General features: G+C 58.5%; 107 protein-coding genes, 1 tRNA gene and 1 riboswitch (1 of these 109 only partly in view). Of the genes, 49 read left to right on the forward strand and 59 right to left on the reverse strand.

All coding sequences use genetic code 11. The features are described from left to right. The first annotated feature begins 742 nt into the window (after window positions 1–742). On the forward strand, window positions 743–2,356 hold the full coding sequence (locus AC2FLO_RS01280) for a GMC family oxidoreductase (protein ID WP_496753382.1): 1,614 nt from the start codon (window positions 743–745) through the stop codon (window positions 2,354–2,356). After that, on the forward strand, window positions 2,353–3,543 hold the full coding sequence (locus tag AC2FLO_RS01285; protein ID WP_496753383.1) for a mandelate racemase/muconate lactonizing enzyme family protein: 1,191 nt from the start codon (window positions 2,353–2,355) through the stop codon (window positions 3,541–3,543). The genes AC2FLO_RS01280 and AC2FLO_RS01285 overlap by 4 nt, the downstream gene beginning before the upstream one ends. Window positions 3,544–4,013: 470 nt before the next feature. Here AC2FLO_RS01285 and AC2FLO_RS01290 read toward each other — a convergent pair whose 3' ends face one another. Next, a complete protein-coding gene (locus tag AC2FLO_RS01290) occupies window positions 4,014–4,259 on the reverse strand; it encodes a hypothetical protein (protein ID WP_496753384.1) in 246 nt (81 codons plus the stop codon). A 175-nt stretch (window positions 4,260–4,434) separates the two neighbouring features. Between AC2FLO_RS01290 and AC2FLO_RS01295 the strand changes: the two genes are divergently transcribed. Further along, window positions 4,435–6,414, forward strand: coding sequence for a BTAD domain-containing putative transcriptional regulator (locus AC2FLO_RS01295; protein WP_496811611.1), 1,980 nt, complete (start codon window positions 4,435–4,437; stop codon window positions 6,412–6,414). A 268-nt stretch (window positions 6,415–6,682) separates the two neighbouring features. Here the strand turns inward: AC2FLO_RS01295 and AC2FLO_RS01300 are convergent, their stop codons facing one another. The 3 genes from AC2FLO_RS01300 to AC2FLO_RS01310 all read right to left on the reverse strand — a co-directional run bounded on the left by AC2FLO_RS01300 (window position 6,683) and on the right by AC2FLO_RS01310 (window position 9,792). Continuing rightward, window positions 6,683–8,110 (reverse strand): DUF1214 domain-containing protein, encoded by a 1,428-nt coding sequence (locus AC2FLO_RS01300; RefSeq protein WP_496753386.1) that lies wholly within the window; start codon window positions 8,108–8,110, stop codon window positions 6,683–6,685. A 165-nt stretch (window positions 8,111–8,275) separates the two neighbouring features. Then, window positions 8,276–8,764: a phosphoglycerate mutase family protein gene (locus AC2FLO_RS01305; protein WP_480588790.1), complete on the reverse strand. Its 489-nt coding sequence runs from the start codon at window positions 8,762–8,764 to the stop codon at window positions 8,276–8,278. 158 nt (window positions 8,765–8,922) lie between these two features. Then, the gene (locus AC2FLO_RS01310; protein ID WP_496753387.1) at window positions 8,923–9,792 is read right to left on the reverse strand and encodes an NAD(P)-dependent oxidoreductase; all 870 of its coding nucleotides are present in this window, start codon (window positions 9,790–9,792) and stop codon (window positions 8,923–8,925) included. 505 nt (window positions 9,793–10,297) lie between these two features. Between AC2FLO_RS01310 and AC2FLO_RS01315 the strand changes: the two genes are divergently transcribed. Genes AC2FLO_RS01315 through AC2FLO_RS01325 form a run of 3 tightly spaced genes read left to right on the forward strand, consistent with a single transcriptional unit; the run spans window position 10,298 to window position 12,046 of the window. After that, window positions 10,298–10,501 (forward strand): helix-turn-helix domain-containing protein, encoded by a 204-nt coding sequence (locus tag AC2FLO_RS01315; RefSeq protein WP_496753388.1) that lies wholly within the window; start codon window positions 10,298–10,300, stop codon window positions 10,499–10,501. After that, window positions 10,501–11,004, forward strand: coding sequence for a helix-turn-helix domain-containing protein (locus tag AC2FLO_RS01320; RefSeq protein WP_257599598.1), 504 nt, complete (start codon window positions 10,501–10,503; stop codon window positions 11,002–11,004). The genes AC2FLO_RS01315 and AC2FLO_RS01320 overlap by 1 nt, the downstream gene beginning before the upstream one ends. Continuing rightward, window positions 10,985–12,046 (forward strand): tyrosine-type recombinase/integrase, encoded by a 1,062-nt coding sequence (locus AC2FLO_RS01325; RefSeq protein WP_257599599.1) that lies wholly within the window; start codon window positions 10,985–10,987, stop codon window positions 12,044–12,046. The genes AC2FLO_RS01320 and AC2FLO_RS01325 overlap by 20 nt, the downstream gene beginning before the upstream one ends. Here AC2FLO_RS01325 and AC2FLO_RS01330 read toward each other — a convergent pair. The 3 genes from AC2FLO_RS01330 to AC2FLO_RS01340 form a co-directional block, all read right to left on the reverse strand. Further along, window positions 12,036–13,892 (reverse strand): 7-cyano-7-deazaguanine synthase, encoded by a 1,857-nt coding sequence (locus tag AC2FLO_RS01330; RefSeq protein ID WP_496753389.1) that lies wholly within the window; start codon window positions 13,890–13,892, stop codon window positions 12,036–12,038. The two genes, AC2FLO_RS01325 and AC2FLO_RS01330, sit on opposite strands and share 11 nt — an antisense overlap. Then, window positions 13,870–14,646, reverse strand: coding sequence for a hypothetical protein (locus tag AC2FLO_RS01335; RefSeq protein WP_496753390.1), 777 nt, complete (start codon window positions 14,644–14,646; stop codon window positions 13,870–13,872). Before AC2FLO_RS01335 ends, AC2FLO_RS01330 begins: the two co-directional genes overlap by 23 nt. A gap of 145 nt (window positions 14,647–14,791) precedes the next feature. After that, window positions 14,792–14,867: transfer RNA gene (locus tag AC2FLO_RS01340), tRNA-Lys, on the reverse strand. A gap of 220 nt (window positions 14,868–15,087) precedes the next feature. On the opposite strand from AC2FLO_RS01340, the gene dapF reads away from it, so the two are divergent. Continuing rightward, window positions 15,088–15,921 (forward strand): diaminopimelate epimerase, encoded by an 834-nt coding sequence (gene dapF / locus AC2FLO_RS01345; protein ID WP_496753401.1) that lies wholly within the window; start codon window positions 15,088–15,090, stop codon window positions 15,919–15,921. Next, window positions 15,918–17,174: a tRNA (N(6)-L-threonylcarbamoyladenosine(37)-C(2))-methylthiotransferase MtaB gene (mtaB, locus tag AC2FLO_RS01350; RefSeq protein WP_496753402.1), complete on the forward strand. Its 1,257-nt coding sequence runs from the start codon at window positions 15,918–15,920 to the stop codon at window positions 17,172–17,174. Before dapF ends, mtaB begins: the two co-directional genes overlap by 4 nt. Here mtaB and AC2FLO_RS01355 read toward each other — a convergent pair. From AC2FLO_RS01355 to petA, 6 genes are all read right to left on the reverse strand, one after another. Further along, window positions 17,156–17,701, reverse strand: coding sequence for a helix-turn-helix transcriptional regulator (locus tag AC2FLO_RS01355; protein ID WP_496753403.1), 546 nt, complete (start codon window positions 17,699–17,701; stop codon window positions 17,156–17,158). The genes mtaB and AC2FLO_RS01355 overlap by 19 nt on opposite strands. Further along, on the reverse strand, window positions 17,698–18,273 hold the full coding sequence (locus AC2FLO_RS01360) for a cytochrome b/b6 domain-containing protein (protein ID WP_496753404.1): 576 nt from the start codon (window positions 18,271–18,273) through the stop codon (window positions 17,698–17,700). Before AC2FLO_RS01360 ends, AC2FLO_RS01355 begins: the two co-directional genes overlap by 4 nt. 5 nt (window positions 18,274–18,278) lie before the next feature. Next, window positions 18,279–18,530 carry a PepSY domain-containing protein gene (locus AC2FLO_RS01365; protein WP_480506915.1) on the reverse strand — a complete coding sequence of 84 codons (252 nt, stop codon included), beginning with the start codon at window positions 18,528–18,530 and terminating at the stop codon, window positions 18,279–18,281. Between the two features lie 199 nt (window positions 18,531–18,729). Next, window positions 18,730–19,521, reverse strand: coding sequence for a cytochrome c1 (locus tag AC2FLO_RS01370; protein WP_480898853.1), 792 nt, complete (start codon window positions 19,519–19,521; stop codon window positions 18,730–18,732). Window positions 19,522–19,538: 17 nt separating this feature from the next. Further along, window positions 19,539–20,870, reverse strand: coding sequence for a cytochrome b (petB, locus tag AC2FLO_RS01375; RefSeq protein WP_209506969.1), 1,332 nt, complete (start codon window positions 20,868–20,870; stop codon window positions 19,539–19,541). Between the two features lie 15 nt (window positions 20,871–20,885). Beyond that, window positions 20,886–21,470 (reverse strand): ubiquinol-cytochrome c reductase iron-sulfur subunit, encoded by a 585-nt coding sequence (petA, locus tag AC2FLO_RS01380; protein WP_267363183.1) that lies wholly within the window; start codon window positions 21,468–21,470, stop codon window positions 20,886–20,888. A 461-nt stretch (window positions 21,471–21,931) separates the two neighbouring features. Here petA and AC2FLO_RS01385 point away from each other — a divergent pair, with 461 nt between their 5' ends. Beyond that, entirely contained in the window at window positions 21,932–22,378 is a 447-nt protein-coding gene (locus AC2FLO_RS01385) for a c-type cytochrome (RefSeq protein WP_480482769.1), read from the forward strand. Between the two features lie 19 nt (window positions 22,379–22,397). Here the strand turns inward: AC2FLO_RS01385 and AC2FLO_RS01390 are convergent, their stop codons facing one another. Next, window positions 22,398–23,009: an FMN-binding negative transcriptional regulator gene (locus tag AC2FLO_RS01390; protein WP_496753405.1), complete on the reverse strand. Its 612-nt coding sequence runs from the start codon at window positions 23,007–23,009 to the stop codon at window positions 22,398–22,400. Window positions 23,010–23,063: 54 nt separating this feature from the next. Then, window positions 23,064–23,211, forward strand: a riboswitch (FMN riboswitch). A gap of 130 nt (window positions 23,212–23,341) precedes the next feature. On the opposite strand from AC2FLO_RS01390, the gene AC2FLO_RS01395 reads away from it, so the two are divergent. The 5 genes from AC2FLO_RS01395 to cobO all read left to right on the forward strand — a co-directional run bounded on the left by AC2FLO_RS01395 (window position 23,342) and on the right by cobO (window position 27,293). Then, window positions 23,342–23,782: a 6,7-dimethyl-8-ribityllumazine synthase gene (locus tag AC2FLO_RS01395; protein WP_496753406.1), complete on the forward strand. Its 441-nt coding sequence runs from the start codon at window positions 23,342–23,344 to the stop codon at window positions 23,780–23,782. Between the two features lie 127 nt (window positions 23,783–23,909). Further along, the gene (gene aroC / locus AC2FLO_RS01400; protein WP_496753407.1) at window positions 23,910–25,010 is read left to right on the forward strand and encodes a chorismate synthase; all 1,101 of its coding nucleotides are present in this window, start codon (window positions 23,910–23,912) and stop codon (window positions 25,008–25,010) included. Next, complete coding sequence (locus AC2FLO_RS01405; protein ID WP_496753408.1) at window positions 24,994–25,656, forward strand: HD domain-containing protein; 663 nt, start codon at window positions 24,994–24,996, stop codon at window positions 25,654–25,656. The genes aroC and AC2FLO_RS01405 overlap by 17 nt, the downstream gene beginning before the upstream one ends. A gap of 45 nt (window positions 25,657–25,701) precedes the next feature. After that, complete coding sequence (locus tag AC2FLO_RS01410) at window positions 25,702–26,637, forward strand: DMT family transporter (protein ID WP_480482758.1); 936 nt, start codon at window positions 25,702–25,704, stop codon at window positions 26,635–26,637. A gap of 56 nt (window positions 26,638–26,693) precedes the next feature. Beyond that, window positions 26,694–27,293 carry a cob(I)yrinic acid a,c-diamide adenosyltransferase gene (cobO, locus tag AC2FLO_RS01415; RefSeq protein ID WP_496753409.1) on the forward strand — a complete coding sequence of 200 codons (600 nt, stop codon included), beginning with the start codon at window positions 26,694–26,696 and terminating at the stop codon, window positions 27,291–27,293. Between the two features lie 34 nt (window positions 27,294–27,327). On the opposite strand, the gene AC2FLO_RS01420 is transcribed toward cobO, so the two are convergent. The 4 genes from AC2FLO_RS01420 to AC2FLO_RS01435 form a co-directional block, all read right to left on the reverse strand. Next, window positions 27,328–27,534: a hypothetical protein gene (locus tag AC2FLO_RS01420; protein ID WP_496753410.1), complete on the reverse strand. Its 207-nt coding sequence runs from the start codon at window positions 27,532–27,534 to the stop codon at window positions 27,328–27,330. A gap of 172 nt (window positions 27,535–27,706) precedes the next feature. Next, window positions 27,707–28,072, reverse strand: coding sequence for an SPW repeat domain-containing protein (locus AC2FLO_RS01425; RefSeq protein WP_050604526.1), 366 nt, complete (start codon window positions 28,070–28,072; stop codon window positions 27,707–27,709). A gap of 111 nt (window positions 28,073–28,183) precedes the next feature. Further along, the gene (locus AC2FLO_RS01430) at window positions 28,184–29,134 is read right to left on the reverse strand and encodes an AraC family transcriptional regulator (RefSeq protein ID WP_496811609.1); all 951 of its coding nucleotides are present in this window, start codon (window positions 29,132–29,134) and stop codon (window positions 28,184–28,186) included. Window positions 29,135–29,243: 109 nt separating this feature from the next. Further along, the gene (locus AC2FLO_RS01435) at window positions 29,244–30,110 is read right to left on the reverse strand and encodes a branched-chain amino acid aminotransferase (RefSeq protein WP_496811610.1); all 867 of its coding nucleotides are present in this window, start codon (window positions 30,108–30,110) and stop codon (window positions 29,244–29,246) included. A gap of 159 nt (window positions 30,111–30,269) precedes the next feature. On the opposite strand from AC2FLO_RS01435, the gene AC2FLO_RS01440 reads away from it, so the two are divergent. The 6 genes from AC2FLO_RS01440 (at window position 30,270) to dxs (ending at window position 35,526) form a co-directional block, all read left to right on the forward strand. Beyond that, window positions 30,270–30,782: a MarR family winged helix-turn-helix transcriptional regulator gene (locus tag AC2FLO_RS01440; protein ID WP_496753413.1), complete on the forward strand. Its 513-nt coding sequence runs from the start codon at window positions 30,270–30,272 to the stop codon at window positions 30,780–30,782. After that, window positions 30,779–31,480, forward strand: a complete 702-nt coding sequence (locus AC2FLO_RS01445) for a response regulator (protein WP_209506983.1) — start codon at window positions 30,779–30,781, stop codon at window positions 31,478–31,480. Before AC2FLO_RS01440 ends, AC2FLO_RS01445 begins: the two co-directional genes overlap by 4 nt. Before the next feature lie 68 nt (window positions 31,481–31,548). Then, window positions 31,549–32,475, forward strand: coding sequence for a histone deacetylase family protein (locus AC2FLO_RS01450; protein WP_480487836.1), 927 nt, complete (start codon window positions 31,549–31,551; stop codon window positions 32,473–32,475). After that, window positions 32,472–32,714 carry an exodeoxyribonuclease VII small subunit gene (locus tag AC2FLO_RS01455; protein ID WP_267363166.1) on the forward strand — a complete coding sequence of 81 codons (243 nt, stop codon included), beginning with the start codon at window positions 32,472–32,474 and terminating at the stop codon, window positions 32,712–32,714. Before AC2FLO_RS01450 ends, AC2FLO_RS01455 begins: the two co-directional genes overlap by 4 nt. Beyond that, entirely contained in the window at window positions 32,715–33,581 is an 867-nt protein-coding gene (locus AC2FLO_RS01460; protein WP_480587583.1) for a polyprenyl synthetase family protein, read from the forward strand. It abuts the gene before it with no gap. A 16-nt stretch (window positions 33,582–33,597) separates the two neighbouring features. Then, entirely contained in the window at window positions 33,598–35,526 is a 1,929-nt protein-coding gene (dxs, locus tag AC2FLO_RS01465) for a 1-deoxy-D-xylulose-5-phosphate synthase (RefSeq protein ID WP_496753414.1), read from the forward strand. Window positions 35,527–35,807: 281 nt separating this feature from the next. Here dxs and AC2FLO_RS01470 read toward each other — a convergent pair whose 3' ends face one another. From AC2FLO_RS01470 to AC2FLO_RS01485, 4 genes are read right to left on the reverse strand one after another with little or no spacing between them, the layout of a single operon-like run. Continuing rightward, window positions 35,808–37,259 (reverse strand): aldehyde dehydrogenase family protein, encoded by a 1,452-nt coding sequence (locus AC2FLO_RS01470; RefSeq protein ID WP_496753415.1) that lies wholly within the window; start codon window positions 37,257–37,259, stop codon window positions 35,808–35,810. Next, the gene (locus AC2FLO_RS01475; RefSeq protein ID WP_496753416.1) at window positions 37,256–38,890 is read right to left on the reverse strand and encodes an ABC transporter ATP-binding protein; all 1,635 of its coding nucleotides are present in this window, start codon (window positions 38,888–38,890) and stop codon (window positions 37,256–37,258) included. The genes AC2FLO_RS01470 and AC2FLO_RS01475 overlap by 4 nt, the downstream gene beginning before the upstream one ends. Next, window positions 38,887–39,702: an ABC transporter permease gene (locus tag AC2FLO_RS01480; protein WP_496753417.1), complete on the reverse strand. Its 816-nt coding sequence runs from the start codon at window positions 39,700–39,702 to the stop codon at window positions 38,887–38,889. The genes AC2FLO_RS01475 and AC2FLO_RS01480 overlap by 4 nt, the downstream gene beginning before the upstream one ends. Beyond that, window positions 39,699–40,646: an ABC transporter permease gene (locus tag AC2FLO_RS01485; protein ID WP_480487848.1), complete on the reverse strand. Its 948-nt coding sequence runs from the start codon at window positions 40,644–40,646 to the stop codon at window positions 39,699–39,701. The genes AC2FLO_RS01480 and AC2FLO_RS01485 overlap by 4 nt, the downstream gene beginning before the upstream one ends. A 262-nt stretch (window positions 40,647–40,908) precedes the next feature. On the opposite strand from AC2FLO_RS01485, the gene AC2FLO_RS01490 reads away from it, so the two are divergent. Then, on the forward strand, window positions 40,909–41,913 hold the full coding sequence (locus tag AC2FLO_RS01490; protein ID WP_496753418.1) for a GlxA family transcriptional regulator: 1,005 nt from the start codon (window positions 40,909–40,911) through the stop codon (window positions 41,911–41,913). 8 nt (window positions 41,914–41,921) lie between these two features. Here AC2FLO_RS01490 and AC2FLO_RS01495 read toward each other — a convergent pair whose 3' ends face one another. The 6 genes from AC2FLO_RS01495 to AC2FLO_RS01520 all read right to left on the reverse strand — a co-directional run bounded on the left by AC2FLO_RS01495 (window position 41,922) and on the right by AC2FLO_RS01520 (window position 49,831). After that, window positions 41,922–42,482, reverse strand: coding sequence for a sarcosine oxidase subunit gamma (locus AC2FLO_RS01495; protein ID WP_480772973.1), 561 nt, complete (start codon window positions 42,480–42,482; stop codon window positions 41,922–41,924). Continuing rightward, window positions 42,475–45,420, reverse strand: a complete 2,946-nt coding sequence (locus tag AC2FLO_RS01500) for a sarcosine oxidase subunit alpha family protein (protein WP_496753419.1) — start codon at window positions 45,418–45,420, stop codon at window positions 42,475–42,477. Before AC2FLO_RS01500 ends, AC2FLO_RS01495 begins: the two co-directional genes overlap by 8 nt. Continuing rightward, window positions 45,417–45,704, reverse strand: a complete 288-nt coding sequence (locus tag AC2FLO_RS01505; protein ID WP_496753420.1) for a sarcosine oxidase subunit delta — start codon at window positions 45,702–45,704, stop codon at window positions 45,417–45,419. The genes AC2FLO_RS01500 and AC2FLO_RS01505 overlap by 4 nt, the downstream gene beginning before the upstream one ends. Before the next feature lie 13 nt (window positions 45,705–45,717). Continuing rightward, a complete protein-coding gene (locus tag AC2FLO_RS01510) occupies window positions 45,718–46,968 on the reverse strand; it encodes a sarcosine oxidase subunit beta family protein (RefSeq protein ID WP_480546915.1) in 1,251 nt (416 codons plus the stop codon). 248 nt (window positions 46,969–47,216) lie between these two features. Then, window positions 47,217–48,176: a ligand-gated ion channel gene (locus AC2FLO_RS01515; protein ID WP_480587567.1), complete on the reverse strand. Its 960-nt coding sequence runs from the start codon at window positions 48,174–48,176 to the stop codon at window positions 47,217–47,219. A 167-nt stretch (window positions 48,177–48,343) separates the two neighbouring features. After that, complete coding sequence (locus AC2FLO_RS01520; RefSeq protein ID WP_496753421.1) at window positions 48,344–49,831, reverse strand: ABC transporter substrate-binding protein; 1,488 nt, start codon at window positions 49,829–49,831, stop codon at window positions 48,344–48,346. Between the two features lie 168 nt (window positions 49,832–49,999). Here AC2FLO_RS01520 and panB point away from each other — a divergent pair, with 168 nt between their 5' ends. From panB to glpK, 3 genes are all read left to right on the forward strand, one after another. Continuing rightward, complete coding sequence (panB, locus tag AC2FLO_RS01525) at window positions 50,000–50,839, forward strand: 3-methyl-2-oxobutanoate hydroxymethyltransferase (protein WP_496753422.1); 840 nt, start codon at window positions 50,000–50,002, stop codon at window positions 50,837–50,839. Next, window positions 50,836–51,687, forward strand: coding sequence for a pantoate--beta-alanine ligase (gene panC, locus AC2FLO_RS01530; protein ID WP_496753423.1), 852 nt, complete (start codon window positions 50,836–50,838; stop codon window positions 51,685–51,687). Before panB ends, panC begins: the two co-directional genes overlap by 4 nt. 68 nt (window positions 51,688–51,755) lie before the next feature. Beyond that, window positions 51,756–53,234 carry a glycerol kinase GlpK gene (gene glpK, locus AC2FLO_RS01535; protein WP_496753424.1) on the forward strand — a complete coding sequence of 493 codons (1,479 nt, stop codon included), beginning with the start codon at window positions 51,756–51,758 and terminating at the stop codon, window positions 53,232–53,234. On the opposite strand, the gene smpB is transcribed toward glpK, so the two are convergent. From smpB to arfB, 6 genes are all read right to left on the reverse strand, one after another. After that, complete coding sequence (gene smpB, locus AC2FLO_RS01540; RefSeq protein WP_209505165.1) at window positions 53,231–53,707, reverse strand: SsrA-binding protein SmpB; 477 nt, start codon at window positions 53,705–53,707, stop codon at window positions 53,231–53,233. The genes glpK and smpB overlap by 4 nt on opposite strands. Window positions 53,708–53,765: 58 nt before the next feature. Next, window positions 53,766–54,308: an isopentenyl-diphosphate Delta-isomerase gene (gene idi / locus AC2FLO_RS01545; RefSeq protein WP_496753425.1), complete on the reverse strand. Its 543-nt coding sequence runs from the start codon at window positions 54,306–54,308 to the stop codon at window positions 53,766–53,768. Between the two features lie 200 nt (window positions 54,309–54,508). Further along, window positions 54,509–54,922: a c-type cytochrome gene (locus AC2FLO_RS01550; RefSeq protein ID WP_496753426.1), complete on the reverse strand. Its 414-nt coding sequence runs from the start codon at window positions 54,920–54,922 to the stop codon at window positions 54,509–54,511. Window positions 54,923–55,035: 113 nt separating this feature from the next. Next, window positions 55,036–56,052 carry a P1 family peptidase gene (locus tag AC2FLO_RS01555; protein WP_496753427.1) on the reverse strand — a complete coding sequence of 339 codons (1,017 nt, stop codon included), beginning with the start codon at window positions 56,050–56,052 and terminating at the stop codon, window positions 55,036–55,038. An 82-nt stretch (window positions 56,053–56,134) separates the two neighbouring features. After that, window positions 56,135–56,881, reverse strand: a complete 747-nt coding sequence (locus tag AC2FLO_RS01560) for an SDR family oxidoreductase (protein ID WP_496753428.1) — start codon at window positions 56,879–56,881, stop codon at window positions 56,135–56,137. 60 nt (window positions 56,882–56,941) lie between these two features. Further along, on the reverse strand, window positions 56,942–57,361 hold the full coding sequence (arfB, locus tag AC2FLO_RS01565; RefSeq protein ID WP_209505170.1) for an alternative ribosome rescue aminoacyl-tRNA hydrolase ArfB: 420 nt from the start codon (window positions 57,359–57,361) through the stop codon (window positions 56,942–56,944). Window positions 57,362–57,564: 203 nt separating this feature from the next. Here arfB and AC2FLO_RS01570 point away from each other — a divergent pair, with 203 nt between their 5' ends. After that, window positions 57,565–57,882, forward strand: coding sequence for a YybH family protein (locus AC2FLO_RS01570; protein ID WP_496803950.1), 318 nt, complete (start codon window positions 57,565–57,567; stop codon window positions 57,880–57,882). A gap of 40 nt (window positions 57,883–57,922) precedes the next feature. Here the strand turns inward: AC2FLO_RS01570 and AC2FLO_RS01575 are convergent, their stop codons facing one another. Together AC2FLO_RS01575 and mgtE are read right to left on the reverse strand one after the other, a co-directional pair. After that, the gene (locus AC2FLO_RS01575) at window positions 57,923–58,375 is read right to left on the reverse strand and encodes a CBS domain-containing protein (RefSeq protein WP_496753430.1); all 453 of its coding nucleotides are present in this window, start codon (window positions 58,373–58,375) and stop codon (window positions 57,923–57,925) included. 55 nt (window positions 58,376–58,430) lie between these two features. Beyond that, window positions 58,431–59,795, reverse strand: a complete 1,365-nt coding sequence (gene mgtE, locus AC2FLO_RS01580) for a magnesium transporter (protein WP_480587541.1) — start codon at window positions 59,793–59,795, stop codon at window positions 58,431–58,433. A 96-nt stretch (window positions 59,796–59,891) separates the two neighbouring features. Between mgtE and AC2FLO_RS01585 the strand changes: the two genes are divergently transcribed. From AC2FLO_RS01585 to AC2FLO_RS01600, 4 genes are read left to right on the forward strand one after another with little or no spacing between them, the layout of a single operon-like run. Then, on the forward strand, window positions 59,892–60,170 hold the full coding sequence (locus AC2FLO_RS01585; RefSeq protein WP_480482704.1) for a hypothetical protein: 279 nt from the start codon (window positions 59,892–59,894) through the stop codon (window positions 60,168–60,170). Between the two features lie 5 nt (window positions 60,171–60,175). Continuing rightward, the gene (locus AC2FLO_RS01590) at window positions 60,176–60,676 is read left to right on the forward strand and encodes an ATP-dependent zinc protease family protein (protein ID WP_480587538.1); all 501 of its coding nucleotides are present in this window, start codon (window positions 60,176–60,178) and stop codon (window positions 60,674–60,676) included. Continuing rightward, window positions 60,673–61,578: a 30S ribosomal protein S6--L-glutamate ligase gene (gene rimK / locus AC2FLO_RS01595; RefSeq protein ID WP_480487873.1), complete on the forward strand. Its 906-nt coding sequence runs from the start codon at window positions 60,673–60,675 to the stop codon at window positions 61,576–61,578. The genes AC2FLO_RS01590 and rimK overlap by 4 nt, the downstream gene beginning before the upstream one ends. Before the next feature lie 5 nt (window positions 61,579–61,583). Beyond that, a complete protein-coding gene (locus AC2FLO_RS01600) occupies window positions 61,584–62,618 on the forward strand; it encodes a succinylglutamate desuccinylase/aspartoacylase family protein (RefSeq protein ID WP_496753431.1) in 1,035 nt (344 codons plus the stop codon). Window positions 62,619–62,666: 48 nt separating this feature from the next. On the opposite strand, the gene AC2FLO_RS01605 is transcribed toward AC2FLO_RS01600, so the two are convergent. Together AC2FLO_RS01605 and AC2FLO_RS01610 are read right to left on the reverse strand one after the other, a co-directional pair. Then, window positions 62,667–63,032 (reverse strand): SPW repeat protein, encoded by a 366-nt coding sequence (locus AC2FLO_RS01605; RefSeq protein WP_496753432.1) that lies wholly within the window; start codon window positions 63,030–63,032, stop codon window positions 62,667–62,669. Between the two features lie 18 nt (window positions 63,033–63,050). Next, window positions 63,051–63,299: an EF-hand domain-containing protein gene (locus tag AC2FLO_RS01610; RefSeq protein ID WP_496753433.1), complete on the reverse strand. Its 249-nt coding sequence runs from the start codon at window positions 63,297–63,299 to the stop codon at window positions 63,051–63,053. Between the two features lie 256 nt (window positions 63,300–63,555). On the opposite strand from AC2FLO_RS01610, the gene AC2FLO_RS01615 reads away from it, so the two are divergent. Further along, window positions 63,556–64,422: a LysR family transcriptional regulator gene (locus AC2FLO_RS01615; protein ID WP_496753434.1), complete on the forward strand. Its 867-nt coding sequence runs from the start codon at window positions 63,556–63,558 to the stop codon at window positions 64,420–64,422. A 338-nt stretch (window positions 64,423–64,760) separates the two neighbouring features. Here the strand turns inward: AC2FLO_RS01615 and AC2FLO_RS01620 are convergent, their stop codons facing one another. The 4 genes from AC2FLO_RS01620 to AC2FLO_RS01635 form a co-directional block, all read right to left on the reverse strand. Then, entirely contained in the window at window positions 64,761–65,405 is a 645-nt protein-coding gene (locus tag AC2FLO_RS01620; protein ID WP_480772988.1) for a queuosine precursor transporter, read from the reverse strand. 91 nt (window positions 65,406–65,496) lie between these two features. Then, window positions 65,497–66,381 (reverse strand): esterase-like activity of phytase family protein, encoded by an 885-nt coding sequence (locus AC2FLO_RS01625; protein WP_496753435.1) that lies wholly within the window; start codon window positions 66,379–66,381, stop codon window positions 65,497–65,499. Continuing rightward, window positions 66,354–67,217, reverse strand: a complete 864-nt coding sequence (mepA, locus tag AC2FLO_RS01630) for a penicillin-insensitive murein endopeptidase (protein ID WP_496753436.1) — start codon at window positions 67,215–67,217, stop codon at window positions 66,354–66,356. The genes AC2FLO_RS01625 and mepA overlap by 28 nt, the downstream gene beginning before the upstream one ends. After that, on the reverse strand, window positions 67,214–68,635 hold the full coding sequence (locus AC2FLO_RS01635; RefSeq protein WP_496753437.1) for an MFS transporter: 1,422 nt from the start codon (window positions 68,633–68,635) through the stop codon (window positions 67,214–67,216). Before AC2FLO_RS01635 ends, mepA begins: the two co-directional genes overlap by 4 nt. A 75-nt stretch (window positions 68,636–68,710) precedes the next feature. Here AC2FLO_RS01635 and AC2FLO_RS01640 point away from each other — a divergent pair, with 75 nt between their 5' ends. The 3 genes from AC2FLO_RS01640 (at window position 68,711) to yaaA (ending at window position 71,930) form a co-directional block, all read left to right on the forward strand. Beyond that, the gene (locus AC2FLO_RS01640; RefSeq protein WP_496670392.1) at window positions 68,711–69,001 is read left to right on the forward strand and encodes a YggT family protein; all 291 of its coding nucleotides are present in this window, start codon (window positions 68,711–68,713) and stop codon (window positions 68,999–69,001) included. An 86-nt stretch (window positions 69,002–69,087) separates the two neighbouring features. Beyond that, window positions 69,088–71,127, forward strand: a complete 2,040-nt coding sequence (gene recQ, locus AC2FLO_RS01645; protein ID WP_496753438.1) for a DNA helicase RecQ — start codon at window positions 69,088–69,090, stop codon at window positions 71,125–71,127. 32 nt (window positions 71,128–71,159) lie between these two features. Continuing rightward, window positions 71,160–71,930 carry a peroxide stress protein YaaA gene (gene yaaA, locus AC2FLO_RS01650; protein WP_496753439.1) on the forward strand — a complete coding sequence of 257 codons (771 nt, stop codon included), beginning with the start codon at window positions 71,160–71,162 and terminating at the stop codon, window positions 71,928–71,930. A gap of 47 nt (window positions 71,931–71,977) precedes the next feature. Here the strand turns inward: yaaA and AC2FLO_RS01655 are convergent, their stop codons facing one another. After that, window positions 71,978–74,236 (reverse strand): response regulator, encoded by a 2,259-nt coding sequence (locus AC2FLO_RS01655; protein ID WP_496753440.1) that lies wholly within the window; start codon window positions 74,234–74,236, stop codon window positions 71,978–71,980. Window positions 74,237–74,351: 115 nt separating this feature from the next. Here AC2FLO_RS01655 and AC2FLO_RS01660 point away from each other — a divergent pair, with 115 nt between their 5' ends. Next, window positions 74,352–79,778: an alpha-2-macroglobulin family protein gene (locus AC2FLO_RS01660; protein ID WP_496753441.1), complete on the forward strand. Its 5,427-nt coding sequence runs from the start codon at window positions 74,352–74,354 to the stop codon at window positions 79,776–79,778. A 36-nt stretch (window positions 79,779–79,814) separates the two neighbouring features. Beyond that, window positions 79,815–81,872, forward strand: coding sequence for a penicillin-binding protein 1C (pbpC, locus tag AC2FLO_RS01665; protein ID WP_496753442.1), 2,058 nt, complete (start codon window positions 79,815–79,817; stop codon window positions 81,870–81,872). Window positions 81,873–81,892: 20 nt separating this feature from the next. Here the strand turns inward: pbpC and AC2FLO_RS01670 are convergent, their stop codons facing one another. The 4 genes from AC2FLO_RS01670 to AC2FLO_RS01685 are packed head-to-tail and all read right to left on the reverse strand — an operon-like array spanning window position 81,893 to window position 88,570. Continuing rightward, the gene (locus tag AC2FLO_RS01670) at window positions 81,893–83,935 is read right to left on the reverse strand and encodes a hypothetical protein (protein WP_496753443.1); all 2,043 of its coding nucleotides are present in this window, start codon (window positions 83,933–83,935) and stop codon (window positions 81,893–81,895) included. After that, window positions 83,932–86,694, reverse strand: coding sequence for a DUF4159 domain-containing protein (locus tag AC2FLO_RS01675; RefSeq protein ID WP_496753444.1), 2,763 nt, complete (start codon window positions 86,692–86,694; stop codon window positions 83,932–83,934). Before AC2FLO_RS01675 ends, AC2FLO_RS01670 begins: the two co-directional genes overlap by 4 nt. Then, window positions 86,691–87,566 carry a DUF58 domain-containing protein gene (locus AC2FLO_RS01680; protein WP_267365920.1) on the reverse strand — a complete coding sequence of 292 codons (876 nt, stop codon included), beginning with the start codon at window positions 87,564–87,566 and terminating at the stop codon, window positions 86,691–86,693. Before AC2FLO_RS01680 ends, AC2FLO_RS01675 begins: the two co-directional genes overlap by 4 nt. After that, complete coding sequence (locus AC2FLO_RS01685) at window positions 87,563–88,570, reverse strand: AAA family ATPase (protein WP_496753445.1); 1,008 nt, start codon at window positions 88,568–88,570, stop codon at window positions 87,563–87,565. Before AC2FLO_RS01685 ends, AC2FLO_RS01680 begins: the two co-directional genes overlap by 4 nt. A gap of 64 nt (window positions 88,571–88,634) precedes the next feature. On the opposite strand from AC2FLO_RS01685, the gene AC2FLO_RS01690 reads away from it, so the two are divergent. Then, entirely contained in the window at window positions 88,635–89,210 is a 576-nt protein-coding gene (locus AC2FLO_RS01690; RefSeq protein WP_496753446.1) for a DUF1285 domain-containing protein, read from the forward strand. Here the strand turns inward: AC2FLO_RS01690 and AC2FLO_RS01695 are convergent. Further along, a complete protein-coding gene (locus AC2FLO_RS01695; RefSeq protein ID WP_496753447.1) occupies window positions 89,193–90,047 on the reverse strand; it encodes a DMT family transporter in 855 nt (284 codons plus the stop codon). The two genes, AC2FLO_RS01690 and AC2FLO_RS01695, sit on opposite strands and share 18 nt — an antisense overlap. A 268-nt stretch (window positions 90,048–90,315) precedes the next feature. Here AC2FLO_RS01695 and AC2FLO_RS01700 point away from each other — a divergent pair, with 268 nt between their 5' ends. Both AC2FLO_RS01700 and AC2FLO_RS01705 read left to right on the forward strand, forming a co-directional pair. Then, window positions 90,316–91,080, forward strand: coding sequence for a hydroxypyruvate isomerase family protein (locus AC2FLO_RS01700; RefSeq protein ID WP_496753448.1), 765 nt, complete (start codon window positions 90,316–90,318; stop codon window positions 91,078–91,080). 53 nt (window positions 91,081–91,133) lie between these two features. Continuing rightward, window positions 91,134–91,364: a DUF2798 domain-containing protein gene (locus AC2FLO_RS01705; protein WP_480772997.1), complete on the forward strand. Its 231-nt coding sequence runs from the start codon at window positions 91,134–91,136 to the stop codon at window positions 91,362–91,364. A gap of 43 nt (window positions 91,365–91,407) precedes the next feature. Here AC2FLO_RS01705 and polA read toward each other — a convergent pair whose 3' ends face one another. Together polA and AC2FLO_RS01715 are read right to left on the reverse strand one after the other, a co-directional pair. Then, window positions 91,408–94,209: a DNA polymerase I gene (polA, locus tag AC2FLO_RS01710; protein WP_496753449.1), complete on the reverse strand. Its 2,802-nt coding sequence runs from the start codon at window positions 94,207–94,209 to the stop codon at window positions 91,408–91,410. Between the two features lie 126 nt (window positions 94,210–94,335). Continuing rightward, the gene (locus AC2FLO_RS01715) at window positions 94,336–94,515 is read right to left on the reverse strand and encodes a zinc-finger domain-containing protein (RefSeq protein ID WP_267364399.1); all 180 of its coding nucleotides are present in this window, start codon (window positions 94,513–94,515) and stop codon (window positions 94,336–94,338) included. Window positions 94,516–94,602: 87 nt separating this feature from the next. Here AC2FLO_RS01715 and AC2FLO_RS01720 point away from each other — a divergent pair, with 87 nt between their 5' ends. After that, complete coding sequence (locus tag AC2FLO_RS01720; RefSeq protein WP_496753468.1) at window positions 94,603–95,595, forward strand: ABC transporter ATP-binding protein; 993 nt, start codon at window positions 94,603–94,605, stop codon at window positions 95,593–95,595. Here the strand turns inward: AC2FLO_RS01720 and AC2FLO_RS01725 are convergent. Next, on the reverse strand, window positions 95,592–96,056 hold the full coding sequence (locus tag AC2FLO_RS01725; RefSeq protein WP_480587485.1) for a DUF1203 domain-containing protein: 465 nt from the start codon (window positions 96,054–96,056) through the stop codon (window positions 95,592–95,594). The two genes, AC2FLO_RS01720 and AC2FLO_RS01725, sit on opposite strands and share 4 nt — an antisense overlap. Window positions 96,057–96,166: 110 nt before the next feature. Here AC2FLO_RS01725 and AC2FLO_RS01730 point away from each other — a divergent pair, with 110 nt between their 5' ends. The 3 genes from AC2FLO_RS01730 to AC2FLO_RS01740 all read left to right on the forward strand — a co-directional run bounded on the left by AC2FLO_RS01730 (window position 96,167) and on the right by AC2FLO_RS01740 (window position 100,639). Continuing rightward, the gene (locus AC2FLO_RS01730) at window positions 96,167–99,085 is read left to right on the forward strand and encodes an error-prone DNA polymerase (protein ID WP_496753450.1); all 2,919 of its coding nucleotides are present in this window, start codon (window positions 96,167–96,169) and stop codon (window positions 99,083–99,085) included. 48 nt (window positions 99,086–99,133) lie between these two features. Beyond that, on the forward strand, window positions 99,134–99,547 hold the full coding sequence (locus AC2FLO_RS01735) for a group III truncated hemoglobin (protein ID WP_480587480.1): 414 nt from the start codon (window positions 99,134–99,136) through the stop codon (window positions 99,545–99,547). A 153-nt stretch (window positions 99,548–99,700) separates the two neighbouring features. Continuing rightward, a complete protein-coding gene (locus AC2FLO_RS01740; RefSeq protein WP_480506582.1) occupies window positions 99,701–100,639 on the forward strand; it encodes a DMT family transporter in 939 nt (312 codons plus the stop codon). Between the two features lie 59 nt (window positions 100,640–100,698). Here the strand turns inward: AC2FLO_RS01740 and AC2FLO_RS01745 are convergent, their stop codons facing one another. Continuing rightward, window positions 100,699–101,811, reverse strand: coding sequence for an S-(hydroxymethyl)glutathione dehydrogenase/class III alcohol dehydrogenase (locus AC2FLO_RS01745; protein WP_267364409.1), 1,113 nt, complete (start codon window positions 101,809–101,811; stop codon window positions 100,699–100,701). A 130-nt stretch (window positions 101,812–101,941) separates the two neighbouring features. Between AC2FLO_RS01745 and AC2FLO_RS01750 the strand changes: the two genes are divergently transcribed. Together AC2FLO_RS01750 and AC2FLO_RS01755 are read left to right on the forward strand one after the other, a co-directional pair. After that, the gene (locus tag AC2FLO_RS01750) at window positions 101,942–102,232 is read left to right on the forward strand and encodes an I78 family peptidase inhibitor (RefSeq protein ID WP_496753451.1); all 291 of its coding nucleotides are present in this window, start codon (window positions 101,942–101,944) and stop codon (window positions 102,230–102,232) included. Window positions 102,233–102,298: 66 nt separating this feature from the next. Then, window positions 102,299–103,951, forward strand: coding sequence for a DUF6504 family protein (locus AC2FLO_RS01755; RefSeq protein WP_496753452.1), 1,653 nt, complete (start codon window positions 102,299–102,301; stop codon window positions 103,949–103,951). A 3-nt stretch (window positions 103,952–103,954) separates the two neighbouring features. Here the strand turns inward: AC2FLO_RS01755 and AC2FLO_RS01760 are convergent, their stop codons facing one another. Beyond that, complete coding sequence (locus AC2FLO_RS01760; protein ID WP_496753453.1) at window positions 103,955–104,680, reverse strand: SDR family NAD(P)-dependent oxidoreductase; 726 nt, start codon at window positions 104,678–104,680, stop codon at window positions 103,955–103,957. A gap of 152 nt (window positions 104,681–104,832) precedes the next feature. On the opposite strand from AC2FLO_RS01760, the gene AC2FLO_RS01765 reads away from it, so the two are divergent. From AC2FLO_RS01765 to AC2FLO_RS01785, 5 genes are read left to right on the forward strand one after another with little or no spacing between them, the layout of a single operon-like run. Continuing rightward, a complete protein-coding gene (locus tag AC2FLO_RS01765) occupies window positions 104,833–106,164 on the forward strand; it encodes an NAD(P)/FAD-dependent oxidoreductase (protein ID WP_496753454.1) in 1,332 nt (443 codons plus the stop codon). Continuing rightward, window positions 106,118–106,663, forward strand: a complete 546-nt coding sequence (locus AC2FLO_RS01770) for a hypothetical protein (RefSeq protein ID WP_496753455.1) — start codon at window positions 106,118–106,120, stop codon at window positions 106,661–106,663. The genes AC2FLO_RS01765 and AC2FLO_RS01770 overlap by 47 nt, the downstream gene beginning before the upstream one ends. Further along, window positions 106,663–107,886, forward strand: a complete 1,224-nt coding sequence (locus AC2FLO_RS01775; protein WP_496753456.1) for an MFS transporter — start codon at window positions 106,663–106,665, stop codon at window positions 107,884–107,886. Before AC2FLO_RS01770 ends, AC2FLO_RS01775 begins: the two co-directional genes overlap by 1 nt. Beyond that, window positions 107,883–108,500, forward strand: a complete 618-nt coding sequence (locus AC2FLO_RS01780) for a DUF3833 domain-containing protein (RefSeq protein ID WP_496753457.1) — start codon at window positions 107,883–107,885, stop codon at window positions 108,498–108,500. The genes AC2FLO_RS01775 and AC2FLO_RS01780 overlap by 4 nt, the downstream gene beginning before the upstream one ends. Further along, window positions 108,497–109,039, forward strand: coding sequence for a DUF3833 domain-containing protein (locus AC2FLO_RS01785; protein ID WP_496753458.1), 543 nt, complete (start codon window positions 108,497–108,499; stop codon window positions 109,037–109,039). The genes AC2FLO_RS01780 and AC2FLO_RS01785 overlap by 4 nt, the downstream gene beginning before the upstream one ends. A gap of 30 nt (window positions 109,040–109,069) precedes the next feature. On the opposite strand, the gene AC2FLO_RS01790 is transcribed toward AC2FLO_RS01785, so the two are convergent. The 6 genes from AC2FLO_RS01790 to AC2FLO_RS01815 form a co-directional block, all read right to left on the reverse strand. Further along, window positions 109,070–109,294 carry a hypothetical protein gene (locus tag AC2FLO_RS01790; RefSeq protein ID WP_496753459.1) on the reverse strand — a complete coding sequence of 75 codons (225 nt, stop codon included), beginning with the start codon at window positions 109,292–109,294 and terminating at the stop codon, window positions 109,070–109,072. Window positions 109,295–109,545: 251 nt separating this feature from the next. Further along, on the reverse strand, window positions 109,546–109,998 hold the full coding sequence (locus AC2FLO_RS01795) for an SRPBCC family protein (RefSeq protein ID WP_496753460.1): 453 nt from the start codon (window positions 109,996–109,998) through the stop codon (window positions 109,546–109,548). 99 nt (window positions 109,999–110,097) lie between these two features. Then, window positions 110,098–110,910 (reverse strand): XdhC family protein, encoded by an 813-nt coding sequence (locus AC2FLO_RS01800; protein WP_496753461.1) that lies wholly within the window; start codon window positions 110,908–110,910, stop codon window positions 110,098–110,100. Between the two features lie 13 nt (window positions 110,911–110,923). Then, window positions 110,924–112,114: a vWA domain-containing protein gene (locus tag AC2FLO_RS01805; RefSeq protein WP_496753462.1), complete on the reverse strand. Its 1,191-nt coding sequence runs from the start codon at window positions 112,112–112,114 to the stop codon at window positions 110,924–110,926. Beyond that, window positions 112,114–112,980, reverse strand: a complete 867-nt coding sequence (locus AC2FLO_RS01810; protein ID WP_496753463.1) for an AAA family ATPase — start codon at window positions 112,978–112,980, stop codon at window positions 112,114–112,116. Before AC2FLO_RS01810 ends, AC2FLO_RS01805 begins: the two co-directional genes overlap by 1 nt. Before the next feature lie 105 nt (window positions 112,981–113,085). Beyond that, window positions 113,086–113,706: the final stretch of an aerobic carbon-monoxide dehydrogenase large subunit gene (locus AC2FLO_RS01815; protein WP_496753464.1), read on the reverse strand. It continues 1,797 nt past the right edge of the window; the window shows 621 of its 2,418 coding nt (coding positions 1,798–2,418); its start codon lies beyond the right edge, outside the window; its stop codon occupies window positions 113,086–113,088.

Consider the following 113,706-nt stretch of genomic DNA (forward strand, 5'->3'; position numbering starts at 1 on the left):
CTTCGGTCGCTTGTTTGCCATTCTTAGTCCTCCGTTTCCTAAACATAGCGTCGGACCAGTTCAGTGGGGGAGGCTCAATCTGTCTGAACAGAGATTATTGCTCCCAACCGCTTTGCAGGCTCTCTCCCCGCTGCTGGGTGGGAGAGGGTGGGTCAATCTCTGTGGCCTTGAGGCAGGAACCGGCGGGGACAGGCAATTTCTTCTGCGGGCAAAATGAAAGAAAAAACTGGCGGCCTTGGGGCGAGGCACTAGTCAGGAACAACGGTCCACGGCAACTTCCACCAACACCGGACAATGTCTGAAACCAGGTAAGCAGCCAAACCTGCGGACTTTGTGCCCGGTGCTGATGCCGCCCAATTCACTGACGCGCGACGGCCAAGTTGCAGAGCCAGTCGCGGCAACGCAGCGCAGTTTCCCCAAGGCGGTCATTGAACCCGGCCAGATTGCCCCGAATCTGAACCGGACGTTCGCCGCACAGGTACCAAGTGTCTCACATGCGGACTAAGCAGCCGTTTGCTGCAGAGCAGAACTGCAAGAGCGGGTGAGCGCGACCGCTTTGCGCACAAAGTCGCGGGATATGGTTGACGCGAAACTCAATTGTTCTGCGCCAAAAGTTCGTCAGGGTATTCTCAGCGTTGCAGTGTAACTCAGGAAGCGAAAGAACAGCTCTGGTCTTTTCGACAGTACTAAGCTTCATGTTAATCAGCCAATATTTGGATTGTCCGGCAGGTTGAGGCATCAAGTGCAGCGCTATGACTTCGTGATAATCGGTGCCGGCTCGGCGGGCTGTGTTCTGGCCGACCTGCTTAGCGCCTCAGGCCGTTTTGAGGTGCTTGTTATCGAAGCGGGTGGGCGTGGCTGGTCGCCGTGGATTTCGCTGCCGCTGGGGTATGGCAAGACATTCTTCGACCCTAGGGTGAACTGGAAATACGAGACTGAACCCGAAGAGGCACTTGCCGGGCGAAAAGGTTACTGGCCGCGCGGAAAGGTCTTAGGCGGATCCGGGGCGATCAACGCGCTGGTCTATGCCCGCGGATTGCCACGCGATTTCGACGACTGGGCCAATGCCGGAGCGACCGGCTGGGGTTGGCAGGCGGTCAGCGAAGCATACGATGCGATGGAAACGCGGGTCAGTGCGAATGGGACCCGCGACGGCAACGGCCCGATGCATGTGCAGGACGTGTCAGATCAGGTGCACCCCGTGACACGCAACTTCTTTTCAGCCGCACGACAGCTTGGCCTGCCCGAGACGACCGACATCAACGGCGTGAACAATGAAGGCGCTGCAGTTTATCGGATAAACACCAGCGGCGGGCGGCGCATGCATTCGGCCCGCGCGTTCCTGGCGCCTGCCTTGAAACGGCCTAACGTGACCTTGCTGACAGGAGCCTTTGTCGAACGCATCCAATTCGACGGCCGCCGCGCCATATCGGTACAAGTCAATCATCGCGGCACCGTCAAAACCCTGCATGCCCGGCGCGAGATCGTCCTGTCGGCAGGTGCCGTCACATCACCGCGCATCCTGCAACTGTCGGGTATAGGCCCGGCTGCGTTACTGAAATCACATGGTATTACGCCGCTGATGGATGCAGCACACGTGGGCGGCAACCTACAGGACCATTTGGGCATCAACTATTACTTCCGTGCAACCGAACCGACACTGAACAACCAGCTTCGCCCCTGGCACGGCAAGCTTCGCGCCGCGCTGCACTATGCGGCAAACCGCCGAGGGCCGCTGTCGCTTTCTGTCAACCAGTGCGGGGGGTATTTCCGGTCATCAGACGGCATGCAACATCCCGACCAGCAGCTATATTTCAATCCGGTCACCTACACGACGACGCCAAACGGCAAGCGCACGGTCGTGCATCCCGATCCTTTTGCAGGGTTTATCATAGGGTTCCAGCCGACACGCCCCACCAGCCGTGGCCGTATCGACATAAGCTCAAGCGATCCGGCTGCACCGCCTTTGATACGGCCCAATTCGCTGGGTACTGAGGAAGACCGCGAGCAGGTCAAGGCTGGTGGCCTACTTTGCCAGCGATTTATGCGAACAGACGCGCTGAACCGGTTGGTCAAAGACCCCATGCCGCCTGACCTGCGCGAGATGATGCCTGACGACATCCTTGCCGATTTCCGCGAGCGTTGCGGCACCGTGTTCCATCCGGTCGGTACCTGCCGCATGGGAGAGGATGCCTCCGCTTCGGTCGTTTCTCCGCAATTGAAGGTGCATGGACTGGACGGGCTGAGGGTTGTCGATGCCTCGGTGTTTCCCAATATTACATCGGGCAACACCAATGCACCGACAATGATGCTTGCTTACCGGGCCGCCCGCATGATCCTGGAAGACGCACTATGACAACACCCTACTCAAGCTCGGGCGCCGTGCCTGTTAACTATGATCGCGGAAAGGACGATACCGGCCCGAGGATCGATCGGATCGAAACTTTCAGCACCCCGCTTGTCGGATTTGTCCGCGTAACCGCCGAAGACGGAACACAGGGTTGGGGTCAGGTTTCGACCTACAACAGCGACCTGAGCTGCGAGATCCTTCATCGCCAAGTCGCACCCTGGGCGCTGGGGCGCGGAATGGATGCGCTTGAGGCGGTGATTGCGGAGATCCCCCTGCGCGAACACAAGTACCCGGGCACCTATCTGCACCGCGCCATGGCGGGGCTCGATACCGCCGTGTGGGACTGGCGCGGGAAAGCCGCGGGAAAGCCGGTGGCTGCCTTGTTAGGTGGGTCTGCAGGCCCGATCAGGGCTTATGCGTCCTCAATGCGGCGGGACATCAGGCCAGAGGAAGAAGCCAGTCGTCTGCTTGAGCTGCGCGACAGACATGGCTTTGACGCGTTCAAGGTAAGGGTCGGGGCCGAATGTGGCCAGGACAGAGACGAATGGCCGGGCAGAACCGAAGCGATCATTCCTGCCATCCCAAAGGCGCTGGGACAGGACGTGGCATTGTTGGTCGATGGAAACTCCGGTTTCAGCGTGACCCGCGCAATCGAAGTTGGGCGAATGCTTGAAGACAATGGCTATGAGCATTTCGAGGAGCCCTGCCCCTATTGGGAACTTGAACAAACGGCCGAGGTGACCCGCGCCCTTTCGATCAATGTCGCAGGTGGCGAACAGGATTGGGACCTGCAGCAATGGAAGCGTATCATTGCGATGCGCGCTGTGGACATCATCCAGCCGGACATTCTTTACCTAGGAGGCATCACCCGCAGCATGGACGTGGCACGTATGGGTCATGCGGCAGGCCTGCCATGCACACCTCATTGCGCGAACCTGTCGCTTGTGACGCTCTTCACGATGCACATGCTACGCGCGGTTCCCAACCCCGGCCGCTACCTCGAGTTTTCGATCGAGGGGGACGACTACTACCCATGGCAACAAGGCTTGTATTGCAACGATCCGTACAAGATCACCGACGGCAAGGCCGTGGTGACCGATACACCGGGTTGGGGAGTCGAGATTTGCCCTGAATGGCTGGCGCGATCGGCTTATAAGTGCAGCGAAAACGCGTCTGACATGCATTTAAGTTGATATGGACTGGGTGTCATCAACGGCGCAAGATCGTACCAACGCCTGAATATGCCAGCTTCGAACGTTTGCTAAGGGCTCGAGGCGGTCATCTGAGCGTTTTACTCAGATGACTGCATTGCCTCGATTAGCCGACGTTCCGTGCAGAGAAAGCGAACCTTCAGCCTCGAACGACTGTTTTGCGCGAGAGCAGACGCAGGTCCATAATTCGGCTATGACCGCCATGCGGAGAGGGTGTGTGAAAACTCTGCACACAGTTCAAAAATGGTCGATATCGCCGAAATTTCGTGCTCTCTGATTGAGCTGAGACAAGATTTTCGAGGCGCGGTACAATCAGCGCAACCAAAATTGCAGTATTTCCGACTTTTCACACAGCCTCCGGACGAAGCAGACGGACAGGTATTCCTGATAGATGTCCGCTTAGGTCGCCCTTTTCTGGAACCTTCGAATGGCATCAAAAAGCATTCGAAATTTCATACTTGAGAAGAGATTTCTTGCTCTTCTGGTACCCGACCGCGACCTGTTACGCGAGAGCCGATGCCGCGGACCAGCCTTTTGATCGACGCAGGGATGGAAAGGGCGCATGTCGCCTCCGCTGCAACTCGGGCCTTGCGGCGTTCGATGTAGTTGTGCAGGGCTATGTCGTGCCGCGACTTGGCGAAGCCAACCGGCTGATGGTTTTGGAGGGGTTGGCGAAGTTTGAACTCAGAAATTTGCATCGGGTGTGCTCCACTTGGTGTTTGGTTTGGTCTGTCAGTGAAGGCAGTGTGCGCTCGAGGTGTCAGATTGCTGTCTGTAGCGGCGTCAAATAATCGTAAAATCTAAAAAACACGCCGGGTATCAACAAACTCCCCATTGCCCAGTCGTCAAAACTACGCGACGATCGTGCTCGATATGAAGCAAGCTTCTATAGGTGTACTCGGTGGCCTCGAAATAGAGGCGCCGGGCGAAACCCGCCTCCACAGAAAAGCCGAGGCCGTGGTCGCTTTTCTGGCAATGCGTCTCGGGCAACCACAGACGCGGGAAAAGATTGCCGGACTTTTTTGGGAGGCGAGTTCAGAAGAGCAAGCGCGTGCCAATCTCCGTCAATGTCTTTCAACGTTGCGCAAGCGATTTGGTGATGCACTGGTTGCAGACGCTGAAGCAGTGAAACTGGACCCGTCGGTAGTGGATGTAGATCTGGAAAGATTTAACGAACTCATTCGTCGGGAAGACAGAGAAGCACTTGAACAAGCGTTGGATCTCTACACTGGGGACCTGCTCGATGGCTTCGCAATTAAGGAGGATGCATTCGAAAACCTTCTTTGGCCTGAGCGTGAGAAGTATCGAGATTTGTTCACAGCAGGAGCGCTGAAACTAATCAAGCTCTGCGAAAATGTTGGCGATGTAAGCAATTTGATCCAGCATGCCGGCCGACTTGTCGCGCATGATCCGTTGAACGAACGCACACACCGCGCACTTATGCGAGCCTATGCCGCGCAAGGCAGGTACGACGCTGCGCTTCGCCAGTTTGAGATTTGCCGGAAAACGCTTGAGCGTGAACTTGCGGTGCAGCCACAACGCGAAACCATCGACGTTCGTACCGAAATTCTCACAAACCGGCGCACTCCACGGGCGGGCACTACTGCGTCTGAGGCAATTGAAGTTGCCAGCGGTTTCGCGGAACTCGGGGTTGATTTCTCGCTCCCCAGCAAACCTTCGATCATACTGCTGCCTTTCAGGGATCTGAGCGCAAACGGTGACCTTTCCCACATGGCCGAGGGCATTAGGATCGATGTTCAGTCGAACCTTGTGAAAATATCAGGCCTGTTCGTAATTGCCGCTGGCAATGCTTCTATCTATGCGGATCGGGACGCTCCAGTGGAACAAGTTTCGAAAGAAATGGGGGTTCGATATGTGCTTGAGGGCTCCGTGCAGGGAAACGCCAAGCAGCTGAGAGTTTCCGTCCAGCTCAGTGATATAGAGACAGGCAGCATCATATGGAGCGAACGCTACGACCGTCCGCTAGACGATCAGTTCCTTGTCCAAGACGAAATAATGGACCGTATTGTATCTGCTCTCGACGTCGAACTCGTCGGTGGTGAACAAACGAAGGTGTGGCGCAAGACACTTCGAAACCCGAAGGCCCTCGAAATCTATTACCGGGCTCTGGATCTGCTGTCAGACTTTGACGAAAGCAGTGTGGCGGCTGCACGGCAAATGGCTGAAAAAGTTTCCTCGATCTCCCCGGATGTAACACTTGGTCCTACGCTCGTTGCTTTTTGCCACTACTGGGACGTGACGATGGGCTGGAGCGAAAACACGGATGAATCTCTGGACGCCGCGGAAAAATGGGCGGAGCAAGCAGCGGCAATGGAGGACGCAAGCGGTGAAGCTCACGCCATACTCGCGCATATTTACCTGCTACGGGGGCGATTTGGAGAAGCGCTAAAGATTGCCGAAGAAGCAGTGAAAATCAGACCGCTGTGCGCTATGACAAACGCACTGGCCGGAAACGTCCTACTGCATTGCGGTCAGCCATTAGACGCCATTGCAAAAGTAAAAACCGCGATCCGGGCGGCACCAGTTTACGCGAGCTGGTGGGTGGAAATACTTGCGGCTGCTTATCGCGATGCAGGTGACTTCGAAAGAGCGATAGCTGCAGGTGAAGAAGCCGTGCGGACAAACCCTACAGGGATGAATGGTCACCTCATCCTAATAAGCGCACTCGTTGCCAGCAAGAATTTGCCGCGAGCACGTGAGAACGCCGAGCGGCTACTCTCGCAAACACCCGATGTATCAGTCGACAGGTTTATTGAAGGCGCGCCATACAAAGATACAGACCATCGGGACCAGATAAAACAAGCGCTGCTTGCCGCCGGAGTTCCAAAATAGCTTGTTTGGTCCAATGCGAGGGCAACTATCGAATGTGACACGACAAGCGGACAACGCTGACTTTTAGTGTGTTGTCGCCTTCGGGCTCTGAGCCGTCGGTCAGCCCGGTTTGTGCGATGGGCGGCTTGTGTAAGACGAATGTCAGCGCGACTGGCCAAGCCGGTGAAATCGGCGGGTTATCTCAATTTTTTCCAAAGTCTGCTTTAAGGAGAGTGTTCAACCTTCGACCGCAGCACCGCCGCATGTCTGCTCAGAGCCCAAGGCGGACCTAGTCCATCCGCTCCATGTCGTTCAATTCAAAGCTGCTATCGAGGAGGCTTGGCTCGGGACCGTAAAAGCGCGCAAGTAAGAAAAACCTGCGTTCGGGATCGGTTGGAAGCCAATTGCTTTCCTTTCCTTCCGGAGCAGTTGGACCGAAGTAAATATCGACGGAGCCATCTTCGTTTTTCACGACACCGGGCATTGTTGAATCGATGGTGCTCGGGTTGATGTCTCGGAGGTAGGAGGCGGTCACCAGATCATAAGTTGTGATCGACCAGAAGTCCCGAACCGGAACATTGGCTGGTACATTCAATTTGTAGTTTCTGCCGCCATCCAGCCATTCTCCATCAGGGGTTTCTGCCAGATCGAGATAGTAGGTTGCGGTTCCATAGTTCTTCACGCTGGTGATGATCGCGTAATACAAAGCACCGCGGGCAACGTAGTCGTAGTAGGACGGGTACTCATAACTCCATTCTGTCTCACGCGATCCGTTAGGGACCAGAGCCGACCAGCGTTTGCCTTCAAAAACGAAGGGGTTCAGCACCCGATGATACTGGTCGATCATATATTCCAGCGCCTCTGGGCCGGCAGCGTCGTAGATAGCTTGCATCTTGGCGTCCGGCTCAAACGGTTCATTGCGTTTAACCCCAATCCGCGCGAGCGCACCCATCATAGCAAGGTCACGGTCGAGCACGACCTCTTCGCCTATCATTTCATGGATGTGGCCGTAAATTCCGCCATCCATGACGGGCGTCATTTCTAAAGGCACCCCATAAACGTCCACATACTGTGTCGAGACCTCGCCATCCGCTTCAGACAGCGGGTAAACCTTTATCTGTTTTGTCAGCGCAGTCGCCTTGGCGAGGTTCTCTTCTGTTGCGCCACCAGCAAGGATCGGACGCAACACGGCAAAGCCAAAATTTGTATCCTGTTCATAGACCAGAGCATTTGGAAGCAGTGGTCCATCATACCCGGGCGGAACCATCATATATCTCGCTCCGAGACCGCGATCCCGACCATTGGAGCCCACGTCATCCAGAGGTCGCTGCCATGCGTCCATGATCGTGCCAAAAATACCGATGCCTTCCTCAGACGCAGGCATTTCAAAAACAATCGGGCCGTCTTCGATAGTCCAGTAGGCATGGATGTATGGCGTCGTGTTGTTCGGCGTCGCGGTCTGGAAGCGCCAGTCTTGAACTTTGGAATTGTAACCGACGTCATTCGGCCCAACCCCAGCTTTGGCGAGCGCGTCACGGTAGAACTTGAAATTCATCAGTGGCATTGCCCATACGGCCGCATCGACCGCCCGATGATAGGTCATCCGTTCGGCCGTATCGGCGTTAGCTAAGTCAAACTCTGCTGATGTGGCAGTTGTGGAGCTTACAGCGCCAAGCGCAAATGCCGTTACAAGAGCAATACCTCTGAAACCTGTCATAGCCAAAACCTGTCCTTTTTGTCTGTAGCCGAAGCTGTTTTGCAGCCACTGTAAACAATCGCTTGGTGACTACAAACAGAGAGTCTGCTTAGTCCGCAGAGCAGCCTTTAGCGCCTGAGGCGGCGAATGACTGCAACGAGCCCGAAGCGGGCCTGTCAGAATGCGTCAAGGCATCAACAAATGAATGTAGGTTGGACTATCCGAAGAGGATCTAAGAACAACATAAAGATTGCCGAATTCGCTTTGGTCGATCGTGACGTCTTCAAGCACGCCCATGTATTCCAGAATTTGTGGAATGGTTTCAGCATGGGTGACAATTAGAACTGTCTCTTTTTCATGGTCGAATTCCAATGAATCGACCAACCCTGCGACATCGCCTTTTGGCAAGGCATTGATTTCAAGGCCAAGGGCGTTGGCAATTATGCCGCCGGTTTCTTGAGTTCGCAGCGCATCCGACGTGATGATGGCATCAAGGCCAACATTCCTAAGCATCTCAGCCCAATCTGCTGCGCGCTGTCTGCCCTCCGGGGTGAGGACAGGGTCAGTTCCAGACAGCTCTTTTTCACCATGTCGGATCAGATAAACTGCTTCCTGAGCTGCGGCAGAAAAACCAGTCGCCAAATTCAGAATCAGAACGGCACAAAGAAAACGCACAAAATTGCACTCCCGACTTGTGAACAGGGTGCCATCTTTTCAGGAAGAAACTGGCAAATCAAGTTGGCGGCAGCTCTATCCCAACCTGCGGATGTTGATCCACCTTAGCAGCCACAAAACATGGCGGTACATTCAGCTGACCTTTGTGAGCCAAGTTTTCAATCGGCAGCCCGCCCATCGTCTCTCAGAACTTTGAACAAGGCCATAACATGTTCATCGCCGTAGCCGGCTTTGACTGCTTTCTCAAAAAGACCTCCAACGTGGCTTGGAAACCCAGCATCCATGCCAGCGTCAATGGCTTGCTGCTTCAACAGTTCCAAAGATGCCTGCCAAACGGACAACGTGGCCGTTCTTTGATCGTAAGTTCCATCTCGGATTGTTCCGACATGATGCTGAATGCGTGCACTATCAGGAAACATCGAAATGAACTTTTGCAGTTCAACCCCCTCTGCCTCGCAAATGTTGGAAGCGTGCAGCATTCCCATGAATTCACCGAAACGGGTCGACAACCACGCCAAGTCAAGCACGGATACCGCTGCGATGTCGTCGCCGAGATACTCTATCTTCCCGCCTTGATGGCCTAGGAGGCCTTCAACCGGGTTGTAGATAGAAGAGGGGCCCGAGATCAGGATATTACCGTCCTTCGTTCCCAAATCCTGGGGGCCACAGTGAATGGCTCCGTACAGAAAGTCAGCGTTTCTTTCAGCCAACCATTCTTGGTCTTCTCTTACCTGCTTTGGCAGGCTGGTGCTGAGTTGAATTATTGTTCGACCATCGAGTATCGGCTCGACCTGACTGTGCCCCAAAAGTGTAAGAACCGAATTGGGATCCTCTACACAGATTATTGAAACCGGACTCGCAGCAATTGCCTCTGAAATCGTTTGAGCGATGACGACATTCTTCGGTTCCAACGCCTCTGCCTTTTTGATTGTGCGGTTCCAAACCGTTATAGGAACGCCTCCTTTTTGGTAGGCTTTGGCGATAGCCATTCCCATCAGCCCAAGTCCAAGGATAGAAACTTCACTCATTGCTTGTACTCCAGGTAAGGGCGTGCCGAATGCATTGACCCTATGCACAAACCGCAAGTCTGCCAATGGCGGCAGTGTCCCGCAACTCGGTCATAGGCCCGTCCAACATTGCTGCGCCTCAAACGAAGGGCAGCTTTTCTTTCTGCAGCGCGACTAATGGTTGGTCGGGCAATTCTGCTGCTGGCCCATGCGATCCTTTCCCGGGACGAATTCTCCCGCGGTCCCTGAGACCGGCAACAATGAACAAGTCCCTGTATTCGGACATAATGATAGAGCTGGCGTCCAGACAACGGCCCACAAGGGTCAATGTCCGAGCGCCTTGTCACGCGATCTCGCCGATCTGTCACAAGTTTCGATCCGACGCTCATAAATATCAGCATGTTACCGGCCGCGGGTGTCACGACTTTCTCCTGCCTGACCACATACTTCCGGACCTTTGAGCCACACATTGATGCCATGAAGCCGGGCGTAACAACGCGCCCTGCAACGAAGCCGCGAGGCACTCATGGCGAAGATTACACAAGAGCAGTTGGCGCAGCGGTGGCACCTGTCGCCGCGAACGCTGGAACAATGGCGCTGGCTCGGGAAGGGACCGCGCTTTCTCAAGATCGGTTCGCGCGTCCTCTATGACGAGACCGAGATCGAGGCCTACGAGAACGCGCAAGTCTGCAAGAACACCAACGGCCCCCTGTCGCAGGAGGGCCGGTAATGGCACGCCGGCCATCACCTGCGCGCATCAAAACCCACCGCGTGTACGAGGTCTGGGAAGCGGCGGGCGCCCTGGGCGTTCACCGCCAGACCGTCATCAGGTGGATCCGGCAGCATGGGTTGCTGGCGGACATCAGCCGCAAGCCCTGGTTGATACAGGGTCGCGATCTCAAGGCCTTCCTGGGTCAGCGACGGAACCGCGGCAAATGCAAACTGGAACTGCACCATTGCTACTGCGTCGGGTGCAAGGGTCCCCGCGCACCGGACGGCAAAATCGCGGATTACACGCAGCAGACAGCCACGAGCGGCCTGCTGTCCGCCCTGTGCCCTACATGCGGCAACATCATGAACAGGGCTGTTCGCCGTGCCGATCTCGACGCAATCCGGGCCAAAATCCAGGTCACAATCCAGAAGGCAAACACAAGATTAGTGTCCCCGGCAGAGCCCCCCTTGAATGTCACCTTGGAAGAGGACCGGAAGACCCATGTCAAAAAGCACTCGTGAGAACCTGCGCATCAAGCACAAGTACCTGGTCTGGCTCCAGGTTGCGAAAGGCCATTCGGAGGCAACGATCGACAAGACCGCAGCCGCGATCTCGGTTTACGAAGCCTTCCTCGGTGGCAGAGATTTTCGCGCCTTTCACTCCGAACGGGCCCGCGCCTTCAAACGGTACCTGGCGGCACAAAAGAACGCGCGGAGCGGAGCACCGCTGTCGCCGTCGACGATCAACAGTACCCTGCGGGAGGTGAAAGCCTTCTTCTTCTGGCTTGCTGATCAGCCCGGCTACAAGTCGAAGATTTCCCACTCCGACACCGACTACCTGACACCGGACCGAAAGTCCGAGGCAGCCCGGCGGTCGACCCTGTGGAAACCGCACCCTTCGCTGGCACAGGTGCAGCACCTGCTTGAACGGATGCCCACGAGCAGCGTGCTTCAGCGTCGAGACCGGGCCCTCGTGGCCTTTCTGTTTCTCACCGGCTCCCGGATCGGCGCAGGCATCGGTCTCCGCCTCGGTCATGTCGATCTGCAGAACGCCTGCGTTCAGTTCGACGGGCGCAGCGTCAAGACCAAGTTCGGCAAGTCCTTCACCACTGCCTTCTTCCCGATCGGTGGCCCGGCCGATCAGATCCTTCGCGACTGGATCGGGGAATTGCGCACCACCCATCTGTTCTCGGATGCGGACCCGCTGTTTCCCAAGACACGGGTCGGTGTTGACGGGTCCCGCAAGTTCGCCGCCCTTGGTATCGCACGCGAGCCATGGTCGAACCCGTCCAGCGCGGCGCGCATCTTCAAGCAGGCCTTCACCGATGCCGGGCTGTCGCCGTTCTCTCCGCACCGGGTGCGCGATACGCTGGCGGAACTGACCCGCGAGTATTGCCGCACTCCGGAGGACTACAAGGCCTGGTCGCAAAACCTTGGGCATGACAATGCCCTCACGACCTTCACCTCCTACGGGGCTGTCGGTCCCGGTCGCCAGATCGAGCTGATGGCCCGGTTCCGCAAGCGTGGGCCGCTCGGCGATGTTGACGTGGAGATCATCGAGTAGGTTTGGCTTTGGTGGCCACCCGAACCTCAACCAGGTCCGGGGCCAGCCGGTACCCGTGCCCGGGAACGCTTTCGATGATGGCCGTCCCACGGTCCTTGTCCAGGCCCGCCGATGCGAACTTCTTGCCCAGTTCGGTGCGCGACCGGTTCACCCTCTGCCGGACGCCTTCGTCGGAGGACAGGTTCAACATTTTGGCCAGCCGCCTTGCCGGGATCGCGGGGAGGTCGAACGGATCCAGCCCCTGCCCCGCGGCTTCAAGAAACGCATTGGACAGCACCAGAATCAGCCCCGCCGTTGCCCCCTTGGCGAGAACAACCACGCTGTCGACCGTGGCCGTTTCGCGGTTCCGGTCAATCACGATGGTCAGTTTCCGGGCCGGAGCCTGACCGCTCACGGCCCCCGGCACCCCGGCAAACAACCGTTCCCTCTGCGCCTCTCCGTACAGTCTCGGCAGGCTGTTTTCGGGAAAGGCGGCCAGCGAGCCAGACCCGCGAACGTTCTGCATCACACCCGCAACAGAGACGCCATGGCGTTTCAAGAGCTCGGCGATCATCGACAACGACGTCTTTGCCGGCTCGCCGAGGTTGCCCACGGCATCCAGAACGGCCGGGTAGTGCTGCGCCAGGACGTCCGCTGAGAGATGTTCGAATTGTTCGGCATTGCGGACATAGGACAGGGCGATCTCCTTGTCCTCGACCCGCTCTCTGCGCCCGTTCAACAGATCAACCCGGTAGGCCTCTTCCGGATCATAAGATTCCAGCCCTGCGGCCAACACTGCAAAACGCCGGTCGATACACTGGGAGCATCGGCCACAATGCACATGTTGCTTGGTCTGGTTGTGAACATCCGCGCAACTTCGGGTATGCCGGATTTGATCTGCCGCGCCCAATCGCGCAATCGTCGATACAACCTCCGTCTTCGTGCGCCAGAAGAACGGGTTGTCGACCCTCATTCCGCCATCGAACACTTGTGACAGGAACCCGGTCATCAGGGTCAGGGTCCTGGGATGCGTGGTTCGTGTCGCACGGGTTCCCAACACGTTGCCGACCGGCGGCAGATTGAGGCTGACAATACCGTTCTCGAAAAACGACACGCGATCCCGCCCAAAAGCCTGCGCGGTCATCGCTCCCAGGACGGCAAACAGGAAAGACCGGCTTCGATGCGTACCTTCCCTGGTTTTGCCCCTGACAAGCTGGATATGCACCGGAACATGGCGGGAGAGGTCCCTTCCATGTTCATCTGAGAGGTATTCCTGCAAGTGCCGTTGAACTGGCGCGATCTTGGTGGCCGAGAAATGACTGACCAGGGCAGTTCTCTGTTTTTGCTCGACGATCTCTTCGAGCGCACCTGCAAAGGAATCCAGACCACCGGAAAACATCAGAATGCGATCCGCTTTCCAAGCGCTCTTACCGCCGAACTTGAAAAACCGGTTTCGCTCAGCATCGGGATAGACGCGCGCGGTAAACGTGAACTCGAAGCGGTCGCCACTCAGGAACATCAGAAGTTCTTCCAGAGCCTGCCCAAGTCCCGGCCCTTGCCAATGTGGCAGGTCCCGAACCGGCATCTCCAACACGAACCGCCGATGCCACCGTTTGCCAATGTGCTGAAGCGCGGGACCGCCGCGGCTCACGGCTGAATCCACCGCGTAGACCAATGCCGCGAGTTCGAGCAGATCCAGTGCCCGGTCTGGCAACCCGGCAACCATCTGCCGGTTCAGTTGTGAAATGCGAAGTGAAACGCCATATTCCTGGCCATCAAGATCAAAACGCAGGACCTCGTCCCCGCCGGCCTTGGTCAGCGGAGCCAGGAGGCGGACCCGGTGTTCAGGCTGCCCGACGCCGTCCAAGTTCCGACCTCATTTTTTTGAAGGCATATCTCGTGAAACCGTTGATGGCCTCCTGATCCAGTCTCTGTTCTTTCCAGACAGTCTTGCCGTACCAGCCGCTCGCAAACTCCTGCACGATTCGGGAGGCCTCAAACGTGTGCTGCGCCAGCGCCTGCTGAAACCTCACACGCTCGGCATCGGAAATGAACCTTCTGTCCTTTCCGGTGTGATTGGCCAGTTCACGGCTCAAATAGTAGTCCAACGACCGGTAGGTGAGCCTGGCGAAGAAATCGCGGGCGAGATGCGCAAAATTCTGACCGCTGCCCAAGGATGCCAGGGCTTGCCGGATTTCCGCTGGTGTCGGCTCAAACAGCGTTGGTAACCGGTCGTGAAGCTGGACCGACAGGCTTTCCAGCAATGCACCCTTTGCCAAGTCCCCCGCATCGGATGACCGGCCATGTTCAAACGTATTGCGGTCAATCGCCCGGCTCAACCCGGCCAACAGGTCCGTGACCGACTGCACGTCGGCACCATTGATGCCAAGTTCCTTCAGGAACGCGTGATACTCCGGCGACCGCGCCTTGAGCGGCGCGGTGACCAGCAGGCCGGCAATAAACTGGAAAACCGGATCATCCGAGGCCCGCGCCAGATCCCGATCCGAGGCCCGCACCGCGGCTTCTGCAATCCGTTCGACCGGCGCATCCGCGTCCAGCAGGCCCACGACCTCGCGCCACTTCTTCGACTGCGGCAATGTCCCCAGCCTGATATGGCCCATACTTTCCCTCCCATTCACCCAAAGGTTGAATCGGGTAACATCGAAAAGCAACGAAAAAAGAAGAAAACCACGCCCACGCGCTTACCCTGCGCTTACCCGAGAAATGGTGGAGCGCGGAGAATTTCGCGTAAACTATTGAAAACAGTGGTGAGCCGTGCAGGATTCGAACCTGCGACCCACTGATTAAAAGTCAGTTGCTCTACCAACTGAGCTAACGGCCCACTCTTTTATTGGATCTTCTCGATCCGTGGCGCTCTTTACGGCAATTTCCCAACCGGGTTCAAGCCCTTAATTTGCGCCTCGTTTCGCTGAAACAACCTGTGTTTCCGGCGACCCGATAGGCGGCCTACTTAGGCAGGTGGCGCAGGGGGGTCAACCCCTTTTTTCACGATTCGACGCGACAGGGTGGATTCATGTTCCGACCGACGCTATATCGCCGCCATGCAACAGAAACTCGATACCGGATTGCCCTTTGTTAAGATGCATGGGCTGGGAAATGACTTCGTCGTCGTTGACGCGCGCATGCAGGATGTTTCGATTACCCAGGCTCTGGCCCGAGGAATCGGGCATCGGCATTTTGGTGTGGGATTCGATCAGCTGGCCGTAATCGAAAACGGTGCGGCGGACGCGCATCTGGTGTTTTACAATTCGGATGGATCAACTTCGGCGGCGTGTGGCAACGCCACAAGATGCATCGCACGAATGTTGATGGATGAGACGGGCAAAACCCAGCTGACATTGACAACCGAACGTGGAACACTTTTTGCGCAGGACGCAGGTGATGGGCTGACCTCGGTCAATATGGGTCTTCCTCAGTTGGAATGGCACGAAATTCCGCTGGCTGAAGAGATGGACACGCTGGAACTGCCCATCGAGGGAGCCCCGACAGCGACGGGTATGGGCAATCCGCACTGCACGTTCTTTGTTGAAAACGCCGAGGCGATTCCGTTGGCCGAGTTCGGCGCGCGCTATGAACACCATCCTTTGTATCCCGAGCGCACCAATGTGCAGGTGGCTCAGGTTGTGGGTCCGGATCACATCCGCATGCGGGTGTGGGAACGAGGCGTGGGCATCACCCTGGCATCAGGGTCGTCATCCTGTGCAACTGCGGTGGCTGCGGCGCGGCGTGGGCTGACGGGGCGAAAGGTGCAGATTGATCTTGATGGGGGAACCCTGTGGGTTGACTGGCGAGAGGATGGTGTCTGGATGACCGGGTCAACCTGTCACGTCTTCTCGGGCACGTTGTCGCCCGAGTTCTTAGGGACGCTGGGATGAACCCGCCTAAATTCACCACATTGGGTTGCCGCCTGAACGCCTATGAAACCGAGGCGATGAAAGAGCTGTCGCAACAAGCCGGACTGACGGATGCCGTGGTGATAAACACCTGCGCCGTCACAGCTGAGGCTGTGCGCAAAGCGCGACAGGAGATTCGGAAACTGCGTCGTGAAAATCCGAACGCCCGGCTGATTGTTACCGGGTGCGCCGCCCAGACAGAACCCGACACCTTCGCGCAGATGGCCGAGGTCGATGCGGTGATCGGCAACACGGAAAAGATGCGGCCAGAAACCTGGAAAGGCATGGCCGCCGACTTTATCGGCGAGACCGAGACCGTTCAGGTCGATGACATCATGTCTGTCACCGAAACGGCCGGGCACCTGATCGACGGGTTTGGCACACGCTCACGCGCTTATGTGCAGGTTCAGAACGGCTGTGATCACCGCTGTACCTTTTGCATCATTCCCTATGGCCGGGGCAATTCCCGCAGTGTGCCTGCCGGTGTTGTGGTGGATCAGATCAAGCGGCTGGTGGATCGGGGCTATCATGAGGTGGTGCTGACTGGCGTCGATCTGACCTCATGGGGGGCCGATCTGCCTGCACAGCCCAAACTTGGCGATCTGGTGATGCGCATCCTGAAACTGGTGCCGGATTTGGCCCGTCTGCGGATCAGTTCGATCGACTCGATCGAAGTGGACGAGAATCTGATGCAGGCCATCGCAACCGAACAACGCCTGATGCCGCATCTGCACCTGTCGCTTCAGCATGGCGACGATCTGATCCTGAAGCGCATGAAACGCCGCCACCTGCGCGACGATGCCATTCGATTTACCGAAGAGGCCCGGAAACTGCGCCCCGACATGACCTTTGGTGCCGACATCATCGCAGGTTTCCCGACCGAGACCGAAGCGCATTTCGAGAACTCGCTGAAACTGGTTACCGATTGCGATCTGACCTGGCTGCATGTTTTCCCATATTCGAAACGCGAAGGCACACCAGCGGCTCGCATCCCGCAACAGGTGAACGGAAATGTAATCAAGGATCGCGCCGCCCGTCTGCGTGCGGCCGGGGACGTTCAGGTCAGGAAACACCTGTCAGAACAGATCGGTAAAACCCACCGGATCCTGATGGAGAACCCGCATATGGGGCGGACGGAACAATTCACCGAAGTTACGTTCAATGCACCTCAGCCCGAAGGCCAGATCGTAACCGCCCGAGCCATTGGGGCGAATGATCACAGTTTGGTTGTCTGAAGGTCCGCAGCCTCGCCATCTGCGACAAGCAATTCTTCCATGAATACGCTTATCAGCTGCGCACGCCCGTCAACCCCGGCTTTGGCATAGATCGAGGCGGTCTGCGCGCGCACGGTTCCTACGGCCCGCCCCCGGATGCGCGCGATGTTTTCGTTATCCAGCCCTTTCAGAACCAATAGACCCACGTCACGCTCGGCGGTGGTAAGTCCCCAACGGTCGAAGAACGTGTTGATGACGACGTTCATTTCACCCTGCGCGGCCTGTAGGCCAAGCTTGGTCTGTTCCACCCTTGCCAGCAGGCGTCGAAGTTCAATCATGAAAAAAACAACTCCGGCAAGCAGAACAAATGCGACAAAAGCCTCAAGACTTACATGAGAAGGCCCCTCGCCTTCCTTCAAATCCAGAGCGACGTCGCCAAGGTAAAACACTACGCAAAGTACCTGAACAACGATCATTATCGACATAAGTACAGCCCGGTGAGCGTCTGCATCGCCGGGCCGCCAATGGCTGCTGATCCATTTGATCATTTGGTTGACCAATCCTCAGGTATATTCTTCCGCCCTGTTATCATAGCTTTTGCCAAAGCGACACCTGTTCGCCTCTGATCAATGACAACCCCGGCAACATGCAGCAGAACAGACAGCATCAGCCAGTTGAAGGCCAGTTCGTGCAGGTCTTCGACCCATTCGATGCCAAAGAACCGAACCGTCCCCATCATGAGCCCTGTCACACACAAAGCCAGCAGTGTCGCCCAGAGGTTATAGACCATAAGGGCTCCCAGAGGGTTGTGTGAAAGGTGCACGCTTTGGTCACCCCGCCCCATGTCGAGCAGGTGGTTGAGTGCCGAACGGGGGCTGAAAGGGAAGGCTGCAAACTTGGCAAAAGCCGGACCCGTTAACCCCCAAAGCAACCGCAACAAGACCAAAGCCAGCACGACATAGCCCACATATTCGTGGAACGCGCCCTCGGGATTGGATATCGCCGCATTGATCAGAACGCACAAGGCTACGACCCAGTGAACCAGCCGGACCAAAGGATCCCAGACCTGAACTTCGTGGGCGCCTGTGCGCCCACGATGCATCAATTCTGTTTCGGACATTCTGGTTACTGATCCTCAATCTTGACGACTTTGCCGCTTGCGGGGTCGACGTAAACCTCGGCCAGTTTACCATCCTTGACGACATAGGCTTCGATCTTGCCGTCTTCCGTCTCGATTTTGCGGACATCGAATCCCATGCCTGTCAGAGTTTGCCGAATTTCGGCTTCGGATTTTCCAAGCTCGGCATCGGGTGCGAGATCCAGTGCCAATACCGGCGTTGCAAATAGAATTGAGGCAAAAAGAATAGGAAGTTTCATTGTCGTGACTCCGTGTTTCAGACAAACGGCAGTTGATCAGCCGTTGTGGCTGATGTGCGCCTGTGAAGCTGTCCAATCCATTGACCCGGCGCTTATTTCGGTCAAATAAGCGCGCGCTGATGGAGGCTTGGAAAAAGAAAACCCCCGCAACCTGACGGCGCGGGGGCTGATTTAGTAAAGTCCGGTAGGACTGATCGGATCAATCTTCCTTGCGGAGTTTGCCCTTGTGCGGTGCCCAGAGGCGCTTGTTGACCAGGTACAGCAGCACCGACAGAACGGTCAGGAAGATGACACCGACAAAGCCTGCGTTCTTGCGGTCTGTCAGCTTTGGCTCGGCCGCCCACATCAGAAATGCGGCAACGTCCTCGGCCATATGCTCAACCGTGTTCGAGTGCCCGTCCGCGAACTCGACCTGCTCGTCAGCCAGCGGAGGCGCCATCGAAATCCAGCCGCCGGGGAAGGCGGTGTTTTCGTAGAGCACTGCACCCGCTTCTTCTTTTTCGTGGCCAGTGTAGCCGTGTAGCAGCGAGGCGATGTATTCCGGGCCACCCATGCCTTTGACCAGCTGGTTGATGCCCAGACCATAAGGCCCGTGGAAGCCAGCACGTGCCTTTGCCATCAAGCTAAGGTCCGGAGCGCCGACGCCGGTATTGGCCGGGAAGTGATCGGTGGGAATCGCCGGGCGGAAATCGTCCAGCTCGGGGTCGAAGACTTCGAAGTTGCCAGCAGCGTATGCGATGACTTCTTCTTCCGAGTAACCCAGCGCTTCCAGGTCACGAAGCGGCACATATTGCAGACCGTGGCAAGCCGCGCAGACCTCGGTATAGATCTGCAGGCCGCGTTGCAGCTGATGCTGATCCCAGGTGCCGAACGGGCCTTCGAACGAGAAGGCGAAATCTTCGATATGCTGCTCACCACCACCTGCTGCAATGGATGCAGCAGGGGTCAGGGCCAGAGCAAGCGCGGCGCCGATTGCAAGTTTCTTGAACATGTTTCCGGTCCCTCTTCTTACTCGGCCGGCGTGGCGTCGGCGTCAGCCTTGCCATAATGCGCGTTGAAGTCTTCTTCGATGGTCTCGGGCTGGGCCAGAGGTTTCTCGATCACACCAAGGATCGGCAGGATCACGAAGAAATAGGCGAACCAGTAGGCCGATGCGATCAGCGAGAAGGTCGCATAGGGTTCTTCCGCAGGCATCGCACCCAGCCACATCAGGGCGAAGAAGTCGATGATCAGCAGGTAGAACCACCATTTCAACATCGGACGGTACTTGCCCGAACGCACGCTCGACGTGTCCAGCCAAGGCGCCAGCGCCATGGCCAGGATCGCACCAAACATCGCCAGAACACCGAAGAACTTGGCGTCAACGATACCACCGGTGATGAAGCTGGCGAACTGAACAACCCAGACTTCACCGGTAAAGGCACGCAGGATCGCGTAGAACGGCAGGAAGTACCATTCAGGCACGATGTGAGCAGGCGTAACCAGCGGGTTGGCTTCGATATAGTTGTCCGGGTGGCCCAGATAGTTCGGCATGAAACCGACAACAGCCCAGAACACGACCAGGATCACGGCCAGTGCGAACAGGTCCTTGATCACGAAATACGGCCAGAACGGTAGCGTGTCTTTCTTCGCCTCGTCTTTCGAGCCGCGACGTACTTCAACACCTGTTGGGTTGTTGTTGCCCGTGGTGTGGAAGGCCCAGATGTGCACCACGACCAAAGCCGCGATGATGAACGGCAGCAGATAGTGCAGCGAGAAGAAGCGGTTCAGCGTGGCGTTGTCCACCGCGGGTCCTCCCAGCAGCCAGGTCTGGATCGCGTCACCCACAAACGGAATGGCACCGAACAGACCGGTGATCACAGTCGCACCCCAGAAGGACATCTGACCCCATGGCAGAACATAGCCCATGAAGGCGGTGCCCATCATCATCAGGTAGATCAGCATACCGACGATCCACGTGATTTCGCGCGGGGCTTTGTATGAGCCATAGAACAAGCCGCGGAAGATGTGGATGTAGACCGCAACAAAGAACAGCGATGCGCCGTTCATGTGCAGGTAGCGAATAAAGTAACCACCATTTACGTTACGCATGATGTGTTCAATGCTGGCAAATGCCAGATCAACATGCGGCGTATAGTGCATCACCAGGATGATACCGGTGACAATTTGCAGCGCCAGGCAGAACGCCAGAACGATGCCCCAGATCCACCACCAGTTCAGGTTCTTGGGGGTCGGGATCATGAGGGTGTCATACAGCAGGCCAACAATCGGCAGGCGGCTGTTCAGCCATTTCTCGCCGTTTGTCTTCGGCTCGTAATGATCGTGGGGAATTCCGGACATAAGTTTGGGTCTCCCTTAGCCGAGTTTGATTGTGCCGTTGTCCACCCACTCTGCGGGCGGAATGGGCAGGTTCTCAGGCGCGGGGCCTTTGCGGATACGACCGGCAAGGTCGTAGTGTGAACCGTGGCAAGGGCAGAACCAGCCACCAAAGTCGCCTGCATCACCCAAAGGCACACAGCCGAGGTGGGTGCAAACACCCATCTGGACGACCCATGCACCCGGCGCTTCGCCTTCCGGCGACGGCATCACACGGTTTGCGTCGGTCGCAGGGGCATCGGCGCTCAGGTTAAAGTTGCGGGCCAGCGGATCGGGCAGCGCATCAACACCTTCGGCGTCCTGTTTCTGAGCTTCCTGAATCTCGGCACCGGTGCGGTGACGGACAAAGACGGGTTTTCCCAACCATTTGACGGTCAGCTGCGTACCCGGCTCAACACCGCTCACATCCACACGGATCGAGGACAGCGCCTGAACGTCTGCCGATGGGTTCATTTGGTTGATCAGGGGCCATACGGCTGCACCCGTTGCAACGACACCTGCGCCGCCAGCGACGTAGTACAGGAAATCTCTGCGGGTGCCTTCGTGGTCTTCTGCGTGGGACACGAGGTTATCTCCGATTGTCTGGCGCCCGCGGACGGGCAAATAGCTCGCGCACCGCACGAATGCGGTGTCTTAACCGCGCTTACTATCGGGGAGAATAGTGTTCGTCCAGCGTTCATAAACGCGCAATACGCCGCATGTGTCGTTTCCAGCAGCTGCAGAGAGTGTTTTTTGGTGAATCTCGCGTGCGACTTTGTCGGCAACTTCGATTCATGCGTCATTGATTCGCTTTCGCACCCCGCCTTCCGCCACCCGGGTTGGGTATTTGAAGCCTGTTCTGGGTGCCGCTGATTTGCGCCCAATAGGTACATAATCAAGACTTCCAAACGGGGATTGTTTTCAGCAAAAACATACTCGCTAAATAGATGATTTAAATTACAAATTGCACGCGCCTCACCTGTTGCACTTTCCGCGCGAATAAAGGACAGCGCAAAAGGCGTGCGAACTCCTGCAAGGAGACCCCAATGTCAAAGATCATTCTGGCCGCTGCCTTGTGCACAATGGCCCTGCCCTCTCAGACCCTTGCCGCGGGCGACCCCGCGAAAGGTGAGGCGATATATAACCGTTGTTCTTCGTGTCATGCGATCATCAAGGATGGTGAAGTTCTGGTCAAAGGTGGAATCACCGGCCCGAATCTGTATGGCGTCGTCGGTCGCGTGGCCGGGTCCGAAAACGATTATCGCTATGGCAGCGAGCGCCTGCCGATCGGCATGTTCACGGATGACATGATCCGTGCCGGCGAAGCGGGTCTGGTCTGGACCGAGGAAAACATCGTTGCTTATGCGCAGGATCCGATTGGCTTCATCAAGGAATTTCTGGATGACGAAACTGCCCGTCCGAACATGAGCGTCAAACTCAAGACCGGTGCAGACGATATTGCCGCTTATCTGGCGACCTTCAGCCCCCAGTAAACCCGGCGCCTGATGCTGGTTAAGCCTTGTGCATCAAGGCGGCCAGCCGGGCGATTTCACTGCCAAAGCCAGAGGACACCTGATCAGCGGCAGCATTTCGCGCACCTTCGGGTTTGTTCTGACCAAGCTTCCACGTGCCCTGAATATCTTCAACCTGCATGCGGCACGGTACGATCATGCGCATCATCTTGTTCAGCGCGTCCGAGGACATTTTTCCCGTGACCCATGGGACCTTGGGCAGCAGCCGCTTTTCGTAGAATGCAGATTGGCGGTCAAGTACGTCACGCAACTCGTCCTGCGGGCGTAGCTCAAGCTTTCCGATCAGGTGTACGGCGACATAATTCCATGTCGGAACCTGATCTTCGACACCGTACCAATCGGGCGAAATATATGCATCCGGCCCCTGCACCGCGATCTTTGCGCGCTGCGGTTCGTGCAGCGCACGCACGATAGGGTTCGAGCGCACAAGATGCAGGTCAGCCATTGATCCGTCTTCGGACAGCAAAAACGGGACATGACTTAATAACGGGCCCTCTTCCGCAGAGAGTGCCAGAGCGCCAAACGCCCGGTCGCGGGCGAGTTCAACATGACGCGCACGATCCTCGGCGCGAAAAACGGGGTTAGGGTGCATGAGTGTCCTCCTGTCAAATCTCTTGCAGCGTCGGACAGTTCTTGGCAAGGTCCGCCTCGTTCTCAGGGCGGGGTGGAATTCCCCACCGGCGGTATGCGGGCCACGGCCCGTAAGCCCGCGAGCGGCCCCGGCTTTCGGGGTGTCAGCAGATCTGGTGAGATACCAGAGCCGACGGTCACAGTCCGGATGAAAGAGAACGCGCAAGCCGCGCCGGTAATACGGCGCGCCTGCTCGTGATCGCCTTGGGTGACGTGTCATGCCGGGCTGGCAGCGAAAAGTGGGAACCGGTTCTCGCGACTGCCAGCAGGCCACCAAACTGAAAGGAGATCATGATGGCACACACCCGCTATGCTTTTGTAAAAGCCAACTGGCATTCCGATATTGTTGACCGCGCGCTCGACGGCTTCCTCGAACTCGTCCCCTCGGAACAAGTCGATGTCTACGACGTTCCCGGCGCGTTCGAGATGCCCCTGCTGGCCCGTGATCTGGCCCGGACCGGGCGCTATGCCGCCGTCGCCTGCGCAGCCTTTGTCGTTGATGGCGGCATCTACAGGCACGATTTCGTTGCGCAGGCCGTGGTCGATGGTCTGATGCGCGCCGGGCTTGATACAGGGGTTCCTGTCCTTTCGGTCTCGCTGACCCCGCACCAATATCAGGAAACCGATCATCACAATGCGATCTACCGCGACCATTTCGTACAAAAAGGGCGCGAAGCGGCTCAGGCCGCGCTGATGATCTCAGAAACCCGTGCGAAAGTCGCGCAGGCCGCCTGATCTTCATCTTTTCGAAAATACTCAAAAATGCGCCGCCCGACGGGCGGCGTTCAAACCGTCAACGGCCAAATCCGCTTGAGGCCGGGGGCCTTGCCCGCTAATCACGATCCGCAAAGGAGCACGCCCCATGTCGATGAACAGCTTTGGCCATCTTTTCCGCGTCACCACCTGGGGTGAAAGCCATGGGCCCGCCTTGGGCGCCACTGTCGACGGTTGCCCGCCGGGCGTTGCGATTGACGAGGCGATGATCCAGCACTGGCTGGACAAGCGCAAACCGGGGCAAAACAAGTTCACAACGCAGCGGCGCGAACCAGATCAGGTCAAGATCCTTTCTGGCGTGTTCGAAGGCCAAACTACAGGCACGCCCGTGCAACTGATGATCGAGAACACCGATCAGCGCTCGAAAGACTACGGCGATATCATGGACAAGTTCCGTCCGGGCCACGCTGATATCACCTACTGGCAGAAATACGGCATCCGCGATTATCGCGGGGGTGGGCGCAGTTCAGCACGGGAAACCGCGTCGCGCGTGGCCGCGGGTGGACTGGCGCGCGAGGCCATCCGGCAGATCGCGCCGAATGTGCAGATCACCGGATACATGACCCAGATCGGTCCGCACAAGATCGACCGCGCCAAATTCGACTGGGCGCAGATTGAACAGAACCCGTTCTGGGCGCCTGATGAACAGGCGGCCGGGGATTGGGCGACCTATCTGGATGACCTGCGCAAATCCGGCAATTCTGTCGGGGCCGTGGTCGAGGTTGTGGCACGCGGTGTCCCGCCAGGGCTTGGGGCGCCGATATACGCCAAGTTAGACACTGATCTTGCGGCCGCGATGATGTCGATCAACGCTGTCAAAGGTGTCGAGATCGGCGAAGGCATGGCTGCCGCCGAACTGACTGGTGAAGCCAATGCCGACGAAATCTTCATGGGTCAGGATGGCCCGCAATACAGTTCAAACCACGCAGGTGGGATTCTGGGCGGCATCTCGACCGGGCAGGACATTGTCGTGCGCTTTGCGGTCAAGCCGACCTCTTCGATCCTGACCACCCGCAAAACCATTACAAAATCCGGTGAAGAGACCGAGATCATCACAAAGGGCCGTCATGACCCCTGTGTTGGCATCCGCGCTGTCCCTGTCGGTGAGGCGATGATGGCCTGTGTCATCCTGGACCACCTACTGCTGCACCGTGGTCAGATCGGAGAAAACCGTGGACGGATCGGCTGATCTGCGCGCGCGTTTGCGTGCCGTTGTCGCGCAACGTATGGAAACTGATCCGGCCCATGACCTGGCCCATCTGGATCGTGTTTGGACCAATGCTCAGGCCATTGCAGGCGCTCAGGCGGACATCCCCGTCCTGTTGGCAGCCTGTTATCTTCATGATCTGGTCAACCTACCCAAGAATGATCCGAACCGACTGTTTGCCTCACGCCAGTCAGCTGCTGAATCAGGACCTATTCTGGCAAAACTGGGCTTTTCCGACGATCAGGTTCAGGCCGCGCAACATGCGATAGCGGCCCATAGCTTCTCGGCCAACATCCCACCCGAAACGTTCGAGGCCCGGATTCTGAGGGATGCGGATCGCCTTGACGCCTTGGGGGCCATCGGGATTGCGCGCACATTTTCTGTATCAGGTGCTTTGGGGCGTGTTCTCTATGATCCGGCTGATCCATTCGCAGAGGCGCGCCCGCTGGACGATCTGCGGTATTCGATTGATCACTGGAAGGTTAAGCTGCTGACCCTGCCGGACGACATGCTGACGGATGCAGGCAAGCAGATTGCGCAGGTAAGGGCGGGCCGAATGTTTCAGTTCCTTGAGGATTTTGCAGCGGAAATCGGCGTATCGATACCGAACTCGTGGACCATCACCTGATCCACCCCGTTGATCTTTTTTCTGCAAAGGCGCAGGGTCGCGCCGATGACAAAACCCTTAACATCGCATCGACCTTTGCTGGCTGTGGCGCTGAAGCTTGGCGCGCTGTTCCTTTTCACGTCGATGTCGGCCCTGGTCAAAGCCTTATCTGACGAATTCCCGCCGGGCCAATTGGTGTTCTTCCGGTCCCTGTTTGCTATTCCGGTCATCATTCTGTGGCTGACCGCGCGCCGAGAGCTGGCGCAAGGCTTTGTCGTCAAGAAACCCATGGGGCATTTCTGGCGCGGTGTTCTGGGGACCAGCGCCATGGGGCTGACATTCACCGGCCTTAGCCTGTTGCCGCTGCCCGAAGTCACCGCAATCGGTTACGCCACGCCGATCTTCACCCTGATTTTGGCCGCCGTGATGCTGGGCGAGCGCATCCGCATGATTCGCATCGGTGCCGTGGCACTTGGGTTGCTTGGCGTGATGATCATGATCTGGCCTCGGCTTGGCAGCACTCAGATGGAAACGGCTGCAACCATCGGAGCGCTATGCGTACTGGGCGCGACCTTTGCCCGGGCCTTCGTGCAGATCCACATCCGCCAACTGGTCAAGGTCGATCACCCTGCTGCAATCGTGTTCTATTTCTCGCTGACAGCGACGCTGCTTTCGGCGCTGACGGCGATCTGGGGATGGACAATGCCTACCCTGAATCAGGCTCTAATACTGATCACCATGGGGCTAATTGGCGGAGTTGCACAGATTTTGGTCACGTCCTCGTATCGGTTTGGACAGGCATCGATGCTGGCACCTTATGACTATGCAACAATGCTTTTTGCGATTGTGATCGGTTATTTCGCGTTTGATGAATTGCCCACCGTTGCGATCCTGATCGGGGCCGCATTGGTGATCGCAGGCAATGTTGTTGTGATCTGGCGCGAACACCAGCTGGGGCTGGAGCGTGGCAAGGCGCGTTCTGTCACGGACCCCAAAGCGTGACTTTACCTTTTGCATTCTTCCCCTAGGTTGGGCCGGACAATCAAAGAGGTTCCCCAATGAGCGACGCGCAGGATCACAAGGAAAAGATGCAAAAGGTGCAGGCCCAGCACCGCAAGAAAATGTCCGAGGCTGTTGATCCCGATCGCGGCCTTGTTCTGATCAATACCGGCAAGGGCAAAGGCAAGTCATCAGCGGCCTTTGGCGTGGTCATCCGCGCGCTTGGTTGGGGTCAGAAGGTCGCCGTGGTGCAGTTCATCAAGGGCAAGTGGAAAACCGGCGAGCGTCGTTTCTTCGAAGAACGTGATCTGGTCACCTGGCACACGATGGGTGAGGGGTTTACCTGGGATACACAAGACCGCGAACGCGACATTGCGGCCGCCAATGCCGCCTTCGACAAGGCTTGCGCCCTTATGGCAAGTGGCGAATACGATCTGGTGGTTCTGGACGAGATCAACATCGCGCTTCGCTATGAATATCTCTCGGTCGAGCAGGTGATAGAAGGGCTGAACGCGCGTTCGGACAATACGAGTGTGTTCCTGACAGGCCGTGACGCACCGCAGGCGCTGCGTGATTATGCAGATCTGGTCACCGAAATGACCGAAGAAAAACACCCGTTCCAGGCGGGAATCAAAGCCCAGCGCGGGGTGGATTTCTGAACCTTGCAACAGCGCAGCCCAAACTGCTGCGCTGCTATCCCCTGCCGCTTAACGCAGTTTCAAAGATATATCGCAACGACTTGCGTTGATGGACGGTGCCTTGTGTGCGGGCTTCTTCAGCGGTTGCTGTGTCCCGGTTTTGGCGGTCGGCATAGGCGCAATAGTCGCCTTCGCAACAATTGCACCCGCACGCAACCAGCGCATCATGTCGGGCCATGATTTCGTCAAGCGTGTCTGTCATCTGCGACCTCACCCCGCGCTGGGATAAATCTGATGAATTCAGTCGGCTTTTTCAAGTAAATTCGCCCGACCGGTCAACACGCTTCTCTGCTCTGAGCCGCCGATTTGCAAAACGGGCGGCTCAGCTATTTCGGTAGTATTTGGACAAAGTTGCCAGTGCTGAGGAACTGCGCTCAGGCAGCGACTTCCTGCTCGGGCGCGCTGAGCGAGATGACGAGAACCACAGCCGCACCGTTCAGCCAGTAGAACGCCGCATCCAATCCTGAAAACCCCAGTACACTGGGTGCAAACAGAAAGGTGATGCCGACAATCAGGTCCACGGCCAGGTGAAATTTATAGGGTAGAACGCGCCAAATTCCCAAATGATGGTCGGTCAGAACCGTCAGGACAAAGGCGGCGACGCCGGTGACAACCGAAAGCCACAGCGCCAGCGGGTTGGACTGACCCAATCCCAGCAGGAATGGCAGTGTCATCAGGGCAATGGCAACCGGGTAGTCCAGATACGCGTGGACAGAGCGGGTAACGAAACGCAGGGACATAAGATTTTCCTCTTTTCAATCAGTGATGAAAGAAAGATAGAAAGCCTGACCCGAACGCTGAATTCTCGATCGTTTCAAAAATCCTGCAGATCGTACAGAATTCTTGGCGCTTTAGTGCATGGACCTGAATGCGGCTGGTGACAAGCCGACCTGCTTCTTGAAAACACGGGAGAACGCGGCCTCAGAGGCATATCCAGCTTCGGCTGCTGCATCTGCGACGTTCCATCGTGCCTCTGTAAGGCCATGGCACGCAATCTGCATGCGCCAGTCGGTGAGGTATTGCATCGGCGTCGTGCCCATCTTCTGGGCAAACAACTGAGAAAAGGCTGTGCGCGACATGCCGGATTCGCGTGCCAGTGCCGCAACGCTCCAGTCTTGCGCTGGCGCTTGGTGGAACGCCGTCAAAGCGCGTGAGATGCGCGTATCCGCAAAGCCCGCAAGGGCGGTGGCCTGCGGGCTTTGCCGTTCCAGATAGGTTCGGATCGCCTGCGCAAACAGAACTTCGGACAGCTTCAGCGCAATCAGATCGCCGCCAATACGGGCCCCGGACACTTCGGATCCGATCATGCGCAGGGTCGATTCCATCCACGATCCGGCCTCTTCGCCATAATTCTCGATCAGGATGTAGGGTGGCAGGCGGTCGATCAGCATATGCCCGGTACCTTTTCGCCCTGCCGGGCCGGTCAAAGAAAAATGACCGCAGATCAGTTGCGTGTCCCGGTCCTCGTCTGCACCGCCATAGACAAGGACGCCATCGCCCTTGTAGCCGGCAATCTCAAGAACCTGCTCCAGAGGAAGCGCATCCGGTGGCCTGACCTCGGCACACAAAAACGCATGTGGCGCCCCATGAGGGGTCAGGATCAGATCCCCCTGCCGCAACCGCAACGTTTCCCCGGTGGATGAGACATGGACCTTGAGCTCACCCCGTTGAACAAAATGAAACCGCGCGACGTTTTCGAGTTCCGGCACCTGAATACCAAAAGGTGGTGTGAACGAGGTGCGGAAGTAGAACGTGCCACGCAGGGACAGACGGGTGAGAATATCGCTGAGAAGGTCCAACATGCGGTGAAGATACGGGAACTGACCCGATCGTCCAGATCACGGAACGCTTTGCACGACAATTTGCACGATCTGCAACAAAAACCCCGCCGAAGCGGGGTTTTGCAAGTTATTACGAGCGGACCAGTTTTTCGTAATCTTCTGCGATTTCGCGGGTCAGGTCGCCGACTTCGAAAGTGTAATCTCCGATTTGCCCGACCGGAGTGACCTCGGCCGCGGTTCCGGTCAGCCAGCACTGTTCGAAATCAGCCATTTCTTCGGGCTTGATGCGCCGCTCATGCACAGTGATGCCTTTATCCTTCAGCATCTGAATGACGGTCTGACGGGTGATGCCGTTCAGGAAGCAATCCGCCAGCGGGGTGTGAACCTCTCCATCCTTGACGAAGAACACGTTGGCACCTGTTGCTTCGGCCACGTAACCACGCCAGTCCATGAACAGCGCGTCCGAGCATCCCTTGGCTTCGGCCTTGTGCTTGGAAATGGTGCAGATCATGTAGAGGCCCGCCGCCTTGGCATGAACCGGGATGGTTTCCGGGCTGGGGCGTTTCCATTCGGCGATGTCCAGTTTTGCGCCTTGCATCTTGGCGTCGCCGTAATAGGCGCCCCAGGGCCAGACCGCGATGGCCATCCGTACCGGGTTGCGGGCCGACGCCACGCCCATGTCTTCGCCAGACCCGCGCCAGACCAATGCGCGGACATAGGCATCCTGAAGGTCACTGGCTTTCAGGGTCTCTTCCTTGGCCGCTTCAATCTGATCGACGGTGTAAGGCATCGGCATGTCCAGCGCCTCGGCGCTGGCGATAAGACGTTCGGAATGGTCGCGGCTTTTGAAAATCTTGCCGTTATAAGCCCGTTCGCCCTCGAACACGGATGAGGCATAGTGCATCGCGTGGGTCAGAATATGCACATTGGCATCGCGCCAGGGCACCAGCTTACCATCCATCCAGATGACACCGTCACGATCATCATACCCCGCCATGCGAAACCTCCTGAACCGGGTTAAATTTCCGATTGTTGCGCCACTTAGGTCCGATGCGGACACAATGTTGCGCAAAAACTGCGATTCGATACCGCTCCACCCTTGGAATGTCAATAACGCTGACATAAAGTCAAACCCGAGTAACGAATGAGGCATGATATGTCCGAAATCCGCCCAGCCCCGCGATATGGGGGCGAGAGCCTGTTGTTTTTGACGGATGAACAGTTGCGGCAGGGGATCGAGGCCATGTTCTTTGCCTATCGTGGCTTTACCGCGGATCCTGATCGTATCCTGTCCGAGATGGCCTATGGCCGCGCCCATCACCGCGCAATCCATTTTATCAACCGTGCGCCGGGCACCACGGTGAACAATTTGCTGGCGATCCTCGGGGTTACAAAACAGTCTCTGAACAGGGTTCTTCGGACATTGATCGAGGATGGTCTGGTGGAAAGCCGGGTCGGAACCGTGGATAAACGCGAACGGCACCTATTTCTGACGGAAAAGGGCGAAACGTTGGAGGCCACGTTGTCAGATGCGCAACGAACAAGAATGCGCGCAGCCTTCAAGGATGCCGGTCCCGAGGCCGTGGCCGGGTTTCGCAAAGTACTTGAAGCAATGATGGATGCTGATATGCGTCATGCCTATACGAAATTGCGGGATACGGGTTCATGAGCGAAATGGATGCCCATCTGCTGATTGTTGATGATGATGAACGCATTCGCGATCTGCTCAAGAAATTCCTGATGCGAAACGGGTTTCTGGTGACAGCGGCACGGGATGCGGCCCATGCGCGGCGGGTTCTGTCGGGATTGGATTTCGACATGATCGTCATGGATGTGATGATGCCGGGCGAAGATGGCGTCAGCCTGACCAGATCGCTGCGTGACACCCATACGACACCGATCCTGTTGTTGACCGCCAAAGGCGAGACCGAGCATCGGATTGCAGGGCTTGAAGCCGGGGCGGATGATTATCTTGCTAAACCTTTCGAGCCGAAAGAGCTGTTGCTGCGGATCAATGCGATCCTGCGCCGGATGCCGGAAACCCCGGCCGAGGAAACAGCGGCGAAGATCCTGCATCTTGGTCCCATCCGGTATGACATTGAACGTGGTGAGATGTGGCAGGGCGAAATGCCGGTCCGCCTGACGGCAACCGAAAGCCAGCTAATGAAAATTTTCTCGGCCCAACCTGGCGAGCCGATCAGCCGTGCAAAACTGGTGGAAGATCTGGGCCGGGATAAAGGACAGGCGCAAGAACGTGCCGTGGACGTGCAGATCACCCGCCTGCGCCGGAAGATCGAACAGGACCCGAAACAGCCCCGGTATCTGCAGACAGTCCGGGGCGCAGGCTATATGCTGGCACCCGATTGAATGAGCCGCTGCGCGGTGATTAATGCCTTCGGCGAGGATATTTTTAGCCAGATGAAGATGGGATCCCGATGAAAACCGCCCTTTTGACACATGCCGATTGCCTTGGACATGTCACACCCCAGGGTCATCCGGAACAGGTGGCGCGGCTAGAGCATATCCTGCACGCGCTGGAGGGGCTGGATCTGAAGCGCGTGACCGCTCCGCTGGCGGCAGACGATGATTTGCTGCGTGTTCATCCCGAAAGCCATATCCGCGACATCAGATCGTCGCGCCCCACTGACGGGTTTGCGCAGATCGACGGGGACACCTTCATGTCGCCGGGTTCCGTGGATGCGGCCTATCGCGCGGCGGGTGCGGCGGTGCGCGCCGTTGATCTGGTTTTGGGCGGTGAGGCGCCGAACGCCTTTTGTGCCATTCGCCCACCTGGGCACCATGCCGAAGCCGAGAAAGCCATGGGGTTCTGCCTGTTTGGCAACGCGGCGTTGGCGGCGAAACACGCGCTGGATTACCACGGGCTGAAGCGGGTCGCTGTGGTCGATTTCGACGTTCATCATGGCAACGGCACGCAGGATCTGCTGTGGGATGAAGATCGGGCCCTTGTGATCACCAGCCAGCAAATGCCGTTATGGCCCGGATCGGGCCGCCCGGACGAGGCAGGCGCTTACGATAACGTTCTGAATATCCCGCTGGCCCCGGGCACCGGCGGGGCTGAGATGCGATCCGCCTATGAAACGCAGGCCTTTCCGCGCCTGCGGGCGTTCCGGCCGGAGCTGATCATCATCTCGGCCGGGTTCGATGCGCATCAGGACGACCCTCTGGCCAATCTGAACTGGTCGACTGGCGATTTCGCTTGGATCACGGCAGAGCTGTGCGGGATAGCCGATGAGGTGTGTCAGGGCCGTATCGTCTCGACTCTGGAGGGCGGGTATGATCTGAACGCACTGGCCGAGGCGACACGCGCCCATGTGGAAGAACTGATGAAGGCAGCACGATGACCGATACCCCAGTTGAGCAGATGACATTCGAGCAGGCCATGAAAGAGCTTGAGACCGTGGTTGGTCAGCTTGAGCGCGGCGACGTGGCGCTGGATCAGTCGATTGCGCTTTATGAACGCGGGGCCGCTTTGAAAAAGCGTTGCGAGGACGAGTTGAAGCGGGCCGAGGAAAAAGTGGCCGCGATCACTCTGGACGCGAATGGCCAACCGACCGGGACCACACCTGTCGAAGGTCAGTAAATGTTTCAGGAAAGACTGGCGCAGGACGCGGCACGCCTTCAGGATCATTTTGACCTGATAATGGGCGCGCTGGACGATCTGGATGTGACACGGGCAATGGCCTACGCCACCCGGGGCGGTAAACGGCTGCGCGGGTTTCTGGTTCTGGAAAGTGCGCGCCTGCACCAAATCGACGAGTCCCGCGCGATCTGGCCCGCGACCGCGATCGAGGCCCTACACGCCTATTCGCTGGTTCACGACGATCTGCCCTGCATGGATGACGACGATCTGCGGCGCGGACGCCCCACGGTGCATGTGAAATGGGATGAAGGCACGGCTGTACTTGCCGGGGACGCGCTGCAAACACTGGCCTTTGAGCTGTGTACCCGGCCCGAGGTTGGAGATGCAGACGTTCGCGTTGATCTGGCACTGACACTGGCCAGGGCAAGCGGTGCGCAAGGTATGGTTTTGGGGCAGGCGCTTGATATCGCGGCGGAAACCGCTTCTGAGCCTCTGACGCTGAATGCGATAACACAGCTTCAGGGCGGCAAAACGGGCGCTTTGATCGAATGGTCCTCCTGTGCGGGTGCGCGTCTGGCGAAAGCGGATCCAGAGCCCTTGCGCCAATATGCCCGAGCCCTTGGTCTTGCTTTTCAGATTGCAGACGACATCCTTGATGTTGAAGGTGATGCGACAAAGGCAGGCAAACGTCTTCAGAAAGATGCGGATGCGGGAAAGGCCACTTTCGTATCGCTTCTGGGTTTGGATGCTGCCAGAACCCGCGCCAGTGAACTTGTTGATCAGGCCTGTGCCGCACTGGACGGGTATGGCCCGACGGCAGAAACCTTGAAGGAAGCCGCTCGCTTCGTTATTGCCCGGGACAGCTAAGCCAGGAACGCGCCAAATGTCTGACCGCCCCAAAACGCCCCTGCTGGACCTTGTGAACCGCCCCGCTGATCTCAAGCGGTTCTCGGACGCGCAGCTGCATCAGGTTGCGCAGGAATTGCGGGCCGAGACGATTTCGGCGGTTTCTGTGACCGGCGGGCATCTGGGCGCGGGTCTGGGTGTTGTGGAACTGACAACCGCGCTGCACGCTGTTTTCGACACGCCGCGCGACAAGATCATCTGGGATGTGGGCCATCAGTGCTATCCGCACAAAATCCTGACCGAACGGCGCGACCGCATTCGCACGCTGCGCATGAAAGATGGCCTGAGCGGTTTTACCAAGCGCAGCGAAAGCCCCTATGACCCGTTTGGCGCCGCGCATTCCAGCACTTCGATCAGTGCTGCACTGGGTTTTGCCGTCGCGCGTGATCTGGGCGGTGTAACCCCTGAAGGGTTGGGTGACGCGATTGCCGTGATCGGTGATGGATCGATGTCCGCAGGCATGGCCTTTGAGGCGATGAATAACGCAGGTCACCTGAAGAAACGCCTGATCGTCATTCTGAATGACAATGAGATGAGCATCGCCCCCCCTGTTGGTGCCCTGTCCAGCTATCTGTCCCGAATCTACGCCGAGGCGCCATTCCACGATCTGAAAGCCGCCGCAAAGGGCGCTGTTTCACTTTTGCCCGAACCTTTCCGCGAAGGGGCCAAGCGCGCTAAGGAAATGCTGAAAGGTATGGCCGTGGGCGGGACCCTGTTCGAAGAGCTCGGGTTTTCCTATCTCGGGCCTATTGATGGGCATGACCTGGATCAGCTGCTGCCGGTTCTGCGCACCGTCAAGGCGCGGGCAACCGGGCCGATCCTGATCCACGTCTTGACCAAGAAGGGCAAAGGGTACGCACCAGCCGAACAGGCCCGCGACAAAGGCCACGCGACAGCCAAATTCGATGTGGTCACGGGTGAGCAGAAAAAGGCCCCTTCAAACGCCCCTTCTTACACGTCTGTCTTTGGCAAGGCTCTGGTGGATGCCGCCGCGCGCGATGACAAGATCGTTGCGGTGACTGCCGCGATGCCAGATGGCACCGGGTTGGGCCTGTTTGCCGAACGGTACCCGTCGCGCTGTTTCGATGTGGCGATTGCCGAGCAGCACGGCGTGACCTTCTCGGCTGCGCTGGCGGCAGGGGGGATGAAGCCATTCTGCGCCATGTATTCGACCTTTCTGCAGCGGGGGTACGACCAGGTTGTGCATGACGTCGCAATCCAGCGCTTGCCCGTTCGGTTTGCCATTGACCGCGCGGGTTTGGTGGGGGCTGACGGTGCCACCCATGCCGGGTCGTTCGATATTGCCTATTTGGCCAATCTGCCGGGCATGGTCGTCATGGCCGCCGCGGATGAGGCGGAATTAATGCACATGGTGGCAACCGCTGTCGCGCATGATGAGGGGCCGATTGCCTTCCGCTATCCACGTGGTGAAGGTGTTGGAGTGGACCTGCCCGAACGCGGTGAGGTACTGGAGATCGGCAAAGGCCGCATGATCCGGAAAGGCGCGCGCGTCGCACTTTTGTCTTTTGGCACGCGGCTGGCTGAAGTTCAGAAAGCAGCCGAGTCTCTGACCGCCAAAGGCATTAGCCCAACAATCGCAGACGCCCGCTTTGCCAAGCCGCTAGATCGGGACCTGATCCTGGACCTGGCTGCGGATCATGAGGCGTTGATCACCATCGAAGAAGGCGCTGTTGGCGGGTTTGGCAGCCATGTGGCACAGCTTCTGGCGGATGAGGGTGTTTTTGATCGGGGCTTGAAATACCGCTCGATGGTCTTGCCTGACATCTTCATCGATCAGGCCAGCCCCGCAGACATGTATGCCGTTGCGGGTATGAATGCCGAGCAGATCGAAGCCAGGGTGCTGGATGTTCTGGGCGTAACCTCGATCGGTGAAAAGCGCGCGTAATAGCGGCGTTGAGACGCCCGCTTTTGGTTTCGACGCTTTTACAAGCAGGAGGCCAGCAATCCAGAACAGAGCGGGAATGCCAAGCGCCACCCGGGTCCTTCATTGCGATTTTCGGGTCCTGACCCGAACGGTCTTTGCTTCAAAAGTGACTTGAGACGACAAATCACTTATACTAACCGCCCTTTGGATTGTCCGTTGCCCATTCCCTTAAAGAGATCAAGGAGATTGTTCTGGGGCGCATATGCGCGAAAGAAACGTTGATCTGACAGACCGGGGCGCTGTTACCCGTGATAGGCAGCCACTGTCTTGAGTTGCGAAAAGCCATAAAGCGCCTCAAAGCCTTTCTCGCGGCCATGGCCGGATTTGCCCACGCCTCCAAAAGGCAGTTCAACGCCGCCGCCTGCCCCATAGTTGTTGAGGAAGACTTGACCCGCGTGCAGCCCTTTTGCCAACCGCATCTGCCGCGCACCGTCACGTGTCCAGACGCTGGCGACAAGACCGTAATCAGTGCAATTTGCTATAGTTAGAGCCTGTTCTTCGGTGTCGAACGGGATCAGAACCTGAACGGGACCGAAGATTTCATCGCGGGCAAGCGGGTGATCCGGTGGCACGTCCGCAAACAAGGTGGGCCGGACATAAGCCCCGGTTTCCGGCGCATCCTTTGCGATCGTCCCTTCCGCCGCAATAATCAGATCGGCGCCTTTGTTCAGAAAGCTGTTTACGATCTGCTTTTGCCGGTCCGAGATCAGCGGTCCAACACGAAGATCCTGCATCGCGGGTCCAACGCTGAGCTGTTCATAGGCCTCGGCCATGCGGGATTTGACCTGATCATAGACACCGCGCTGTAATAGAATGCGGGAGGAGGCCGAGCAGGTCTGCCCCGCGTTCTGAATGCCCGCATTCACCAGAAACGGCAGGGCGGCATCCAGATCGGCATCGTCAAACACCAGTTGCGGGGATTTTCCGCCCAATTCCAGCGTCACCGGCACAACGTTTCGCCCTGCAGCCTGCTGAACCAATGCACCCGTAGCCACCGAACCAGTGAACGAGATATGGTTGACCCCCGGATGCCCGGATAATGCGGCACCGGCCTCGGCCCCCAGACCGGGCACAACATTCAGCGCACCTGCTGGCAGACCCGCTTGCTGCGCGAGATGGGCAAAGGCCAGCGCGGTCAGACAGGCCTCTTCCGCAGGTTTCAGAACACAGGCGTTGCCTATGGCCAGCGCGGCCCCGACCGAGCGCCCAATGATCTGCATCGGATAGTTCCAGGGCACGATGTGGCCCGTCACCCCATGGGGTTCGCGCAGTGTATAGACGGTGTAGCCATCGAAATAGGGAATGGTCTCACCCATCACCTTATCCGCTGCACCGCCGTAGAATTCACAATAGCGCGCCAGCGCGATGGCATCGGCGCGGGCCTGCGTCAGGGGCTTGCCGACATCCATCGCCTCAAGCCGCGCCAGATCGTCCACCCGTTCCAGCACCAGCTGGCCCAGCCGGGTCAGGATGCGGCCGCGCTCCAAGGCCGTCTTGCGCCCCCAGTCGCCCTTTAGCGCAAATCTGGCGGCGGCGACCGCCGCATCAATATCCACGCCCGAGCCGCGTGCAATCCTGCATATCTCGGTCCCGTCTGACGGGTTGGTCAAAGGCAATGAGTCGCCTGATGTCGCAGGTATCCAGTTTCCGCCAATCAGGCACAGGGTGGGATCAAACCAGAGTGGTTGGGTCATTTTGGCCTCCGTTCAGGCTCTAACAAGGGGTTTTGCGCCGATAACTTCCCGATTTCAGGCAATTGGGGCGCGGCGGCGATCAGGGTTTGCGTGTAGGAATGCTGCGGGTCCGAGAATACCTGTTCAGTCCTACCTTGTTCGACAATTCGCCCAGACTGCATCACCAGAACATGATCGGTGATGGTGCGCACCACGCTCAGATCGTGGCTGATGAACAGGTAAGTCAGATCATAAGCCTCGCAGAGTTCGGCAAGCAGATCGAGGATTTGGGCGCGCACCGATACGTCGAGGGCTGAAACCGCCTCATCGAACAGGATCAGTTCCGGCCGAATGATCAGAGCGCGGGCAATGGCGATCCGCTGGCGTTGTCCGCCCGAAAACTCGTGAATATATTTGCCCGCATCATCAGGGACGAGGCCCACTGCCGTCAGCATCTCTGCGATCCGGTCCTGGCGTTCTGAACCCTTTGGTGGCGTTTCCAACAGGTGAAAAGGTTCAGTAATCAGGCGCGCGACACGGTGGCGGGGATTGAAGCTGCCATAGGGGTCCTGAAACACGACCTGCATCTTGCGACGTACCGCAAGGTTGGGCCTGTGGCCCGTGAAAACCGGCTGACCATCCAGCATAATCTGACCGGATTGGATATCCTCCAACCCTAGAATAGCCCTTGTTAGGGTCGATTTTCCACAACCTGACTCTCCCACCAGCCCCAAACGCTCCCCTCGGTTGAGGGTAAAGCTGACACCATCCACCGCGCGGTGGTGGCCCGGCGCGTCCAGCAGACCTTTGCGGGGAAGGCGGTAATCCCGGACGACCTGCGAAACCTCCAGAAGCGGGCGTTGCTGTGTAGGTTCAGGCAGGTTGACCTGATGACCTGAAGCTTCGAACAACATGCGGGTATAGGGGTGCTGCATATCTCGAAACAGGTTTCGGGTCGCGCCACTTTCGACGACCTCGCCGCGACGCATGACGACAATCTGATCGGCCATGTCCGAGACCACAGCCAGATCATGGGTGATCATCAGCAGGCCCATATCATATTCGCGAACCAGCCCTTTCAGCAGATCAAGGATTTGCGCCTGCGTGGTGACATCCAGCGCCGTGGTCGGTTCATCCGCGATCAAAAGCCTGGGACGCAATGCGATGGCCATTGCGATGACCACACGCTGACGCTGTCCGCCCGACAGCTCATGCGGATAGCGCGACAGAGGAAACCTGTCCGGTGGCAGGCCAACCCGCGTCAGCACCTCTGCGGCGCGGGTCCGGGCCAGAGCAGGGGGCATCGCCTTGTGGATCAGGATGGTCTCCATCACCTGATCGCCGATGGTTTTCACCGGGTTGAGCGCCGTCATCGGTTCCTGAAATACCATCCCGATGGACGCGCCACGCAAGGCGCACATCTCGGCCTCGGATTGGGTCAGCAGGTCTTTGCCGTCCAGTCGGATTGCGCCTTCTGCCGTTGCCCCGTTTGGCAGAAGCTGCATCACAGCCAGCGCTGTCATGGACTTGCCCGACCCGCTTTCACCTGTCACCGCCACGATTTGGCCCGGGTCGATGGACAGGTTCACCCGTTTCAGGATCGGCACCCCGTGGATCGACAGGGACAGGTTTTCGACTTGCAGCAACGTCATGCCCGCGCCACCCTGATCCTTGGGTCCAGCCAGTCGCGCAAACCGTCGCCAAGCAGGTTCAAACCCAGCACGGTGACAATGATGGCCAGGCCCGGAATCAGAGCCAAATGCGGGGCAAAACTGACCATTGTCTGCGCGTCTGCCAGCATCCGGCCCCAACTGGGCGTCGGCGGCTGTGCGCCCAGACCGACATAGGACAGGCCCGCCTCGGCCAGAATACCCAGTGAAAACTGGATGGTGCCCTGAACGATCAGCAAGTTGGCGACATTGGGCAGGATGTGTTCGGCTGAAATCCGTGCTGCGCCTTTGCCCGACACGCGGGCGGCAAGGATGAACTCGCGCTCCCACAGCGACAATGCGGCCCCTCGGGTGATGCGGGCAAAGACCGGGATGTTGAAAATACCGATCGCAATGATCGCGTTGATGGCACCGGCACCGAACACAGCCGTGATCAGGATGGCGATGACCAGCGAAGGGAAGGCAAAGACCAGATCGTTGCCACGCATGATCACCTCATCCAGCCACGACCCTTTGCGCGCGGCGGCTGTCAGGCCAAGGGGTACGCCAAGCGCCATGCCGATCCCCACGGCCACCAGAGCCACCGCAATCGAAGTGCGTGCGCCGACCATGATCATCGAGAACATGTCGCGGCCGAAGTGATCCGTCCCGAACCAGTGCCGTGCATCGGGCGTCTGAAGTTTATTGGGGATATCCAGCGCGGCATAGTCGTAGGGTGTCCAGACAAACGAGATCAGCGCCGCCAGCACCACCAGCGACGACAGCGCGGCGCCAAGGATCAGGTTGCGGCTCATGACCGGCTCCTTAGCCTTGGGTCAACGGCTGCATAGGCCAGATCCACTAGAAAATTCACGGTGATCACCGCAAAGACCAGCAGCATCACCACCGATTCAACCACGATCAGATCGCGGGCCGAAATGGCCTGAAACACCAACCGCCCGAGGCCGGGCAGGTAGAACACCTGTTCGATGATGATCGACCCGGCCAGCAGGAAGGAAAACTGCAAGCCGATGATCGTCAGCACCGGGATCAGCGCGTTCCGCACCCCGTGTCGCCACAGGGCTTGACGACGCGACAATCCCTTGGCCCGAGCGGTGCGCATGAAATCCTCGCCCAGAATATCCAACAGCGCGGATCGCATGACGCGAGCCAGGATCGCGGCCTGAGGAAGGGCCAGCGCAATGGCGGGCAGAGTCAGCGAGCGCAGCCCTGCCCAGAGGCCCTCGCCCCAGCCAACAAACCCACCGGCATTGAACCAACGCAGGTTAATGGCGAAGATCAGCACTAGCATCATCGCGAACCAGAAATTGGGCACAGCGATACCAAGCTGTGTCGCCCCCATCACCGCCAGATCCCCGGGCTTGCCCCGGCGCGCAGCGGCATAGATCCCGGCCGGAAAGGCGATCAGGGTGGACAGCGTGAGCGCATACAAAGCCAAGGGCAGCGATACCCACAGCCGATCCGCAATCATCTGCGACACCGGTGTGCGGTAGGTGTACGAGGTGCCGAAATCCCCGGCCACCATCCCCCCGACCCAGTTGAAATACCGCTGTACCCTGGATCCATCCAGACCCAGTTCAGCCCGCAGCGCGGCCAACGTATCCTCCTGCGCGTTGACACCCAGCATGAATGATGCCGGGTCCCCCGGTGCGACCTCGATCACGGCGAAGATGACCACCGAGGCGACGGCAAGGCTGGCAAGCAATGAGATCAGTCGTTTAAGGGTATAGCGAAGCATTGAGGCCACGTTAGGGTCTCAGCCGTCACGGGTCCAGCATCTACGGCACCGGCAGACCTGCAAATGGACCTGCGAAACCTTTGTCCCTTTCAGCCTGTCATTCCGTATGCAGGACCTGACCCCGATTTTCACCATGTTTGTTGCTTTTTTTTCGATTTCGCACGTTCCGTGTTTTGCTACACTTGTTCGAACCGTTTCCGCAGGCCAGAGCGGCCAAGGAGCAATCCGAGCCGAACTAGGATTTACTGATAGTGTAGCGCTCATGCTGACAGAAAATAGAATTGAGATCGGGTTTCTGCTGTTCGATGGCTTTCCGATGGCCTGCCTGACCTCGGTCATCGAACCGCTGCGCGCCGCAAATGAGATCGCCGGGCAAGAGGCGTTTCGCTGGTCTCTTGTGGCGGAAAACGGGGGAAAGGTCAGTTCCAGCGCTCATGTGCGTTTCGAGGCTGAACGCAACCTCGCAGACTGCCAGCCGATTGATATTCTGTTCCTGCTCAGCAGTCCGACCTCGGGCTTCAGAAACCCGGCCCAGGGCAACGGGGCGTTGCGGGCTTTGTCACGACACGGGACAATTCTGGGCGGTATCAGCGGCGGCGTTTTCCCGCTCGTGCGCTCGGGGGTCATGACCGGCCATCCGGTATCGGTGCACTGGTGTTACGAAGCCGCGTTTCTGGCCGAGTTTCCACAGATCGATGCACGGCGCGAAGTGATCGTGTCAGATGCCACGCGGTATACTGCGGCTGGAGCGGCGGCCGCGTTTGATCTGGCCCTGCATCTGATTCAGGACCGGTTGGGCGGCGAAGTCGCGCATGAGGTGGCCTGCTGGTTCCAGCATCCGATGATGCGAGGGGAAGGTGTTCAGCAACAGGTGCCCAGTGCAAGCAAACCTGCCACTGGTGAAAAGCTGCCGCCGCTTGTGGCACGATGTGTCGACCTGTTCGCAAGCCGTATCGGCAATCCGATCTCGATCGCGGACATAGCGGATCAAACGGGCGTCACCCCCCGCCAGGTTGAGCGCGCCTTCAAACAGGCCACAGGGCAAAGCCCCAGCCATTATTTCCGCTCCATGCGGATGAAGGCGGCCCGTCAGATGGTTGTCTATACCAAGGACCCTATTGCCGACATTGCCGCGGCCATCGGATACAGCTCGGTCACGCCGTTGGTGACGCACTACCGATCTGCCTTTGGTTTGAGCCCCAGCGAGGACCGGCGACGGATTAACCGGTTTCGGGTCGAGGATAACGCTCCGCTGCCCTCAAGCTGATCTTGCCTTCAAAGCGCCGATTTCATTGCGGCCACAATCGCATGATGCAGTGACCCGGCAGACGATCTTGGCCCGTAAATACTGAACGAACCAGAAGCACGGCACAGGACGAAACACCCTAGGTGATGGATAGACGTGCGGGATGCGGCACCGACCGCCATTTTTCGGCAATCCAGATTGCTTAGCAATTCCAGCACTTCCAACACGCCATCTCCGTCCAGATCAAACCTGACCCATGCGTCTGTCTGTTCGGAAACCGATGCGTTGTCCCCAGTGCTTTCTTTTACCAGACGCGCCAGATCTTCATGTGTCTCAAAGGGCGCTTCGATCATCCATTGATCAGGCCCGGTCCAGAAGGCAACGATCGGCCCGCCGGTAAACTTACCAACGCCAGGCGTTTCCACCCCGATCAATTGGGATATGGCGCTCCGGGTCTTGTCTTCCCGACCCTGCCGAGCGGCGACCGAGGCCAGCGCCACACCCGGGGTTTCGGTACAGGTCACGCTTCCGACCCTGTCGATCTTGGGTTCGGTTTCACCCAGCGCGGTTATTGCTACAAGATCATGCACGGAGCCGTTCTCCCTCAGGGTCGACGAAATGGGCCGAGACGATTTCAACCTCGACCGTCAGATCGGTCACTGGCGACACAAGGCGCATCTTTTCACCCTGACGTGTGCCGCCGTTTTTCAAAAAGCCAAGGCCGATATGGCTGTCCAGCGACGGCGAAAATGCTGCCGATGTGACATAGCCCTGATCATGGGCAGCATCCACGGGACCCGTGGCATTCATCAGATGCCCTCCGGCGGTTACCTTGTCGCCAGCGTTCACAGGCTTGATTCCAACCATCATCAAAGCATCTGGTTCGTTCAGCCCTTCACGCTCGGACAGGATTGAGCCGATGCTGTCTTTTTTCTTGGATACCATCCGACCCATTCCAAGGTTCAGGGCGGTGGTGGTTCCGTTCAACTCGTTGCCTGCGGCGTGACCCTTTTCGATCCGCATGACGCCCAGCGCTTCGGTGCCGTAGGGTATGACATCGAACTCTTCACCTTCCTGCATCAAACGCCGCATCAGCGCGTCGCCGTAACGCGATGGCACCGCGATTTCAAAGGCCAATTCGCCCGAAAAGGAAATACGGAACAACCGCGCGCGCAACCCGCCGCATACGGTGATGTTGCCGCAAGCCATGAACGGGAAGCCTTCGTTCGAGATGTCGAACTCGGGATCCACGATCTTTTGCAGAAGTTTGCGCGAATTGGGCCCGGCTACCGCGTATTGTGCCCAGGCTTCGGTGGTCGAGATCAGCTGCACATCCATGTCCGGGAACAGGCATTGCCGGACAAATTCCATATGCTGGTAGACCTTGACCGCATTGGCGGTTGTGGTGGTGACTACGAAATGATCTTCGGCCAGACGCGCGGCGGTACCGTCATCCATCGCAATTCCGTCTTCGCGCAACATTAGCCCATAGCGGGTTTTGCCGACGGCCAGTTTAGCAAATCCGTTGCAATAGACCCTGTTCAGGAAATCCGCCGCATCCGCACCCTGAACATCAATCTTTCCAAGCGTGGTGCAGTCGCACACCCCGACCGAGGCACGGGTCTGGCGCACCTCACGGTCCACGGATTCCCGCCAATGGGTTTCACCGGGCAGCGGGAACCACTGCGCGCGCAGCCAATTGCCGACCTCGACAAACACCGCGCCGCGTTCCTTGGCCCAGTAATGTGACGGGGTCAGGCGGGTTGGATGAAACTCCTTGCCTTTCATCCGGCCAGCAAAGGTTGCAATCGGAACGGGCGTATAGGGCGGGCGGAAGATCGTTGTGCCGGTTTCCGGAATGGACTTACCTGCAAGTTCGGCCATGATCGCAAGCCCGCCCATGTTCGATGTCTTGCCCTGATCGGTGGCCATGCCCAAGGTGGTATAGCGTTTCAAGTGCTCGACCGAACGGAACCCTTCCTGATGGCTGAGCTTTACATCCTTGACGGTCACGTCGTTCTGCTGATCCAGCCACGCGCGGCTGCAACCCTGAACATACCAGAACGGTGTCTGCGAGATCGGGGTATCCTCGGCCTTAGGCAGATCGGGCAGCGGGCCTTTCAGGCCCAGCGCCTGCGCCGCACCTTCTGCCCCGGATTGCAGGGCGCCATGGATGGACATCACACCATTCGCCGCCCCTGCGACGGACAGCCCAGGCGGCAAGTCCGTGCCAGGCACAAAGGCCGCCAGATCTTCGTTCCAAGCGGGACGCCCCCGTTGGTGGCAGGTCAGATGCACGTTGGGGTTCCAGCCACCCGAAACGCCAAGCGCCCCGCAGTCCAGCGTGCGCGACGACCCGTCTGCCAGCTCAACCTCGACAAAGGTCAGCCCCAGTCGGCCTTTGGTGTCCCTGACCTGCGCGCCGCGCAGAACTTCATAGTCATGGCTGGTCGGGGCGTCGTCACGAACGTCGACGACAGCAGCAATCCTGACACCTTTTGCGTGCAGGTCTGCAGCGGTGCGGTGGCCGTCATCGTTGTTCGTAAAGATGGCGACACGTTGCGCCGCCGTGGTTGCAAACCGATTGGCATAGGTGCGCAACGCACTTGCCAGCATGATGCCGGGTCTGTCGTTGTTTTCAAACGCGATGGGCCGCTCGGTTGCGCCAGCGCACAATAGGGCGCGTTTGGCGTAGATGCGCCAGAGTATCTGGCGCGGTTTACCGGAAGGCAGAGAAGCAAGATGATCGCCCGTCCGCTCAACTGCGCCATAGATGCCGTGATCAAAGGCACCGATCACGGTCGTGCGCGGCATCAGGCGGACGTTGGGCATTGCTGACAGTTCAGCGACACTCTGCTTAACCCAATCGGTCGCATCGTCATCGTTCAGCGAAAAGGTTTCACTGTTGAGCCGCCCACCAAGTGCGAAATCCTCATCCGCAAGAATGACCTCGGAACCGGCCCGGCCCGCAGTCAGTGCCCCCATCAATCCGGCTGGACCCGCGCCGATAATCAGCAGATCGCAATGCCGGAACCCCTTGTCATACTCATCGGGATCTTCCTGCATCGACAATGACCCAAGACCGGCCGCGCGGCGGATCATCGGCTCGTACAGCTTTTCCCAGAACGCGGCAGGCCACATGAAGGTTTTGTAGTAGAACCCTGCCGTCAGAAAGGTCGAGAATCTGTCGTTGATTGCCAGAGCATCGAATTTCAGGCTGGGCCAGCGGTTTTGGGAATGGGCTTCAAGCCCCTCGAACACCTCAACGGTCGTGGCACGGGTGTTGGGTTCCTGACGATTGCCGGTGCGCAGCTCGACAAGGGCGTTAGGTTCTTCCGAACCGGCAGTCAGCACGCCACGCGGGCGATGGTATTTGAACGACCGGCCCATCAGGCGCACGCCATTGGCCAGAAGGGCCGAGGCCAGCGTATCGCCCGGATGCGCAGAGTAACTGCGATTGTCGAATTTGAAGTTCAGGGTTTTGGTGCGGTCGATCTGACCGCCGCTCAGCCTGTTGTCTTGAGTCATTTGGAGCGCCCCTGTGCCCGGGCCACGTCACGGGCCAGTTCCACTTTGGAAATCTCATGTGTCGCGGTATTGCGGGTCACGACCAGCCAGGATCGGTCGCCCCCCTCGTGGAACCACAACTCGCGGTGTTCGCCAGCTGGATTGTCGCGCAGATAGGCGTAGTCAAAAAACGCTTCGGCCGCATCTTCGGCCTGCCAACCGGGCCTGTTGATCAGCGAAGCGTCTCCCAGATAGACGAATTCGGAACTGTCACGCGGGCCCAGCAAGGGATGATGGATGATCATAGTGCTGCTCCCCTCAGTGCAGGTTGGGCTGATTGCCCATACCTTTTTCGTCGATCATACGGCCGGTGCGGAACCGGTCGAACCGGTAGGCGGTGGCTGTCGGGTGCGGTTCATCCTTTGCCAGCAGATGCGCAAAACAATACCCCGACGCCGGAGTTGCCTTGAACCCGCCGTAACACCAGCCGCCATTGAAATAGAGGCCATCGATGCCGGTCCGGTCGATGATGGGCGATCCATCCATGGACATATCCATGATCCCGCCCCACATCCGCAGCAGGCGCGCGCGACCGATCATCGGCATCAGGGCCATGCCGCCCTCGCAGACATCTTCGACCACGGGCAGGTTGCCGCGTTGTGCGTACGAATTGTACCCGTCGATATCGCCACCAAAGACCAGCCCGCCCTTGTCGGACTGGCTGACATAAAAATGCCCCGCGCCAAAAGTGATCACCCCGGGCAGAACCGGCTTCAGACCTTCTGACACGAAGGCTTGCAGGACATGGCTTTCAATTGGCAACCGCATACCCGCCATGCCCATGACACGCCCCGAATTTCCGGCCACGGCACAGCCAACCTTGCCTGCGCCAATGAACCCTTTCGACGTCTCAACCCCCAGACATTTTCCGTTTTCGATCCGGAAACCGGTCACTTCGCAGTTTTGGATGATATCGACACCTTGGCTGTCTGCTGAACGGGCATATCCCCAGGCCACCGCGTCGTGCCGAACCGTGCCACCACGCCGCTGGGCCAGCCCGCCCTTGATCGGGAACCGGGCATCGTTGAAGTTCAGGAACGGGTATTCCTTGCGCACCTGTTCGGCATCCAGCAGCTCGGCATCCGCGCCGTTCAGGATCATGGCGTTGCCACGTCGCGTAAAGGCGTCGCGCTGGGCGTCTGTGTGGATCAGGTTGATGATCCCGCGCTGGCTGACCATCGCGTTATAGTTTACGTCCTGCTCAAGACCTTCCCACAGTTTCAGCGAGAACTCGTAGAAAGGTTCGTTGCCGTCCAGCAAATAATTCGAGCGGATAATGGTTGTATTGCGCCCGACATTGCCGCCACCGATCCAGCCTTTTTCAATCACCGCCACATTGCGGAGGCCAAATACCTTTGACAGGTAATGCGCCGTTGAAAGGCCATGACCGCCACCGCCGATGATCACAATGTCGTAATGTGGCTTGGGCTCCGGCTCGCGCCAGGCCGGTGTCCACCCTTTGTGCCCGGTAAGAGCCTCTTTGATGACTTTGAAACCAGAGTATCGCATGAATCGGACCTTTTTTTTCAGAATCCGCGAAAAAACCGAATTTGGATACTCTAGAATCCGACATCTGTTGTGTTGAATCAGACACCACGACAATCAGCGGTGCATGCTTAATCTTGCGATTTTTTTTACTGTTGCTTTCAGCGCGCGGTGTCCGCCACGCCGTCCTGCTGCGCCGACAAGGGTCAGAACAGCCGGTAGCCAAAGCTATACACGCGATTTCAGAACCACATGGTTGTGGGGTTCAGCGCCTAAGACGTCATCAGAAAGACAACGACGGCATAGCCGATGATGGCGGCATATCCCAACGGGTAAATCCATTTGATCGCGTAATTGTCGAGCTTTCTGGCCGTCTCTTCCCGACCGGAAACTTTCAGTTTACGCAACATCACGCTGAAGACGATAATCGTTCCTGTCATCAGGAACATGCATTGCAGAATGAAATCCAGAAACGTCAGATAGCCAAGCTTGGGCAAGTCAGCGGAAATGGCCCAGTTGAAGGCCACAAAGACCAACAGGTTGCCGCCTGCGATCTCGATCCGTTTTCGGTATTCATCCAGAAAGAAAAGCGCCCATCCTACCGTGATCAGCACTAGCATCGGCAGGAATATGCGGATGGTGTAATATGTCAGGTGCCGGGTGCCTTCGAAGACAAGTTCGACCCGGTCGCTTTCGTTTCCTGACAAACCGGTCGTCGTTGACGTCAGAGCCCTAGCATTGCCAAGTATCCATTCCTCTTCGCCCAGCATGTCACCCAGGCCGGAGTATTCATCAAGCGCGTGATAGTGAACGAATTGCGAAGGAAACACCGATACGACCTCAAAGTGAAATTCCTGCGTATCGAACGGGTATTTGCGAAAGTTGAAATGCGGAGCCTGCAAGGTCAGCGAGGATTTTTCGACAAAAGTCACGTGACCGTCATGACGCACGGCAACTGCGGATTCATGAATCCATCGATTGGACTGTTGGTTGTGGATAACAAAAGCCGGGGTTACCACATCCAGCTCCGCGGCGTATTGCACGAAAGCGGGCGGTTCAAAAACCCGAAAATCACGACCAAGGCTTGCTGCATCAAACGCCAGTTCCGGGTCTGTCCATTCGAACCGCAGTACAACCACGGCACCATAGTTTTCGGATTGCTGATCGACGCCGGTAATCTGGTCGATCTTGATACCAACCCCGACCTGCAGTGGGTTGTCCGGGGTTCCCACCAGCGTATCCTGCTGCCCTTGGAACAAACCCTGCGCAAAAACAGCGCCTGGAAGGACAGACGCGAAAAGCAAAAGAACGAAACCTGCAAACAAGCTTTTCATGATCGTTAGAAACGCATTTCGCGATGGTGAGACTGGGCCTGAAAAGCAGGCCCAGTCAACTGATGTCATTCAGACCAGGAAATGGCGGTCAGGTCGATTGCCGCAGTTGGTGCGTTCTCCCACAGGCCCTGAACACCGGCCTTGGCGACGCCCAGCTTGGCCAGCTGGAACAGGTACCCGTTGACATAATCGTTCGAGATGAGGCGCTGCGCCTCACCCAGAAGACGGGTCCGTTCCTCGGGGTCGGTGGTGGTGTTCAGCGTCTCCATCAGCGTCTGAAAGTCGATGCTGTCATACTGGAAGTAATAGTCGGGCCGCGCATAGATGCCGATATCCATCGGTTCGGTATGGCTGACGATGGTCAGACCAAATTCCTTGCCCTTGAACACCGATTCCAGCCACTGGGCCCATTCGACGTTGATGATCTCGGCCGTGATGCCGACCTCGGCCAGCTGTGCGGCGATAATTTCACCGCCCCGGCGCGCATAAGATGGCGGTGGCAAGTGCAGAGTTGTCTCGAACCCGTTTTCAAACCCGGCCTCTGCCAGCAAGGCCTTGGCCTTTTCGGGATCATACGCGGACTGGCCCGTCAGATCGACATAAGCGGGGTTGTGTGGCGCAAAATGCGTACCGATTGGGGTGCCGTATCCGAACATGGCGCCGTCGATGATGGCCTGTCGGTCAATCGCATGGGCCAACGCCTGCCGGACACGAATGTCATCGAATGGCGGCTGTTTGTTGTTGGTGGACAGGATCGTTTCACCCTCGGTCGATCCAACCAGAACCTGAAAGCGCGGGTCAGCCTCGAACTGAGGCAGGTTCTCCGGTGCCGGGAAGTTGTCGAACACGTCCACATCTTCGGCCATCATGGCCGCAAATGCGGCGGTCGGGTCCGAGATGAATTTGAACGTCGCAGTCTCTAACGCCGCTTGGTCGCCCCAATAATTGGGGTTGCGGTTCAGTGTTATGCTGTCGCCCTGAACCCAGTCGCCAAAGGTAAAAGCGCCGGTGCCAACCGGGTTTGTCTTGATGTTCTCGATGCTTTCAGGCGCGACGATCACCGCGTCACCCCAGGCAAGGTTGAACAGGAAGTTGCCGTTCGGATCGGCCAGGGTGATCCTGACCGTCAGTGGATCCACGGCCTCGACGCTTTCGATCCCTGCAAACAGAGCTTTCTGCGCGTTGGCGCTGTCCTCGGCCGTGGCCCGGTCAAGGCTGAATTTGACATCCTCGGCATCCATGGTCGTGCCGTCATGGAAGGTCACGCCGTCGCGCAGTTTGAAGGTATAAGTTTTGCCGTCTTCGGAAATCTCCCAGCTTTCCGCAAGGCCGGGCACGACCGAGCCGTCGCCCATGAAACGGGTCAGACCTTCGAAGATGTTGGTGTAGACAACCGAATCGATGGCCTGAGCTGCTGCGCTGGTCGGATCCAGATGCGGGGGTTCCAGCTGCATGGCGATGGTGATGTCGGATTTGGCCAAAACCTGCGTCGCCAACAGGCTGGCGCCGATCGCCACGGTCGACGCGAATGTTCGAAGCACGTGTTTTGTCATGTGAACTCTCCCAACTGAAAATCTGCGCCCATGTTTTTCGGGCCGTTTTATCGGCAGTGTTCCTTTAAACCTGAGGTCAATCAAGGGAATGTTCGCGCAACCGGGATTTCTTTGGCCCCGGCCGATCTGCTATGCCGCACTGCAACATAAGCCCTGCAGGAGCCAACCATGAGCGCCACCGCCCGCAAAAAGGCCCCGAACGCCGAAGATATTCGCGCCCGAAAAGGCGGCGTGCCTCTGGTCTCACTGACCGCATACACAACGCCTATGGCGCGCCTGATGGACACGCATTGTGACTTTGTTCTTGTGGGGGACAGCGTCGGGATGGTTTTGCACGGGCTGGAATCCACCCTTGGTGTCACGATGGAGATGATGATCCTGCACGGTCAGGCCGTCGCACGCGGGTTGAGCACGGCGATGATGGTCATCGACATGCCGTTTGGCAGCTATGAGGAAAACCCGGCACAAGCGTTTCGCAACGCGGCGCGGCTGATGGCGGAAACCGGTGCGGGGGCAGTCAAGCTGGAAGGCGGTGTCGAGATGGCTGAAACCATCCGCTTTCTGGTCAAGCGCGGCATCCCGGTGATGGCGCATATCGGTCTGACCCCGCAATCGATCAACACGCTGGGCGGCTACAAGGTGCAGGGGCGCGACGAACAGGCCGAAACCGTCATGGCAGATGCCCGCGCCGTGGCCGAGGCCGGTGCGTTTTCCGTGGTGCTTGAGAAAGTGCCGCAAGGTCTGGCCGACAGGATCACCGAACAGGTTGCCATCCCCACCATCGGAATCGGAGCGTCCGCCGGTTGTGACGGGCAGATTCTGGTCGTCGATGACATGGTTGGCTTTTTCACCGCCTTCAAACCCAAATTCGTCAAACGCTATGCCGAGCTTGGCCCGTTGGCCGAAGCCGCCATCGCAGATTACGCGGCCGAAGTGCGTGCGCGAACATTTCCGGCAGACGAACATGTGTTTGCTGATCAGGCTCCGGCCAAAGGACCAAAGACGTGACCGCGCCGATCCTGCGCTCGCTGGCGGAACTGCGGACCAAGACGACAGAATGGCACCGCGCAGGTGACGTTATCGGCGTTGTTCCGACCATGGGCGCATTGCACGAAGGGCATTTGTCGCTGGCGCAGGCCGCCGAGGAGAACTGTGACCGGGTGATCGTGACGATCTTTGTGAACCCCAAGCAGTTCAACAACCCCGAAGACCTGGCGAACTATCCCCGCACGGAACAAGAAGACGCGCAAAAGCTGGCCCCCTATGGCGTGGATGCGATCTATGTGCCGGACCCTCAGAAAATCTATCCCGACGGCTTTTCCACCACGGTATCCGTGACCGGTTTGACCGACATGATGGAAGGCCCGTTTCGCCCCGGCCATTTCGAAGGCGTGGCAACTGTAGTGGCCAAACTGTTCCTGCAAACGCAGGCGGATCGAGCCTATTTCGGGGAAAAAGACTATCAGCAGCTGCTGGTGGTGCGCCGCATGGCCCGCGATCTGGACATTCCCATCGAGGTTGTCGGCTGCCCAACCGTGCGCGAGCCTTCGGGGCTGGCAATGTCGTCGCGCAATCTGCTTTTGTCGCCCGGGGGCGTAAAGGTCGCGTCCCGCATGAACGAGATCATGCGGCGAGTGGCGGAAAAACTTGCCGCGGGCAAGGATTTCGCGGCGCTGGCGCAAGACGCAAAAACCACATTGCTTGACGCCGGTTTTACCGAAGTGGAATATATCGATCTGCGCTGCGCCGAGACGCTGGAAAGCCTGCCCAATGCCAGCAAACCCGCGCGCTTGTTCGTTACGGCCTGGGCCGATGGCGTCCGCCTGATCGACAATATTCCCGTCGATCCGGACTGATTTCTGCTCTGGCCCCGGCGCTGTTGTTTGCGCTAAAGTCGCGCAAAATGACACCGGGGAGAGCGGACATGACCTTTATTCTGGCAATTGATCAGGGCACCACGTCCTCGCGCGCGATCCTGTTCGATGGGCAGATGAACCGTGTTGGCACCGCTCAGCAGGAGTTCCCCCAGCATTTCCCGCAAGAAGGTTGGGTTGAACACGACCCCGAGGATATCTGGTCCAGCGTCCTGCATGTGTGCCGCGAGGTGATGGAAAGCGCCGGTGTTTCGGCTGACCAGATCACGGGCATTGGTATCACCAACCAGCGTGAAACGACCGTGGTCTGGGACAAGCAGACCGGCAAGGCCATCCATAACGCGATTGTCTGGCAGGACCGCCGTACCGCCGAAATCTGCGCCCGCTACAAGCAAGCCGGATGTGAAGATGACGTCACCGCCCAGACCGGTCTGCTGCTGGACCCTTATTTCTCGGGCACCAAGGTCAAATGGCTGCTGGACATCGTTTCAGGCGCACGCGCGCGGGCAGAGGCCGGAGAGTTGCTGTTCGGCACCATCGACAGTTTCCTGATCTGGCGTCTGACCGAAGGTCGTGTCCATGCCACTGACGCCACCAACGCCGCCCGCACCCTGCTGTTCGACATTCACAAAGGCGCCTGGAGCGCTGAGATTTGCGAATTGCTGGATGTACCCGTTCAAATGTTGCCGACCGTGCAGGATTGCGCCTCGGATTTCGGCGCAACCACCTTGCTTGGCGGGAACATCCCCATTCTGGGTGTGGCAGGCGATCAGCAGGCAGCCACCATCGGTCAGGCCTGTTTCCAGCCCGGTATGATGAAATCAACCTATGGCACGGGCTGTTTCGCGCTGCTGAACACGGGTGCGCAGCCAGTTGAATCGAAAAACCGCCTGCTGACAACAATCGCTTACCAATTGGACGGTCAGCGCACCTATGCGCTGGAAGGGTCGATCTTTATCGCCGGGGCCGCCGTGCAATGGCTGCGCGACGCGTTGCAGATCATCGATTCGGCCCCGCAAAGCGGCGACCTGGCTGCGCAGGCCGACCCGAACCAGCATGTGATTCTGGTGCCGGCGTTCACGGGCCTCGGAGCGCCTTACTGGAAGCCGGATTGCCGCGGTGCAATGTTCGGGCTGACACGCAATTCCGGCCGGGCCGAGATTGCCCGCGCCACGCTGGAAAGCATCGCCTTTCAGACCCGCGACCTGTGGCACGCCATGCAGGGCGACTGGGGGGCAGAGGCGGATGTCATCCTGCGCGTCGACGGCGGGATGAGTGCATCTGACTGGACCATGCAGGGTCTTTCAGATTGTCTGGGTGCCCCGGTGGATCGCCCGGTTATGCAGGAAACGACCGCCCTTGGCGCCGCATGGCTGGCAGGTATGAAAGCCGGGATTTACCCGGATCAAGCCGGTTTTGCCGAAACATGGGCGCTGGACCGCCGGTTCGAACCAACGCAAGAGCAAGCCGAACGCGACGCGGCCTATGATCGCTGGCAACGGGCGGTTCAGGCGGCGATGGCGTTCTAGCTGTGATCTTTCAACAAGCGCTGCTTTTGCCGTGACCAGTCGCGCTTGGCCTGGGTTTCGCGCTTGTCGTGGGTTTTTTTACCCTTGGCGATGCCGATTTTGATCTTGGCCAGTCCTCTGTGGTTGAAATACAGAACCAGCGGCACCAGCGTCATGCCCTTGCGCTGCGTCGCGTTCCACAGGTTCGACATCTGCTTGCGGGATACAAGCAGTTTCCGGCGGCGACGTTCTTCGTGCTTGAACATCTTGGCCTGCTCATACGGCGCGATATAGCTGTTGACCAGCCACAGTTCTCCGTCATCGACCGTGGCATAGCTTTCGGCGATGTTCGAGCCGCCCGCGCGCAGTGATTTGACCTCGGACCCCTGCAGGATGATGCCACATTCAATGTCCTCTTCGATTGCGTAATCGAAGCGGGCGCGCCGGTTTTCGGCGATTACCTTGTAATTCGGGTCTGTCTTCTGCTTGGCCATGACGCGTTGATTTAGGCGGCTTGGGCCGCCCTTGCAAGGCAGGGATTTTCGGTGTGCCTCAGGATTTAGCTGAAATGATCAGGTCCGGGCCGAAAATCGTGTCCGCATGGTTGTGCAGGTAGATCTTGAGCCACGGTGTAAACCGATCCGGGTGGCGGGCCACTTCGGCCAACAGGTCATGGTAGTCGATCCAGCGGATATCCATGACTTCGTCCGGGTCAGGCGCGATTTTCAGCGATCCGCGCACATGGGCCAGAAAAACGTCGACCACTTCGTTTTCCACCATGCCGTTCCCAACATCGGCGTGGTATTCCAAACGGTGACGGTATTCAGGATAAAGACCTGTGATCCCCAGTTCTTCGTTCAAACGGCGCACGGCGCAGGTTGACGAGCTTTCGTCCCAGTCGGGGTGTGTGCAGCAAGTGTTCGCCCACAGGCCGGGCGTGTGGTACTTGCCCAGCGCCCGACGCTGCAACAAAATCTCGGTGCCCCTAACGACAAACACCGACACGGCCTTGTGCTTGAGGCCCTTTTCGTGAGCTTCAAGTTTGTCTACCGGGGTCAATTCACCATTGACCCAAGCCGGGATCATAATGCCCATCTGTCCTCTCCTGCTGCCAATCCGCCTGACGGGCGCTGATGTTGGGTTTAGCTGTTGCCGGGTCGGCTTGGCGTTGCGGCACACTCTGCGGTTTGCCGTCAGATACCAAAGTGGCGCTGTTCTACACTGGTATCAATCGCACCAAAGGCCGCAGGGGCTGCGGCCTTTGGTCCTTGTGCATGGGTGCACAATGCTAGCGATTATTCGCCTGATACACTGACGATATAGGCGTAGACGTCTTCACCGCCGCTTTTCAACTTGAAGGTCATTTTCGACTTGGCAGCGGTGTCGTCCAGATACGATTTCAGGAAGCCCTTAGGGTCCTGCGTGTATTCCGCAAAGGAGGCCTCATCCCAGACCAAACCCTTCTCACCGGCTGCGACGATGCTGTCGCCATATTTGAAGTCTTCGTAGGTTCCGGCAGTGCGGCTGGCGACGCCATAAAGGTTGGGACCGGTTTTTCCGCCTTTGACGATGACTTCTCCGGCCGGGTCGGCGATCATGTGGCAGGACTTGCATTTGTTGAAAGCTTTCTCACCGGCTTCGGCATCGCCTTCGGCATGGGCGGGCAGCGCCAGCAGGCCAGCGATTGCAATAGCAAGGATACGATTCATAGCTTGTGCTCCGATACAAATTGGCTGCACCGAATGGACCCCCGGCGCATAAAAGTGTCAACGCGCGGATTGCCGCGCGCATCTACAGTGCCACTGCGACACATGGTGTGTCCTTAACTTAAGTCATGTACAGCGGTCCAGCAGGGCAACAGGTCTCCTTCCGCCGGGGTCGCCAGATAAACCGCCCGCGCGATGGCGCGGGACAGGCACAGCGAAGCCGCGTGCCCGATCAGAGCGAGATCGGCCTCGGATGCGATGGGGCGGGCGCCGGTACTGATGCCAAAAACCAGATCACCGTCGCCGGGTGTGTGTGCGGGAAGGATCGCCCGGGCAATTCCGTCGTGGGCGGCAACGGCCAATCTTTGGCATTGTGGTTTGGTCAATGCGGCATCCGTGGCAACGATGGCGATGGTCGTGTTTGTCCGCTCGGGTTGCGCTGGCCTCATGGCCATCGCTTTGCGGCTGGGGCGGATCCGGCTTTGATCCGGCGACATATCGGGGCCCAACCCGCCAAATTCTGCACCTTGTTCAAAGGGCGCAGCCCAAAAATGCCGGTCACCCGGTGTTGTGACACTGCCCAGCGGGTTCACCGCAACGAGGGCCCCGACCGTGACCCCATCAGGCAGAATGGACGAGGCAGAGCCAAGCCCGCCCTTCTGCATTGCGGCCAACGCCCCGGTGCCTGCCCCGACGGACCCCAAATCAAATTCTTTTGAAGCGCCCAGATAAGCAGCCCGCCCCAGCGCACGATAGGGGTTTTCCACCCAATCCTTTGCACCGCCATTGAGCAGATCAAACAGGATCGCACCGGGAATGATCGGAACCTTAGCGGACCCGACGGGAAATCCGCGCCCCTCGACCCGCATCGCATCTGAAACACCCGAGCAGGCGTCCAGTCCAAAGGCCGATCCGCCGGACAGAACCAGCGCGTCCACCTTTGTGACGGTTTTATCAGGCGCAAGCAGATCGGATTCGCGTGTACCCGGTGCCCCGCCCATGATATGAACCGACGCAACAAACGGTTTATCTGCCGTAAGAACCGTGGTCCCGGACTTCAGCGCATCGTCCTGGGCGTTTCCAACCTTCAGGCCGGAGACATCGGTAATCAGGTTTCTTGGTCCAGGGATCATCTTGAACTCGGGATTGGTGCCGGGAAGCGCGCGGGCGCGCGCTGCCTCCGGCGGGGATATTTTTGGCCAGATGAAGAGCGGATCAGATACATCGGCCGCCATCGACCTCGAGCGCGGTGCCGGTGATCATGCTGGCCTCGTCCGAGCACAGGAAACAGGCGGCGTTGGCCATGTCTTCGGGTGTTGAAAACCGTCCCAGTGGGATGGTCGCCAGAAATTTGGCGCGAATCTCGGGCGTGTCCTCGCCCATGAAAGATTTCAACAGCGGTGTTTCGCCCGCCACTGGGCAGATCGCGTTCACGCGAATGCCGGTTGGGGCCAATTCGACCGCCATGGTTTTGGTTGCCGTGATCATCCAACCTTTGGACGCGTTGTACCAGTTCAGATTCGGGCGCGGTGACAGGCCCGCTGTCGAGGCCACGTTCAGAATAGCGCCCGCGCCGCGCGCCTTCATATGGGGAACAAATGCCCGGGCGGTCAGATAGACGGACTTCATGTTCACGTTGAAGACCCGGTCGAAATCATCCTCGGTGACGTTTTCCAGAGGGGTTGGCAAGTGGGTGACACCTGCGTTGTTTACCAGAATATCGAGCGCCCCAAAGGCGGCAAGTGCCGTGTCCGCCATCATTTGAACCGAAGCCCCGTCGCCGACGTTGACCTGATGCCCCAATGCCCCGGCCCCAAGTTGCGCCGCCATCTCAGCGGCTGCGTCACCATTGATATCCGCGATCATGACGCGTGCGCCTTCGGTCAGGAATTTCCTCACAATCCCCGCACCGAACCCGGATGCGCCGCCGGTGACGATTGCGGTTTTTCCCTCCAGCCTCATGACGTTGCCCTTTTGCAGCCTTTGCGGGCCAGACTATCAACGCCCCGGCAAGATGCCAGATCAATCTTCAGACACCTTGCCCCGCAGCGCCTTGACGTCGCCACGCGCCTTTTTCGCGGCAAGTCGACGCTTGACCGAACCATAGGTCGGTTTCGTTGCGATCCGCCGTTTAGGTTTGACCAGCGCGCGGGAGATCAGTTCTGCCAGCCTTGCGCGCGCGATTTCACGGTTGCGGGCCTGCGAGCGTGTTTCCTCACATTGAATGATGATTGCGCCGTCTTTGGTCCAGCGTCGCCCGGCCAGTCGCTTTAACCGGGCTTTGACCGGATCGGGCAAGGACGGCGAGCGCGCAGCTTCGAAGCGCAGCTCGACCGCGGTCGACACCTTGTTGACATTCTGCCCTCCGGGACCGGACGACCGCACAAAGCTTTCGGTCATTTCCCAATCTTGCAGCGCGATATCATCGGTGATGTGCAGCATGGCAGTGTCAGCTTGGTGACTTGGGCGAATGAAAAGGAAGAGTCGCGATCCCGACCCGAGCCGTCGGATACCCGCGACAAGCGGGCGGGCGTAAGCCATTGCGGCACAGCATTTCAGCAAGTCTCCTCATCCTCGGTGCCTAACGCAGTGCATATGTGCGATCAAGCCAGCTTTGGCAGGTCGCGCAATTCAGAATCCTGGCGGTGGCCGGGACGTTTGTTCGCGTCAGCTGCGTTCTTTACCGAAGACGTCATGTTGTTGGCGCCCGGAGAGCCCTGCTGCGCGGGCGCGAAGCGTTCATCGAAGCCTATAAGGAAAGAATGAAGGAAAACATCGGCGGAACACATACAAATGAGTTGATCGATTTCGGTGTCGATGGCGATACCGCCTATCAGGTCGGATCCTTTGCAATTGCTGACGCTGATCCGCCGGAAAAAGGGAAGTTTGTGAACGTCCTGAAACGCCGGAAGGATGGTACATGGAAAGTCAGCATTTCCATCTTCAACAGTGACCTTCCATAGCGGTCCTGAGTGGAGAGCGAGCAGACATGGAACCGAGGTGTCAGGCGATTGACTGGCCCTGAGCAGCACCGCGGGCGATATCCCGCAACACCTTCAGCTCCAGCTCGTCTTCCTCATGCACCCGTGCCAGGATTTCTTTACTGCTCACGACGGCAATTGCTTTCCCATTCTGAGTTACGACAAGATTTCGGATCTTGTGTTTGGCCATCAGATTAAGGCCATTGGACAGCTTCGAACCCAGCGCGCAGGTGACGGGTTTTTCCGTCATCCAGTCACCCACAGTCTGCTTGTAAAAAGCCGAGCCGGAATCCGCCAGGCACAGCAGCACGTCATGATCCGTGATAATCCCGACCAGCTTCCCATCGCTGAGAACTGCCAGCGCATTCACGTCCAGCAACGCAATGGTGACGGCCGCATCGAACACCGTAGCGTCAGTGTCGCAAAATGGCGGCTTTTTCAGGTTCTGCGTTTTGACAATGCTTGAGATCGTCATGTCTTCCTCGTGGTTGAGCGCCCGACCCTTGTGTTGATCAGGGCGCATGAAAACACTAATTCAGGAGCGGCATCATCGCCGTTGCAAGGCTCAGGACCAGAAAAAATCCCGCCATGTCAGTGATCGTTGTCAGCAAAGGGCCACTGGCGACCGCCGGGTCCTGACCGATGCGCTTTAACAGCAAAGGCAGAACGCCACCGATCGATACCGCGATGATCGTGTTCAGGCCCAGCGCGCCGCCAATCACCAAACCCAGAAACGGGTTTCCTTTCCACATCCAGGCAACGAGTCCGATTAGCAGGCCAAGGACACAGCCGTTGATGATGCCGACCGAGACCTCTTTTAACCAGACCCGCATAGCATCAATGGGCCGAACCAGACCAAGCGACAACTCGCGCATGCTGACAGCAACGGCCTGATTGCCGGAACAACCGCTCATATCCGAGACCATCGGCAGGAATACAGCCAGAGCGATCACGGCAGCAAGGGTTTGTTCATAGGCGGCAATCACGCTGGCCGCGATCACGTTGAGCACGATGTTGGCCGACAGCCATTGAAGCCGCCGCCGCGCCCTGAGCGGCAAGGGCATCGATCGCAGTTCGTCCCCAAAGACACCCTGACGTTTCAGGCTTGCCGATTCCGCGCGCGCTAGCAGGGCCTCATCCACGGCAGAGCGGGAAACGACACCCACAAGGTTCCCGCCCGTTTCGACAACCGGCAACCCAAGAAAAGGGTGCTCATCGAAAAGGTCCTCCAGTTCTTCCAGCGGCATGCTGGCCGGAACCGTGATAGGGGGCACCATGATATCGGTGAGTTTGATGCTTCGCCGTGTGGACAGCAGGCTGCGTAAGGACAGCACCCCGACAGGCACGCCATCGGAATTCAAAACGTAGGGGTGCTGGCCACGGTAACGTTCCAGATCGTATTCTTCATGAGCGAAACGCCGCAGAACCTTTCCGACTGTATCGCCATCGGAAAAGGTAAAGGCTTCGGCCACCATCAGACCACCGGCGACATCGTCGTCATATTCAACCAGCCGCCGGACATCCGCCGCATCTTCCGGGTCCATCCGGGCAAGGATCGCTTCTGCATCGGCGTCTTCTAGTTCACCGATCACATCCGCCTGAATGTCGGAATCCAGCTCAAGGATGATCTCGGCGGCCTGTTCGGATACCAAGCGTTCGACAAGATCGACCGCCAGCGCGTTTGGCGCTTCTTCGACCAGTTCGGCCGCACGTTCCGGTGGCAGCAACGAGAGCGCGGCGCTTCGCTGGTCAACGGGCAGGTTGAGCAATTCCCGCAGTGCATCGCTTAACGAAAGCGGATCAAGCAGGTCTGCCAGCGCCGCCCCGTCGCGATTTTCCAACGCCAGCTGAAGCTGCGTCCCTGTTTCCTTTGGTAAGGAGTCCTTATCGCTCATCCGCCGACCTGTGGGGGTATAGATTCTTAACTTACGCCGATATAGCAGAAATTATTTGCCTATAGACAAAAAAAATTTTGATTTGTAAGAAAGTGCATGCAGGAAAATGACTGGATATCCGCCGCAGCCGAACGTCTGGCCGTCTTGTACGATCAGGAGTTTGGCGGCAAGGCCAGCGGACGGTATCGCATTCCGGACAAGTTGGTGCGTCGGATCGCCGGGCGCAGGCGTTTGTATGAAGCAGATATCCGCGCCCTGTCGATCGCACTTTTTGAACTTGGGTATGTGTTAATCGATATGGATAGTTTTTACGTTGTGATGAGCGCGAATTCGTTTGTGAATTACCGGCGCGCCAATGATGACTGCGTGGCTTAGTCGCCATGGCTAAACAAACAGGATACCCCGAAGTCATAGGATGGCGCGAGCGGATCAGCCTGCCCGAGTTCGGGATCGAGCATATTCCAGCAAAGATAGACACAGGCGCCAGAACCGCGGCCCTGCATGCCGTGGACCAGACCGTGTTCGAGGTTGATGGCGAACGATGGGTCGAGTTCATGATCCCGGTCCATAACCGCCGTTCATCGGGTCGGGTGCGCACGCGGGTTGTAGACGAGCGGGAAATCAAGAACACTGGTGGCATTCCGGAACGCCGGTTGATTGTCAGAACGCAACTTCTGCTTGGACGGCATCGCTGGCTGATCGACGTTTCGCTGGCCAATCGCGCGAAGATGGAGTTTGATCTGATCCTTGGCCGTACCGCCATTCGAAGGCGTGGGATCCTTGTCGATCCCGGTCATTCATATCTTTTGGATGCAAGAAAAGACCCGAAAAAGATGAAGAGCAAGACAAGATCCAAGGACGCAGAAGGACGACATCAATGAAGCTTGTCATGCTTGCCCGGAACCCAAACCTGTATTCCCACCAGCGTCTGAAAGAGGCTGCAGAACAACGCGGGCACCAGCTGGATATTGTGAACACGCTGCGCTGTTACATGAATATCGCGTCGCGTCGACCCGAGGTTTATTACGACGGCAAAAAGCTTGGGCGCTATGACGCGGTGATCCCGCGGATTGGCGCTTCGGTCACATTCTATGGGCTGGCCGTTTTGCGGCAGTTCGAGATCATGGGTGTCTTTCCGCTCAACGAGTCGGTTGCGATTGGCAGATCCCGTGACAAGTTGCGATCCATGCAGCTGATGGCGCGTGACGGGATCGGATTGCCGGTCACCACCTTCGCGCATGACCCGAAACAGACCGATGAAGTTCTCAAACTAGCGGGGGACGCTCCGCTGGTGGTCAAGCTGCTGGAGGGCACGCAGGGCATCGGCGTGGTGCTTGCGGATTCAAACCGGTCGGCAAAATCCGTGGTCGAGGCGTTTCGCGGCGCCAAGGTCAACATCATGGTACAGGAGTTCATCAAGGAAGCAGGCGGCACGGATATTCGTGCGCTTGTGGTCGGTGGAAAAGTGATCGCGGCGATGCAACGAAAAGGGGCCGAGGGCGAGTTCAGATCAAATCTGCATCGCGGTGGCAGCGCCAAGCCTATCAAAATCTCACCCGAGGAACGCTCGACAGCCGTGCGTGCGGCCAAGGCCATGGGTCTTAATGTGTGTGGTGTCGATATGCTGCGCGCCAATCACGGTGCGGTGGTGATGGAAGTGAATTCCTCACCCGGGCTTGAAGGGGTTGAAAAGGCCACCGGCATTGATGTCGCCGGCAAAATCATCGAGTTTCTCGAAAAGAATGCAGCCAAAGGCAACACGAAGACACGAGGCCGTGGGTAGAGGCAATGCGCGGTCCCTTTGAAATCGGAGGTTTTCGCGTACCGCCCGGTACACGAACCACTCTGGATTTGCCGGTTAGCGTGCTGTCGGATCATACACCGGTGAGCATGTCAGTACACGTGGTTCACGGCCGCCGCCCAGGACCGGTCCTGTTCGTCAGTGCCGCCGTTCACGGTGATGAGGTGATCGGCGTGGAAATCGCGCGGCGACTGCTTCGGGCGCCACAGCTTGACAAGCTTGCGGGTACCTTGCTGGTTATACCGATCGTGAATGCCTTTGGTTTCATGACACATTCCCGATACCTTCCCGACAGGCGCGACCTGAACCGTTCCTTCCCCGGCAGTGAGGGGGGGTCGCTGGCCGGTCGGCTGGCGCACCTTTTCATGACCGAGATCGTCGAGCGGTCGGACCTGGGGATCGATCTTCATTCTGCCGCGATTCACCGCACCAATCTGCCGCAGATCCGCGTCTCTCCGGCTTCGGATGTCACCCTTAAATACGCGGATTCGTTCGGTGCGCCCGTGGTGATGATCTCAAAGCTGCGCGACGGATCGCTGCGCAAGGCCGCGCAAGAGCGTGGTGTGGATATTCTGCTGTTCGAGGGCGGTGAGGGTCTGCGTTTCGACGAACTGTCTGCACGGGCGGGGGTTGCTGGCATCCTTCGGGTGATGAACGCAAAGGGCATGGTTGCCAAGCGTGGCATCGCCGCTGTGCGCGAAAAGCCTGTCCATGTCCGGTCAAGCTCATGGATGCGCGCGCCCGCCGGTGGCCTGTTGCGGACTTTCAAAGCGACCGGAGAATACGTGGCTTCCGGTGACCTGCTTGGACGCATTTCCGACCCGTTCGGAGAACTCAGGACCGATATCATCTGCGAAACCACGGGTATCATCGTGGGGCGCACTAATCTGCCTGTCGTTCATGAAGGTGACGCGTTGTTTCATATTGCGGAAACGACCGGCTCGGATGTCGAAATGCGGGTCGATACAATTGCCAGCCAGCTTGACGGCGATCCGATGTTCGATGAGGACGAGATCATTTAGACGCCGGAGCCAAAAGAAACGCGGGGCAGTTGCCTGCCCCGCGCCAGCCTACAAGATCGCACGCAATCTGTTTCTCGCCAGCGCCTCCCAAGCGGCGAGCGCGATCAGCGCAGATCCCGTGAGCCAAGCATTTGCCACTGCCACACCATGACCGGTAAAATGCAGCACCTCCGGCGCGGCGATCAGCAATGCCCCGACCGCCAATACCGGAGCCACCCGTGCGAGAAGGTGGCCCCGGCCGCTAGCGCCTGACATGACCAACACACCAATACCGATCGTCATGAAGGCGAGCGACTCACGGTCAGACGAACCGTGAGCTAGGGTTTTCTGGCTGAACAGTACAAATGGGGACAGCACTAACCAGATACCCATCCCGGCAAGCATCCACCTGTAAGGCGGAGAGGGGTTTCTCATGTTCTTGGCAACCCTGGCTTATTCGTCACCTTTGGGTTCAGGAAGCAACTCGGCCTCGACCGCGGCGACCATTTCTTCGTCATTGACGAAACCATCGGCATCCGTGTCAATTTCGGCAAAGCTCTCACTGGTAATATCGGGGTACTTTGTCTGTAGCTCGGTCAGCGAAGCCAGACCATCACCGTCCGTGTCCAGTCCTACCGGCAAGGCAGCGGCCGGAAGGGCAAGGAATGACGCGAGCAGAGCAACAACAGAAACTCGACTCATTTTGTTCTCCATCAGGGAATGGGCGGTTTACCCATTGAGGGGTTGGTGCAGCGCTTGGGTGTCGGAGGCTTATCTACGGCAGACAGATTAAACCTGTTCAGCAGATCGGGTTGTCCACTATACGATGAAAACTGTTGATTGGCGGTCCGATCCGGTGGAGGCACTTTCGCGCTACGCAGCATATATCGCACATCCGCATAGCGTTGAATAACGAATTTATATCACCCATAATATCGAATATTCAAATAGGTGAACGATGGACGTTGAACTCGCCCGAACCTTCCTTGCGGTCGTTGAAACCGGTACTTTTCTTGACGCAGCGGACAAGGTCCATGTTACGCAATCGACCGTCAGCATGCGGATCCGAACGCTCGAACAACAGCTTGGACAGCCCGTGTTTGAACGCAGCAAGTCCGGTGCGACCCTGACCATTGCCGGGCGGCATTTCCTTAAACATGCGCAGGTTCTGGTGCGAACGTGGACCCAGGCCAAGCTGGATGCCGGTCTGCCTGCTTCGATGGCAGCCGCCTTGGAAATCGGCGCAACACCAAGTCTTTGGGACGGCTATCTAATCAACGCCCTGCCCAAGTTGATGGCGGCACTCCCTGACGTCGCCATCCGGGCGACAGCGGCCTCGTCGGAAACACTCACGCGCGAAATCGAGGAAGGCAGCCTGGATCTTGCCATCATGTACCGGCCGCGAAACGCGCCGGGCTTGTCCGCGCTCCAGCTTTTCGAGGACGAGTTTGTCCTTGTCAGCAGCGGCCCGGAAGCCCTGCCCGCTGATCTGGGCAACGCTTATGTCCTGATAGACTGGGGCCCGGAGTTTCGCGCCGATCATATGTTGAACTTTCCGGAACTTGATGCGCCGCGCCTTCAGCTGGGCATTGGCACCCTCGGCCTGCAATATCTTCGGTCGGTTCCCTCGGCCGGATACTTCCCAAGGCGCGTTGTCGAACCGGAGCTTTGCAACGGGTGGCTCAAGTTGATCGAAATGGCACCCAGATTCGCTTATGCCGCCTATGTCGTGTTCGATGAAAGTGAGGAAGAAGGATATCCGGGTCAGGCCGCGCGGCAGCTTTGCCAGACATCAAGTGCACGCGGCCAGACACCGAAGCTTTGACGACACGTATTCACGCCGTTGCCGCGACCAAGCTTTATGCTGCGTCAAACGCAGCCAACCTCCGCGCATGGTAAGTTTTGAACACCCCCAGAAGGTGAAGGGAACAAAAAGGGCCGCCCCAGCGGGACGGCCCTTCGAAAGTTCAGGAGGTCGGGTCGGTTAGATCAATCGACCAGCCGGAGCGAGCGCTCCGCCAAGGGCTGCCCTAACGGGCGATCCCCCCGGTTGTTCCGACACCTCTCTCCAATCTCTTTCTTGACACTGGATCACCTCCTTTTCTATCTGTTGCGGTTGAAAAGAAGCGTGCCACAAGTTGTGCCATTCTCAAAGCGTTTTTTTTACACAGGCTGCACAGTCAGCCGCGCAACGATCACCTTGAACGGGATCAGGGCGATCAGCGCCAGTGAAAGCTTCACCAACCAGTCCGCAAAAGCCAGCGTCACCCAAAGTGGTGCCATCGGGCCGGACAGCATGAACGGAACAGGTTCCCACGCCCAGTTGATTGCGGCGTCAGCATTGGCGCCGAAGAAGGTGACCGAAGCCGAAAAGGCGAGGGTGAAGAAGATCGCGGTATCCAGTGCCGACCCCACCAGCGTCGACACCAGCGGTGCACGCCACCAGCGACCACCGCGCAGGGAATTGAACACGGTGACATCCGTCAGTTGCGCGATCAGGAAGGCGGTTCCCGATGCAACGGCGATGCGCAGCGGTACGGCAGCATAGGTGAACCCGTCACCCTGCAACATGATCTGGCTGCCGATCAGCGAACAGATAACACCGGTGACAAATCCGGCAAACACGACCTTGCGGGCCGGACCAACGCCATAGACGCGGTTCATGATGTCAGTGACCAGAAAGGCCAGCGGATAGGTGAAAGCACCCCATGTCAGCAGCCCGTCAAGGATCAGGAACTGGACCAGAATGTTCGAGGCCACAACAATGGTGGCCATGGCAATAATGCCGGGAATGAAGTTACGTTGCATGTTTTGATGCCCGTTTTGACAAGGTAGCGGCGACTTGGCCAAGGGACCGTCCCAAGGCAAGCCGTGCCTTTAGACCTTTGCCTGCGCCCTGTCAATCGGGCAGCAGGTATTCCACAAGTTCGGTTCGCTGCAACGCCAGAAAGTTGTCATCCGAAATCATCGTGGCGAGCAACCGGCCCTGCCCGTCGCGCCAGACCGACAATCCTTCGAGGTTGTCATGCGCGCCCGTTCCGGTTTCGAACAGGGTTTCCTCGGCGCCTGGTTTCTCGTCTACCACGTCCCATCGCCGCAGTCGTGATCGGAAACCGACCAAGGATACCTTGCGTTCCAAAACGTAAAACCGCCCATCGGGACCGAAATCCGCGGCAACGGGTTTAAAGCCGCCCCGCTGTGGCAGAACAAACGGGGTTGACCATGTGTCGCCATTCCAACGGTAAACCGGAATGTCCCCCTTAGCGGTGCGGTTCTTTTCCGGCAAAGTGTAAAGCCAGCCGCGCCCATTAATGGCCAGAGCTTCAAACGAGCCATTTTCGGCAAGATCCCGAAACGCATTCGGGCGTGGCAATACGCGCGCGCTGGAGCCCGGTACAGGGTAATAGGCGATACGGTGCACCCCTTCGAACGAGATGAAAATCCCGCCATCCGGCGTCACCGCAATCCCTTCGGAATCGCCGACGCCGCCTTTCATGACATGCCCATTGCTGGACAGCACCGGCGATTGACCAAGAACGTGAATATCCGCGATCTGGCCTTCGCTCCGCTCAATCCGCGCAGTCACGATCCGCGCCCGATCGCTAAGCGCAATCATATGGCGCCCGTCGTCCGAGATGTGAAGCGCTGAAAACCCGCCAAACCAATCTGCTGGATTGTGCCAAACGAAACTGTCCAGGTGGGCGGCGGATTTCACATCCAGCGCCACAGCCACCGGGGCAAGAAACAGCGCAGCACTCAGTTGGATTGCAAAACGGCGGAGCATTGTTGCGGCAAGTCGGCCAGAACGTATTCCCGGCGTTTCTTCGGCGGCGGCGCATTCGGATCGGGTGGCGGCGGGTTCAGGATGTTGTGCACCCATTGACGGGCCTCGGCGCAGCCATCGCCCTTGGGAGGTGGGTCTTGATTCACGCAACCCCTTGACCCTCTGGGACAGTTCAGGCGCACGTGGAAATGATAGTGATGCCCCCACCAAGGCCTTATTTTGCGCAGATAGTCGCGGTTGCCCTTTTCATCGTCGCACATCTGAACCTTGGCTCCGGGAAACACAAAAATCCGGGCGACGCGCTTGTCTTTTGCCGCTTCACGCAACAGCGCATGATGCTGCTTGGTCCAGTTGCTGTTGACGTAAGCGCCATTGGAACGACGAAGAGAGATGGACGAGATGTTTTCGCGCGACTTGCGGCTCAGGCGCATGTTTTCGCCCGGCAGCATCCAGATATCGATGTCCAACCCCAGCTGATGGCTGCGATGGCCCGAGGTCATCGGCCCGCCGCGTGGCTGGCTGATATCCCCGATATACAGACCGTTCCATCCCGGTTGACTGGCTGCAAATCTGCTGAGGTCCTGCACGTAGTCAATCGTCTGCGGATGCCCCCAGTTGCGATTGCGCGACAGGCGCATCGCCTGCCATGTAGGCCCCGTTTCAGGCAGTTGAACTGCCCCCGCAGCACATCCGCGCGAATAACTGCCGAATGCGGCCGGTTTTTGCTGTGAACTTTGTTTCTGCGCCCCGAACAACTGCTTTGCCAGCGGTTCTGCCGTCGCAGTTCCAGCAATAGCAAGCGCAGCCAAAATTATCAAAAAACGTTTTAAAATCATCTGCTCTGATCCCCTTCCGGTCTCACCCAGCGCATCAGGAATAGCCCCAGAATAAACAACAGAACGATGGGTGACACCCCCAGACGAGCACTTCCGGTCAACGTGGTGGCGATCCCTATCAGAAGTGGCGCAGCAAAGGCGGTGGCACGACCCGACAGACCATAAAGGCCAAAGCTTTCGACGGGGGTTGCCGGGTCCGTATGCCGGACCATCATCGACCGACTACAGGATTGCAGAATGCCGCCCATGCCTCCGATCAGGATACCGCAACCAAAGAAAACCATATCCGGCAAGCCCGACCCTTCGGACATGGCGATACCGAATATCTGGGACCGGTCCATTGAAACGATGGTGATGCAGACAAGGATCAACACCCAGATCGCAACGATAATCACGGGCTTGGGACCATATTTCTTGTCCAGCTTGCCGCCCGCCCAGGAAAATGCCGCTGCGGCCAGAACGCTGACGATGCCGAAAACACCGATTTTTATCAGGTCCCATTCCAACACCAGTCGGGCATAGACCCCGCCAAAACTGTAAAGCCCGTTCAGCGCATCCCGATAAAACATGGATGAGCCCAGGTAACTGGCCAAACTGGTGCGATGGCGCAGGTTAGACACTGATTTTGCCAACAGCCGCAACGCCTCGGCAACGCTGCCCTTTTTGTTTGTCGTTTCGTCGTCATGCACCCAAAGGAAGTAGGGCACCATGAACAGAATGAACCACCCCGCAGTAAACGGCCCAACAAAGCGCGTACCCTGCTGTTGCGACGCATCCAGCCCAAACAAGGGGTCCATTCCGATCAGCGTTTTGCCGTTGGCCTGCTCCACAAACAGCGCAAGCATGATCGCCAGCGAGATCAGGCCGCCGAAATAGCCAAAAGCAAAGCCCGAGCCGGAGATTTCGCCAACTTCACTGTCATCACCCAGATCGGGCAGTTGGGAATTGATGAAGATCAGGGCGTATTCCGCGCCGATGAAACCCAGACCGAAGGCAGACAGCATCAACCACATGTTCGAGCCATCGGGCATCGTGTACCAAAGCGCACCGGAACCTACTGCGTACATCACGGAAAAGGCGAATATCCAGGGGATGCGCCGACCCGACACATCGGCCATCGCCCCCATCAGCGGTGCACCGAAGGCAATAATCAAACCAACTATGGTCATGCAGTTGGCCCAGACCACCTGCGCCTGTGCGTCTGCAGACCCTGCGTCCAGGCCGGATGCCAGATAATACTCCGCAGCGACGCCCGCGAAATATGGGCCGAACACAAACGTGACCAAAAGAGTGTGATAGGGCTGACTGGCCCAATCGAAGAACCACCAGCCCCAGATACGCCTGCGCTTGGATATTTCTGCCATTTCTGCCTCAGTTATTGTTGTGTTTATAAGAAGGGGCTTTAATTCAATTCGCAAGCTTTGAGTGCCAGACACTTGCTCTTTGCCTTTGTGGCGCTTAGGTCTCGTCAGACGTAACTGGAGTATTCGAATATGATGGCAATCTACGGCCCGTTAATGCTGATCCTGAGCATTGCCTATTGGTTTGTCATTATTCACGTTATCATGAGCTGGCTAATCAATTTCCAAGTGCTGAATCTGAATCAGCAGTTCGTCGCTCAGATTTGGTACGGGCTGAACAGGCTTCTCGAACCCATTTACCGACCAATACGACGGATCATGCCAGATCTTGGGGGAATTGATCTGACACCACTGGTGGTGCTGGTCGTCATCATTTCGCTGCGCGAGTACATCCTGCCGGAATTGTTTCGGGCCTTAATCTGAAACTCTTCCCTCTTGTTCACCGATTCTTAGTATGTGATTGTCCTGTCTTAAGAGCAGATAAACCTTAAAACAGGGCAACCCCGCAGATGTTCGACTCCGCACCCTTGTTGCGAGATGTCTTTGGATTCGACGACTTCCGCCCCGGGCAGGAAGAGATTGTCGACGCCGTGACGGCAGGTGAAAACGTGCTGGCGATCATGCCCACAGGTGGTGGGAAGTCTCTTTGCTTTCAACTCCCTGCACTGCTCCGCGATGGCGTGACGGTCGTTATATCTCCGCTCATTGCCCTGATGCGTGATCAGGTGCGGGGGCTGCAAGAGGCCGGGGTCGAGGCCGGTGCGCTGACATCCGGCAACACGCCTGAGGAAACCGAGGCCGTCTGGGACGCGCTGGAGGACGGGCGGCTAAAGCTGCTCTATATGGCCCCCGAACGTCTGGCGGCCGGATCTGCGCTTGGGACGCTCCGCCGGATCAACGTCAGCCTGATCGCCGTGGACGAAGCCCATTGTGTCAGTCAATGGGGGCATGACTTTCGCCCTGATTACCTGCGGATCGGAGAGTTGCGGCGCGCCCTGAAGGTTCCGCTGGCCGCGTTTACCGCCACGGCGGACGCCGAAACGCAGGATGAGATTGTCGAAAAACTGTTCGATGGCATTGAGCCACGCAAATTTCTGCGCGGATTTGACCGGCCCAACATTCATCTGGCCTTTGCCGCAAAGGACGGGCCGCGCAAGCAGATCCTTGATTTCGCAGATGCGCGCAAAGGCCAGTCCGGTATCGTTTACTGCGGCACCAGAAATAAAACCGAGGTGATTGCTCAGGCCCTGCGCGCCGAGGGGCACTCGGCTTGCCACTATCACGGCGGGATGGACCCCGAAGATCGCCGCATTGTCGAAACCCGTTTCGCGCGCGAGGACGGGTTGATCGTGGTCGCAACAGTGGCTTTTGGCATGGGCATCGACAAACCCGATATCCGTTGGGTCGCCCATGCGGACCTGCCCAAATCGATCGAAGCCTATTATCAGGAAATCGGACGCGCCGGACGCGATGGCGGCCCGGCCGAAACGCTGACCCTGTTTGGCCCCGATGACATTCGCCTGCGGCGGTCACAGATTGACGAGGGTCTAGCGCCGCCCGAGCGGCGCATGGCCGATCACGCGCGCCTGAACGCCTTGCTGGGTCTGGCCGAGGCCTTGGAATGCCGCCGCCAGACATTGTTGGGTTACTTTGGCGAGGCCACAGCACGCTGCGGCAAATGCGATCTGTGCGACAGCCCGCCCGAAGTTTTCGACGGCACAACTCCGGTGCGTATGGCCCTGTCCGCGATCCTTCGGACCGAGGAATGGTTCGGGACAGGCCACTTGATCGACATCCTTCTGGGAAACGAGACCGACAAAATCCGCGCCCGCCGCCATGAGGATTTGTCCACATTTGGCATCGGCAAAGATTGGACGCGCCCGCAATGGCAGGCCGTTTTCCGCCAGATGATGGGCCACGATCTGGTGCGCCCAGACCCTGAACGTCACGGCGCATTGTGCATGACCGAGGCGGCCAAACCAATTTTGAAAGGCGAGGCAAAGATAAACCTGCGCAAGGATACGCTGCGCAATGCGGTACGTCGACCTGCGGTCAAGGCTATGGTGTCCGAAGAAGACGCTCCGCTGCTGTCGGCGCTCAAGGCCAAACGCCGTGCCCTGTCCGAAGCTGCACGTGTTCCGGCCTATGTCATCTTTCCGGACCGCACGCTTATCGAGATGGCGGAAAAGCGCCCTGTAACGCTGGACGATATGGCCCGGATCGGCGGTGTTGGGGCCAAAAAGCTGGAACGCTATGGCGACACGTTCCTTGAAGTGATCGCAGGGGCGGTAAAAAGCGTCCACCCGGCGCGGCGAAAGCTGGCTGGCCGCAATCAGGGTGAGATTTACGACCGCTTGATGGAAGTTCAGTCCTTGCTGTCGCGCGGACCGGACGGGATCAACAAGCCCCTGACCTGCTCGGCCTCACAATTGGCAAAAGTTGCACAACTGCGCCCCGATGATCCCCGTGGAATTGCACAGGTGCTGGGTGATCGACGTCACGAAAGGTTTGGCGCCGCTTTTCTGGACGTACTGCGAGAGGCGGGCTAGATACCCCAAAACAGGCAAGAAAGAGGGCGGATATGCTGATCGTGATTTCCCCGGCCAAACGGCTGGACTGGGCCGAGCGGAGTGTAGGGGTTACGCAGCCCGATTTTCAGGATGATGCAATCCGGCTGTCCAAAACCGCCCGCAACCTGACGCTGGGTGATCTGAAAAAGCTGATGGACCTGAGCGACGATCTGGCACGCCTGAACCGCGACCGGTATCGCGCTTTTTCGGATGCACCCGACGCCAAGGCCACACGCCCGGCTGCGCTTGCTTTTGCTGGCGACACATATCAAGGACTTGAAGCTGCATCGCTGGACGAAGACGAGCTGTCATGGGCGCAAGACCACTTGCGCATCCTTTCCGGCCTTTATGGTGTGTTGCGACCACTCGATGCGATACAGCCCTACCGGCTTGAGATGGGCAGCAAACTGAAAACCCGAAGAGGGAAGAACCTTTACGAATACTGGCGCGACCAGCTGAGTAAGGCACTGAATGCACAAGGTGCCGAGATTAACAGCAACATTCTGGTGAATTGTGCCAGTCAGGAGTATTTTGGTGCGGTGGATTTGAATGCCCTGAACCTGCGCGTCATCACACCGGTCTTCATGGAAGATAATGGCGGCACCCCAAAGATTGTGAGCTTTTTTGCCAAAAAGGCGCGCGGTGCCATGGCGCGGTATATCATCCAACACCGCTTGACCGACCCTAAGGGACTGCTGGATTTCGACAGTGGCGGCTATGAATACCGCCCTGATCTGTCGGAAGCGGATAAGCCCGTTTTCGTCAGACCTTATGCGGCCTGAAACCCAGGTCACTTGAACTTGCATCCCGATGACAAACGCCTGAAGTGTCAGCCCGACGAGGTCGGATTTGGGTTTTCGCCCCGCTCACGCCGGATTTTGACACTGGGCATGGTGTCTGCGACCGAGCAGACGCAATCGGGTTGGTGTTGCAGGATCATCTGGTGAATTCGGTTCTTGTGTAGCGGTTTGGTCAGGTAGTGGTCCAAGCCGGCTGACAGAATACCCTGATCATCCCCCGCCATGGCATGGGCCGTCAGGGCAACGATAGGAACGTGACGACCGGTTGCAACCTCAAGCCCGCGAATTTCCGCTGTTGCCTGTTTGCCGTCCATCTTCGGCATTGAAATATCCATGAAGATCAGATCTGGCTCGAACGCCTGAAAGATCTCAACCGCTTCAATCCCATTGGAGGCAAAGCGAAGATCGATATTCAGATCCTTGACCATCTTCTTCAGGATCAATTGGTTGGTGCGGTTGTCTTCTGCGGCAAGAACCCTCATGCGTCGGGGGTGCGCAGATTCAGAATCTCGCTTTTTAGAGACTGTTTTACCCACATCTAGAGCGCCCGTTTCCAACGATGAGCCGTCGAGTGCCATCAGCCTGCCATACAACTCGGATCGAGGGATGGGTTTCTGCAAGACACCGTCGATCAGGTCACGGGCAGGATGCACGTGAATCAAACCGGGGCTTGCAGACATCACGACCACCGGAATGTCACCCCACCCGCGATCCCTGAGCGCGACCGCAAGATCCAGCCCATCCATATCCGGCAGATCGTGGTCACAAAGAACCAGATCAATCTGATCATTCATCCGTGACAGCGCCTCGGTCCCCGACGTGCAAACCGTCACCTCAGCCCCCAGTCGCCCAAGCTGCTTGGCAAGAATGGCCCGGTTCACGGCAAGATCTTCAACCAGCAGGACATGTTTCAAACAATCCGCCAGGTTCGGAGGCTCGGGTTGCGGGCCTTCTACCGTGGGCAGTGTCACGCGAAAACCGAAACAGGATCCCTGTTCCGGTTCGCTTTCAACCCAGACCGTGCCGCCCATCAAGGTGATCAGCCGCTTGGTGATGGCAAGGCCAAGCCCGGTGCCTTCAAACTGGCGGTTGCGCTCGTCTTCGACCTGATTGAACTCGCCAAATATGTGGTCGATTTTCTCGGCGTCGATGCCAATTCCGGTGTCTTCAATCGCGATATGGATGTCGCAGATCTGCGCATCCGGGTTGGGCACTCCTGTCACCCGGACCAGCACGTAGCCTTCGGAGGTGAACTTGACGGCGTTGCCGACCAGATTGGTCAGAACCTGCCGTATCCGACCAGGATCGCCCACAAAAAGGGTTGGCAAGAACAAGTCGTAATCCACCAGCAATGTCAGCCCCTTATCCCGCACGCTGGGCTGTAGCAGCATCGCAACCTCAAGAATGCAACGTTCAAGATCGAACTGTTCGGGGTGCAGAGTCAGCTTGTCCGCCTCAATCTTGGAATAATCCAGAACGTCGTTGATGATGACCAGCAACGCCTCGCCCGAATTGCGGATCGTGTTGACGTAAAGCCGCTGCTCTTCGTCCAACGGTGTCTCGTCCAGCAATTCGGACATGCCAACTATGCCGTTCATCGGGGTGCGGATTTCATGGCTCATATTGGCCAGAAAGGCCGACTTGGCCCGGTTTGCTGCTTCGGCTCGCTCGCGCGCCGCCTTAAGCTCGATTTCGTGCCGGACCGACGCCGTGATGTTGAGAGCAAGGCTCACCATATCGCCACCGCTGCCACGCTGGTCGATCAGGCGGATATAGTGACCGTTCCAAAGCTGCATGACGATTGGTGGCGGGTTGGCGCGGCTCCATCGGGCTAGCATTCTGTCCTGCCAGTCTTCCGCGGATTCATCCCCGATATCGACAATACCTTCTGACGTCAGCAAATGCAGAATACGCGGGTATGATATTCCCGGCGCGACCTCGTCCAGGCCTTCAAAAACGCTCAGATACGCGGTGTTTGCGCCGATCAGCCGGTTGTCACCGTCAAAAAAGGCAAATCCGTCCTGAATTGTCTGAATCGAGTGCCACAAACGGCGTTCGGCAACCTCGATCTTGGCGTTGGCCACGCAGAGATCGGATTTGACCTTTTCGTTTTCATCCCGAACGGTTTCAACCTCAGCCTGCGTTTCGCCAATTCGTTTGGTCAACGCCATGGCATGTTGGCCCAGTTTGCGATTGGCTGCCGAAAGCTCGGCCTGTTTCAGGGCCAGCATCCGTTCAGCTGCCAAACGCGCGCGCCGTTCCTGTGCCAATTTATGTGCAAGACTCATTTGATTGATTCCAGAACGCTCTGCACCCAGCATCCCGGCGGAAGATGAAAAACTGTTTAAGCCGTTGCACAACAGGCGCACACCATGCAACGCTGTGCCCAAAGAGGAGGGCACCATGCGCCGCTTTGTTTTTATTTCAATAACTTACGTCTTTTCACTTTTAGTCCTGCCCGGCGCCACCCAGGCGCAAGATGCAGTGCCCGATTTCCGCTACATCACGACACGGGACGCAGATTTTTATGGCTCGGATCTGGACGCCCTTTTCGATACCGATCTGAAGTCCTGCATTCAGGCTTGTTCCGCCAATACACTTTGCACCGCGTTCACCTACAACACCCGATCCAATGCCTGTTTTCCAAAAAGCGGTGTAAACCGGCAAGAGACCTATCAGGGGGCTGTGTCTGCGCAGAAAGTATCTACCGCAGATCAGACCCAAACATTGGCCATAACGCGTGCAAATGCATTGAATGTACTTGGTACTGCCGACCTGAAGCAGGCCGCAGATCAGGCACGCGATCTGGGCTTTGTGCATATTGCACAGGGCAACGACCTGCAGGCTGTTCTGGACGCGGCGCGCAGCGCGAGCAGCCCGCGGCAGGCGATGAATTGGACTGGTGTGGCCGTAGCGCTCAGCGATGCGCCTGATCTGTGGGTGGAATACGCGCGCCTGTTGTTGCAGACAGACTCTTCGGACTGGAGTGAAAGGCGCGACCTGCGCAACCGTGCGCTGAATGCCGCAACCAATGGCTATTTGCGCGCGGACGCTCCCGGCACGCAGGTTGCCGCCCTGATGGCATTGGCCCGCGCCTTGGAGGAGGTCGAGCGTGGGCGCGATATGATCCCGGTGCTGCGGCTGGCCGAGCAAATCCAACCGCGCGAGGATGTACTGGCCGCACTGAATGATGCCATCGGGAAATACGGGTTTCGCGTGGTCGACAGTTCTGTCGAAAGCGACGCCGCCGCGCCGCGGATCTGTGTTGAGTTTTCGGAACCGCTGGTCAAGGCGGGGGTCGACTATGATCCGTTTGTCCAGCGCAACGATGACGGGTTGGTGGTACAGGCTGAGGGCAGGCAGCTGTGCGTTGACGGTGTCGCCCATGGTCAGCGCTATCGCCTGACGCTACGCGAAGGCTTGCCTTCCGCCTCGGGCGAGGCGCTGAACCGCAATGTTGAGCTTACCCATTACGTGCGCGACCGGGCGCCTTTGGTCCGGTTTCCCGGGCGCAGCTACGTTCTGCCGAAATCCGCTGATGCTGCGTTGCCCGTTGAAACGGTCAACATCACCGAGCTGAACCTGATCCTGCGGAGGGTCAGCGACCGGAACCTGTTGCGCGCGGTTCAGCAGGATTTCTTCGGTCGCCCGCTTAGTGAATGGCAGGAAGCAGAATTTTCCGATGAAATTGCCGAGGATATCTGGACCGGTACCGCCGAAGTGGCCAACGAACTGAACCAGACCATGACGGCGCGCCTGCCAATGGCCGAGGCGATCGCGGATCAGCCCGCTGGCATCTATGCGCTGACCGCCCGTGTTCCGGGGGCTGATCCCTATGACGACCCGGGCGCAACGCAATGGTTTGTTCTGTCCGATCTTGGGATCAGCAGCGTGCTTGGCACCGACGGGTTGCACGTCACGGTGCGCAGGTTGAGCGACGCGGCACCCCGTGAAGGTGTCGAGGTTTCACTGGTCACAAGCGCAAATGCGGTCATCGCCCAAGCGCGAACGGATGAATCAGGTTATGTCCGGTTCGATCCCGGCCTGACACGGGGCAAGGGGGCCAGTGCGCCCGCGCTGGTGATGGCATCGACCGGGGACAGCGACTTCAGCTTTCTATCCCTGACCGATCCTGCCTTTGACCTGTCAGATCGTGGTGTTGAAGGGCGTGCACCTGCGGGGCCGGTTGATGTTTTTCTAGCCACGGATCGCGGCGCTTATCGAGCCGGAGAGGTGATACACCTCACCGCCCTTTCGCGCGATGGTGAGGCGCAGGCTATCGAGGGCCTGCCCCTGATTGCGATCCTGTATCGCCCTGACGGCGTGGAATACCGCCGAACCGTCTCGGATGGCGGCGTCGCCGGGGGGCATATCTTTGCCCTGCCTGTTGCGGAGGATGCACCGCGCGGCGCTTGGCGGATCGAGATCAGGTCTGATCCCAAAGGCGATGCGCTGGCGCGACAAACAGTGCTGGTAGAAGACTTCCTGCCGGAACGTATAGATTTTGAGCTGACCCTGCCGGACGCGCCCCTGCGTCCCGGCGACAGCCCTCCGCTTTCGATCGACGCGCGCTATCTGTTTGGTGCGCCGGGGTCGGACCTGAGCATCGACGGTCAGGTTATCGCACGCCCGGCGGACACAGTGCCGGGCTACGACGGGTATCGCTTTGGCCGCTATGACGCCGAGACATCGATCAAAAGCACCTATTTTGGTGACACGCGTACAGATGCAAACGGCAAAGCATCTATTGCCGTTGAAATCCCTGTGTTAGAGACGGAAGGGAAGCCAATTGAAGCCGAGGTTATTGCGCGACTGGCTGACGGCTCAGGCCGCCCTGTTGAACGTCACCTGAGCGTTCCTGTCCTGCCGCCGCAACCTGTCATCGGTGTCAAACCCCTGTTCGAGGACGTACTCCCCGAAGGTACCGAGGCCGCGTTTCAGATCATCGGCCTTGCACCCGACCTGAACCCCAGCCCGATGCGCCTGCGCTGGACGCTGAACAAGATCGAAACGCGGTATCAATGGTATCAGCTTTACGGAAACTGGAATTGGGAACCGACAACCAGACGCACTCGCGTTGCCACCGGAGAGATTGACGTCGCCACTATTCCTTTGACGTTGTCCCAACCCGTGGACTGGGGCCGTTATGAACTGGTGGTCCAACGTATTGATGGCACCTTTACGGAAACCGCTGTCGATTTCCACGCAGGCTGGTATCAGGCCGCAGATGCTTCGACCACGCCTGACCGGCTTGAGATGTCGCTGGATCGCGACAGCTATCGCGCCGGGGAAACCGCACAGCTGCGCATCGTTCCGCGCATGGCAGGTATCGCCCAAGTCGAAGTGCTGTCGAACCGACTGATCCATCGCCAGATGGTTGCCGTAAAGGAGGGCGAGACAGTTGTCCCGATAGAGGTGACAGAAGATTGGGGGGCAGGTGCCTATGTCACGGCCACAGTGATCCGACCGATGAATGTTTCGGCCGGTCAGAACCCGGCACGCGCCATGGGCGTCGCCTATGCCGCCATTGATCCCGCGGATCGCACGCTGTCGGTTGCCATTGAGGTGCCCGAGGTTACCTCGCCCCGTCAAACACAGAAGGCCCTTGTTAGGGTCGAAAATGTTGCAAGCGATGATCCAGTCTGGCTGACCCTTGCTGCTGTGGATGTGGGCATCCTCAACCTGACGGGGTTCGAAAGCCCAAGCCCGCAAGCGTACTATTTTGGGCAACGTCGGCTGGGTGTGGACCTGCGTGATGTTTACGGGCGGCTGATCGACGGCATGAACGGAACGATGGGTACGGTTCGCTCTGGCGGCGACAATGACAACGGGATGCGCCGCCAATCCCCGCCACCGACGCAAGATCTGATGGCGGTGTTCAGCGGCCCGGTTCAGGTCGGGGCGGATGGAAAGGTTGAGGTCGACATCCCCCTGCCCGCCTTCAATGGTACGGTCCGACTGATGGCCGTCGCGTGGTCACAAAAAGCCGTCGGGCAGGCCGAGGCGGACATGATCGTCCGCGACCCGGTGGTGGTTACGGCCAGTCTGCCGCGGTTTCTGGCCCCAGGCGATCAAAGCCGGATGCGTCTTGAGATCGTCCATGCGGATGGCGCATCCGGAGACATGGCGCTTGGCCTAACCACCACTGGTGGGCTGGAACTGGGCCCGGTACCGGCACGCTTTCAGCTGGAGGATGGTGGCAAAGCGGTGTTCGACATCCCTGTTACAGCCCATGTCATTGGCGATCCAGAGATCAGCGTTTCCATCACCACACCAGACGGGCGCGATCTGTCGCAAACCCTACGGATGCCGGTGCGGGCCAACGATCCCGTAATTGCCCGGACGCGGCGCTTTGCGCTGGGTGCGGGTGACAGCTTTTTGTTTTCGCAGGATGTTTTTGACGGGTTTCAACCCGGCTCGGCCAAAGCCATCCTGTCAGCCGGGGCGTTGGCCAAATTTGACACGCCCGGTCTGCTGGATCAGCTGAACCATTACCCCTATGGCTGCACCGAACAGATCACCAGCAAGGCACTGCCGCTGCTCTACCTGTCATCCGTCGCGCAGGCCTCGGGGCTGGGGAATGGCCCAGAGGTGGATCAGCGCATCACGGATTCGATCCAAAGCATTCTGACTCGTCAGGCTGCAAACGGTGCTTTTGGCCTGTGGCGCGCAGGCAGCGGTGATTTCTGGCTGGACGCCTATGTGACCGATTTCCTGTCGCGCGCCCGTGCGCAGAGGAACCCGGTGCCGGATCGAGCTTTTGCGCAGGCCATGGATAACCTGCGCAATCGGGTCAATTATGCGCCGGACTTCGACGAAGGTGGTCAGGATATCGCTTATGCCCTGATGGTTCTTGCGCGGGAAGGCGCGGCGGCGATGGGCGATCTGCGCTATTATGCGGATGTCAAAGGGGATGCTTTTGACACGCCGTTGGCCGCCGCACAACTGGGCGCTGCGTTGGCGTCGTACGGGGACCAGACCCGCGCAGACGCGATGTTCGCCCGTGCGGCGCGGATGCTGCAACAGGTGCCGAACGATCAGGAAAACCACTGGCGCGCGGATTACGGCACCCGCCTGCGGGATGCGGCGGGCCTGCTGACCCTAGCCGTAGATGCAGGCAGCGAGGCGATTGACCGCAACGCATTGATCCAACGGGTAAGCACGGGCCGCACACCCCTGTCCACACAAGAGGCCGCGTGGTCCCTGTTGGCAGCGCACGCGCTGGTGTCAGACCCTTCCGGGTCCGGCCTGACGGTCAATGGCGTATCAGTTTCCGGCCCCTTTGTTCAGGTTCTGCAATCCGGGCAAGCGGAAGAGGTCAACATCACTGCGACCGACGGTCAGGCAACCGATATCACCCTGACGGTGACCGGAATCCCCGAAGATCCGCCTGAGGCCGGTGGCACCGGCTATGCTATCGAACGGCAGTATTATTCGATGGACGGCGACCTGATTGACGCTAGCCGCTTTGCCGTGGGGGACCGGTTTGTCACGGTTCTGACGGTCACGCCGTTTGAAAGCGGTGGGGCGCGTCTGATGGTGGACGATCCTCTTGCCGCCGGGATCGAGATCGATAACCCGAACCTGCTGCGATCGGGCGATGTGCGGTCGCTGGACTGGTTGGATCTGTCTGACGCCACGCATACCGAGTTCCGCTCGGACAGGTTCTTGGCTGCGGTTGACCTGTCGGGGCGCCAGACCGTGACACTGGCTTATGTCGCCCGTGCCGTCACACCGGGCGTGTTCCACCATCCGGCGGCCTCGGTCGAAGATATGTACCGCCCCCAGAACCGTGCGCGAACGGCGACGGGACGGGTCGAGGTGCAGTGACCGGACATCTTTCATATCCCTGTTTGGGCGGCTCTCATGCCTAGGGTGCCGCGCCTGTTATTTGCGTTGGCCGGTGCTCTCTATCTGGCGGCGTTGGCGCGGGATGGTGTTGACCGCTGGGTCGACGGCATGGTGCTGCCGCCCGTTCTGACTGAAACTTCGGTCGAGATGCGGGATCGTAACGGCGACCTCCTGCGTGTGTTTCCGGTTGCAGATGGCATCTGGAGGCTGCTACCCGGTTCGGTCGATCCCAACTTCACCGCTATGCTGATCCGGTACGAAGATAAACGTTTCTGGACCCACGCGGGCGTGGACCCTGTCGCGTTGCTGCGCGCAGCCGGGCAAAGCCTTTGGAATGGGCGCGCTGTTTCAGGCGGGTCAACCCTGACCATGCAGGTTGCGCGGCTGATCGAAGATGGATCGACCGGACGCTGGAATGGCAAGTTTCGCCAGATTAGGGTCGCATTGGCGCTGGAGCGACAGCTGAGCAAGACACAGATCCTGAACCTCTACCTGACCCATGCTCCCTATGGCGGCAATCTGGAAGGTATCCGTGCCGGTGCCCGCGCCTGGTTCGGCAAGGAAGCAACCCGGTTGACCGACGCACAGGCGGCCCTTCTGGTCGCATTGCCGCAATCCCCGGAGGCGCGACGCCCGGATCGCAGACCCGAGGCAGCCCAAATTGCCCGTGATCGGATTTTGCGCAGGTTGGAGCGCTACGGTGTATTGACCAAGGCTGAAATGCACGCTGCCCTGACGGAAACCATTCCTGATCGAATGATCCCGTTTCCGCGCCTTGCACCCCATCTGACCGACCGCGTGAAAGGCCAAACCCGTGCAACCGGTGTATTTGATCTGACCCTGGATGCAGGGGTGCAAGCCCGGTTGGAAACTGTGGTCGCTCGGGCCGCCGCGCGCATCGGGCCACGCGTGTCCGGTGCGCTGATCGTGGCAGATCATCGCAACGGTAAGATTTTGGCCTCGGTCGGGTCAGCCGGGTATCAGGATGCACGACAAGGGTTCGTGGATATGACCCAAGCCGTGCGGTCGCCCGGATCGACGCTGAAACCTCTGGTTTACGGGCTGGCATTCGATCAGGGGCTGGCCCATCCGGAAACCCTGATCAGCGATAGCCCGGTGATGTTCGGGCGTTACGCCCCGCGAAACTTCGATGGCGTTTTCCGAGGCGATGTAAGGGTTCGGGACGCGCTGCAATTGTCGCTGAATATCCCTGTCGTGCGCCTGACGCACGAGCTGGGCCCTGCGCGCGTGATGGCAGCACTGCGGACAGCAGGATCAGAACCGCGCCTGAGCAGTGGTACACCCGGATTGGCAATATCCTTGGGTGGCGTCGGGCTGAGCCTGCATGATCTTGTGCAGATCTACGTGACGCTGGCCGCTGGTGGGCAAGGCCCAATTCTGCGCCATGACGCCTTGGCTGATGCACGGCTCACCTCTCGTGTTTTGTCCGAAACCTCAGTATGGCAGATTGCGGATATTCTATCCGGGATCACACCACCCACGGGCAGCACTTCAGGGGCGCTGGCCTTCAAAACGGGAACCTCTTATGGGCACCGCGATGCCTGGGCCATTGGTTTTGACGGGCAGCATGTCATCGGGGTCTGGCTGGGACGCGCGGATGGCACACCTATTCCCGGCGCATTCGGAGGGGACGTTGCCGCGCCGCTTCTGACCGAGGCTTTCGGCCTGCTGAAACCCGAACTCACGCCCCTGCGCCCACCGCCACCATCAACACTGTTGGTTGGCGCCGCGCAATTGCCGCAACCGTTGCAACGTTTCCGGCCCCGCGCGGCGGCTTTCGAAACGGACCAAACCGCACCTGATCTGTTGTTTCCACCAGAAAACGCTGTGTTAGAGACTTTCGGGAGCCCTCTGACGGTGAAACTACGCGGTGGTGTCGGGCCGTTTTCCGTTCTGACCAACGGCGTGCCTGTCTTGACCGGGCAACGGCAGCGAGAATTCGAAATTCCCAATCCCGGACCCGGATTTACCTCACTTGTGGTGGTGGATGCACAGGGCCAATCCGACCGGGCCTCGTTCCGGATCGACCAGAGCGCGCCCGGTTCCCGTTAAAGAACAGCAACGGGCCAGCGTTAACGCCGCCCTTCCCGCAGCCAACCGCCCAGCAAAAAGCCCCCAGCCAGTAGCAAGACAAGCCAGGGCGGCAGCAACCCGGCCTGCGTGACATCCCGCGTCTCATACGCGTTGCGTGGGGTCAAACCGATCCAGCCCCGCCCGGCGGCGGGGCGTCCGGCGCGCACGTTGCGGATCGACGGCAGCCCATCTTCCAGTTGGATCACACCGCCCCGCATCCCGGCCAGCACCGGTTCAAGGACATCACCAGTCGCGATGGTGCGCTCGAACTCCTTCGGTGCAGCAGGGCCAAGGCCGATCACAGCCATGTGGTCGCCTTCCTGCAAACGATAAAGGCCGATCTCGGGGCCGTAATACTGCGCTTCAAACCGACCCGGAGAAACCTCTTTCAAAGTAACCTCCAACGTCTCACCATTCGGCAAGGTGACTGTTACCGGGCCGACTTCTGTCCCGAGCGTCTGACGAATGATACGCATGGACTGACCGTTGGCCTCGGCCCACAACGCCTCTTCTTCCAGTTCCGGTTCTTTCATCATCCAATGGGCCAGCCTGCGCAACAGCTCCAGCTGCGGACCCCCTCCTTCGAAGCCACGACTCCAAAGCCAGGCATGGTCAGACGCAAGCATCGCAACGCGCCCTTCGCCGACACGGTTCAGGACAAGCAGCGGACGATCCTCGACCCCGGTCATCAGCACGTCGCCCGAGCGATGTTTCACGTCGATCTGTCGCAACCACGCCCCCCAATCCTCGGATTCTCCAAGGTTGGTCGTGACCGGGTGACGATGCCCCAGATCACTGACCATCGGCACATATCGTTCCTCGATCACCCGCGCGGTTGGCTGAGCAGGCAGAACTGGCGCCAAGGGCGAGCGGAAGATGCTGTCGGCACCGGCGAAATCAGGTCCGGCGGCAACCAGGACCGCGCCGCCTTCGTTGATGTAGCTTGTGACATTGTCCAAATAAATCGCAGGCAGAATCCCGCGCCGCTTGTAGCGGTCAAAGATGATCAGGTCGAAATCGTTGATCTTTTCTAAAAACAACTCACGCGTCGGAAAGGCGATCAGCGACAGCTCGTCCACAGGCACACCGTCCTGCTTTTCAGGCGGGCGCAGGATGGTGAAATGCACCAGATCAACAGAACTGTCAGATTTCAACAGGTTACGCCACGTGCGACCGCCCGGATGCGGTTCACCCGAGACCAGCAGCACACGCAGGCGGTCCCTTACGCCGTTCATCTGGATCAGGGCCGTGTTGTTACGGTCGGTCAACTCGCCCTCAGCCTGAGGGACGGAAAACTGGATCACGTTGCGCCCGCCATGGGGCAATGTGACGGGCAGTTCGACATCGCGACCGACTGGAATGCTGAACTGCTCGGGCTCGCCCCCATCCACCGAAATTTCCAACGGTGCAGATGTTGCACCAGCGGGGGCAGCTCCGCTGTCTTCGACGCGCAGGGTCAAGGTCACCGATTCACCAATGATGGCGAAAGCAGGGGCGTTTCGGACAATAAGCCTGCGATCCCAGTCGCTTTCCCGCCCGGTTTGCAGCAGGTGCATCGGTGCGGGCAGATCCGGGGCCTGATCGACATCATGCACTATCCCGTCGGACACCACGAGGATACCGGCAATACGCGCACGCGGCTCTTCGGCTAGGGCCTCGTTCAGGGCTGCCATGATCTGCGTGCCCTCATCGCCTTCACCATCGCCGACCCGGATGCGGCGCAGTTCTGTATTGTCGCGTGCCTCGATCTCGGTGGCCAAATCCTCTGCGGCCATAGCCGTTTGTTCCACCCGGTCTGAAAGCGCCTGGCTGGCGCTTTCATCCTCGAACATCAGAACGATATCTGTCAGAGGTGCACGATCCTCGATCTGATAGACCGGGCCGGACAGCGCAGCGATGATCACCAGCGCCGCCAACCCACGCAAGGCCCATCCCGACAATCCGCGCCACAAGGCCATCACGACCCCGGCCACGGCAATCATACCCACGACAAGCAGCATCGCCCACGGGATCAGCGGATCAAAGATCACGGTTCCTGTCATTGTCCCAACCTGTCCAGAAGGGCGGGCACGTGAACCTGATCGGATTTGTAGTTCCCCGTCAGCACATGCATCACCAGATTGACACCAAAACGATTGGCCAATTCGCGTTGCCGTTCCCCGGCATAACCGCGCCCGACGGGTAACAGCGCCTGCCCGTTGCGATCCACCGCCCAGGCACCGGCCCAGTCATTGCCGCCAATGACCACCGGCGTCACATTGTCGTTCAGATTGCGGAAAGGCATCCCGTCGATTTGTTCTGCATCCAGCGGCGCAGCTTCGACCCAAACCTCGGTGCCTGAATATCGGCCCGGAAAATCCTGTAACAGGTAGAACGTGCGTGTCAGAACATGATCGCGCGGAATCGGCTCTAATGCGGGGATATTCAGCGGTCCGGCCATTTGTTGCAGTTTGCGGCCATTTGGGCTGGAGGCACCGAAACCGGCGATATCCGCATCACGCGTGTCAAACAGGATCATCCCCCCGGACCGCAGATAGGCATTCAGCTTGACATAGGCCTCGGCCGAAGGTTGCGACTGGTTCGCTGAGATCGGCCAGTAAAGCAACGGAAAAAACGCCAGCTCATCCCGTTCCAGATCAACACCGATGGGGTCTGCGGGTTCAACCGATGTGCGATAGAGCAGGGTTTGGCCAAGCCCGCGCAACCCGGCTTGCGCAATATCATCTACCTGCGCATCGCCAGTCAGGACATGCGCCAATACCAGTTCGTGAGTCGCAGCCAATGCAAACTCGGTATCCTCAGGCGTTTGCGCGTGACCTTCGGGGACCAACAGTAAACCGGCCAGCGCAGCGGCCGTTGTTCGGGTCAAACCCAACCTGCCCGACAAAGCAAGCGAAGCAATAACATCGACTGTCAGCAAAATCAGTGCAAGGCTGAGCAACAGACCGCCCAGTGGCGTTTCCGTACTGACCTCCTGCCCTTTGATCGGCACGTTCGCGGGCCAGACAACAGGGCGCAGCTGGGTTTCTTCCGAAACGACGTTCAACGCCAACTTCTGCTTGCCACTTTCATAAAGACCCGGACGAAGTTCCGACCCGATTTGGCCCGATATTAGTTCAACCCCGTCGACACCTGCCAGGGTTCCGGCATCTGACAAGGTGCCAAACCCGTCCATGATTTGTACCGGCTCCCATGTTGTTCCCAGTAACTGAGCCTCTTGCCGGGACTTTGCAGCCGAAGCCACGGCCAGCCGATCCAGCATTTCAACGAACAGGCCCGACAGTGGCAGGCTGGACCATTCTGCATCGGCGGTCACATGGAACAACACCACCTGCCCCAACCCCAACGCCTTACGAGTCACCAAAGGCGTGCCGTCAGTCAGTGAGGCAATTACGCGATCCGCCAAGTTAGGGTCTGGTTGTGCCATGACCTGAGTGGAAACGACCACGTCATCAGGGATGTCCAATCCATAGAAAGGCGAGGTTTCGGGGAATGGTGCCAAGGTCTTGGCCTCACCCCAGCTCATCGCGCCGCCGACAGATCGCCCACCGCTGCGCAGCCGTGCAGGCAGCAGGGTGTCTTCGGTGTCGCGCCCAAGATCGCTGGCCGCCATGCGCGGGCCGGCAAAGCGCAGCAACAAACCGCCCTGTTCGACCCATTCAATCAGGTCCGCCTTTTCCGGTTCCGACATCTGGGCCACATCGGACAGAACAATGACATCCGGATTGGCGGGCAGAACCTCGGGTAGGCCACCATCGACGAAATCCGCCGTGGGGCTCAGGACCTGAGTCAGATAATGCAGGGGTGACAGCAGCTCCAGACCTTCGCGGTTCAAACTCCCGGCAATCAGCGCGACCTCGCGCCGACGCAGGCTGTCATCGGTCAGGGTCACGGCCCCGGCAGACCTTTGGTCCTGGATTTCGAACCGCGTGATCCGGGCGCGGAGTTCGGATAGCAGCGCCAGATCGACCTGCGCCGAAGCGTTCCCGGCTTCAAGGGTCAGTTCCACTGAATGTAGCACACGCGCCGTTCCGGCCGGGTCGCGCCCTTGTGCCAATACTGTCACACGTTCCTCGGGTCCGGGGCCCGCGCGCTGCACTGTCAATTGGATCAACCCGTCCTGATAAGCGGCTGGCAGGATCGCCATGGGCCGGGACGCCGCCTGAAACACCACCACATCGCCACGAGCCTGCAAGCTGGAGACCAGCGCCGCATGATCTGCATAATCCAGCCGGTCGCTGAACCAATGAGTATCAAACCCGCCATCAATTGAATTTAGTGCCGCAATGGTCTGTTCGATCTGAGGTTCTGTCGGCTGCCATGGGTTGGGCATCAATCCCGGCAAATGTCCCCGCCAAGCCTCGGCCGCCTGAAAAACGGGTGTTTCCGGTTCGGTCAGGCGCAGGATAGCCACCGTGCGCCCTGCGCGGCCAGCCTCGGTCAGTTGCGCATCGATCTGATCCAGCGTATCCGACCATCGGGTCGCGCCAGCCCAACTGGCGTCCAGCACCATCAGCAGCGGCCCGGACCCGATCTCATCCCGCGACGGGTTCAGAACCGGACCGGCCAGACCTATGATCACCGCCGCAGCTGCCAGCATCCGCAGCAGCAACAGCCACCACGGCGTGCGGTCCGAAACGCTTTCGTCATCCTTCAGGCCCAGCAGCAACGTCACCGCCGGGAACATCCGACGGATCGGCGCGGGCGGCACAGCGCGCAGGATCAGCCACAGGATCGGCAGGGTCAGAAGACCCAGCAGCACCCATGGAGCGGTAAAGCCGATGCCCGCCAGAACCGTCATCGCGTTCCCCCGTCCAGCGCACGATATATCCACAACAGAGCCGCTTGCGCGCTATCACCCGTGTGATGCAGGCCCATTTGCCAGCCAGTCGCCCGGCAAAGCTGCGTCAGCGCATCCTTACGGTGGGCGAGGCGTTGCAGATAGCGGTCCCGCAGCTCTGCCGCCTTGAGCGTTTCGTGCCGGACGGACCCCCCGACGCTTTCGAAAATCGTACGCCCACGATAAGGAAATGTCTCTTCGCCCGGGTCCAGCACCTGAAGGATTACGCCGCGAACACCACGGTCTGCGGCTTTGGTCAGGGCCAGTTCAACTTCGTCCATTGGACCAAGAAAATCCGAAATGAACACGGCACGGGCATGCGGGATCATGGCGCGATGTTCAGGCGGGGCGTAATCCGTTTGATCATCTTCAGACCAGGCTTGCGCCAGCCGGATGATCTGCGCATTGCCACGCCGGGGTGGCAAGGTCGTGCCTGTCAGGCCAACACGCTCTCCACCGCGGACCAGCAGGATGGACGTTGCCAGTCCCAAAAGCCGGGCGCGATCCGCCTTGGTCGGCAACGATTTGTCGGACGCAAACCGCATCGACGCCCCCTGATCGACCCAAAGCATTACCGATTGCGCGATCTGCCATTCGCGTTCCCGCACATATTGCTGATCTCCACGCGCCGAGCGGCGGTGGTCGATCATCCGTCGGCTGTCCCCGATCTGCGCGGGGCGGTATTGCCAGAAATCATCCCCCATGCCAGAGCGTCGCCGTCCATGGTCACCCAGCAGAACGGTACCCGCCAGATGCTCGGCCCGCGCCAAAAGGGGCGGCAGCCGCGATGCCTCGGCCTCGGATCTTTCGCGAAGGGTCAGCGCGGCATTCACGCTGCCGCCTCGGTCCGGATCAACCCGACAGCGGTCGAGTCGATCAGGTCAGCCAAACTGTCGCCGCGTGCCCGTGCCGCAAAGTTGAGAGCCATCCTGTGGCTAAGCACCGGGCGTGCCATATCCAGCACATCCTCGGCATTGGGTGCCAGACGCCCCTGCAACATCGCACGTGCCCGAACCGTCATCATCAGCGCCTGCGCAGCGCGTGGCCCAGCACCCCACGCGACGGTTTCAGCAACCCGTTCGGATACACCCGCTTCTTCTGGGCGGAAGGCCCGCACCAGATCAAGGATCAACTCGACAACCGAGTCCCCGACCGGCATCCGACGCAGCAGGACCTGTGCAGCCAGCAACTCTTCCTTGCTGAAAATCTGATGTGCTTCGTCTTCGTCAACACCGGTCGTGGCCAGCAGAATATCCCGCTCGGTCTGGCGATCGGGGTATTCTACATCGATCTGCACCAGAAACCGGTCCAGCTGCGCTTCGGGCAGGGGATAGGTGCCTTCCTGTTCGATCGGGTTTTGCGTGGCCAGAACATGGAATGGCACACCAAGGGAACGGTCCTCACCGGCCACTGTCACCGTACGCTCCTGCATCGCCTGCAGCAGCGCAGATTGCGTTCGCGGGCTTGCCCGGTTGATTTCATCCGCCATCAGCAGCTGACAGAAGATCGGGCCTGGAATGAAACGGAAATGGCGGCTGCCATCGTCGGCCGTATCCAAAACCTCAGATCCAAGAATATCGGCGGGCATCAGGTCGGGCGTAAACTGAATGCGATTGCCATGCAGGCCCATCACGGTCGACAACGTCTCGACCAACCGTGTCTTGCCCAAGCCCGGCAGACCGATCAGAAGGGCATGACCACCGCACAACAGCGCTGTCAGGGTCAGGTCCACGACCCTTTCCTGCCCGATGAAGCGGCGGGTGATCGAGGCCTTGGCCTCTTGCAGCTTGTTTTCCAGCGCTTCGATCTCGGCTACGAGGTCGGCAGGTTCGTTCATGACTTTCCCTTCCGTGGACGAATATGATTGAAGTGTATCGCGCTGAGAGGAAATGGCAAAAGCAATGAGCGGACAAAAACCTGTGAAACCCTCGCCCGACGGATTGGCCGCATCGGTAAAAGCCGCCAAAACTCGGGGTTTACCACCCGTTCACCTGTGGAATCCTCCGTTTTGTGGCGATCTGGACATCCGTGTCGCAAAAGATGGTACATGGAGTTATTTAGGCTCGCCCATCAATCGGTTCGAGCTTGTGAGGCTTTTTTCCTCAATTCTTAAGAAAGAAGACGGGAAATACTATCTGGTCACGCCGGTTGAAAAGGTGGGAATCACTGTCGAGGACGCGCCGTTCATCGCCGTGGATTTCGAGCAAACCGGCGAAGGTCAGACGCAAGACCTGACCTTTCGCACACAAGTGGACGACATCGCTGTTGCAGGTCCTGGGCATCCGATCCGGATTGTAATCGATCCTGAAACAGAAGAACCGTCACCCTACATACTGATCCGCACGAACCTCGAAGCGCGCATAGATCGCAAAAGCTTCTATCGCCTTGTCGAGATTGGCGGCCACCATGAGGGCTGGTTTGGTGTCTGGTCAGGTGGGCAATTCTTCCCGCTGATCCCTTCAGCCGATCTTGGCTGACCGCGGTGCGCGATCCTGAGCCAGCACGACGGCCAAGGCGACTACGCCCGCGCCCAGCGCACGGGTCCAGTTCCAGTCCTCCCCCAGCATCAGCATGATCAGCATCACGTAAAACGGGGCGATATTGATGTGAAACGAAGCCAGCGCCACGCCCAGCTTTCCCACGGCCGAGATGAACAACACTTGGCTGAGCCCCAGTGATATCAAGGCATAGATCCCAAGCATCCCCCATTGCTGCCCATCAATGGCGGCGGTTGGCAGCACATCCATGCCCAGTTGGGCCGCCCCAAAACTCAGCACCGCGGCCATGAGCAACCCACCGACGAACGTAATCGTACAGCGCCCGATCTGACTGAGTTCGGGGAAGTCGCGCGCAGTGGCCATGCTACCCCAGCAAAACAGGCCCGTTGCAAGGATCGCCAGAACCGCGCCCAGCCCCAGCTGTTCGGGCGCGGCGGTGCTGGTTGCAATCAGCCCACCCAGAACCGACACCAGAACACCCAACGCAAAGGTCCACTTTAGCCGTCGGGTTCCTGCCATCAGCTCCAGTACCGTTGCAAGCAAAGGCGCGCAGGATGCAATGATCGCGACTGTCACCGGGTCCGTCATTTTCTGCGCGACGATCAGCAGAAACATGGCAAAGCCAAAACCAAAGCCGCCGACAACCATCGCCCGGCCCCATCTTGCGCGTAACACTCTGCTGGGGCCATCCAGCAGGATCCAGACCGGTATCAGAACGGCAATCGCCAGCGCCAGGCGCGCGGTCAGCAATGCAACAGGGGGCCAGGTTTCCAGCAGAACTTCCGCCGCGGGGAAACCCGCTGCCCAGGTAATCATGGAGGCAACCGCCAACCCATTCCCTGACAACGCAGGGTTTTGGCCACCAGACATAGCGGTAGTTGCCCCGCGTACGGGTTCCGGGCTCATCGCCATTGGATTCGGACCTTTTGTTAAGACGGCACCCATAATGACGCGCCGCGCTGTGCGGACCCTTGCTGATTCGGTGCAAGCGATCTGGTCGATTTTCGACAATCTGTCGTTTTCGATCCCTTCCCCGAAAATCATCCCTTGGTTATGGTCGGATCACCACAACCACTGACCGCTCATGCCCAGATTTGCTGCCAACCTTTCACTGCTATTTACCGAAATGCCTTACCTGGAGCGGTTTCAGGCTGCATCAGATGCCGGGTTCACTGCCGTCGAGGTCTTGTTTCCTTACGACATCGCCGCGACGGAAACCCGCCGCGCCTTGCTTGCCAACGGGTTGGAGCTTGTGCTGATCAACGCGCCACCGCCGAACTACACCGGCGGTGCGCCGGGTTACGCAGCAATCCCCGATGGTCAATCGCGGTTCCAGTCGGACATTCGCCGTGTCCTGCGATATGCAGGGGTGCTACGCCCCGGTCTGATCCACATCATGTCCGGATACGCCACCGGGCCGGATGCATTGAGTTGTTTTGTGCAAAATCTGCGATGGGCCGCCGATTTCGCCCCACAGCAACAATTCACCATCGAGCCGCTCAACCTGGTTTCACAGCCCGGGTATTTTTTGAACGATTACGATCTGGCAGCAGAGGTGCTCAACCAGGTGAATCGCCCGAATGTCGGCCTGCAATATGACAGCTTTCACGCTCATATGATCCATGGCGACGCGCTGGCTGTCTGGGACCGCTTTCATCCGCAGGTGGTCCATGCCCAAGTTGGCGCAGCCCCGGATCGCACGGAACCGGGTCGCGGACCAACGGATTTCAAGGCCTTGTTCTCGGCCATGGACGCAGCAGGTTATAGCGGCTGGATCAGCGCGGAATACACTCCTTCAACTCAACGCACCTGCGACACACTTGACTGGATGCGGGACTTGCACTGGTAATTTTCATTCAGATACCACACATCAAGGGCATTGCGACCATTAGGATGCCTGCCTTGATACCAGCCCGCTATGCCCGTGCCATTTTCAGCCTGATCATGTCCGGCCTCATGTCCTTGATTGTAACGGGGATCGCGACGGTCAAAGCAATCGGGTTTAACCCCGGCACAGTTGGCGACTGGATGGCGTCCTGGGCATTTTGCTGGCCCATCGCCTTCACCGTAATCCTCCTGTTTGGCCCGTCCGTGCAACGAATGGTGAACCGTATGGTCAGGCCGCAGGGCTGACCCGCTGCAAGGACAGCCCGCCGAGGCCTGATGAACAACGCCGCTAGTGCGCCTCGGCCCAGTTCGCCCCCTTCCCGGCATCCACGACCAGCTTCACATCCAGTTTGACCGCAGGATCCGAGGCGCCCTCCATCACGTCTCGGGCCACGTCGATCACCTGATCCACTGCATCTTCGGCCACTTCGAACAGCAACTCGTCGTGAACCTGCAACAGCATCCTGGCAGGCAATCCGGCGATCGCGTCCGGCATTCGCACCATCGCGCGCCGGATCACATCCGCCGCCGTACCTTGAATTGGCGCATTGATCGCTGCGCGGCGCGAGAACCCGGCATGTGGCCCTTTGGCATTGATCTCGGGCGTGTGAATCTTGCGCCCGAACAGGGTTTGCACATAGCCGTGCTCTTTCGCGAATTCGACTGTGTCGTCCATATAACGGCGAATGCCTGGGAACCGTTCGAAATAACGATCAATAAAGCCCTGCGCCTCGGCCCGCGGAATGCGCAGGTTTCGGGCCAGACCAAAGCCCGAGATGCCGTAGATCACACCGAAATTGATTGCCTTTGCCTGACGGCGGATATCAGGCGTCATCTCATCCAACGGCACATCAAACATCTCGGACGCAGTCATGGCGTGAATGTCCAAACCGTCCGAAAACGCCTGTTTCAGAGCCGAAATATCGGCGATATGGGCCAGAATCCGCAACTCGATCTGGCTGTAGTCGAGACTTACCAACACATTGCCCGGCTCGGCGATGAAAGCCTCACGAATACGCCGCCCTTCTTCTGTCCGCACCGGAATGTTTTGCAGGTTCGGATCGGTCGAGGCCAGACGCCCTGTATTTGCTCCGGTGATCGAATAAGACGTATGCACCCGACCTGTGTCGGGGTTGATATGGGTCTGCAGCGCGTCGGTATAGGTCGATTTCAGCTTGCTCAGCTGCCGCCAGTCCAGAACACGGCGCGGCAGTTCATGCTCGGTTGCGAGGTCTTCCAGAATATCAGCGCCGGTCGAGTATTTGCCGGTCTTGCCTTTCTTGCCACCTTCCAGACCCATTTTGTCGAACAGGATTTCGCCCAGCTGAGCAGGCGACCCGACATTAAAGCTTCCCCCGGCCAGCTCGTGAATTTCAGCCTCTAACCCGGCCATTTTCTGGGCAAATGCGTTGGACATCCGGCTCAGGACATCACGGTCGACCTTGATGCCATGCATCTCCATCTCGGCTAGAACCGGCACAAGCGGCCGTTCCAGTGTCTCATAGACCGTGGTCACCTGCGCCCGGTGCAATTGCGGCTTGAACAGCTGCCAAAAACGCAAGGTGATGTCCGCATCTTCGGCGGCATAAGCCGTGGCCTCGTCAATCGCGACCTTGTCGAAGGTAATTGCCGATTTTCCCGACCCCAGCAGCGGTTTGATCGGGATTGGTGTGTGGCCCAGATAACGCTCGGACAGGGTGTCCATCCCATGCCCATGTTCACCGCCATGCATGGCGTAGGACATCAGCATCGTATCGTCGATGGGTGCCACGTCGATGCCATACCGCCTGAAGATCTTGGCATCATATTTCATGTTCTGCCCGATCTTGAGGACCGACAGGTCCTCGAGCATCGGTTTCAAAAGCCTCAAGGCCTCATCCAATGGCATCTGCCCTTCTGCCAAAGCATCCGAGCCAAACAGATCATCCGCTGATCCATCGCGGTGGGTCAACGGGATGTAACAGGCTTCTCCGGCCTCGACACACAGCGAAATACCCACCAGACCGGCAATCATCTCGTTCAGGCCCGTGGTCTCTGTGTCTACAGCAACCCAACCACGCTCATAGGCCTGGTCAATCCACTTTTGCAGGGCCGCTGCATCACGCACGCATTCGTATTTCGAGCTGTCAAACGGGATCACCTCGGCCTCGACCTCTGCCACCGCTGGCGCAGGGGCGTCGGCAATCACCGGAGCCTCAACTCCCAGCTTGTCAGCGATACGCTTGGTGAGGGTGCGGAACTCCATCTCAGCCAGAAACGCCAACAGTGTGTCAGCATCGGGGTCCTTCACCTCAAGGTCGTCCAAGGTGAAATCCAGCGGAGTATTCTCGTCCAGTTGAACCAGTTTCTTCGAAAGCTCGATCTGGTCTCGCATTTCGATCAGGGTCTGGCGGCGTTTGGGCTGCTTGATCTCATCTGCCCGGTCCAGCAGGGTCTCCAGGTCGCCGAATTCGTTGATCAGCAAAGCCGCCGTCTTGACCCCGATCCCCGGCGCCCCCGGAACATTGTCGACGCTGTCACCGGCCAACGCCTGAACATCGACCACACGTTCCGGTCCGACCCCGAACTTCTCGACCACGCCATCCCGGTCAATGCGTTTGTTCTTCATCGCATCCAGCATTTCGACGCCGTCCCCGACCAGCTGCATCAAGTCCTTGTCGGAACTCACGATGGTCACACGGCCACCTGCATCGCGCGCCTGAACGGCGAGCGTCGCAATAATGTCGTCAGCCTCATAACCCTCCATCTCCTTGCAGGCGATGTTGAACGCTTTTGTCGCCTCGCGGGTCAGCGGCATCTGTGGGCGCAAATCCTCGGGCATCGCCTCGCGGTTGGCTTTGTAGAGGTCGTAAAGATCGTTCCGGAAAGTATGGGAACCCTTATCAAAGATCACCGCCACATGGGTCGGCGCATCTGCCCCGGTGTTTCCCTCGACATATTTCTGCAGCATGTTGCAAAAGCCCGAAACAGCCCCAATCGGTAACCCATCCGACTTGCGGGTCAGTGGCGGCAGCGCATGATAGGCCCGGAAAATAAAGGCCGATCCGTCGATCAGATGCAGGTGACACCCTTTTCCGAAATTCGTGGTCATTTCGCGCCCTCTCTGATCGTTTGCGAAAACACTAATGCCACGGGCGCAACGATAGAGCCACCCGCACCGCAGCCGCAAACTTCATCTTTTCATAAATACTCAATGCCCACACAGGGCAACACAGGCTCAGGCGTCAGTCTGATGCCCGGCCAGAACATATTTGCAGTCGCAATAGGGGCATTCGACCCAGCCTGCGTCTTCTGGAATTTGCAGCCACACGCGCGGATGGCCCAACGCACCTTCGCCGCCATCACAGGCAACACGGGCGGTTTCGACGATCTTGGTTTCCGGCGCTTCGATGGTCACGGCTGGCGATCCTTCTTCGGTTGTCGGCCACGCGGGCATGTATTAGGTGCGTTTATGAGCGATGATCAAACCGGGGGCAAGTGCCACATGTGCGACGCGGCAATCAGGATCGAAGGGCTGCGCAAAACCTATCGCGGTGGCAAAGGTCAGCCCGAAAAGCATGCGCTGAAAGGCATTGACCTGACCGTCCCGCGCGGCTCGGTTTTTGGTCTGCTGGGTCCGAACGGTGCCGGAAAATCGACCCTGATCAATATCCTGGCTGGTCTGGCGGTGAAATCAGCGGGTCGCGTGGCGATCTGGGGCTTCGATCAGGATCAGAGTCCACGCCAGTCGCGATCGGCCATCGGTGTAATGCCACAAGAGCTCAACCTCGACCCGTTTTTCACCCCGCGCGGCGCGCTTGAGGTTCAGGCCGGTCTCTATGGCGTTCCGAAATCCCAACGGCGCAGTGATCAGATTCTGGAATTGGTCGGTCTCAGCGACAAGGCCGAGGCCTATGCACGCACTCTTTCGGGCGGGATGCGGCGGCGGTTGCTGCTGGCCAAAGCACTGGTGCATCACCCGAAAATCCTTGTGCTTGATGAGCCCACAGCAGGTGTGGATATCGAACTGCGCCAGATGCTCTGGGCCAATGTGCGCAAGCTGAACGAACGGGGCATGACCATCATCCTGACCACCCACTACTTGGAAGAAGCGCAGGAGATGTGCGACGAGATCGCCATTATCAACCACGGCGAAAAGGTCGCGCAGGACAGCACGGCCAACTTGCTGGGCCGCATGGACAGCCGCACCATGGTGATTGTGCCCGACAGCCCGATCATTGATCTGCCTGTGTCAGAAGGCGTCGAGGCAGCTCTCCGCGATGATGGCAGCCTTGTCCTGCAATACCGAAACATTCAGACCAGTGCCGAGCAGGTTCTGGAATCGGTGCGCGCCGCGAATATCCGCATCCGCGACGTCCGCACCGAAGAGGCCGATCTTGAGGATGTATTCCTTGCCCTGACCTCGTCCCGTACCGAGGATCACCCAGCGGATGATCAGGATCAGCCACGCCGGGGCATCCACCGGGTCAAGCTTTAGGCGCGGTCTATTCGTGCCTGATAGCAGTTATTCCGCGCAGACCGCACGTGAATATAGGCGACGTCGGATCGGGAAAGGATTTCCCTGACTTTTGCGCCGATCCTGTCCGTCGGTGTGACCGCCCCGGTGCCATAGACGATCCTGTCATCCGCACCGTAGCCCTTGATCAGATAGTCGGGCGAGGTGGTCAGAATTTCGGGCAGCGCGTCTTCCTCGTATCGCTCGCATGGTGTTGCACACAGAAAGATCGGGCCGGTTTCTGCATAAGGATGTGTCTTTGAAAAAGGTCGATGTGCCAATATCAGCATCTCATCGCCCTCTGGAATATGTCGCAGGCAGTGGCGGCACGGGTTACCTGCACCCGTCGAAACAGCACGTTCCGGCGTTGAACCATATGCATCCGCGCCACCTGCCTGAAGGGCGCGTACATCGTTGGTGGGCAAAGCGGTGATTTTGAACATCTCGGATCTCCTTTTTTGCTGACCATGCCTGTGCGACCGGACCCAATCGACCCGTTTCCTGCGCAAAGGACTCGAAAAAGAACAAAACGTGAATATAATGTGGAATCGCCATGTATGCCGAGCTGTCGATCACGTCGAATTTTACCTTCCTCACCGGGGCGTCGCACCCCGAGGAGTATATGGAGCGTGCCGTCACCCTGGGCCTACCCGCCATTGCGATTGCCGATGACAACTCGGTCGCCGGGATCGTCCGCGCCCACACTCAGGCGCGCGAGATCGCCCGCAAGGTCCGCGAACGGCTGGCGTGGGAGGCACAGAATACCTCAATCGGTCCACCCTGCCCCGATCATATCCCCAAGCCGCCCTCCTATCCCATCCACGCGGTTCCCCGCCTGATCCCGGCGGCGCGACTGATCTTCACCGATGCGCCCATGGTCACCGCTCTGCCCCTGAACCGGCAGGGCTGGGCCAACCTGTGTCGCATCCTCTCCAAAGGCCGCCTGCGCGCCGATAAGGGCGACTGCATCCTGCACCTGTCTGACCTGCTCGAATTTTCCGATGGCCTCCACCTGCTGCTGTGGCCACAGGCGGCGGGCTCTCCGGGCGGCGCGGGCGCGTGGCGGACACAGGCGCAGCAGCTGACGCGCCGCTTTGCCGGGCGGATGCATCTGTTGATGCACCCCCGGTATGATGGCGCCGATGGTTCGTATTTCTCTTTATTAGAGACCGAAGCAAAACAGCTTGGCATCCTCACGCTCGCCAGCGCGACACCGATGATGCACCACGGCACCCGCCGCAAACTGGGCGATGTGCTGACCGCCATCCGCCTGCGTCGCAAAGTGGATGCATTGGGCCGGGACGCTTTGGCCAATGGTGAACAGCGCCTGCGCTCCGAGGCCGAGATGCTACGCATCTTCAAAGGTCATGAGGGGGCCGTTGCCCGCGCTTATGCGCTCAGCGAACAACTCACGTTCTCGCTGGACGAGCTGCGTTATGAATACCCCAACGAGGGCAGCACGCAAGAAACCCCGACCCAGCGCCTGCACCGTCTGGCGCATGAGGGGTTGAAATGGCGTTATCCCGCCGGGGCGTCCGAAAAGGCGAAAAAAATGCTGGCGCATGAGCTGACGCTGATCGGCAAGCTGAAATACGAACCCTACTTCCTGACCGTCCGCGATATCGTCCATTTCGCCCGTTCGCGCAGCATCCTCTGCCAGGGGCGTGGATCGGCTGCCAACTCGGTCGTTTGCTTTTGCCTCGGCATCACCGAAGTCAGCCCCGAGATGGGCACCATGGTGTTTGAACGCTTCGTCTCCGAGGCGCGCGATGAACCGCCAGACATAGACGTCGATTTCGAACATGAACGCCGCGAAGAGGTGATCCAGCACATCTATGACCGCTATGGCCGCGAACGCGCAGGCCTTTGCGCCACTGTCGTGCATTATCGCGGCAAACGCGCAATTCGCGAGGTTGGACGCGCCATGGGTCTGACCGAAGATACGATCTCGGCGCTTTCCTCACAGCTTTGGGGCTTTTTCTCGGCCTCGGGGCTTGAGGCGCAACGGATGCGCGAAATTGGCCTCGACCCCGAAGATCGGCGCCTGAAACAGACTCTAATACTGGTTTATGAGATCGACGGCTTTCCCCGCCACCTCTCGCAGCATGTGGGAGGATTCATCATCACCGAGGGTCGGCTGGATGAGCTTGTCCCCATCGAAAACGCCACGATGGAGGGTCGCACGGTCATCTGCTGGGACAAGGACGATATCGACAGCCTTGGCATCCTCAAGGTCGATGTCCTCAGCCTCGGGATGCTCACCTGCATCCGCAAGGCATTCGAACTGATCGGCCAGCACCACCAGACCAGCTATACCCTTGCCACCCTGCCACCCGAGGATCCGGCAGTCTATGACATGCTCTGCAAGGCGGACAGCATCGGCGTGTTTCAGGTGGAATCACGTGCACAGATGAACTTCCTGCCGCGGATGCGGCCGCGTAATTTCTATGATCTGGTGATCGAGGTTGCCATCATCCGCCCCGGCCCCATTCAGGGCGACATGGTCCACCCCTATATTCGCCGCCGGAACGGAGAGGAGGAGGTCAGCTTCCCCTCGGACGCGCTGGGCGAGGTGCTGGGCAAAACGCTGGGCGTGCCGTTGTTTCAGGAACAGGCGATGCAGATCGCCATTGTCGGCGCGGGCTTCACCCCGGAACAGGCCGATCGGCTGCGCCGCTCGCTGGCGACCTTCAAGAAACATGGCAATGTCAGCGAGTTCCGCGCGCTCTTTTTGCGCGGGATGAAGCGCAACGGGTATGAACAGGATTTCGCGGAACGTTGCTTTTCCCAGATCGAAGGCTTCGGCTCGTACGGTTTCCCCGAAAGCCACGCGGCCAGTTTTGCGCTGCTGGTCTATGCCTCGGCATGGATCAAATGCCACCATCCGGGCATCTTCGCCTGCGCCCTGCTGAATTCGCAGCCGATGGGGTTCTACGCGCCGGCCCAGATTGTGCGGGATGCGCGCGAACATGGGGTACAGGTGCGCCCGGTCTGCATCAATGCCAGCTTTTGGGACAATGTGATGGAGCCTGATGGCCATGGCGGGCTGGCGCTGCGGCTGGGCTTTCGCCAGATCAAGGGCCTGAGCGAGGAAGACGCCAGCTGGCTGACCGCCGCGCGCGGCAACGGCTACACCCAGGTCGACGATGTCTGGCGCCGCGCAGGCCTTGGACCATCGGTGATCGAACGGCTGGCCGAGGCTGATGCCTTCGCCGCCTGCGACCTGACCCGGCGCGAGGCGCTGTGGCAGGCCAAGGCAATTGCCACAGCCAAGCCTCTGCCCCTGTTTTCGCAAGATCTGGAGGGCGAGGCGCTGGACGAACCCGAGGCTTATCTGCCGCAAATGACGCTGGGCGAACAGGTGGTCGAAGATTACGTCGCCACCCGCCTCAGCCTACGGGCGCACCCGGTGGCCCTGCTGCGGCATCTGCTGACGCCGGATGGGCGCGACAAAACCACCTCTGTTCCGTAACCCCGGAACACCCTATCTGCCGAAAACAGAGTCGAAATTCAGGCCGTCATGACCAGACCCATCCTTCCCCCGCGCTTTCCCGCGACGCCCGCGCAGATCAACGCGCAAGTTCGCGCCTTTTATGCCCGTGTCCGGCAAGACGCGGTTCTTGGGCCCGTATTTGCCAACCACGTCACCGACTGGCCCGCGCATGAGGACAAGATCGCCGCCTTCTGGCGCAATGCCATCCTGTATGAGCGCTGCTATGACGGCAATCCGCAACGGGTCCATATCGAACGGCCCGATGTGAAACCGGAATTCTTTGCCCATTGGCTGGATCTGTTCGAAGAGGTCGCCACCCGGACCCTGCCCGCGGAAACGGCCACACCGTGGGTCGCCTTAGCCCGCCGCATCGGTGTCGGCATGAAGGCAGGTGTCCAATCCGCACGACAGCCCAAAGACGCGCCGCCGATCCTGCGATGATCCCGGATCATGGCGGCCATGCGTTTTTAGCGATAAAATAAGGGCTATTCGCGCCCTCGGAATAGGGTTAAGCAGCACTACGGACAGCCGGGAACCCTGCCTGCGCTGCTATGATGTATCGTCACCATACCAACATAGGCCGAGGCCGGATCGATGAGTGCTCAAAACAACACCCTGCGGGGGCTTGGCTATGCATTTCTGGGATTTGCCGTCTTTGCCAGCCACGACGCGCTGATCAAGGTGCTGGGCGGCACCTATTCAGTGATGCAGATCATCTTTTTCGCCACGCTGTTTTCGTTCGTTCCAATGGCCGTCACGATCCTGACCGACCGCACGACGGGAAACTTTCTGCCGCATCACCCATGGCTGGTGTTGCTGCGCTCGGGCCTGATGGTAACGGCCATGTCCTGCGCGTTTTACGCGTTTTCGGTTCTGCCACTGGCCGAGGTCTATTCCTTGCTGTTTTCATTCCCGTTGATCGTCACGGTGCTGTCGATCCCGATACTGGGTGAAGTGGTCCGCGTTCAGCGCTGGGCTGCGGTTGGTGTCGGCCTGATCGGCGTCCTGATCGTTCTGCGCCCCGGTGCAACGGATATCACACTGGGCCATATGGCCGCCCTGATGGCCGCCTTTTGCAGCGCCTTTGCCTCGGTCCTTGTGCGCAAGATCGGGAATGAGGAGCGCTCGGCCGTGCTGATCCTCTATCCGATGCTGCTGGCTATCGTCGTGATGAGCCTTGCCCAACCGGCTGTATACCAGCCGCCTTCCCTGCTTCATCTGGCGATGATGGCGCTGGTTGGAGTGTTCTCGGTCATCGCGCAACACCTGATCATTCTGGCCTACCGCGCCGCACCCGCCGGTGTCGTCGCCCCCAGCCAATACAGCCAGATCATCTGGGCGACGCTGTTTGGCATGATCTTCTTCGACGAGCGCCCTGACATCTGGGTCGCCGTCGGTGCCAGCATCATCATCGCGTCCGGCGTCTATGTTGTTTGGCGAGAAAGCCGGGCCAACACCACCTCGGTCAACACCCCGGTTCTGCGGGTTCGGTCGCCGCGTTCAGATACCGGGGCGTCACGGCCTGGAAAGTAGGTCCAACGAAAACGGCGCGCCGATCAGCGCGCCGTGGTTGGAAAATGTGGATTTTACTCTTAGTAGATAACCACCGACCGAATGCTTTCGCCCTTATGCATCAGGTCAAAGCCGTGGTTGATGTCGTCCAGACCCATGGTGTGGGTGATCATCGGGTCGATCTCGATTTTGCCTTCCATGTACCAGTCGACGATCTTGGGCACGTCCGTGCGCCCACGTGCGCCGCCAAAGGCAGTGCCGCGCCACGACCGGCCGGTGACCAGCTGGAATGGCCGGGTCGAGATTTCGGCCCCTGCAGGTGCCACGCCGATGATGATCGACTCACCCCAGCCCTTATGAGCCGATTCAAGTGCTGCGCGCATCACGCCGACATTGCCTGTGGCGTCAAACGTATAATCCGCTCCGCCCTTGGTCAGGTTGACGAGATACGGCACCAGATCGCCTTCAACTTCGGACGGGTTCACGAAGTCGGTCATGCCGAACCTGGTGGCCATTTCCACTTTGGAGGGGTTCAGGTCGACGCCGACGATCTGGTCTGCTCCGGCCAGACGCAGGCCCTGAATCACGTTCAGACCGATACCGCCCAGACCGAACACGATGGCGCGGCTGCCGATTTCGACCTTGGCGGTGTTGATCACCGCGCCAATGCCGGTGGTCACGCCGCAGCCGATATAGCAGATCTTGTCGAACGGCGCGTCCTCGCGCACCTTGGCCAGCGCGATTTCAGGCAGAACCGTGTGGTTCGAGAAGGTCGAGCAGCCCATGTAATGCAGGATCGGATCGCCATCCAAGGTCGAGAAACGAGAGGTGCCATCGGGCATCAGACCCTTGCCCTGGGTTTCCCGGATCGCCTGACACAGGTTGGTCTTGGGGTGCAGACAGTATTCACACTCGCGACATTCCGGCGTGTAAAGCGGGATCACATGATCGCCCGGCTTCAGGCTGGTTACGCCCGGACCCACTTCGACCACCACGCCTGCGCCTTCATGGCCCAGAATGGCCGGGAACAAGCCTTCGGGGTCTGCACCCGACAGGGTGAATTCGTCGGTATGACAGATACCGGTGGCCTTGATCTCGACCAGAACCTCGCCCGCCTTGGGGCCTTCGAGGTTCACATCCATCACTTCCAAAGGTTTGCCTGCCTGAATGGCGACGGCGGCACGGGTACGCATGCTACTTATCTCCCTGTCACTTTTGCCCCGACCCTGCGTCAATTACAGGGTGTTTTCAACCGTGCTTTCATGGCAGGTTGGCTAATTAATTGATATTGCAGAAACGACATTGCCAGAATGAGGAACGCCAATGCACCGATTTTTCTCGATCCTGTTCTTTCTGGCGGCCTGTGCTGAAACCCCGCCCGCGCCCGAAGACGCTTTGCTGCCGCCGGAACCTGCCCCGGTCGATCTGGCCTTTTGTCAGGGAGAAGATTTTTCCGATACCGTTGGCCAGCCGGTTTCGAACATTCAGGCAAACCTGCCCGCACGGTCGCGCGTGCTGGGCCCGGATGGCATCGCCACACAGGATTACCGCATCGACCGGCTGAACGTGTACGTGAATGGCGACGGGATCATCCTGCGGCTGACCTGCGGATAAGGGCGGACTCGACTCAGGCATCGATTCTCACTTAAGAACAAAGTAAGAACATTGTGATGCCTGCAAATGCCCAAACGCCGAATACTTTCGCTATGGTTCCCCCGTCTGGGGGCTGAACGGCTGATCCGCGCTGCGCGGGGACTGCATACCGGGCCTTTGGCCATCGTGGCCGAGCAGTCGAACATGCAGGTTATTACCTCGGTGAATGCCGATGCGCAGGCTGTCGGGCTACGTGTAGGCCAGCCGGTGCGGGATGCTCATGCCATGTGCTCCAACCTGATCACGCGCCACCGTAACGCCCCGGCCGAAGCCGCGTTCCTGGCCGCGTTGCGTCGCTGGGCGGGAAAGTTCAGCCCATGGGTGGCCGAAGAGGCCCCGGACGGGCTGATCGTCGATCTGTCAGGTTGCGCCCATCTGTTTGGCGGAGAGGAGGCGTTGCTGAACGTTCTTGAAACCGATTGCGCGGATATGGGCCTCAGCGTACAGATTGGCATCGCCGACACGCTGGGCGCAGCCTGGGCTTTGGCGCGCTATGCGGGGCAGGCGGCCACATCCGACCGCAATGGCGACGCCATCAGTCAGGAGGCCCGTGCCACCCGCGCCCGGGCGGGTAAACGGCGGCACTGGACCAAAGGCGGCACCGCGCCGCAAGTGAGGGCCCTGGGCGGAGGCGCGCGGATCGCGCCGCCGGGGCAATCTTATGGCGCACTCAGCCCCCTGCCTATCGCCGCGCTGCGGTTGGAAGATCAGGTTGTCGTGCAGCTGAACCGTCTGGGCCTGCGCCGCATCGGCGATCTGCTGGGTCAACCCCGCGCCAGCCTAGCGCGGAGGTTTGGACGCGGGCTGGTTCTGCGGTTGGATCAGGCCATGGGCAGCGCGCCCGAGCCTGTCTCGCCCGCCCGCCCGCCGCACCATTTCGCGGTGCGGATGACCCTGCCCAACCCAATTGGTCTGGTTGAGGATGTCATGGCTGCGGTTGATCGGGTTCTGCCAACGCTTTGCACCAAGCTGGAAGAAAAGGGGCGCGGTGCCCGCACCCTGCGGCTGGAGGCGCACCGCGCCGATCAGGCAGCTGAGGTTATCGAGGTCGGCCTGGCCCGCCCAACTTACGATAAATACCGCATTCGCCCTTTGTTAGAGATGAAAATCGACAAGATCGACGCAGGCTACGGCATCGACATGCTGCGGCTTGAGGCGGTTCAGACAGAACCCATCCACGCCCGTACCGTGGCCGGCCATGCCGAAGCCCGCCGTGTGGCCCGCAACCGGCTGGCGGGCAACACCGCCGTGGATGATCTGATCGGCAAGCTGGGCGCGCGGGTGGGGCTTGAGGCAATCACCCGGCGCCATCCCGCGGCCTCGCACATCCCTGAGAAAACGGCGCAAACGCTGGCGGCCGCATGGTCGGAACCTGCCCGCGACTGGCCTGCGCCGCCACGCCCCCGCCCCCTGCTGATGTGGCAGCCTGAGCCGGTGATGGCACCGGAAACCCCTGACGTGCCCAGCGCCTTTCGCTGGCGCGGGCGTAACTGGCAGCTGGCGCAGGCCACCGGCCCGGAACGGATCGCACCGGAATGGTGGCTGGATGACCCGAACTGGCGCAGCGGCGTGCGGGACTACTGGGTTGTGGTGACACAGCAGGGCGAGCGGTTGTGGCTGTTTTACGGCCATGGCGGAACCATGTCTGCAGGCTGGTTCTGTCACGGGCAGTTTGGTTAGGGTCTATTTCCCTCGGTACACCAACAGATCCGGCAGATAGTCAATCAGACGGATAAACCACGAGAATGGTGCAGGAAAATCCGTACGAAAACGGCGCCGCGACATCGCCTTGACCACACGACCCGCCGCATCCTCGGGGCTCATCAGCATGGGCATCCTGAAGCTGTTTTTCTCAGTCAGTCGGGTCTTGATGAAGCCGGGATTAATGATCCGCACGGTCACGCCGGTGCCTGCCAGATCATGGCGCATCGTTTCCGCCAGGGAAATCAGCGCCGCCTTGCTGGCCCCATATCCGATGGCCGCTGGCAACCCGTGATAGCCCGCGAGCGACCCGATCAGCGTAATATCCCCCCGACCTGCCTTGACAAGGTCCGGAACGGTTTCACCCAACACACGCAAAGCACCCAGATAGTTCACATCACCCATCCTGAGCGACGCTTCTGTATCCCAATCCGCCGAGCGCACGGGGTCATACGCGCCGGCATTGTAAACCAGCCCATCGACCAGACCCGCCTCGGCCACAGCCCCGCGAACAGAGTCTAAATCAGTGACATCGCACCGGATCGCGCGGGCATAGGGAAGCTCGGAACAAATGTCAGCCAAACGTTCAGAACTACGCGCCGACAAGATCAAATGCGCGCCCCTGTCGCTTAGCGCATCAGCCAAAGCACGACCCAAGCCTTCGCTTGCGCCGATGATCCAATAGGTTTTTCCGTCAAAGCTGCTCATGCGCGGGCCGATTCAGTCATGTTTCATATTTTACGGGCCCGTGACGCAATTGGATCAAACGGGATTGCACCTCTGGTAAAACTTCCAACCGGATTGATCCAACTGCACCTACCCCGCGTATTTCATTCTAAGAACCACATAACGAGGCTGGAATGTTCGACGAAACCCAGGGTGTACGGAAGAAAATCGCAGTTATTGGTGCAGGTATTTCAGGCCTTTCAGCCGCCTACTACCTTTCAGAAAACAACGACGTGACCCTCTATGAGGCGGAACCGCGTTTAGGTGGCCATGCCCGCACAATCATGGCCGGAAAGAACGGCGATCAACCAGTGGATACCGGTTTCATCGTCTTCAACTACGCAACCTATCCTTTTCTGACCCGACTTTTTAATGAGCTCAATGTTCCCGTTATCGAAAGCGAAATGAGTTTTGGCGCGACAATCGACAATGGTCGTATCGAATATGGGTTGAACAATCTGCGCACCCTGACCGCGCAGAGACGCAATCTTGCGCGCCCCGCCTATTACAAGATGATTGCCGACATTCTGCGCTTTGGCAAAATGGCTCCGGAGGCTGCAAAAGACGACGACACCACGATTGGTGAGCTGGTGGATCAGCTTCGGCTGGGACACTGGTTCCGCCACAACTATCTGATGCCCATGTGTGGGGCGATCTGGTCAACTCCGGTTGAGCTGGTGGATCAGTTCCCTGCACGCTCATTGGTACAGTTCTTTCGAAATCACGCCCTTCTGGCCAGTGGCCGCGCAAATCAACACCAGTGGTACACAGTAAAAGGTGGCAGTATCGAATATGTCCGCCGGATCGATGCCGCCCTGCGGACACGAGGGGCGGCAATCCGTTTGGCCAGTCCGGTTCAGAACATTTCCCGGAGTGAGACGGGTGTTACGGTCCGCAGTCAGGGTGCGGTGGATCAGTTTGATGAGATCATCCTGGCCACCCATTCTGACCAGTCGCTTGCCATTTTGGGCAGGAATGCCACCCCGGCGGAAACCGCTGCGCTGGGCGCAATTCGGTACCAACCCAACACCGCCACCCTGCATTGCGATCCTGGCCAGATGCCAAAGCGGCGTGCGTGCTGGTCCAGCTGGACCTATCGATCACAGGCCGGAGAGGTAGGCGTTACATATTGGATGAACCGACTGCAGAGCATCCCGGACAACGACCCGCTTTTTGTGACGCTGAACGCCTCGACAGAGGTTCCTGAGGATAAAATCTATGATCAGGTCGAATTTGCCCACCCGGTATTCGACAAAGCCGCCCTGAAAGCACAGGGGCATATTCGCGAGATACAGGGACAGAACCGAACTTGGTTCGCCGGTGCGTATAACCGGCACGGATTTCACGAAGACGGGATTGCCAGCGCGATGCATGTTGTTGAGCGGATAAATGGCACCCCGCAAATGATCGGAGCTGATTATGCCATTCTTGGACAAGATCCGGCCATCTCTGTTGCCGCCGAATAGCGGGATGCTGCGCGCGACCCTTCTGAGCCTTTCCTTGCTGGCCCCCACTGGGTTGATTGCCTCGCATGTGACGGAAGAGTTGGATGGTGCACAGCTTCTTGGCACTGCAACCTTCCGCTATCTCGGGTTTCCGATCTACGACGCCAAACTTTACACACCCAAAGGTGCGTCATTTAGTTGGAGTGAAGATTTCGGGCTTCAGCTGACATACCGTAAAAGCATCAAGAAGAATGCGCTGGTCAACTCGACGCTCGACGAGATGAAACGCGTCGGCCACCCTGCCCCGATTGGCGACCAACTGGATGTATGTTTTAAAGGTGTCACCAAGGGTGACAGCTATCTGGCGGTGTCCGACGGGCCAGACAAGGTCAGTTTCTGGCTGAACGGTCGAAAGACCTGCACAATGGCATATCCGGGCATCAAACGCAGTTTCATGTCGGTTTTCCTTGGCGAAAACACGCGGTCGGCGTCCTTCACCCAAATGCTTCAGGGAAAGTGATGCTTTACCCTCGGGTCAGCTTATACGCGCTGATGCTCGCTGCGGCGGGCATCCCGCTATACATTCATCTACCGCGTTTTGCGGCGGTGAATCTGGGCATTGGACTGGGGGTGATTGGCACCGTCTTGCTGATGATCCGATTGGTCGATCTGGTACAGGACCCACTGATCGGTTGGGCGATAGATAGATGGCCCGGTGGCCAGCTTGTCTTTGCGTCCATGGCAGCACTCGGCCTTGCCATTGGATTCCCGGTGCTGTTCAGCCTGCAACAAGGAACAGATGTGCTGACGCTGGTTGTTCTTCTGATGCTGTTGTTTTCGGCTTATAGCCTGGGGACTATCCTGCTCTACGGGCGAAGTGCGACGCTGGCGAAACGCGCTGACGCGAAGGAGTTGATGACCCTCGCCGCTTATCGGGAAGGCGGACAACTGACAGGCGTTATCATCGCGGCAAGTGCCCCTGCCCTTTTTGTTGCTGCCGGAGCCCACGCGCAAGGCTATCCCGCGTTTGGTCTGTTTCTGGGTCTGCTATCGGTCGCAACCCTTTTGTTGACCGTTCCGATCTGGCGGCGGCCCGCAATCACCGGATCCGGTCTGTCTTTCTCAAGCCTGGGCCAGGCCGGAGGTTTGCGTCTTTTGGTGCTGGCTTTGATCAACAGCCTACCCGTGGCCATTACATCGACCCTGTTTCTATTTTTCGTAGAGGACCGATTGCAATTGCCGGGTAAAGCCGGGCCACTGTTGATCCTGTTTTTCCTCAGCGCAGGCGTAAGCGTGCCGCTTTGGGCAAAACTCAGTAACCAAATTGGCCCGAAACAGACACTGATGATTGCAATGCCGCTTTCCATCGCGGGATTTATCGGTGCCGCCACACTGAGCGCTGGGAACCTCACCGGTTTTGCAGTGATTTGCCTCGCCTCGGGTGCCGCTCTGGGCGCGGATATGGTCGTGCTGCCCGCCATGTTTTCGGTCACATTGACCCGAGCCGGTCTTAACGCGTCCACAGCGTTTGGTATCTGGTCCTTTGCTGGCAAGCTGGGCCTGGCCCTGGCAGCCTTTTTTACCCTGCCATTGCTGGAGCGCAGTGGCTTCACCCCCGGTCAAACCAATTCCGCCCAAGCGCTTGATACACTCAATCTCGCCTACGCGGTGCTGCCCTGCATCCTGAAACTTGGGGCCTTTGGAATGGTCCTGACCCTGCCAACCGAGGTCACAAGCAAATGAATGCTTTCGTCATCATCCTGCTGGCTCTGCTGATTGCAATGTTTGTCCGCGCCCGACTGCTGAGCTTTCGTGCGCAGAGCCCGTCAGACTATGCCGGTACCGGGCCCACTTTTTCGCTGAAGAAGCATCTGAACGGTGAAATCCTGTCCGAAGGTCTGATCTATGGCCCCAATGGCAGGATGTCGAACAGCTTTGTGGCCCGCATGGTTGGTGAGTGGAATGGGAACACAGGCACACTTTCCGAGTTTTTCACGTACTCAAATGGCAAAAAGATGAACCGTAAGTGGTATCTGACGCTGGGCACCAGAAATACGTTTACGGCAACGGCAGAGGATATCGTTGGCGAAGGTCACGGCACGATATCCGGCGCAACGATCAAGCTGACCTACAGGATCATTCTGCCCAAGGACGCAGGAGGACACACGCTGGATGTTACAGACTGGATGTATTTGACAGAACAGGGCGTTATCATGAATCGCTCCGAGATGCGTAAGTTTGGCATCAAGGTTGCTGAGCTCGTTGCAACAATGCGCCCGACCCCCAAATCACATCCGATCCACGTAGGTGGCGCAAATGAGTATAGCATCACTTCAGAAAGGCGGCTGATGCAATGATCACAGGTCGCTCTCTGATTACATGCGTTTCCGTCGCAAGCTTTGCACTTCTGGTTGCCTGCTCTGGCAAACCCAAGGTTCCGACAACCTTTCTGTCTGAACGGCAACTGAACCTCGAGGAATTCTTCGACGGAAAGACCGTGGCTTACGGGCAGTTTCAGGATGTACTGGGGAACGTTCCACGCAGATTTGAAGTCGATATCGACGGCACATGGGACGGGAAAACCCTGACACTGGTCGAGAATTTTGTCTACAACGACGGCGCAACCGAACAGCGCATCTGGACGTTGACAAAGACTGGCGATGACACGTGGACTGGTACTGCGCCCGGTGTGCTGGGAACCGCCAGCGGGACCGAGAGGGGCGACACCTTCAACTGGAAATACAAAATAGACCTGCCTGTCAAAGATGGCACGATGCGCGTCAGCTTTGACGACTGGATGTGGTTGCTGACCAAGGACCGTCTGTTAAACCGCGCTTACGTCTCACGCTTTGGCATACGCCTCGGCGAAGTTATCCTGATCTTTGAAAAAGAATAGATCCCGCTATTCCCATCCAGACGTTGCTCATCAATAAAATATGAACTCGTCCACCGGCACCTGTAGCAGTCGCCTTGCTGCGCCAGCCATGTTTGCACTTTGCCCATCTTGCGTTGCAGAGTCGTGGTGGGCTCCGTCTTCAATTTTCAAACGGGCACGCTCAATCTCGCCCCACAAGAAAAAAAGACCGTCTCGTTTGCCGACAAGACCGGCAGGTATCGTGGTCCGCAAAACACGAGTTTTTGCCTGTGACATCTGCTCTCTTACTGCCTCCGGTGTTTTCCACCTTTTGCAGAAAATCTACCGGTTATTTCGGGAAAAGCCAATTTTTTATGGGCAGAACCCGATTTTCAACCCCCCGTTGACAGGGGTGTTTGCAGCTCTCGCTGAAGGGTGTTGTCCTGACTGAGTTTTTGCAGTCACCGCCGATTGCCACACTTCGGTTGATGGCGGGTCCCCCGCCTTGTCGACAGTGGTCCGTGCTTTGACAAACTCTCGGCCCCGGATCATGCAGCCGACTGCTCTGACACGATCTCTCCGAACCGCGAAAAAAACTTTGCCGACAACTTCTTGGCGGTTCCCGCAATCAGCCGACTGCCGAGCTGAGCAATCTTGCCACCAACATCAACCTTCGCCGTGTATTTCAGTACGGTTTCGTCCCCTTCTTCGGTCAACGAAACGTCTGCGCCGCCTTTGGCAAATCCAGCCGCCCCGCCCTTGCCTTCACCCATCAAAGAGAACCCGTTTGGTGCATTGGCCGTGTCCAATGTGACCTCACCCGCAAAGCGCGCTTTGACCGGGCCAATTTTCAGAATAACTTTCGCCTCAAGCTCGGTTGGTGATTTCTGCGTCAGTTCCTCACATCCCGGGATGCATTCCATCAAAATGTCGGGATCGTTAAGCGCGCGGTAAACGACGTCGCGTGGCGCTGCGATACGGATTTCATCAGTCAGTTCCATTCAGGTCTTTCCTTTGTTCAACAACATCTTGGAAATAGGCGCATTGCAGCCGTTTCTATCCTTTGAGCCAGCAACGCAGGCCACATGTGGCAAAGGTGTTCAAGCAAGCTTTTCATCATGCGACACCTTTGCTGCCTTTTCACCGTTCCGCCACATCACAATCTCGGCCAAAATCGACAGGGCGATCTCATGTGGGTCTATGGCATGTATGTCCAACCCCGCCGGGGATTTCAGGCGCGCAACTTTCAAAGGGTCCAATCCCTGGGCGATAAGCTTTGCAGTCAGCGTTGCTGCCTTGCGGCGACTGGCCACCATCGACACGCGTGCCGCATCGGTTTCCAATGCAGCCTTCAAAGCGGATGCGTCGCTGCGCCCCTGCGCAGCCACCACGACATAGTCCCGCGGCTCCACGCCCAGCGCATCGACCTGAGCCAAAGCGAACCGCACATGGTTTCCAGCAATATCAAGCCCATCCTCGACAGCCGTGCGAAATCCGGCCAGCGATCCATGCGCTGCCAGAGCTTTGGCAATCAACCCCTCGCCGAAAATCACCAGCCGGGGCGCGTGTTGATAGGGTTCGACCAAAAGATCAACTGTACCACCGGACGGGCACCCACTTTTGAACGTTTGAACACCATCGGGATCCGTCATGTTCACCACCTTTTCCGAAGGTTTGACACGGATAATCTGCGGCGCCCCGGACGCCCAAGCCTGTTGCGCCGCGGCCCGCACCGCGCGTTGCACACAAGCCCCGCCTAGATGCCCCAGGATTTCACCCGCCTGGGTAATCGCCGCCTTCCCTCCAGCTTTGGCCGAGGTCGCATCCGCCGTGCGCAAAACCGTCGCCACACAAAAGGCCTCTCCGGTTCCGCGCAGCTGATCGATGGTGTCAAAAATGTCGAAATTCGCCAAGGTCAGACTCCTTTCACAGCTTTTGGAACTGCGGCTCAAGCGCCGCCAATGCATCCAGCGTATTGGCCGGCAAATGCGCATCCAGATAGGGTTCAGCCGCCAGCATCGCTGCCGCAATAGGTTGATAGTCCTTCCAGCCCTTCAAGGGGTTCAGCCAGACGATCCGGCGTGCCTTGCGCCTGATACGCGCCAGCATATCCCCCAGAGCCTGCGGATCAGAACTGCAATATCCGTCCGACAGGATCAGGACGACAGTACGCCCGTTCAGTGCCCGCGCGCCGTATCCCGACAGAAATCGCTCCAGACTGCCGGAAATATCGGTACCGCCGCCGAAGCCTTCGGCCATCAGAGACAACCGACCCGCAGCCCGGAGGGTGTCATGGTCGCGCAACGCATCTGTAACCCGCATCAATCGTGTGTGAAACAAATACGCATCCGCCTTGATCCCGCTGCCGATCAACCCTTTCAGGAAGGCCAAAAACACGCGTGAGTACGCGGTCATCGAACCACTAACGTCGCACAATGCTACAATCCGCATCGGACGCGGTGGCCGCGCTCGGCGATACAGGTCCAGCGGCTCACCACCACGCGCCAGACTGGCGCGCTGTATTCGGCGCATATCCAGAACAGCCCCGCGCAACGCCCGTTTCCGGCGGCGCGATCGCCTGTCCCGAAATGCCCGCGCCAAGGTCAGCGCGGCTGTTTCAGCCTGTTTTAGGGCCTCTTCGTCCATCAACTCTCGCAAGTCCCGGCGTGACAGGTTGGCCGTTCGCGTGGCGATCAACTTGCCGTCCACCCCTTCGGCTTCCCCTTCACCGCAGTCAGGCAGAGTGGCCTCTTGCTCCGACCCGGATCGTGGTTCGTCCTCACCCTGAGTTCTGGTCTGCCAGATCATTGGCTTGGCGGACTGCACCCGCACATGCTTGTTTTTCGCTTTTCCCGAACGCTGTGCGCCAGCGTTGAACCAATAGGCGTCAAACAGTTCATCAAACCGGCGCCAATCCTCTGCATCTCCGGTCAATATCGCGCACATGGCTTGCCGGGCCTGTTTGGCATCCGTTGCATCCACTTCGGACAAGGCGGCAAGCACGTCCCCCGCATCCGACGCCCCCAATTGCATACCGTTCATTCGCAAATGCGCTATGAAGCCCGACATACGGTCGGCAAGACCCGAGGCCCGAGAGGGAAAGCGCGTAACCTGCATCACGCGACCTTTCCGATCAGACGATCCATCACCTCGGGCGGTGCCGCATTGTAATCTGAGGCAGTTTTCAGCAAACACACCAGTGTCGCCTGCACGTTTTCGCGGGATTTGGCCAGATCATTGACACCCAACCCGGACAGGGCTGCTGCCCAATCCAGCATTTCGGCGATGCCCGGTTTCTTCTCAAGATCTTCCTGACGCAGCGCCTGTACAACACCGATGATCTGACGCGCCATAATCCCCTCGATTTCAGGCAGTCGCGCCCGCAGTATTGCCAGTTCGGTCTCCCTCGAAGGATAGTCAAGAAAGCTGTACAAACACCTTCTGCGCAGCGCATCCGACAAATCCCGCGTCCCGTTGGCCGTCAGAATGACAACAGGCCGCACATGTGCCTGCACCGTTCCCAACTCGGGTATGGTGATCTGAAAGTCTGACAGGATTTCCAGAAGATAGGCTTCGAACTCCTCATCCGCCCGATCAATCTCATCAATCAACAGAACCGGAGGTTTCGTTTCCGAGATAGCCTCTAACAAAGGCCTTTTCAGCAAATATTCATCCGAAAACAGCTGCGCCTCCGCGACGCCGCCTTGCGCTTCGCTCGCCCGGATCGCCAATAGCTGTCGCTGATAGTTCCATTCATAGATGGCATGACTGGCATCCAGACCTTCGTAGCATTGCAGACGTATCAATCGCGTATCGCGCCAGGCTGCCACCGCTTTCGCAACTTCGGTTTTCCCCACACCCGCCGGCCCCTCCAGCAACAAAGGGCGCCCAAGTTGCTGCGCCAGATGCAACGCCATGGCCAACCGATCATCGGCAACATAGCCCTGCGCGGCCAACCCGTTCTGCACGTCGTTCAAGGTCAAAACCAGGATCCTATCTTCATCTGGCCCCAAATATCCCGGGGGAGGTTCGGAGGGGGCAGAGCCCCCTCCATCCAGTCGGACCGGCAACAGCCGGTCCGATCCCAATCACCCATGCATCCCCAGACCATTGGCAATCTTCCAAATCCGCCAGTGATCGTGCGGCATATGGCTCTGCACCAACCCAAAAGGCCGGAACGCGTCATGCACTGCGTTCGAGAACGCAGGCACACCGCCGACATTCGGGCTTTCCCCGACACCCTTTGCGCCAATCGGATGGTGCGGGGATGGGGTCACCGTATGGTCAGTGGTATAGTTCGGCGTCTCCCACGCGGTTGGCAGGAAAAAGTCCATCAGCGTACCGGTTTTCACATTGCCCATGTCATCATAGGCAATCTCCTGACCCATCGCGATGGCCAGTGCCTCGGTCACACCCCCATGGACCTGCCCCTCGATGATCATCGGGTTGATCCGAGTGCCACAGTCATCCAGCGCATAGAACTGCCGGACTTCCCATTCACCAGTATCCACGTCAATCTCCATGACACAGATATAGGCTCCGAACGGATAAGTCATATTGGGCGGGTCATAGTAACTGACGGCCTCCAGACCCGGCTCCAGCCCAGGAATGGCCTGATTATAGGCGGCGAATGCGATTTCCTTCATGGTCTTGAACCGCTCAGGCGCGCCTTTCACAGCAAAGCGATCCACGTCCCATTCGACGTCATT

It is taken from the genome of Ruegeria sp. TASC047, from assembly GCF_059612445.1.

Bases quoted from the DNA above. Each gene is read 5' to 3' on its own strand.
- AC2FLO_RS01285 (WP_496753383.1), top strand. From the start codon at position 2,353: ATGACAACACCCTACTCAAGCTCGGGCGCCGTGCCTGTTAACTATGAT.
- AC2FLO_RS01290 (WP_496753384.1), bottom strand. From the start codon at position 4,259: ATGCAAATTTCTGAGTTCAAACTTCGCCAACCCCTCCAAAACCATCAG.
- AC2FLO_RS01295 (WP_496811611.1), top strand. From the start codon at position 4,435: ATGAAGCAAGCTTCTATAGGTGTACTCGGTGGCCTCGAAATAGAGGCG.
- AC2FLO_RS01300 (WP_496753386.1), bottom strand. From the start codon at position 8,110: ATGACAGGTTTCAGAGGTATTGCTCTTGTAACGGCATTTGCGCTTGGC.
- AC2FLO_RS01310 (WP_496753387.1), bottom strand. From the start codon at position 9,792: ATGAGTGAAGTTTCTATCCTTGGACTTGGGCTGATGGGAATGGCTATC.
- AC2FLO_RS01315 (WP_496753388.1), top strand. From the start codon at position 10,298: ATGGCGAAGATTACACAAGAGCAGTTGGCGCAGCGGTGGCACCTGTCG.
- AC2FLO_RS01320 (WP_257599598.1), top strand. From the start codon at position 10,501: ATGGCACGCCGGCCATCACCTGCGCGCATCAAAACCCACCGCGTGTAC.
- AC2FLO_RS01325 (WP_257599599.1), top strand. From the start codon at position 10,985: ATGTCAAAAAGCACTCGTGAGAACCTGCGCATCAAGCACAAGTACCTG.
- AC2FLO_RS01335 (WP_496753390.1), bottom strand. From the start codon at position 14,646: ATGGGCCATATCAGGCTGGGGACATTGCCGCAGTCGAAGAAGTGGCGC.
- dapF (WP_496753401.1), top strand. From the start codon at position 15,088: ATGCAACAGAAACTCGATACCGGATTGCCCTTTGTTAAGATGCATGGG.
- mtaB (WP_496753402.1), top strand. From the start codon at position 15,918: ATGAACCCGCCTAAATTCACCACATTGGGTTGCCGCCTGAACGCCTAT.
- AC2FLO_RS01355 (WP_496753403.1), bottom strand. From the start codon at position 17,701: ATGATCAAATGGATCAGCAGCCATTGGCGGCCCGGCGATGCAGACGCT.
- AC2FLO_RS01360 (WP_496753404.1), bottom strand. From the start codon at position 18,273: ATGTCCGAAACAGAATTGATGCATCGTGGGCGCACAGGCGCCCACGAA.
- AC2FLO_RS01365 (WP_480506915.1), bottom strand. From the start codon at position 18,530: ATGAAACTTCCTATTCTTTTTGCCTCAATTCTATTTGCAACGCCGGTA.
- AC2FLO_RS01370 (WP_480898853.1), bottom strand. From the start codon at position 19,521: ATGTTCAAGAAACTTGCAATCGGCGCCGCGCTTGCTCTGGCCCTGACC.
- petB (WP_209506969.1), bottom strand. From the start codon at position 20,870: ATGTCCGGAATTCCCCACGATCATTACGAGCCGAAGACAAACGGCGAG.
- AC2FLO_RS01385 (WP_480482769.1), top strand. From the start codon at position 21,932: ATGTCAAAGATCATTCTGGCCGCTGCCTTGTGCACAATGGCCCTGCCC.
- AC2FLO_RS01390 (WP_496753405.1), bottom strand. From the start codon at position 23,009: ATGCACCCTAACCCCGTTTTTCGCGCCGAGGATCGTGCGCGTCATGTT.
- AC2FLO_RS01395 (WP_496753406.1), top strand. From the start codon at position 23,342: ATGGCACACACCCGCTATGCTTTTGTAAAAGCCAACTGGCATTCCGAT.
- aroC (WP_496753407.1), top strand. From the start codon at position 23,910: ATGTCGATGAACAGCTTTGGCCATCTTTTCCGCGTCACCACCTGGGGT.
- AC2FLO_RS01410 (WP_480482758.1), top strand. From the start codon at position 25,702: ATGACAAAACCCTTAACATCGCATCGACCTTTGCTGGCTGTGGCGCTG.
- cobO (WP_496753409.1), top strand. From the start codon at position 26,694: ATGAGCGACGCGCAGGATCACAAGGAAAAGATGCAAAAGGTGCAGGCC.
- AC2FLO_RS01420 (WP_496753410.1), bottom strand. From the start codon at position 27,534: ATGACAGACACGCTTGACGAAATCATGGCCCGACATGATGCGCTGGTT.
- AC2FLO_RS01425 (WP_050604526.1), bottom strand. From the start codon at position 28,072: ATGTCCCTGCGTTTCGTTACCCGCTCTGTCCACGCGTATCTGGACTAC.
- AC2FLO_RS01430 (WP_496811609.1), bottom strand. From the start codon at position 29,134: ATGTTGGACCTTCTCAGCGATATTCTCACCCGTCTGTCCCTGCGTGGC.
- AC2FLO_RS01435 (WP_496811610.1), bottom strand. From the start codon at position 30,110: ATGGCGGGGTATGATGATCGTGACGGTGTCATCTGGATGGATGGTAAG.
- AC2FLO_RS01440 (WP_496753413.1), top strand. From the start codon at position 30,270: ATGTCCGAAATCCGCCCAGCCCCGCGATATGGGGGCGAGAGCCTGTTG.
- AC2FLO_RS01445 (WP_209506983.1), top strand. From the start codon at position 30,779: ATGAGCGAAATGGATGCCCATCTGCTGATTGTTGATGATGATGAACGC.
- AC2FLO_RS01450 (WP_480487836.1), top strand. From the start codon at position 31,549: ATGAAAACCGCCCTTTTGACACATGCCGATTGCCTTGGACATGTCACA.
- AC2FLO_RS01455 (WP_267363166.1), top strand. From the start codon at position 32,472: ATGACCGATACCCCAGTTGAGCAGATGACATTCGAGCAGGCCATGAAA.
- AC2FLO_RS01460 (WP_480587583.1), top strand. From the start codon at position 32,715: ATGTTTCAGGAAAGACTGGCGCAGGACGCGGCACGCCTTCAGGATCAT.
- dxs (WP_496753414.1), top strand. From the start codon at position 33,598: ATGTCTGACCGCCCCAAAACGCCCCTGCTGGACCTTGTGAACCGCCCC.
- AC2FLO_RS01470 (WP_496753415.1), bottom strand. From the start codon at position 37,259: ATGACCCAACCACTCTGGTTTGATCCCACCCTGTGCCTGATTGGCGGA.
- AC2FLO_RS01475 (WP_496753416.1), bottom strand. From the start codon at position 38,890: ATGACGTTGCTGCAAGTCGAAAACCTGTCCCTGTCGATCCACGGGGTG.
- AC2FLO_RS01480 (WP_496753417.1), bottom strand. From the start codon at position 39,702: ATGAGCCGCAACCTGATCCTTGGCGCCGCGCTGTCGTCGCTGGTGGTG.
- AC2FLO_RS01485 (WP_480487848.1), bottom strand. From the start codon at position 40,646: ATGCTTCGCTATACCCTTAAACGACTGATCTCATTGCTTGCCAGCCTT.
- AC2FLO_RS01490 (WP_496753418.1), top strand. From the start codon at position 40,909: ATGCTGACAGAAAATAGAATTGAGATCGGGTTTCTGCTGTTCGATGGC.
- AC2FLO_RS01500 (WP_496753419.1), bottom strand. From the start codon at position 45,420: ATGACTCAAGACAACAGGCTGAGCGGCGGTCAGATCGACCGCACCAAA.
- AC2FLO_RS01505 (WP_496753420.1), bottom strand. From the start codon at position 45,704: ATGATCATCCATCATCCCTTGCTGGGCCCGCGTGACAGTTCCGAATTC.
- AC2FLO_RS01510 (WP_480546915.1), bottom strand. From the start codon at position 46,968: ATGCGATACTCTGGTTTCAAAGTCATCAAAGAGGCTCTTACCGGGCAC.
- AC2FLO_RS01520 (WP_496753421.1), bottom strand. From the start codon at position 49,831: ATGACAAAACACGTGCTTCGAACATTCGCGTCGACCGTGGCGATCGGC.
- panB (WP_496753422.1), top strand. From the start codon at position 50,000: ATGAGCGCCACCGCCCGCAAAAAGGCCCCGAACGCCGAAGATATTCGC.
- glpK (WP_496753424.1), top strand. From the start codon at position 51,756: ATGACCTTTATTCTGGCAATTGATCAGGGCACCACGTCCTCGCGCGCG.
- smpB (WP_209505165.1), bottom strand. From the start codon at position 53,707: ATGGCCAAGCAGAAGACAGACCCGAATTACAAGGTAATCGCCGAAAAC.
- idi (WP_496753425.1), bottom strand. From the start codon at position 54,308: ATGGGCATTATGATCCCGGCTTGGGTCAATGGTGAATTGACCCCGGTA.
- AC2FLO_RS01550 (WP_496753426.1), bottom strand. From the start codon at position 54,922: ATGAATCGTATCCTTGCTATTGCAATCGCTGGCCTGCTGGCGCTGCCC.
- AC2FLO_RS01555 (WP_496753427.1), bottom strand. From the start codon at position 56,052: ATGATCCCTGGACCAAGAAACCTGATTACCGATGTCTCCGGCCTGAAG.
- AC2FLO_RS01560 (WP_496753428.1), bottom strand. From the start codon at position 56,881: ATGAGGCTGGAGGGAAAAACCGCAATCGTCACCGGCGGCGCATCCGGG.
- arfB (WP_209505170.1), bottom strand. From the start codon at position 57,361: ATGCTGCACATCACCGATGATATCGCGCTGCAAGATTGGGAAATGACC.
- AC2FLO_RS01575 (WP_496753430.1), bottom strand. From the start codon at position 58,375: ATGACGATCTCAAGCATTGTCAAAACGCAGAACCTGAAAAAGCCGCCA.
- mgtE (WP_480587541.1), bottom strand. From the start codon at position 59,795: ATGAGCGATAAGGACTCCTTACCAAAGGAAACAGGGACGCAGCTTCAG.
- AC2FLO_RS01585 (WP_480482704.1), top strand. From the start codon at position 59,892: ATGCAGGAAAATGACTGGATATCCGCCGCAGCCGAACGTCTGGCCGTC.
- AC2FLO_RS01590 (WP_480587538.1), top strand. From the start codon at position 60,176: ATGGCTAAACAAACAGGATACCCCGAAGTCATAGGATGGCGCGAGCGG.
- rimK (WP_480487873.1), top strand. From the start codon at position 60,673: ATGAAGCTTGTCATGCTTGCCCGGAACCCAAACCTGTATTCCCACCAG.
- AC2FLO_RS01600 (WP_496753431.1), top strand. From the start codon at position 61,584: ATGCGCGGTCCCTTTGAAATCGGAGGTTTTCGCGTACCGCCCGGTACA.
- AC2FLO_RS01605 (WP_496753432.1), bottom strand. From the start codon at position 63,032: ATGAGAAACCCCTCTCCGCCTTACAGGTGGATGCTTGCCGGGATGGGT.
- AC2FLO_RS01610 (WP_496753433.1), bottom strand. From the start codon at position 63,299: ATGAGTCGAGTTTCTGTTGTTGCTCTGCTCGCGTCATTCCTTGCCCTT.
- AC2FLO_RS01615 (WP_496753434.1), top strand. From the start codon at position 63,556: ATGGACGTTGAACTCGCCCGAACCTTCCTTGCGGTCGTTGAAACCGGT.
- AC2FLO_RS01620 (WP_480772988.1), bottom strand. From the start codon at position 65,405: ATGCAACGTAACTTCATTCCCGGCATTATTGCCATGGCCACCATTGTT.
- AC2FLO_RS01625 (WP_496753435.1), bottom strand. From the start codon at position 66,381: ATGCTCCGCCGTTTTGCAATCCAACTGAGTGCTGCGCTGTTTCTTGCC.
- mepA (WP_496753436.1), bottom strand. From the start codon at position 67,217: ATGATTTTAAAACGTTTTTTGATAATTTTGGCTGCGCTTGCTATTGCT.
- AC2FLO_RS01640 (WP_496670392.1), top strand. From the start codon at position 68,711: ATGATGGCAATCTACGGCCCGTTAATGCTGATCCTGAGCATTGCCTAT.
- recQ (WP_496753438.1), top strand. From the start codon at position 69,088: ATGTTCGACTCCGCACCCTTGTTGCGAGATGTCTTTGGATTCGACGAC.
- yaaA (WP_496753439.1), top strand. From the start codon at position 71,160: ATGCTGATCGTGATTTCCCCGGCCAAACGGCTGGACTGGGCCGAGCGG.
- AC2FLO_RS01655 (WP_496753440.1), bottom strand. From the start codon at position 74,236: ATGAGTCTTGCACATAAATTGGCACAGGAACGGCGCGCGCGTTTGGCA.
- AC2FLO_RS01660 (WP_496753441.1), top strand. From the start codon at position 74,352: ATGCGCCGCTTTGTTTTTATTTCAATAACTTACGTCTTTTCACTTTTA.
- pbpC (WP_496753442.1), top strand. From the start codon at position 79,815: ATGCCTAGGGTGCCGCGCCTGTTATTTGCGTTGGCCGGTGCTCTCTAT.
- AC2FLO_RS01670 (WP_496753443.1), bottom strand. From the start codon at position 83,935: ATGACAGGAACCGTGATCTTTGATCCGCTGATCCCGTGGGCGATGCTG.
- AC2FLO_RS01675 (WP_496753444.1), bottom strand. From the start codon at position 86,694: ATGACGGTTCTGGCGGGCATCGGCTTTACCGCTCCATGGGTGCTGCTG.
- AC2FLO_RS01685 (WP_496753445.1), bottom strand. From the start codon at position 88,570: ATGAACGAACCTGCCGACCTCGTAGCCGAGATCGAAGCGCTGGAAAAC.
- AC2FLO_RS01690 (WP_496753446.1), top strand. From the start codon at position 88,635: ATGAGCGGACAAAAACCTGTGAAACCCTCGCCCGACGGATTGGCCGCA.
- AC2FLO_RS01695 (WP_496753447.1), bottom strand. From the start codon at position 90,047: ATGATTACCTGGGCAGCGGGTTTCCCCGCGGCGGAAGTTCTGCTGGAA.
- AC2FLO_RS01700 (WP_496753448.1), top strand. From the start codon at position 90,316: ATGCCCAGATTTGCTGCCAACCTTTCACTGCTATTTACCGAAATGCCT.
- polA (WP_496753449.1), bottom strand. From the start codon at position 94,209: ATGACCACGAATTTCGGAAAAGGGTGTCACCTGCATCTGATCGACGGA.
- AC2FLO_RS01720 (WP_496753468.1), top strand. From the start codon at position 94,603: ATGTGCGACGCGGCAATCAGGATCGAAGGGCTGCGCAAAACCTATCGC.
- AC2FLO_RS01725 (WP_480587485.1), bottom strand. From the start codon at position 96,056: ATGTTCAAAATCACCGCTTTGCCCACCAACGATGTACGCGCCCTTCAG.
- AC2FLO_RS01730 (WP_496753450.1), top strand. From the start codon at position 96,167: ATGTATGCCGAGCTGTCGATCACGTCGAATTTTACCTTCCTCACCGGG.
- AC2FLO_RS01735 (WP_480587480.1), top strand. From the start codon at position 99,134: ATGACCAGACCCATCCTTCCCCCGCGCTTTCCCGCGACGCCCGCGCAG.
- AC2FLO_RS01740 (WP_480506582.1), top strand. From the start codon at position 99,701: ATGAGTGCTCAAAACAACACCCTGCGGGGGCTTGGCTATGCATTTCTG.
- AC2FLO_RS01745 (WP_267364409.1), bottom strand. From the start codon at position 101,811: ATGCGTACCCGTGCCGCCGTCGCCATTCAGGCAGGCAAACCTTTGGAA.
- AC2FLO_RS01750 (WP_496753451.1), top strand. From the start codon at position 101,942: ATGCACCGATTTTTCTCGATCCTGTTCTTTCTGGCGGCCTGTGCTGAA.
- AC2FLO_RS01755 (WP_496753452.1), top strand. From the start codon at position 102,299: ATGCCCAAACGCCGAATACTTTCGCTATGGTTCCCCCGTCTGGGGGCT.
- AC2FLO_RS01760 (WP_496753453.1), bottom strand. From the start codon at position 104,680: ATGAGCAGCTTTGACGGAAAAACCTATTGGATCATCGGCGCAAGCGAA.
- AC2FLO_RS01765 (WP_496753454.1), top strand. From the start codon at position 104,833: ATGTTCGACGAAACCCAGGGTGTACGGAAGAAAATCGCAGTTATTGGT.
- AC2FLO_RS01770 (WP_496753455.1), top strand. From the start codon at position 106,118: ATGCCATTCTTGGACAAGATCCGGCCATCTCTGTTGCCGCCGAATAGC.
- AC2FLO_RS01775 (WP_496753456.1), top strand. From the start codon at position 106,663: ATGCTTTACCCTCGGGTCAGCTTATACGCGCTGATGCTCGCTGCGGCG.
- AC2FLO_RS01780 (WP_496753457.1), top strand. From the start codon at position 107,883: ATGAATGCTTTCGTCATCATCCTGCTGGCTCTGCTGATTGCAATGTTT.
- AC2FLO_RS01785 (WP_496753458.1), top strand. From the start codon at position 108,497: ATGATCACAGGTCGCTCTCTGATTACATGCGTTTCCGTCGCAAGCTTT.
- AC2FLO_RS01790 (WP_496753459.1), bottom strand. From the start codon at position 109,294: ATGTCACAGGCAAAAACTCGTGTTTTGCGGACCACGATACCTGCCGGT.
- AC2FLO_RS01795 (WP_496753460.1), bottom strand. From the start codon at position 109,998: ATGGAACTGACTGATGAAATCCGTATCGCAGCGCCACGCGACGTCGTT.
- AC2FLO_RS01805 (WP_496753462.1), bottom strand. From the start codon at position 112,114: ATGCAGGTTACGCGCTTTCCCTCTCGGGCCTCGGGTCTTGCCGACCGT.